This window comes from Colwellia sp. NW0002-52-1 (assembly GCF_057550865.1).
Map to the genome: position 1 here is coordinate 1 of NZ_BAAJLU010000015.1, position 104,370 is coordinate 104,370.

Below are 104,370 nucleotides of genomic sequence, written 5' to 3' on the forward strand. Positions count from 1 at the left end.
GGCAGCAATATTAAAGTTACCTACACTGTCTTGCGCCACATTAATTCCCACATTCAAGGTCACTAAACCCTCAGCCGATGGCGTGATCAAAGCGGTATACGTGCTACTGTTCACCGAAGCAAAAGCGCTCGCTGTCGCATTAATGAGCGAGATATCGCCCACTTCAAAACCAGTGACCGCTTCACTAAAAGCAAACGTGGCGGTAAATGCCGTGTTTGAATTTTCCGGGACATTTTGAATCGTTACCGTTGGCAAAGTTGCAATATAATTACTACTAACCTGAGCTGCAGCCGTATTTTGGTTGCCTGCAATGTCTTGAGCAACATTGGCATTAACATCTATAGTTACAGTCCCTCCAATACTCGGCGAAATTAAGGCCGAATAGGTGCTGCTATTAATCACTGAAAAATTGCTTGCAGCACCATTGCTAATAGCGATATCTGACACTGTAAAATCAATTACCGCTTCACTAAAAGAAAACGTTGCTGTAAATGGGGCCGAGCTTACAGCCAGAACATTTTGAATGACGACAGAAGGACGGCTAGTATCATATTGACTGTTCACTTGGGTCGCAGCCGTATTTAAGTTACCAGCGCTGTCTTGCGCAACACCTACATCAACATCTAAGGCGACTAAACCATCGGTTAACGGTGTGATCAAAGCGCTATAAGTACTACTATTTACAGTAGTAAAGTTGCTTGCTGTGGCATTTATTAGCGTGATATCACCATTACTAAACCCTGTTACGGCTTCGCTAAAAGCAAAAGTCGCCGTAAAAGCCATATTGGAATTAGCTGGCACACTTTGAATAGCAACTGACGGTGGAACCGTATCATATTGATTAGTCACTTGAGTAGCAGCAGTGTTTAAATTTCCTGAGCCATCTTGTGCAACATTAGCAAACACATCTACCGTTACCACTCCATTGGCTGACGGTGTTATATCAGCCGTATAAGTACTGCCATTAATGGTAAGAAAATTACTCGCAATACCATTATCTACACTAATATCATTAAGTATAAATCCTGTGACATTGCTGCTAAAAACAAACGTTGCGGTAAAAGCACTGTTAGAAGTAACGGGCACACCTTGGATAACCACAGAAGGACGAGTCGCCTCATAGGTACTGGTTGCTTGAGTCGCTGCAGTATTCAAGTTACCTGCAATGTCCTGTGCTAAATTAGCATTCACATCTAAAGTAACAGCACCATCGGATATAGGCGAAATTAATGCCGTATAAGTACTGCTTGTAATGGAAGTAAAATCACTCACACTGCCATTAGAAACGATTATATCGCCAATGGTAAAATTATTTACCGGCTCGCTAAACAAAAAAGTAGCAGTAAAAGCAGCACTGCTATTGCTTGGAACATTTTGAATTTGAATTGAAGGCCGAGTTAAATCAATGGTTAACTCGGCATTACTCTGGTCTACAATACTATCTATGCCATCAGTCACGGTGGCTATCACATTGTAAGTCCCTTCAGACAGAGAATCTCCAGGAGGTACAGTTAACGACCATTGATTATTTGTGACTACAAAATCGATACCTTCTTGATAAGTAATATTGTTTAATTCAATAGTTAATAGCTCAGAGTCCTCTGTCGAGCGATACGCTAAACCACTCAGTAGCGGTGAAGAGTCAGCAGTATTTAAACTATCAATTGTTGGTATACAGCTATCGCCATTTATGGCAAATACTTTTTCAGTAGCATTGCCAATACTAACTCCTAACGCACTCAAAACAGGATCAGCAAGATTCGTTAATATGCTACTGATAACAGGTGATAAAATATCATCTAAGACGAGGCTTTTAACTAAATTTAATAATAAAGTAGGATCAACTAAAATCGGACCAACTGTAAGTGACAGCTCAGTATTACTTATTAAAGAAGTCAGCAGTGTATTGATAATGCTAGCACCTGCTGTAGTCGTTTGGCTTTCAGGAAATGGAGCCATAAAATTAAGACTTTCTAAACTACCATTCGCATTAGCATTTGCGCGTGCTTGCAACGCAATAGTTTCACTACTGCCAATAACACTAATATCAATACTGCCTATCGTTACCGGCGACACTTCTGTTGCATAATCAATATTACTGTTTAATGTTCTATCATTAAAATTAGCGGCACTAATTTGGCCCAAATATAAGCTTGCAACTCCTGGTGTTACATTGAGTCGCAGGGTTTGAGATAAATACGAAAGCTGATCTACCGTACCATTTGCTCTTGCAACATCAGCATAAATTTCAAAGTCTGTAAGCGTTACCGCAACACTTGCCACGCCGAGCGATAAAGGTGCTGCAGCTACATCAACTAGGTCTGCTAATATTCTTAACCGAATAGACGAAGTAGTAAAAGCCGTACCCACTGGGCCACTAACCAATTTAGGCCCTTCAACAGCAATTAAAGCGGCCGATATGTCTCCAAGTGAAACAGACAACGGGCCAACAGTGCCATCGAGTCCGAGGCTAGATAAATTTAAAGAAATGTTTTGAGCACTAATAGCATTTTGATGGTTAAATGCTTGTACTATCAACATGTGAAAGTCTAGCAAATTAACGGTAGTAGATAATACGGCGCTATCTTCTGCGTTTAAATCTATAACATCAGAAAATGAAAAAGTACCAACGGGCGCCTGAACTTTAATCGAATTTAGGGTTGCAATGGCGAGTGTATTACCGCCTTGGACTTGTAATACCGTTATGGCGGCATCAATGGCTTGCACTAAAGTTATGTTTGCAGCAACAGCATCAGATTTATTTGCAACACTAAGGTCAACCGCCAAAGTGTCTAGGTAACTTTCTAACTCTATACCTGCCGCTAATAAAGCGCTATATTCGGTGTCAGCAACAGAGAGTTTTACATTAAGACCCAGTAGCCCACCGGTAATAAAATTAATTAACTCTGCATCTGCGCTATTAATTGTCGCTACACCACTGCTCGCAACAAAGACAGCTTCACATGTTTCTACTGCTTTCACATTGAATGATGTAACAAGCATTTGAAAAATAACAAGCAAACGAAATGCACTAAAAATCTTTTTTAAATAAACATCCATATTTATTGACCACCAGCATTTTGAAAAATCTATAACACATCAAAAATTGTTCAACGTATTAATAAAGACTAGGTCATTAATTTGAAAAGTAAAAAAATAAATGCAAATATTTAAAAATAAATTTTTAGCTTACTCGCTAACGGGTTATGTGGATTTTCGAAAGGATAAACTTTAGAAAGAAGTTATTTAATTTTTAGAGATGACTAACTAAAAAAACGGTTTATTTAAATAACCTAAACTCTGGATAAATGAGTGCTTGATACTCAAGTGAATCAAAAGCGTAGGTGTTAAAGTAAATACTATAGCCAAGTGTACATCACGAATTTACACCATCAAAGCTTCATTTTATGCCATTATCTGCGTTAAAAGGGAGGGTTGAGCAAGTGCTGCTTATCCAGAGTTCAGGTTAAATATTAATACCAAGCGAAACAGTTTATTGATCACTTTAAAATATTCCACAATCAAATTTATATTTTTTTATTCAGTCACATAGGTTAGTTGTTATGGCTAGACATGCCTCTACTCTGCTCTGCTAACTTACACTTTGAAGGTGTTACATAGTAGAGTTAAGTTCAGTTAACTTGGATTATCAGCATTACTTAAACCAAACTTTGCCGCCAATAAATTTATAAGCTGGCAGCCCCCGAATTAAGCTTTCGCGAGCAAACGATTTTTGACATTTAGGGCAAACACATGGCTCTAAAGTATGGTCTTGACTAATTCGTTCTTTAAAACATTTTACTAATGCCCCTTTGCCGCCTTTACGGTATTTAAATAACAAGCAATTGCATGCTACACAAAAAATATCAACGGTTTTTGTCGGACCTTTCTTATTTGGTTTCGCCATAAATTGATGTGCTGCTTCTGTTTTAATTTAGTGATTAACTTGATCAAGATAAAATGCATGATTTTACCTTATTTTACTCACTTAAAGATCATCGAATTTACACTCGTAGTTTAGATTATTTACTAGATGTAAACTTTAAGTACTTTAACGCTGTAAGTAGCGCAATAACAGCTCAGCTATTTTATTACATTAACCTGAACGCTAATACCGTTATTTAAGCTATTTCACACATCCCATAAAACTGGCTATTTATCGGTAACAGCTTGCTCAGAAATAAAATAAGCGCTAGCGTTAAGCTATTAAGTTTAGTTACTCTCTAAGTAACATTTTATTTTATATAGGGAAAGCCATGAAGATCAGTAAAAGAAATTTTTTAAAAGCTAGTAGCGCAAGCGTTGCTACTATGGCATTAGCCAGTCAAACACTCACTTCAGCAAGCTTAGCTGCCCCTTTAGCAGGCAAATCTACTGTAAATAAATCACAGTCGTCGACGCTTAAATCTATCACTACCGATATTAAAGGCATTAGCCCTGCAGAACGACTTAAACGAATTAGTCAGGCGCAAAAGTTAATGCAAGCATTAGATATTTCAGCATTGGTGCTTGAGCCTGGTGCTGCCATGGATTATTTTTCAGGCATACAATGGTGGCGAAGCGAACGCTTAACCGCTGTAATTATTCCACGCGAAGGTAAAGTATCGGTTGTATGTCCTTTTTTCGAAGAGCCTAGCGTTCGTGAAAGTTTAGCTATAGGCGATGACATTCGCGTTTGGCAAGAGCACGAAAGCCCTTTCACATTAATTACAAACATTTTAAAAGACTCAGGACTAAACAAAGGCAAAGTCGCTTTTGAAAACTCGGTTCGATACTTTGTTCTAAGCGGCGTAATGTCAGCACTGCCAAACATGCAACATGTGAGTGCTGAACCAGTAACGCGTGGTTGTCGCATGTATAAAAGTCAGCACGAGCTTGAATTAATGCATAAAGCAAACGAAGTTACTTTACTTGCCTACGCCGATGTTTTTTCAAAACTACAAGCGGGTATGAGCCAAAGCGACGTAAAAGCATTAATGCAAACGGCTCAAACGCAATTGGGCGGCAAAGGTGCTTGGAATATGGCATTGTTTAATCAAGCAAGTGCTTACCCACACGGTACTAAACAAAAACAAACACTTACCGAAGGCTCAATCGTGTTAATGGATTGTGGCTGTAATGTTCACGGCTACCAATCAGATATTAGCCGCACTTTTGTCTTTGGTGAGCCAACTAAGCGTCAACACGATGTTTGGCAAACCGTAAGAGAAGGGCAAAACATAGCTTTTGAACAAGCAAAAATTGGCACTCAGGCAGGTTTAGTTGATGACGCTGTACGTAAATTTTATCAAACAAAAGGCTTTGGTCCTGGCTATAAATTACCGGGTTTATCACACAGAACCGGACACGGTATTGGCATGGAAGGTCATGAAAGTGTTAACTTTGTTCATGGTGAAACGACGCTTTTAAAACCTGGCATGTGCTTCTCAAATGAACCAGGTATATATATTCAAGGTGAGTTTGGCGTGCGGCTTGAAGACTGTATTTATATGACCAACAATGGCCCGCAATGGTTTACTATTCCACCAGAATCGCTTGATGACCCAATAGGAAAGCTTGAAAAAATATAAACACTTTAATTTTTAAAGTACTTATCCACCCATATAATGATTTTAGTATCGATTCAATTATGTGGGTGCTCTATTTTATAGCGATAAAGAAGAGAGCGTATTTTTTTATTTTACTGCACAAGTCTATGAAGTATCATGCTTACTTGAATCGCCAAAAATATACTGCCTTGTTATTCAACTACATTAACTAATTAAATGGTTAACGTTAAAACCATGAAAGAGAGCACCCACATGAAAAGCCAAAGTAACGGATTTACGCTTATCGAGCTTGTAGTCGTTATCGTAATATTGGGCATACTAGCAGCAACTGCAGCACCTAAATTTATAGATCTCAGTACTGATGCACGTATAGCGACACTCGACTCTTTAGAAGGGGCAATGCGCTCAGCGACTAAATTAGTAAATATGAAAGCAAGAGTAGAAAGTAAAACTGACTGTGCTACTGATCCTACTATCGCAATAGGTAGTGATGTGATCACATTGCGTTGTGGGTATCCCTGCCCTCACCCTAATGGTATAGCTAAAGCAGTAGAAACTAGCGCTAATTTTTCTTGGGTTGGTGGTAATTGTAGTGGCCAGTTAGGCGCAATTGACGTGCGAGCACTCGATGCACCAGACCCAGCAAACTGTAAAGTTCGTTATATTTCAGCAAGATCAACCCGCGCACCAACCTTTACACAAACGATTACTGGTTGCTAATAGGCCTTATGTAACGGCTCTTTTATATTTAGCTGTATCAAGTTTACTTTAGCGCCAAACAACTGAAAAACTCAAGATGCATAGCTAGCTGATTCATACAGCAAGCTATGCACATACGAGCTAATAAAAGAGTCGAAAGACCGATGATGTTGTCATATCTGTTTATGTGTAGAAACTAAATCCAACGCAGATCACTACAGGCGGCTTGTGGTTTCTTAATGATTAATATTTATTAGCTTTGCAATAAAGTAAAAACAGTTGCTTTCTCGCTTACCTTAAGGGCAATATAAAAGAAAAATTCACAAGGAGTTAACAGTGAAACAAACTAAAATAACCTTCAGTATTTTTTCTTGCCTACTATTTTTTATCTCGTTTTCACTTTTTGCGAAGGACACTATACCAGAGCCTTTATCACCATGGGTGCCATGGGTAATGAAAGGTAGCGAACAATTATCATGTCCCTTCATTAACAACTCTCAGTATTCAGACAAACAAAATCATATTTGTGCTTGGCCTAGTACGTTAGAGTTAAATGTTAAAGAGCGCTCAGCAAACTTTACACAATCATGGCAGGTATTAACTAAAAGTATTATCACTTTACCGGGAAATGAGAAGAACTGGCCGTTACTTGTAAGCGTTAATAAAAAATATGTCCCCGTTTTTAATCATAAAGATAAACCTGCTATTGAATTAGTGAAGGGTTCATATTTGATAGAAGGTAAATTTGAATGGTTAAAAATCCCAGAAAGCATCTCTATTCCTCCGCAATATGCATTTGTAAAAATGACCATTAATAACCAAACAATTGAATTTCCTAAAATAGAAACTAACGACTTATGGCTACAAAAATTTGAAGTCAACCAAGAAAAACAAGACTCCATTGATATTTCGGTTGCTCGACGCATAACCGATGGTGCTTACATAAAGCTTGATACTTTCATCAGTATCAATGTGTCAGGGAAAATGAGAGAAGTAAAATTAGGGAAGGTTTTACCAAAAGGTTTTGAACTCATTGGAATTGACTCTGAAATTTCATCTTTTCTAGATGGTGATGGAATATTACACGCGAAATTAAAACCAGGAAGCTGGGAAATTAAAGTTCATGCCTATGCGCAAGCCACGTTATTATCTTGGAGTCGGCCTGAAAAATCTCATTATTGGCCAAAGGAAGAAATTTGGGTTTTTGAAGGACATGAAAATTTGCGCTTGGGTAAAATTAATGGCGCAAAAATGGTGGATAGTAGTCAAGCAGATATGCCTAGCACATGGTATGAGTTACCTAGCTATTTAGTTAATACCGATGATTCGCTAAGTTATGCTATTCAACATAGAGGCAAGCCCTTACATTTAGAAAATCAATTAAAATTGAACCGTACCTTATGGCTTTCATTTGATAATTCATCTTTCACTTTTAACGATCATATTGCTGGTGCAATGATAAGTGATTGGCGTTTAAGTATGAAATCACCGTACTTATTAGAGTCAGCAGAAGACCAAGATGGTTCAGTATTAATTACTACAACAGCAGAAGATGAGAGAGGCGTTGAAAATCGTTATCCTCAGGTGAACGTTCAAGCCAGAGGAATTATCAATGCTGAAAAACAATTACCCGTAACAGGCTGGGATAGCGACTTTGAAAGTGTATCTGTGCAACTAAATCTTCCTCCGGGTAATAAATTGTTTGCGGTATTCGGTGCCGACAGAGTATCGAACAGTTGGTGGTCAAGTTGGACAATTTGGGCAAGCTTTATTGTTTTATTGTCTTCTTTAATGGCAAGTCGCTTGATTAATATTACCGCGGGTATTGCCACTGCGCTCATGCTGCTGGTTATTTACCAAGAGACTAGTGCTCCTGTAATAGTGATAATTAATTTACTATTGGCCATAGCTATCAAAAAACATCAGCCGTTTGAACGGATGAGAGCATTAGTTAAAGTCTATTGGGGAGCAAGCATTACAGTTGCTATTGGCGCAATATTATTATTTTCTGCGACACAATTACGTACCGTAATACACCCTCAACTGGAATCACGATCGTCATCTGTCGAAAGTTTTAGTAATCAATCTAGAATGAGCCAAAATATTGTGACAGAGGTCGGCGCTATGCGTAAAGAAATCGCCTCTTATTCCAGTATGCAAGACGAAGAAGTTGAAAGAATACAAGTTACAGGAAGTCGATTAAAAAACGCCAACTCTATCATGGAGCGCTATCAATCTGATGCGGTAATGCAAGCAGGGTCTGGTATTCCTAACTGGCAATGGAAGAGTTATCAAATTCAATGGAATAGCCCTGTTGCTAAAGATCAAGTATTCGATGTTATTGTATTATCGAAAACCAGCTATCGATTAATTAAAATATTGGGCATATTTTTGACCATACTATGGCTATTTTTAATATTAAAAGATGTCATTAAATACGCCTATACAAAAATTCAACCTAAAGCGGTCGCAACTGCATTGGCATTATTTATTTTAATACCTAGTTACGCTCCGAATGCCGAAGCAGCAGACTTTCCAAACAAACACTTGCTAGACGAACTAAAAGTAAGCGTAACTGAAGCGCCTTTGTGTGCTCCTGACTGTGTTGCTATCAATGACTTACGCGTTAGTATCGATGCAAAGTATTTAACCTTAGTGATGTCTGTTCATGCCAATGCAGATACCGCGTTGGCTATACCAAAATCTGAATTTTGGCGACCAGAAAACCTATCGCTTGGTGAAAATGTAAATAAAAAGCCAATAGGGAGTTTATTTAAACAGAAAGGTTGGGTATATATTCCAGTTTCCAAAGGGATATCTAAGATCACTTTATTGGGTCGGGTAGCACCTGTTGATGTATTTCAACTAGAGTTCAGAGACAAACCTAAGCACGTAAAAATATTAACGACAGATGCTTGGGAAGTTATAGGTAGCCAAGGTAACAGCTTAAATGGCAATGCTTTAGAGTTTTTGGCAACGCTGAAAAAGCAAAAAGGTACCGAACAGCTATCTACTCGCAGTAAAACACAGCCATTTGTTAAAGTAACAAGAGAATTGTCTATAGATCAATTATGGACTATCCGTACCAAAGTTGAGCGTATAGCGCCTAGTAGCGGCTCTATTAATATAAAAGTTCCTACTTTATCCGGTGAAAATATTACCAGTGCGGGTATTTTTGTCGAAAATGAACAAGTTGAAGTAACAATTCCAGCGGGTGAAAACTTATTTACATGGGGATCAACTATTGATCGACAAGCAGTATTAAAGTTACATGCAAAGCCTGATCAGCCACTCATTGAACAATGGCGAGTAATTGTTAGTCCGGCATGGCATGCAAATCTTAGCGGATTACCGATTATATTAGAGGAACAAAATAATAATGATTATTTTATTTCTTCATTCTACCCATACCCTGGAGAAAGTTTAGCGTTAACGGTTACTAGACCACATGCAGTTAAAGGTCATGTTTTAGCAATTGATTCTGTTAATTACACCATTGAACAAGGCACACGAACTTCAAAATTAAACTTAACTTTTGATTATCGCAGTACTCGTGGTGGGGAGCATGTCATAGATCTTCCTGTAAATTATCAATTAAAAGAAATCAGAACAGATAACAAGCTGATTAACCTACAATTAGAAGACGGAAAGTTAGCAATTCCTGTTCTGCCTGGTAATCATAATGTGAACATATTGATGCGTGCGAGTGTTTCAGAGCAATTATTATTGTCAGCGCCTGAAATAAACTTAAATGCGCCCGTAAGTAATATCACTAGCATTATTGATTTGAATAGTCAGCGTTGGATATTGTGGGCAAAAGGCCCTCTACTTGGGCCAGCAATACTTTACTGGGGAGAGTTATTAGCTTTTATTTTATTGGCTTTATTAGTATCAAGAGTGAAGTTTTCTCCTTTGAACACAATAAGTTGGATTGTCTTAGGCGTTGGATTAAGTTTAAGTAATTGGGGAGTATTAATGCTAATAGCTCTTTGGTTTGCATCGATAACTGCCAGTGGATATCGCTCAAAAGACATGAGCCAATTATCATACAACACATCGCAATTGTTATTATATGCATTATCCGTTGTGGCAATTTTCTCGCTACTGTCAGTTGTGCCAGTAAGTTTATTGAGCTCACCGAGTATGGGTGTCGAAGGTAACTATTCATATGGTAATCATCTGCAATGGTTTTCAGACAAAACTAATGGCTTGCTACCACAAGTATCTGTTTTAAGTATTTCAACAATATTCTATAAAGGCATCATGTTGGTTTGGGTAATTTGGCTAAGTTTCGCCTTTTTAGGCTGGATAAAATGGGCATGGAAAGCGCTTGGAAAACTAGGCTACTGGCGAAGTGAATCTGACAATAAATCAGAAGACTCCTAGCGTTTTAGATTTAAGTTAATTAGAAACATAACAAAGTGCTACAATTGAGTAGCGCTGAAAGTTAAGAAGCCTGTAACAACGTTGGTTACAGGCTTCTTAACTTTTCTAAAAAATTTTTGTGGGTAAGGCATTATGAAAATTATCATGTCGATATTGATATGCAATGCAAGAAATTTAAACATTATTATAAAAGACTCTAATTAGCTTTTGGCATGCTCAGTAACAATTCTTATACAATTCTCTCGTAGTTTACCTTTGCAACCGACCAAACGGTCGGTTAGAATAGAGTTATTATTCTACTAAAGTGTTTTTAGGTAATCTCATGAGAGACTCAGAGCAAACTCGTCTTAAAATATTAGAAGTTAGTGCTGATGAAATCCATAAAAAAGGTTTTACGGCTACGAGCCTATCTTGTATTTTAGCGCGCTGTGAAATTTCAAAAGGCGCTTTATATCATCATTTTGCTAATAAAATGGAGCTTGGGTACGCGGTATTTGAAGAAGTTTACGCGCCAGCTTTTATTGCGCTTTGGCAACCTACCGTAGAAGCTGAAGATCCGATAGAAGGCTTGTGCGAGTTTTTCAGTGAAATGTCTAATACCATGAGTTGCGACGAACTTGTATGCGGCTGCCCTTTAAACAACCTCTGCCAAGAGATGTCGGGTGTGGATGAAGGTTTTAGAATTAGAATATTAGCAATGCAACAACAACTAAATTTATTAATTTCTACAAATTTAGCCCGCGTTAGCCAACAATTACAACCTGATCTTGATTTTAGCCAAGTTGCCTATTTTATTGTTTCAACATTTCATGGCTCTTCAAGTTTAAGTAAAAGCTCATTAAACAAAGAGTTATTTGATAAAGTGATTAAAGAGCTTTGCCGTTACATACGTCAGCTAAAACGATAGTGGAAAAAAATTTCATTTAAAGATAACAATTCTTAACACTTTATCGACTAGCTTACACCTAAATGCTATTTACAGACCGCGCGGTCGGTATGTATAATGGCGACAATTCTGAATCACTTTACATTAACTGTATTTCCAAGGACCAACATGAAAAAGCTCTTACTACTGATTGTATTGCTCACTAATTTTTTACAAGTCAGTATCGCAGCTGAAGCGACTACACAGGCTTCACCTTATCAAGTAATCGAAGTAACAGGTAACAAGCTGTTTTCTAAAATTGCTGATAAACAAGATGCTTTAAAAAAATTCCCTGATTTAATGCGAGATATTGTTGAAGAAGAATTGATGCCATCGGTAGATTACCAATATGCGTCGTTTAAAATTTTAGGCAAGCACTTAAGAAATACCACTAAAGAGCAACGCGTAAACTTTATTACCGCTATGCGTTCATATTTAGTACGTACTTACGCCAATGCCCTAATGCAATACAGTGATCAAAAAGTATTATTTGAGCCAGAAGGCAAGTTAAAAGATAACGCTAAGTCTGCTTCAGTTGATGTTAAAATTATTGATACTGGTAAGCCAGATATCCATATTACGTTTCAAATGCGCAAAGACTCTCAAACCCAAGAATGGAAAGCCTACGACATGATTGTTGAAGGTATATCTTTAATTAGTAGCAAACAGTCTGAATTAAACCGCAGAATATCAGACTTAGGTTTAGACCAAGTTACCTTAGAGCTTGCTTCAATTACCAGTTAGTAACAAAAAACACATTAAAAAGCCCGTATAACATAATTGTTATACGGGCTTTTTTGTCACTTGCTTTTTAGTTACCAGCTTGGCTGAATTATTCTTCAGCAGAGCTAATGGTTATTTCACTGACTTTATTGGCTTCAATATCAGCTTCAGTAAAGCGTAAAGGTCTAAGCTGCGGCTGTTGTGAATATAGTAGGCTTTGATCTAAGTTATGATCACTGCCATATTCTGATGATTGTGAATAACTTAATAACCCTCTTGCTACTGGGCCTTCTTCAGTAAAGTTAACCACAGTCATCCAACTGCTACCGTAATTAATATGATAACCGCCACCTTCTGCACTTAAAATAGAGTCGCTATTTTGCGCGGGATACACATGACGAGGCACTAAAGATCCATCGTTACCTGGGCGCGTACTAAACACATTAAAACCCCCTTCTATATTATGTGAGCCAGCCCAAGGTATTTTCACGCCAGTTGCAGTGCCATCAGGTAAACTGCGCTCAACAAATTGCACCGTTCCTAAGCTTGCGTCTAACGCTAAACCTGCAGACTCTACATTAAGAATAGCTTGTGCAAACTGTTGCAAAGTTACGCTGTTGTTTACTATGCCATTAGGTGTTGTAGTAACTTGCTCTAGTGAAAAGCTGTTTACCCATTGCGGATTTTTATCGAATTGAAAAGCAAACTCTCTGAATAAATGTGCAGAGCTGCTGTCTTTATTCATTCGACCATCCCACAAGGCTAAGGCCGAACAACCAGCACTAATATCGACACTTTGTGTACCCACCATAACCGCAGTGTTTCCTTGCGCTTGGCAAATAGTTAACAGTTCTGTGAGTATATTTTCAGCTAGGTAATTACGGTTATTGAATAACGCTTGTTCAACCTCTACAGGGTTAAATAAACCATCACTGCCAGCGCTATCGTCTATTAACTTATGTGCCAAACGTGAGCGCAGTGACTGCTGATTATCAACTTTGCCATATAACGGCGATACTCCAGTGATTGGCGAGTTGAGATTAGTTAGCCAAAAGCTGTCATTTGAGTTTTGAACGTAATCAGTGCCTGAGTATTTGGGAGCGTTTTCATAAGGTACTGCTCGGTCAAAATCAAAGGCAGATAAAAACCCAGGTAAAATCGTAAAGCCAGCAACTTGTTTAACACCAATGAGTAATGGATTAGTCGTTAATTCATTAATCGCCGTGTCGGTTAAGTGAGGTACTGTAGAGTCGTCAATGTAAAAAACGTTACCTTCACTGTCAGCCGACATTGTATTGTTGAATATAACGCCGTCGAAGTCTTTAAAAGCTTGTTTAAATTCGTCGATATTGCCAGCTAAATTCATAGCAAGCCAATGGTCAATAATATCCACATTACCTAAGTTTGCATCTTTAATAGCAAAGGCACTGCCACCTGGGCCCCATTCAAAATTTCCGGGTACCACCACCATTGGGCCATGGTGAGTGCTATAAGTCATTTTAGCGAGTTTAATTGTTTGGCCTGGCGCTACCGCTACATCGATAACAATTTCTTTGCCGGTAATTAACCTATTTGTGCCGTCAATAACTTGCGACATTTGCGCAGGATCATCAGGGTTTAAGGTTAATTGATATATGACAAAATGTTCGGCAGTTGAAAAAGTATGTGTCCAAGCTACATTTTCATTAAAGCCAATATTAACCACACCTGGCACACCGGTAAGTGAGCCACCCATAACATTTAAATGCTCAGGAATAATGGTATGAAATTGCCAAAAACGTAAATTACCAGTATGTGGAAAATGCGGATTTGCCAACACCATGCCTTTGCCATTTTCGGTTTTGTCTTTACCTAAACCCCAACCGTTCGAGCCTAAATCGCTTGGATTTTTTTCAGGTAGCTCAATAACAGGCTTTGAATTCACGACATAACTATTAACGCCAGCATTTTGAGGATAAGGAGCAAAACTTTCTCCCGGAGGTGCGGCTAAAAACATGGGTCCTAAAAAGTTAGCTGCGCCAGGTAATAAAGCAATACCTAGAGAGTAAGTTAGCATATCAATATTAGTAATGGGTTGTACCCAAGGCATATTGGCACATGAGGCATCAATATTGCCAACCCCAGTATCCGCTAAGTATTTATTATATCCTTGAGCATAACCCGACAATAACGCTTGGCTATTGGCTGACAGCGCATTAATGTTTGCTTCGGCATGTGCCCTTATTCCCATGGTTAAAAAGCCGAAATCATTAATTAAATGCTCTGAATCTCCTGAGGCTGGTACTAAATCTGGTCCATAATATTTTGCGCGTTGCGAGTTATATTTCAAGATTTGGTCGGCGAGTATGCAAATATTATCTTTAGCAAAGGCATAACCTACACCGTAAGACATACTTTCTAAATTATCGGCCTTAATATGTGGTACGCCGTAATCCGTCCAGCGGATATTGGCAGATAATACCCCGTCATCGTCAAATGAAGGTACAGGTGTTGAAACTGCAGGTGGTGTAATAGGTGTTGGGGTTATAGGCTCTGGTGCACCAATATAAGTGTGTTCTCCGCCCCCACACGCTGATAAAACTGAAATTATACCTAGAATTGAAATAGGCTTTAATGTATTTTTTATTGAATAATTCAAAATAAACTCCTTTTAAATTCTCTTATTTTTATCATACGTAAAACGTTATTTACTCAGTCATACTTGCACAATAAATCACCAAGCTCAAACAATTATTCTTGGTGGATATTCAATAAAATTTTTAATACCTAAACTACATTTTAATAAGCGATATATTTATAGCTCATACATTAACAATGTGTGGTTTATCCTTGATATAGCTGTTCAAAATTTGGAATGTTATTTTCCCAAATTGGCGAGTCTTTACCAATATGCTCTCGTACTGCGTCAAAAAACAACCGTGTTCTTACGGGTAAATCTCTGTGTGGATATACCGCATACATAGCACTGAAATCTGATAAATGTAAACTTGGTAGCAAAGGCACTAGCTGCCCTTCTATAACCTCTTTAGCGAGAATGAATGAAGGCAATACAATAAAGGCAGTACCTGACAAGGCTTTTAATAAAAGTACCTCACCATCATTCGCGCGAAAAACACTCTTAATGGTTTTTTCTTTGTGATTACCATCTTTATCAATATAGTTAATACTGTTAACTCTTAAGGAGTTGCTGGCATAGGTAGCAGCAGGTAGAAGTGCGAGTTCATCAATAGTTTTAGGCGCTCCATAAGTATTAATAAATTCTGGTGACGCCAAAATAGCCAGGCGATTACGGGCAATTTTTCGGGCAATTAAGGTAGAATCTTTGGGTTCACCAACTCTAAAAGCTAAGTCGAAACCCTCAGCGACAATATCAACCACGCGATCATCCAAGCGTAATTCAACTTCTACTTGCGGAAAGCGCTTTTGAAAATCATTAATTACCGGCTGTAAGTAAAGTTTGGCAATAATGCTAGATGACGTTATTTTTAAAACCCCACGCGGCTCTTGATGATAGTTTTCAGCTAGTCGAACGGTTTGCCCGAGCAAGTCTCTTAACTCTCTAGCCTTCTTAACCATTTCTGCGCCAGCGGCCGTTAAAGAAAATGAGCGGGTTGTTCTATTTAACAGCCTTACGCCTAAGTCATCCTCTAACCGACTAATTTGTTTGGAAATTACTGAACGGTCAATATTTTTGGTTTGTGCTGCGTTAGCAAACGAGCCTAATTCAACCACATCAAGCAACATTAACAGCCGACTTGTTGTATCCATTTTATATCCTTCAACAATTTCATTGGTGCCATTTTAGCACTAATGTTATTAAAAAATCACACTGTTTTTGCACGAATACAATCCGTATCATAGCGCTATTATTTTATGTAGTGTCAATTTGACCGAAAGAGAAACAGTATGAGCAAAAAATTATTTATTGCCGCCAGTATTATATCAATCAGCTTAGTACTTACGGCATGTTCTGAAGCACCCGCGCAAAAAACAGCATCGCAACCATTGCAACCTATCGATGTAGCTGAGGTATTAATTGAGCCTGTTCAAAACTGGCATGTTTATACTAGTCGTTTAGAGTCGCCTGAAGAAGTTGCATTAATGCCGCGCGTTTCAGGTGTTATTAACAAAATTGCTTTTAAGGAAGGCGATAGCGTTAAACAAGGCGATTTATTATTTCAACTTGACGACCGCCCTTTTGCTGCGGTTGTTGCTAGCTTAGAAGCGCAAATTTTGAGTGCACATGCCGCTTTAGATCAAGCACAAAGTGAAGCTAAGCGTGCCGTGCGATTAACTGAGCGTAACGCTATATCAACCGAACAAGCGCAAGCGAGAACGTCTACCTTACATCAACGCGAAGCACAATTAGCTGCATTACAAGCACAGCTTACTTCAGCTCAACTTGATTTAGAATTTACGGCAATTCGTTCACCAATTAACGGCATAATTTCACGTGCAAATATTACCCGTGGTAACAACGTGCTTGCTGGACAAAGCGTATTAACGTCTATTGTTTCAAATGATGAAATGTATGCCTATTTTGATATTGATGAACGCACCTGGAATAGCAAATTTGCCGATGTTACTACCGAAAGCAAACAACAAGTTGTTATGCAAAAAGTAGGACAGCAAAACTACAAGCACGAAGGTTACATTAACTTTATTGATAACCGCATTAACCCGTCAACAGGTACTTTGCGCGTGCGAGCTATTTTTGAAGGTCAACATAATGAAGTTAACGACACTTTGCGTGCCGGTTCATTTGCTCGTATTAAACTTGCCGCTAACGCCATTACAAAGCAAGTCATTATTCCTGAACGTGCTATTGGCACAGACTTGAAAAACCGTTTTGTATTAACCGTTGGTGAAAACAACATTTTAGAATACAAACTGGTTGAAGTGGGTGAACGATACGGAAAACTTCGCGCTATTACTTCAGGCTTAAATAAAGGCGATATTATCGCTGTAAATGGCCCAGCACGAGTAGGCCCTGGTATGCCAATTAGCCCAACCACTGTCACTATTGATACAGCAGATATCGCCTTTACCTTGTCAACAAATGACGATGTAAGCCTTGTTGCTAAATACTAAGAGTTGAACATGAATTTTTCCCATTTTTTTATACAACGTCCAATATTTGCGGCAGTATTGTCGCTGATTATTCTGATTGGTGGTGGTATTTCATTATTCCAACTGCCTATCAGCGAATACCCAGAAGTGGTGCCACCTACTGTTGTAGTAACTGCTAGCTACCCTGGCGCAAACCCAACAGTTATTGCACAAACGGTTGCAACACCGCTTGAGCAAGAAATCAACGGTACTGAAAACATGCTTTATATGTTTTCACAAGCTACCAGCGATGGTCGTATGACCCTAACTGTAACCTTTGCTTTAGGTACTGACTTAGATCGTGCGCAAGTACAAGTACAAAACCGTGTCAATAGTGCATTGCCACGTTTACCTGAAGAAGTTCAACGTCTTGGCGTAGTTGCGGAAAAGTCATCACCTGATTTAACCATGGTGGTGCATTTATATTCGCCTGAAAAAACCCACGACACGGCTTATTTGTCTAACTATGCAGATTTAAATATTAAAGATGAAATTGCCCGACTTCCAGGTGTAGGTGATATTCGTTTATTCGGTGGTGGAAAATATGCCATGCGCGTTTGGCTAAACCCAGATGCACTAGCAGCACGAGAGCTAACAGCAACAGATGTAGTAGCAGCATTACGCGCTCAAAACCAACAAGTAGCGGCCGGTAGTTTAGGCGCACAACCAATTTCTAACGATAACCAATTTCAAATATTACTTAATGTTAAAGGTCGTCTAAATAGCATCGAAGAATTTGAACAAGTTATTATCAAGGTAGGTCAGCAAGGTCAATTAACCCGATTATCTGATATTGCGCGTGTTGAGTTAGGTCAAGATTCTTACTCACTTAGAGCTGAACTTGATAACCAACCTGCACTCGCTATGCCTATTTTCCAACGTCCGGGCTCAAACGCTATAGAACTTTCTGATCAAGTGCGTGAAACTATGGCGCGCTTAGCACAAGACTTTCCGACCGGTGTTGAATACGACATTGTTTATGACCCAACGGTTTTTGTACGCGGTTCAATTGACGCTGTAATTACCACTTTATTAGAAGCAATTGCCTTAGTGGTAATCGTGGTAATTGTATTCTTACAAACCTGGCGCGCGTCTATCATTCCATTAATAGCTGTGCCTGTTTCATTAATTGGTACTTTTGCCGTAATGCAATGGTTAGGGGTTTCGATAAATACCTTATCACTGTTTGGCTTAGTGCTCGCGATCGGCATTGTGGTGGATGACGCCATTGTGGTGGTCGAAAATGTTGAACGTAATATCGAAAAAGGCTTATCGCCATTAGAGGCAACCCGTGTTGCCATGACAGAAGTAACAGGCCCTATTATTGCGATTGCACTTGTATTGTGTGCTGTATTTATTCCAACAGCATTTATTACCGGTTTATCAGGACAATTTTATAAGCAATTTGCCTTAACTATTACTATTTCGACAGTTATTTCAGCCTTTAACTCGCTTACGTTATCGCCTGCTTTAGCGGCCTTATTATTAAAGCCGCATGACGCTAAACCTGATGCTTTTACACGACTATTAAATAAGCTTTTTGGTCGTTGGTTATTCGAACCTTTCAACCGTGTATTTAATCGCGGTGCTAAAGGTTATGAAAAATTAGTGCAAAAATTAATACGTATGACTGTTGTGGTAATGGTGGCATATTTCGCATTATTAGGCGGTACACTTAAATTATTTGACGCGGTACCTGGCGGTTTTATTCCACAACAAGATAAACAATACCTTGTGGCAATTGCCCAACTACCCGACGCTGCAAGCCTTGACAGAACAGAAGAAGTGTTAGCACAAATGCAACGCATTGCCTTAGAAGTACCGGGCGTAGCGCACACGGTTGCTTTCCCTGGTTTATCGGTTAACGGATTTACCAATAGCCCGAACAGCGGTATTGTATTTACGCCGCTTGATAGCTTCGACAAACGCACCGACCCAAGCCAGTCAGCCATGGCGATAGCGGCGCAATTAAACCAACGTTTTGCTGCCATTGACGAAGCCTTTGTCGCGGTATTTCCGCCACCGCCAATTCAAGGTTTAGGTACAACTGGTGGTTTTAAACTACAAATTGAAGACCGTGAAAATAAAGGTTTTGAAGCCTTATTCAATAGTCTACAAACCGTAATCGCCAATGCACAGAAAGATCCTGCGTTAATGGGCCTTTACTCAAGCTTCCGTATCCAAGTACCACAAATGGATATAGACATTGATCGTGAGCAAGCGCTTATTCAAGGTATACCGCTAGATGAAGTATTTAACGCGTTGCAAATTTACTTAGGCTCGGTGTATGTAAACGACTTCAACTTGTTTGGCCGTACCTACCAAGTTAATGCCCAAGCAGATGCTGACTTTAGACAAGACCCAGAGCAAATATTGAACCTGAAAGTACGAAATCGTGCCGATAACATGGTGCCATTAGGCTCAGTATTAACCGTAACGCCAACCATTGGTCCAGACCGCGTAATGCATTACAACGGTTACCCAAGTGCAGAGCTGAACGGCAGTCCAGCGCCAGGTTATAGCTCTGACCAAGCACAACTAGCGATTGAAAAAGTACTAGCAGACACGTTACCTGATGGCATTGTATATGAATGGACAGAAGTTACTTATCAGCAAGTACTTGCCGGTAACACTATGGTTTATATATTCCCATTGGTTGTTTTATTGGTATTTATGGTGCTTGCAGCACAGTACGAAAGCTTGCGCTTACCATTGTCGATAATACTGATTGTTCCTATGACTATTTTTTCGGCATTACTGGGGGTTTGGTTGGTTGGCTCAGACAACAATATATTTACCCAAATAGCCTTAATAGTGCTGGTGGCCTTGGCCTCGAAAAACGCTATATTAATGGTCGAGTTTGCTAAAGACAGACACGACAAGGGTTTGTCGCATTTAGAAGCAATACTTGAATCTTGTCGTATGCGTTTACGCCCAATATTGATGACCTCAATTGCCTTTACCGCTGGTGTTATACCATTAGTATTAGCCACAGGTGCTGGTGCAGAAATGCGTCATGCCATGGGTAACGCAGTATTTTCAGGCATGATTGGTGTAACCGTATTTGGTTTATTATTTACGCCTGTGTTTTATATGTTAGTTACTCGCAAAGAAGAAAAAACTCAGGAGCTTTCTCATGACTAATTTAGCCAACAAAATACTTAAAACACGCTTTACCTTAGGTGCTGTTTTGGTTGTTGCCTTTTTATCAGGTTGTGCAAGCAAAATTGATATAGCAAGTGAGAAGAACCAAATAAGCGAATTTATCACTAAAGCAGATATTGCAAGCAAGTTAGATAACCCGCTTATTGGTGCAGATGAAACAAATTGGTGGAAAAAGCTTGATTCAACTCAGCTTAACCAACTTGTTTCAGACGCGCTAGCAAATAACTACGACCTAAAAACAAGCCAATTAACCCTGAAAAGTGCTTTAGCACGATTAGGCGAACAAAAGGCGCAATACTTACCTCAAGGTGGTATTGATATAGGTTCAAAACGTAGTGATGCAGTATCAACTTTTGATCGTCAATCAAGTGCAGGTGTAAATCTTGATTGGCAATTAGATTTATTTGGTCGTATTACGGCCTTGGTTGACGCTGCTCAAGCGTCAACCATGAGCCAAGCTGAACAAGTACGCTTATTGCAAATTGAAGTGGTATCTTCGGTGGTAAAAGGCTTTGTGAGTTACCAAGGTAATGTTGAAAAGCAAAACATTATTACCTTGCAAATTGACGCACTAAAACAAGGTATTGATGTACTCCAAGCAAGAGTTGACGAAGGTGTAGCAAACGATCTTGATTTAAACCGCACCATGGCACAGTTAAGACAACAGCAAACCTTAATACCGGCCATTAAATATGCTAAGTATCGAGACCTATCAACCTTAGCTGTATTAACCGGTCGCTTAGCACAAGATGTAGAACTTAAAGATGAACAAGCTATTTTAACGCACGAGTTTAACGTAGCATTAAGTCAGCCTAATAACGCTATTGCGCTTAGACCCGATATTAGCCGTGCGCTTTATGACTTTAGCCAAGCGAATAGTTTAAGTGTTTCAGCAAGTAAGGCGCTTTTACCCGATATTAGCTTAAGTGCTTTTGCCAATGTTTTAAGTATTAATAGCTTAGGTTTGCGTGATACTCAACAGCAATGGCAAGTAGCGCCACAGTTGCAATGGTCGCTATTGAGTTACCCTGCGCTTATAGCCCAGCGTGATGCACAGCAATTTTTAAGCGAAGCCGCTTATAGCGATTACCAACAAGTGGTATTAAAAGCGCTTAGTGAAAGCGAGCTGTCTCTGCAGTTATTGGTAAATCAAGCGCAACAAAAGCAATTTGCCGATCAACGCTATAACTTTGCCAATAAAGCATTTTTACAGGCAAATGCTATGTATGAAGAAGGTCAAATACCTTACTTAGAGTTGTTAGATGCACGTCAGGATGTTTTAATAGCACAAGAAAATACTGTTGATTTAACTATTTCATCCATGCTTGCTAAAGTAAATGCCTACCAGTCATTTAATGGCCAGTGGAGCTATGCACTAAATAACAATAAAAAGTAGTCGAGTAGTATAAATGCCAAATATTAATATTTTACCTGAATTAACAACCGTTAAAGCTATGCGGGCTATTGTGATAACTGAAGCAAACGAGAAAATTCAGTTAGAGAACATCGAGCTGAGCTTGCCTCAATGCAGCGATAATGAACTGTTAATTAAGGTAGAATATGTTGGCCTTAACCCGCTTGATGCTGAATATGCAAAAACGGGTTTTTGCCATTGGCAATACCCTCATGTCGTTGGTTTAGATGCTGTTGGCATTGTGGTAAGCGCACCAAAAGGTGTTTCCCCCAATGTTGGCGAGCGAGTAATGTGGCATGCCAGTATGGGCGGTCAAGGCGTATTAAGTGAATACGCTAAAGTACCTAACTATGCCGTATCAGTAGTACCCGACACAGTAAAACCAGAACAAGCAGCAACCCTACCGTGTGCAGGCATGACCGCATTAATTTCACTCGAAAAGCTACAAGTTAGCGAAGGTAATACCCTACTTATTGAAGCTGGTGCAGGTGCCGTTGGACAAATAGCCATTCAATTTGCCAAACAACGTGGCGCAGATGTTTTTACTACAGCAGCAAAAGGTAATCATAAATTAGTTAAATCCTTAGGTGCCGACGTTATTTTTGATTATAAAGATAAAAACCTCTGTAAAAAAATTAGACGCGAATTAGGTCCACAAGGTTTCGACGCTGTATTAGACTCTATTGGCGGCGACACCACTATTCGAAATATCGAATTAATGCGTTTTTGTGGCCGTATTGCCTGTTTAAAACCACTACCGACCTTCGAGCACGAATTACTGTTTAGAAAAGCCCCTAACATAAGTATTGTTTCACTTGCCGGCGCGTGGTTAGCCAATAGCTTATGTGCTCAGCAAAACATGAGTTTTATGAGTAATTTATTACTTGAGAACTTAGCAAGCGGTGATTTAACAGTACCAGAGGTTAGTTTAATAACCTTCGACACAGCGCAAATATCTACCGCTTTAACTAAGCAATTAGCTGGCGGTTTTACCGGTAAGCAAGTTGTTAAAATAAGCGCTAGTGAATAAGCTAAAAGCAGCTAACCACTAACTTTAGTTTCGTAGCGTTAACAGCGTAATATTTAGTGGTGCTAAATTAACCTGACAATATTAAATAACAAGGTTTGACTGCACCTAGCACCTAGCACCTAGCACCTAGCACCTAGCACCTAGCATTCAGAGTGTATCTTCATATTCTTAATTTAGTGTAATAACTGGGCATTAAAATGCTGTTGTACTTTATTTCCACCCAAGTCAGGAAATAAGGCAAATTGCCTCATTTCGTCCTAATTAAAATTTGTCCCATCTTCTGTCAACCATAGATAGCAATACCGGCAAAGATTTGTTATTAATATAGAAAATAAATAAGGTGGAAACATTTTCTCTGTAAAAGAGGCAAGTTGCCTCCTATTAAGTTGTTAGGTGATTAGAGTATCTATCACGTTTGGAATATCAAATAAGCATGAATAAAGCAGATGAAGAAATTCTCAATATTTTAAAAGAGGTTTTCATCCCCAATAAAAGCGCATTAATTTGTCCAGATGAACATTTTAGACACTGGATTCTTAGAGTTCTTTTTTTGCTATCAATCTTCGGAATTCTATTAATTATTTTTGTTAAGCTATTTTCTGATAATGATTCTCAGGGTCTTGGTTCATTTGTGTCGTTCCCGATAGCTTTATTCTTTGGGTTGCTATTTATTCATATAAATAATAAATCTGAAAATTTTAGCGTGTTAATTTTCATTTTAAGTTGGGTATCATTAGTTCTTGGACTAATTATTGGTAATGCTTAAAAATCCCCTAAATCGGGTAGCCGGAGGTTTCTCTCCTCCAGCCCCCACACCACCCTGCATGCGGCTCCGCACAGGGCGGTTCATTAACCATGATGGATTTTAATCCAGATATCCCTTAGTGACACTAAGCCTGCCTTAGCTAAATATTCGTTGCTTAATGCTAAGTTTATTCCTTTAGTTTTCGCACTACGCCAAACACCTTTTCTTGTCGCTCCACAGCTCACCGCTAATGCGAGTGGAACACCGCGTTTTAATAGATTATTCACTTTGGTTCTTGGCTTTCGCCATTGTCGCCAATAACACATGCGTATTCTTCGACGGATCCATTGATCTAAATCGACACATAACTGATAACCGTTTGCTATCAGGAAATAGTTTCCCCATCCTCGTAGGTATCGGTTAAGGCTGGCAATTTGCTTACTCATCGCAATCCCCCAATTTCTGTTTGTTAACGCTCGCACACGATATTTAAATCGGTGCAATGAATTGTCATGTATATTGATGCGCCCGTATTTGAAACCAAAACCTAAAAACTTGGTTTCTTTTACTGCGCCTACACGACTTTTCTTCTCGTTAACAACCAGTTTGAGTGTTTGCTGTATAAACAAGCTCATGCTCGCTAAAACGCGTTTACCAGCACGCTTACTTTTCACCAAAATGGTGAAATCGTCCGCATATCGGGCAAAATGATGTCTCCGTTTGACTAACGTTTCATCAAGCTCATCGAGCATGATATTAGAAAGCAACGGTGACAATGGCCCACCTTGTGGTACGCCTTGAGTTGGCTTTACTCGTTTACCGTGTTCAACGATCCTTGCCCGTAAGTACCGTCCAATCAATGTCATTAATACCTTATCTTTTACTTTTAACCCTATTTTATGCATGAGTAAGTCATGATTAACACGATCAAAAAATTTTGATAAATCGATATCAACGGCTATTTTACGACCAGATTTAACGCCCGTTTGCAGGTGTTTTACCGCTTTCGCTGCATTGCAGTTTGGGCGAAAACCAAAACTATAAGGTGAAAAATGCGGGTCGAATATTGGGTTGAGCACTTGGTGGATCGCTTGTTGGATAAATCTATCGAGTACGGTAGGAATACCTAAACCTCGCGAGCCACCATCAGGCTTGGGGGCGTTATATCCCTCTAGACACCCGTTGCGCAACGCGCTACACTCTCGGTTATGATTAAATCATTTAAACATAAAGGACTGAAAAAGTTCTTTGAGTCAGGCAGTAAAGCTGGCATTCAAGCCAAGCATGAACGTCGACTTAGAATGCAACTCGCCGCTATTGATACTGCGACTGTTTTAGACGACATCGACTTACCTGGGTTTAAATTACATGCCTTAAAAGGGAAAATAGATGGAATTTGGTCTATTACTGTAAATGGTAATTGGCGAGTCACATTCGAATTTAAAGATGGCAATGCTTTTATTTTAAATTATGAGGATTATCACTAATGAATATGCATAATCCACCGCATCCGGGTGAATTTATTTCCGATGTTTATATGGAACCATTTGGCTATAGCTGCCGATTTGTTGCAAAACAATTAGATGTTTCTCCTTCAACTTTAAGCCGTATCTTGAAAGCTAAAAGTGCTATTACTCCAGAAATGGCTTTACGACTATCGAAAGCGCTTGGCCGTAGCCCTGAAAGTTGGCTATCGTTGCAAGACAATTATGATCTTTGGCAAGCAAAACATAATGTAAACTTAGCTAGAGTTCATCAAATTGATTTTGCAATGGCGTAAGGAATATAAATCGGGTAGCCGGAGGTTTCTCCCCTCCAGCCCCACACCACCCTGCATGCGGCTCCGCACAGGAATTTAACAGGACACCCACCCGAAATTAATATATAAAATAAATAAGGTGGAAACTTTTTTTGCTGTAAAAGAGGCAAGTTGCCTCCTATTAAATTGTTAGCCACTAAAAAGGATTTTTCATGGATACAGGTTTTCTAATATTTTTAATATCCTGCCTAAGCGGCTTTATATATTTAATCATTGGCTATCTGCTTACCTTCAAAAAAAAAGCGGATGTGCTTAACGGCATCGACTTTTCTAAAATTGCCGACCTACCTGCCTTCTGCAAATACGTAGGCAATAGGTTTTTATTATCTGGTGTAATACAAATCGTAGTTGGGGTGTTAGTTTACTTAGCTTATTTCGACCTTTTACTGTTCGTAGCTATTTATGTTTTCTTTTCGATATTGCCCATTGTTAATGTCGTCAGGGCTATGCGCAAATTTCAAAAAAGTACTTCGTAAGTGAAGCGCTGCTAAATCGGGTAGCCGGAGGTTTCTCTCCTCCAGCCCCACACCACACTGCATGCGGCCCCGCACAGAGCGGTTCATTAACCATGATGGATTTTAATCTAGATATCCCTATTTAAAATGAGTGTCATTTTAAATTCACCCAACATCACACGAAAAACCAGCCTCAAAACGACATAAACCACTTAATCAACACCCTTAATAAACCTTTAACGATGCAAAAATAAAAATCGTCCAAAAACGTAAACGTTTTTGATTGTTAAAAGAAAATAATCCAGTTAGAGTATTTTGATTAAAAATCATATAAAAAACGAGTAATTCTACAGGCTCGTTAGGTGTCAAAGTTGAGTTTGTTTATTTCGATTATTCTTAGTTGGTTGATAGCAACTATTATTCATTCAGTCTCGTTTAGATGGGACGGGATAAACTTCTCTATATCGAGCATTTTAGAATTAATGCCCTTATTTCTTTTAACAGGTGCTTTTATAGCAATATATTTTGCAATCATAGGTGGTGCTGCGTTATTAGTTATGCGTAAGCTAAAATGTTATCGTAGGTATCATTATATTCTAGCAGGGGTTCTGTGTAGCTTGCCAATGCTATTCTCTGGAGAAGTAGAATGGCAGATTGCAGCTATTTTGTCCGGTGTAATCTCTGGGATTTTAATAGCTTTTGTGGGAGTTCGAGCGCATGCCACCTAACAAAAAAATTCAAGCGGACATTGCCAAGAGCGGGCAACGTCGCTTAATTTGGTGTTATCCGTACATGGAGTGTCAATTGAAGAAAGTAGCATTAATTACATACGGTATTTTTTATTTAGCGTTAATTGGGTTTGGGTTATTTGAAATAGCGACCAGTGGCCAATTTTCAGGTTCAAGCGTAATAAGTACCATATTTACGGGGCTATATTTGCTTGGATTTTTCGGCTACGTTTTAAATAAAAGAATTTGGACTGCAATAGTTTGGAGAAGGTTATTTTACCTTTTGTGCTTCGGAACTCTAGTACAGTTATTGGTAGCTCTTTTATTTAATGGAAGCCAAAATCCCATAGAGACAATAGTTGGAGCTATTATTGGCCTTCCTATTATTTACTGCTTATATCAGTACAGTAAGAGCGATCGTTCTATGTGGTTAAACACTGCAGAAAATATCAAAGCGAATGTTATTGATAATCTGTTTGCCAAAGATTCTACTTTATTTGTAGAAAAAACTAACGGGGATAATAAAGCGGCAGTGTCTGTTTCAAAAGAAGCCGGATCATACTCCGTAACGATCACTCGCAGTGTTGACGGAAAAGAAGAATCATTTACCAACGCTTTTAACAATCTTGGACACTTAGCAACTTTTATCGAGCAATATACAATGATTAGAGTCTCAGACTTCGAGGAAAAGTACGCATAACAACACGCCCTGAGGTGGACCGCAAGCATTAAAACTTGTTTTCCACCGCATATTTTAATAGCGGCGAGCCTTTGCTTTTTAAGGCCGCTAAGTACGTTGATTCATCATACGCTGTCTTTGTTTTCCAACACCGAAATAATATTCTTATCCACTTAAAAGCCAGTGACCTTATGATAGTGTTATGTGGCTTTCCTTTACTTTTTTGTTGTTCATAATACGCCTCGGCCCAAAATGAATACCGCACCGTTTGACCTACCCATTCAACAAATGTTTGCCGTAAAAATGTGTTGCATGAGTAGCGCCAATGTATCCATTCTTTTTTACCACTGCGCTCTTTAGCTGACACTATACCCACATATTTTTCTATATCTTCACTCTATTGATAACCTTCTATGTTTAAGCCCATAGCAGATAATAACCTTAGCTTAATTTACGGCCTTCTTCTGTATTCACTCACTTATTTACCTCCTATTTAATCAACCATAAAAAATAACTTGCACACTTAGATTACAAGTGTAATTATAACCACATCGATTACGCTTGTAATATTACGTATTTACTAAAAAGAGAATTAACCATGTCAAACTCAGTGCCAGAAATTAGTGATGCCGAATTCGCCGTGCTAGATGTGTTGTGGCAGCACAACCCTGCTAACGCAAATGACATTATAGCCAAGCTAAATGAAACAAAACCTTGGCATGAAAAAACGGTAAAAACACTACTCAACCGTTTAGTAAAAAAACAAGCTATTAGCTATGAAAAGCAACAGCGCAGCTACCTATACTCTCCACTGATTGAGCGAGACAGTTATTTAGTAAAACAAAGTAAAAGTTTAGTAGATAAGCTTTTTCGAGGACACCTCTCGCCACTTATTACCGGTTTTGCACAACAGAGCCAATTAAAAAAAGACGACATAGCAGCGTTAAAAGCCATTATTGCTGATTGGGAGCAGGAGCAGAAAAATGATTAACCTGCTACTAGATTTACTCTGGCCATTAACCTTGATGCTTACGTTTTTACTACTTTGCAATACTCTAATTTTAAAATATTGCGGTGCAAAAGTTGGATATTTTTTATGGAGCTTAATCCCTGTGGCCTTATTAGCTTATTTGATCCCCATACCATGGCAGCAAGTGGTTGAAGCACCAAGCGGCTCAATTCAACGTTATATGGTTACACCAACTGAACAGTTAATTGATATTCAACCCAATGGTTTATTAATCCTTTGGTTAGTAGGTACGTTATTCGTTCTTAGCTATTGGCTAATTAGCCATATTCGCTTCAAAAGCGGCCTTAAATTAACTGAGCTTAAAGTTGAAGAGTTTGTCGTTAAATTGCCTTCTAAACTTAATGCTTTTCAAAGTAACAGTACTTACAGCCCAATGTTGCTCGGATTAATTTCACCAAAGCTTATTATTCCAGCAAACTTTACAACTCACTTTAGCCGCTCGCAACAAGCGCTAATTTTGGAGCACGAAATTTGTCATTTTGATCGCAATGACATTTATTGGAACACACTAGCGTTACTTTTTGTCGCGCTTTTTTGGTTCCACCCTTTGGTTTGGCTTGCTTATAGAAAGTTTCGTCAAGACCAAGAATTATCCTGTGACCAAGTTGTTCTGGCGCGCAAACAAACCGCAAGCAGGATTGCCTACAGCAAAGCGTTACTAGTGGTGGCAGAATTTGCCCCTAAAGTAGCCTTTGCACAACTTTCATTTAAAGAATATGGAGATAAACAAATGATGTTTGAACGTATTAAACAAATTAAAGCTAATACTCAAGCGACAAAACTTGCCATGATAATGGTTTCTGCGATATCGGTTAGTTTGCTATCGGGAGTAAGTTTTGCAGGTAATCAAAGTCAGGCAACAACTGATGATATTCAGCACGGTGCAGCAAAAAAACAACAAGATCATGTAAAGCCTACTTACCGAGTAGAGCCCAAGTACCCTGAAAAAGCTGTAGTAGAAAATATTGAAGGCTCAGTGGTGCTAAAATTTGATATTGACCAGGCAGGTAGCGTGAAAAATGTTGAAGTTGTCAACGGCTCACCCGCTTATGTTTTTGATAAAGTAGCTAAAACAGCGTTAGAGCAATGGCGATATGAAGCGTCAAATTCTTATCATAAAAATAATTTAGTGCAGTTAGATTTTGCTCTGGATAAGAATTCCGCGCGGCGAGGAAGTTTAATAGAACAAATTAAAGTGACGAAATAACTAAAACATTGCCACCTTAATTAATCGTACAGGTAATAACAGCGCTGTTAATACCTGTACTGTTTGTTAAACACTTTAAAAGTATCGATGTAACCTAGTTCAATCTATTTAAAAAGAAGCGCTTAAATTCTGAGCCAGGCATTGGTTTTGCAATGTGATAACCTTGTCCTACATCACAACCAATTTCTTTCAGTTTTTGATATTGCTCTTGAGTTTCTATTCCTTCGGCAGTGGTTTTTATATTTAAGGTTTTTGCAAGATTAACTACTGCATCTAAAATTAAAATTTTATTACCTACTTCGTTTAAGTCATCAACAAAGCTTTTATCTATTTTTAAGTAATCTAAAGAAAATTGATGCAAATAACTTAATGACGAATAACCGGTGCCAAAATCGTCTAAAGCAACCAAGACATTTATATCTTTTAGTATCTCTAAATGCTTTTGCACCGCATCAACATTTAAGATTAAACTTTCTTCGGTGATCTCAACACATACCTTACTAGTAATATCCGCCGATAAACGGTGCTGCTCTTGTAAATATGTAATTAATTCTTTCGAAGCAAAGCCTGACGTTGAGACATTAACATTCAGTTTAAACCTGGTTGGCAACCATTCTTGCCATTGATTTAAATTACTTATTGCTAGCTTCAACATATAGAGATCAAGCTGAATTATTTGTTTCGACTTCTCTAACGTTGGGATAAAAACATCAGGGAATATAAGCCCCAATTTAGGGTGTTGCCAACGCACTAAAATTTCAGCGCCAACAACTTGCCCTGTTTTAAAGTCAATTAGAGGTTGATAACTTCCAACAAATTCTTGATTTTTAATCGCATTATCAAAGTCGTATTCAAACTTCACATTAGTTGATTTATTTTGCTCTTCTAGCGCTTCAAAAAACACATACTGATTTCGACCCTTTAATTTAGCCTGATACATTGCATGGTCAGCATCAATTAATATTTGATCTGCGCTTATACTTTCATGATTATAATTAGCAATACCTATACTTAAACTACTGGCAATATTTAAACCTTCAATATTAAAAGCCGTTTTCATAGCATTAATAATGTTTTCAGCTATGCGACATATTGTTTCATGATCAATCTTACCGTCGAGTAAAATAGCAAATTCATCGCCACCTAAGCGTGCTAAGGTATCTGTAGTTCTTAAAGCAGCTTTAATATTTTTTGCTATTTTAATTAATAATTTATCTCCAATATGATGACCATAGGTGTCATTAATCTGCTTAAACCTGTCTACATCAATAAACAATATTGCCATATTTTCATGACGATAATTTTTGCAGTGTAAAAATGCATGTTGAATACGGTCTTTAAATAGCGATCTATTAGGTAAGTTAGTTAAGGGATCATGCAAAGCTAAAAACTGTAGCTTTTGCTGTGCTTCCATTCTTTCAATCGCATTATTAATGTGTTTTGCGACAAAGGATAAAAGCTGTTTGTCTTTTTCTTGGAATAAAAAGTCCGTGCTGTAACTCTGTACAACGACAATGCCTTTATTTTCATTTTGACCAAAAGGCACACCTAACCAAGCTTTAGGGATACTACCTAGAATGTAGAGCTCTTTGCTATCGAGCATTTTTTGAATATCTTGCTCATAGAGCAAGAAAGGCTTATCTTTTGAAAGCGTATAACCTGTTATGCTTAAGTTATTGGGATCGATAGCGACCTTTGCAAATATTTTTCCTTGGTCAAATTCATCCACTATATCTTGGTCAAATTCATCGACAGCATAGGGAAATTCAATGGTTTTGCCATTATCTTTAAGTAAAGCAACAAAGAAGTTTTTAGCAAAGGTTAATCGACCAATACATTGATGTAAATGACGATAAAATTCACCCATTGTTTTCGTTGTATAGGTAAGTTCTGCTATTTCAAATAATGCGTCTTGAATTTTATTTGCGTATTCTAAATTTTCAATTATATCTTCTAAACCATCCACTTTAATGATTTGAGAGATCTTCATCGCAGCAATAGAGGCTAATGCTGTTAAAGTTTTTAAATGATAGTCTGTATAAAAATTTTCTTGAGTATGCTCAGTATCAATTACACCAAGTAATTTATCTTTGAATAAAACCGGCACAGCCAACTCTGAAAGCGTTGTGTCTCCATCTTCAATATAGCCACTAAACTCACGGGTATCTTTGACTAATATTGGTTGCTGTGTCGCAGCAACTTTACCAATAACGCCTTGGTTGAATTTAATTAATTTGAGGTCGGAGGTGGTTTCTGTTGGTTGAGTTTTACTGGTTTGGTTATTACCTACAAGAATATTTTTTTTAAAGCCAAACATTCTACTTAACGTTTCTTTACCTGCATCTAAGGTATAAATTACCGCATCATCGAAACCCAGTTTTTCAACAATATTTTGAGCTAAATATTGCCAAACTTCATTGGGAGTGTTTAACAATAAAATATCAGTAGCAAACTGATTAGTTATCGTTAAGCTTTTTATGGTTTGAGATTTAGATAATTCTGACAATTTTATAATGCCTAAAGTTTTTACAACAGAAGTTGACGATAATAACGTTATCGAGACAAAAACATTTTAATTAAGTAGAGCAAATTTTAAGGGGTTTGTCTAGCTAAGCTAATGTTTTCAAAAACTTTATTATTACTGAACTTATATACTGGCTAAGCCTTTGTGTATGAGGCTTTCAAAAGTTAATAACGTGTTGAGTTAAGGCGTTTAATTTTTTTGAACAGCTTTATAAAAGAAATTTATGTACCCGTTAGCTAATAATTTATCATTTAGCTAACGGCTATAATTTGAACTTTCGTGATTATACAAAAATAAATTGGTTGTATTAACATCACATTTTAGTACGTTCTTATTTACAAGCTATTCAATAGTCTGTCACTAAGGTTTAATAATAATGCCTTTTTCAGGCGCTAGAACCCCCTTACAAACATCAGCGTAAACCTCAGCCATTTCTTCAATACTTTCTATGCTGGTAAAAGCTAACCAACTTGTACTGCGTTGGGTACTTTTAGCCATAAAACTCATAGATTTATGTTCGAACTCTTTTGCGCCCCATTGCGCAATACGCTTTTGAATATGCCCTGGTGCAAAAAACATCTCACTTTCAGTATGAGATAATGGAGATATTACCGAAGCTTCATCCCAATGCGTTAAGCCAACTTGTAGGCAAAAAGCTAAATTGCCTGCCATATGCTGCTCTATTGCTTTTAATTGTTCAGCATTGCCCGCCATATCAACAATAACGGTTTTTAATTTAGGGTTAAGCTGGCTTAAGTCTCCATAATTAATTACTTGCTGATAAACACCTAATTTATTAACAAAAGCATGATTACGTGAGCTTGTCATACCAATTAATTGTGGCGCTGATTCACTGTCGTCAATGCCATAGGCAAGGCCAATACTGGTTTTACTCGAGGCACTAATAATAATAACCTGCTCGGCGTTAAACCATTGATTACTCTCTAAGTAATCACATAAACAAAATGAAGTAATATACAGTGGAAACAATAACATGCGTTGCTTATCGTAAGTTTCATTATAACCAGGCTCTGCTAATACTCTGCGATAAACATTATAACCTGGCGGCAGTGCAGCCCGATGTGCACTGCCATCAAAAAAGCGCTGTGATGACACCTGAGTAGCGGTCATTTTTACTAATGATGTTGGCGGAAAATAGCCAAATAACTTTTCGCCCACCGTAATATCATTACTGTGTGATGAAATCACCGTTGCAAAACCCCAAACAGGAATAATCCCCCAACTATTGTCGGCATTATCTGAGGCAGGAAAAAACTGCCAATAGCCAAGCTTTTCACCTAGTACTGCGTAAGTTATGTTATTTGCTGTTAGTGCGAAACTGTCAACGCGGACAATAATCTCATCGTCTAACAAAGGAGTTTCAGCATTTAGCGTATTGTTTTCTACTAACCTTGTTTTTGTGAAGTCTTGTTTATTAACTTGAAACTCATGCATGGTCGGCTTCCTTTTTTGGCATAGGTAAAGTAGCAATTAGGCGCATTAAGTTCTCCATGGCCTTGGGCACATTCGAGCGTAAACGCATTATTATTGCTTGTTTTTCAGTATCATCTTTTGCTACATCAGCCACCAGTTTACTAAAACCATCAAGTCGGCTGCAATACAGCCACTTTTGTAATGACTTATCTTGCGACCAAATATACTGATTTCGCATAAATGCCGCATTCACCGTTAACCAGTCAGTGGCTTTGTTTGGTAGTGGCACTATTTGACTTAAGGCATTTTTTTGCTGGTCGTTCTGGTATGCCGCTTCAATATGAGCAATAAGTGAAGCACTGAAAACTGGTTGAATAATGCGTATAGTTTGCAAGGTGATTTTTTCATCACTGAATACTGGTAGTGACTTAAGCTCTCCTAAAGCACTGGCCGAGCAATCAATAAACAAGGTGTTTTCTGGTGTTATATGAGTGCCCTGTTCAAGGGTAATTAAGGTTTTATCTAACTGGGTAACTCGCCCTTTACGCAACACCTGCTTAATACGTCTTAACTGCGTAAGCTCTTGCTGAGAAATAGTAGCGCCGTGATACATTTCAGGTTTCACAGTTTTATCTATGCGCACTAGCACACCTTTATCTTCGAGCTTAACAAAAAGATCGTCAACTGATTCTGCATTGGCTAACGCTTCCATTTGATCTGCTTGTGCGCCAATAGTATTACTAAAAAAATCAGCTGTTGGTTGAGTGTTTTTGCGATCCATGAGCCAGGCATCGCGCGGCATTATCCAACAAATATCATCGGGGTTCACTTGATTTTCAAGTAACCATAAACAGGCGTCTATACCGGTTTTTCCGCCGCCGACGACCACATATTTTTCTGCTGGTTTTGTTATAGAAGGTAATTGATTTAAGGGGATAAAATTAACATCGTCAGCAATAGAAAAATTCGGTGTATGTGTTGAAGGTACCGAGGTTTTTAAATAGGTAGCATCAACTAAACGTTTATTCACTTTAACGTTAAAGGTTTGGCCACTCGTGATGGAAACAAAGGTATTATCACCAGTATATTTACACATTGGGTAATACTTAACTCGACAAGAGCTGAGAAAGTGATGCTTCATAACATCGTCAAAGTAAGCGCTAACTTCAGCTCCCGTAGCAAGTTCGTTCAAACCGGTATTTAAACCTAAGCTATCTATGCGCCCTTTGCTGAGTTCTTTAGAACCAACACCATAAAATTTAGATGGTTGATGTAAGGTAACAAACGGGTATGCGTTATTCCAATGTCCGCCTGGCTTGGCGTGTAAATCAACCATAATAATATTGGCGTCGGTTTCAGCGAGTAGTGTATCTACAAACGCCATGCCCATTGCCCCACTGCCAATAACTAAGTAATCAGTTTCTAATACTTGAACGTCCATTTTATCCCCTGCTAATTTTTACGTTATGTAATTTCATGCATTTAATTTTTAATTTCTTATACCGCTCAATATAACAGCGTTACAAATAAAATATAACACTGTTATGTTTTGTCAAGATAATAATATTAATTTCGTAAAATTAACGCTATGATGACGCAACATTGTGTGGTTGATTTAAGCATGAAAAATAGTAAAGAAAGAATATTACTCGCTGCATCTAAACTGTTTTTAAACGGTGGAATTTCCGCGCTCAGTGTTAGAGCTATTGCCCGCGAGTCAAATTTGTCAACCATTGGTATTTATAGCCATTTCAATGGCAAGCAAGGTATTTTAGATGCCCTTTATATTGAAGGGTTTACTCGCTTTAAAAACGCTGTTGATGTACCTATTAATAGTGATAATCCCAAAGAAAGCATTTTGACAGCAACGCAAGGTTATATCGAAACAGCCATAAATTATCGCGGCCATTACCTGCTAATTTTTGGTGAGAGTGTTGCCGATTATCTTCCCTCTGACGAGGCAAAAAAATCGAGTGTGGCAGCATTTTTACAAACCACTAAAATTATAGAAACTCTCTTACCAAAAGATGCCACCTTTGAACAAAAGCGCAATACTACCCTGCAAATATGGTCAATTGTGCATGGCTATATTGGCTTAATGCATCATGCTATTGCGGAAGAGGTTGATAGCGCTCATTGGAAAGGCTTAATACTAGACACCGTTAGCTTGCATGTTGATGCGCTAAGAAAGCTTCATCAGTCAGCGTAAGCCTTGATTACTCGCCGCTTGATAAAGCAATAGTCGACAATAAAGCTAGATAAGACCATAAATAAACTTTGCGCGTTGGCATTAACTTAACACTATGTTGATACGTTCTAATATAACCATGATAAGGTGTTTTAAAATCACTGAACAGGCTACAAGTTCAAGGTTCAAATTTTTTCTGATGCTTGTAACTTCAACATTTCGACAATTAACATTGGATTTTTGCAATGTATTTTTCAAAGCAAAACAAGACAAGACTTTACCTAATTAAAAATTAATTCATTAGCTTAAATATAAGGACATTTATGAAATATCTTCTATTCGCCATGAGTATATTTGCATTAAGCGCTTGCGGCGGAGGCGGCGGCAGTGGTGGCGGTAACGGTGATGGCGCTAATGGCAACAATGAACCCCCTGTTGAAAGTGGCGATTTTGCCTTACAAAACATTCGTTTTGATGCAAAAGATTTTTATGACAATGAAGTAGTTACCATTACCGAAGGCACTAGTTTTGAGCTTCAGTGGGTATCACCAACTTCAGCATCCTACAGAATAGATTTATACCTAACGAGTAACGGTGAAGTTCATTCTGACAGGAATAAAATTGTAGCCTTGAGATGTGGTGGTGCTTCTTTCTCACTTTGTCCAAACGCCACTGGCGCAACTCAATGTGAATTTAATAACAACGAATTATCTTGCTCGATTGGGGCTGACGTTTTAGGTAATAAGAGCTATCTAGATGAAAACGTATCAAACTTAAGGTTAATTATTAGGGGTTGCGACTCTTTAGATAATTGTGATGTAAAAACATTTAATTTATTACTACAAAGTAATGAAGGTGGCTAAATATAACTCGTTAAGCCGACAATTTATCAGTAATAGCCAAGCTAACATGCAGATATCACATCGAATGGGCTTTTAAATTGTTTTTTATTACCGATGTAGTTTACGATGACGCTGTAGTGCTTAACTCATGATATATAATAATATTTTCATCGGGAAACAGCACTGTTATGCATTAATTCGAATTAAAAACTCTCAGTAGAAATCCTGTGGAGATGCTAAGAGTGAAAGTTAAGAATGAAAATTAAGAATGAAAGTTAAAAGTGAAGTTATGACTTTAGATAATTGGCAAACTAGCGGCGATTATTTTGCCTTTCATGGTCAGAAAATTTTTTATAAAGTATCAGGCGAAGGTACACCATTATTGCTCATTCACGGGTATCCAACAGCGAGTTTCGATTGGTGTAAAGTTTGGCCACAACTGAGTGATAAATTTCAATGCATAACACTCGACATGCTTGGTTTTGGCTTTAGCGATAAACCTAAGCAAGCCTACATTATTAGTAATCAAGCAGATATTTATTGTGCGCTAATTAAAAAACTAGGCGTTAAGTCTTGCCATATTATTAGTCATGATTACGGCGATACCGTTGCTCAAGAGCTATTAGCTCGCCATAACGAAGAAACATTGCCCTTTAACATCAGATCATTGCACTTACTTAATGGCGGTATATTTCCTGAAACACATCGCCCTGTTCTGATGCAAAAATTACTTTTAAGCCCTTTAGGCGGCTTACTTGTTAGATTAATGACTAAAAAAACATTGGCGAAAAATTTAAAGAAAATATTTGGTCCAAATACCCCACCAAGCACACAAGAAGTAACAGACTTTTGGTCGTTAGTACGTTACAAAAATGGTCATTTGGTGATGCACAAACTTATCTATTATATAGTTGAAAGACGAAAAAACAGAGCACGTTGGGTCGGCGCATTGCAGCATGCGAAAATCCCACTTCGTTTAACTAATGGCTTGTTTGATCCAATATCAGGTGCCCATTTAGTTGCTCGATACCAACAACTCATTCCAAATGCTGATGTTATTACACTTGATAAAATTGGACATTACCCACAAATTGAAGCTCCAGACGCCGTTATTATTTCTCACCTAGATTTTATTGAAGCGCAGAAAATTAAAATTCTTTAAACTAAAGTAAGCATCAACATATTTTTTGCATTAAAAAAGGGTAATAACATTGCTGTTATTACCCTTATCATTTCGGTTTTTCAGTATGGATTATTTACTAATAATCATTCAGCTGATGGCTAAAGACTTAATACATCCCTATATTAACTGCCTTTTTACCCAACTTATAAATATGCAGAGGTCCTTAAAAGTGACTAAGCATAGAAGTAATGTTTTATCTTATCTTCGAGATATAAAATTCGATAAAATAAATTAAAGCGTTTCTTTTAACCAAGCATACAATGCGTTTTGCCATTCATTTGTATAGAAGGTCAAATTATGATCTCCATATTCAAAGCGTTTAAACTTGTGCGGTCGTTTAAGTTCGATCAGCTTATTTACCAGCATTTCTGATTGCTTATAATCTACCCGCCAATCTTCTGTACCATGCATAACTAAGAGTGGCATTTCAGGATTAAGCTCTTCTAACCAGAAAATAGCTGAGCGCTTTTCAAGCTCAACCTCGCGGTTATTATCAAAATTAGGTACTAATCTAGCATACACCTTTTTTTCCATGTCAGGGCGGCGCTTTAGACTCGCAAACATATCAACATTGCCAGCAATGACTGCTGCAGATTTAATACGAGTTGACTTTCTAGCGGCAAGCAAAGTCATCATAGCACCGCGGCTCCAACCAACCATGCCAATACGGTTTGTATCGGCAAAAGGAATAGTGTCTACAATATCGATTAATCGCAGTACATCATTAACATCTTTACCACCAAATTCATCTTTACCTTCACTATACCTTGAACCTCGATAATTGCTAGCAAGTACAATGTAACCCTGCTCAGCTAAAGGTAAAATAAGTTTATAGAGGCTTATTCGACTGTTACCGCCAGAATCATTACCACCTCGATTAAATATCACAACCGGTAATTTTTCACCTGCATAGTCTTTTGGATAGGCAAAAACACCAGCTATTTTTAGCCCATCAGATTGATAAGATATCCAATGACTCGCTACGGTATTTTTAAAGCGGGCAAATGCTTTAGGGTTAACCCGCCTTTGAAAATTATCTAGGCGCTTAATATTTGTTTTTATTCCTTTAATATCATTCAGCCAATCTTCAAAAGTATTAAAAGGAATGGCTTCACTGACCAAAGTTAATTCTGACGTTGAAAAGTCGGGGGAGTAATGTTTTTCTTTAACGCTTGCACAGCCCGCAAGCATTAAAATAAACAAGATAACGAGATATTTTTTTCCTAACATTTAAATTCCTTTTAATTAAAAATAGGATCACAACATAAACAGATCAGGTATTAATTTATATTCTTAAAATATTAACGATTAAAAACAACAATATTTCTAATCAATGGTGTTAATAACAATTAACACCATTGAGCCTATCAAAGCCGCCTTCTACAAAGGACGGATGAAGTTAATCTCAAAACACCTTCTCTTTCGGCACCACTTAAACCATTTATAAATATGCGTTATGTGAGTTAGTGCATTAACTAAAAAAGAGTAATAACGCCATCGTGTTATCTCCACTTGGTGTTATTACCCTTTATATTTTTTAAACTAATTATTCGTTAAACTAATATTTAGTTATTTTAAAGCGCCCGATGCACGAGCAAATTTCAATCTAAAGCCAAATGATATAACTAAAGTCAACAACATAAAATATCCAAAACTACCCCCTGAGCTTGATCCTGTTTTGGTAGGTTCTGCAGCTGATTGCACAGTAAATGAAACGGTAGCTTGTGCAACATTGTTATTCACGTCATTAACTTCGTATGTAAAAGAATCATTGCCAGAATACCCTGCATTTGGAGAGTACTTGTATTGCCCGGAGGCTGATAAAGTTAATACGCCATTTTTAACATCAGTAACTATACGATAACTCAACGTTTGTCCGTCAACATCTGTGGTTGGTAAACTTTGAGAGACATTTCCATTAAACAGTAAAGAAAGTGAAGCATTTTCTGGTGCTGGCACATCATCAACGGCATTAACTGAAATGCTAATAATTTGAGTACTAGTGCTAGCCTCATTGTCGGTTACTTTAGCAGTGAAAGAGGTTTCGCCGTAAAAGTTTAAAGAAGGCTCGAAACTGAACTGTCCATCACTTTCAACACTTACGTTTCCTTGCAGATCTTCATCACTTATTAATTCAAATGTCAGTGTTTGACCTTCAATATCGAATGCCTCCAACTTGCTTGTGAGCACGTTATCTTCATTAACAGAATAATTAGACGTGGTAAAAGCAGGAGTGTCGTTCACAGGCGCAATAGTTATTTTAATTTCGCCATCAACACTAGCACCCTGTTCGTCAGTAAGGCGCACTCTGAACTTATCTACACCTGAAAAATTGTTTTCAGGGTTATAAGTGAATGCTGCTCCGTTGTTTAGCTCAACTACACCATTAGTTGCAGAAGACAATATTTCAACTGTATGTACGCCAGAGTCAACATCATAAAAAAGTATCGGCTGAGTTAATGGTGTGTCTTCGTTTATGAAAAAATTATTTACCTCAAATACAGGCGCATCATTCATTGAGTTAACAGCAATAATAACTTGGGCCTGACTTCTTCCGCCTTGTTCATCTATAACTGCAATTTCAAAACTATCTTGTTGATCATAATCAACATCAGGCTGATAAGTAAAATGACCTGACTCTTGCAAATTTAAGGTGCCTGATTCAGGCGTAGTAACAACCGAAAAAGTTAATAATTCACTATCAATATCTGTTGCCATAACTTGGTCAGACAACAAGTGATCTTCATCAACACTAAAAGACATGTTACTAAATTCTGGATTATCATTAACTGAAGTAACTGTTATTGCTATTTCTTTTTCACTAATACCCTCGTTTTCATCTGTAACTGAAACAACTAGCGAATCTTCACCAAAGAAATTCTCAGCTGGGCTATAAGTTAGTACACCCTGTAAAGAAATAGATGCCACTCCATTGCTAGTTTCCGATATTAAATGAAATTCTACACCATCATTTTCGATATCTTGGAAGGCAATTTCAGAGGTTAACACCATATCTTCATTGGTTGTTAATACACTTGTTAAAATGGTTGGTACGTCATTAATTGAATTTACAGTGACTAATAACTCATGTTCAATAAAGTTACCGTGTATATCTTCAGCTTTTAATAAAATGGTGTCTTCACCATTAAAGTTCTCATTCGGCGTATATATTATCGTTTCGCCATCAACGGTTAGCTCGCCATGAATTGCATCATTAACAATTGAGAGGTCTAAAGGGTCTGCTTCCGGATCAACAAAGGTAATTAAAGGCTCTGAAGTTTCATCTTCGTTCATATTCAGAGAAGCCTCATTGACTATTGGTGCTTTGTTTATTTGAAAAAACTTAATCTTCCCCTGATCTTTGGTTGTTACCAGAAGATAATTGTCAGCTATTTGAAAGTTTGCCTCTCGCCACTCAAAATCGTTGATTTTTGCTTTCGAAATCAAGGTTGGTAAACTAGGCTCTGAGGTTTCAAACAAATGAAAATAAAAACCATCTGAAATAAGTAAATAACCTTCCAAAAGGTCAGCACTTATACCGTTAAAAACTGAAAAGCCTATATCAATTGAACTAATCTCTGTGAACTCATCAGACTCAGATAATGCAACAACCTTTATTCCTTCCGGACTTATCAGATAGATATACTCGTTAGCTATAACCAGCTGATAATAACTAAACCCAAGCTCTATTGTACGACTGTATACAAAATCGTCGTTGTTATAATCTGTAAATAGATGGATTTTATTATTGCTACATGGGTCAGATGCTATAAGCGTATCGGCAAGTAAACCTAATTTTTGTGGACAAGAATTGCCAGGGTTAGAAATGCTAGCTTCTAAAGGAGTCTCATACAAACTATAAAGTGAAGTAGCACTATGGCGCGTCACTGAAGATTCAGTGTCAAAATTTATGTTATATATATGACTATCTTTGAACAATAATGGACCAGCTTTATTATTCACGCTAACTTCACTGTTAAGTTGAATTTCACTGTCACTTACTATTGTTTGATTGCTTATTCTTTGTTCGTTAGAAAAAATTAGATTAGTAGATACTCTTTCTATGTCTTTAACATTTTCGACAATACTATTTTGCAAAGTAATATTGTCAATATCAGTAATATTAATAATGTCTATACGTGAATCACGAGGTAAATATACTAAGTTATTTTCAATAACAGCCTTACCCATATCGCCACTTTGATTATAAGAAAACGCTACGCTGTCTATAGCATTATCAACAAGATCTATTTCGAAAACCCCTGATTTAGTGTTTAGACCAATAAGCTTATCATCACGCCAATATACATCACGCATATACGAGTTTGAAAAGAAGTGATCCGTTAAGCTTTCTGTAGATAAGGTGCTTATTGTATTGCTTTCAGATATTTGAAATGTATAAAGAACGCTGTCTGAAAGCGCTTTTAGCGTATTGTTTTTGCTCGTTAAATGAAAAATTTTATTATACTGAACCGCATCAAAGTCATTTAAAATTGTGACTTGCCCATCAATTAGTTTAATCAAATACAAATATTGATAATTTGAAATTACAAAACGTCCGTCACCTACATAAACACCGTTCGTTGAAATGCCAATTCCTTCTAGTAGTCCTGAGTCGCTTAGCGTTAAATCAGTGAGTTGGTATGACTCTACCTTAGTCGCAAGTGTTCCGTTTTCTTGCACTCGATAGACATAATAAAGCGTTGAATCTTCAATAAATAAGTTTCGATCAGAAACATAAATCTCTTCATTATAGTTACTTGCTGGTGACTGAATAACTTTGCTAAGGCTGAAAACGCCCTCTGCTTCAGCAATGACATATATTTTGTTATCACCATCTACGTAATATAAATCACCTTGATGATTTATCACTTCGGCATTCCAATGCCCTGATACTGTTAATGAATATACTTGTGTAATATTTATAGCGTCAGTAATACTATAAATATTAACTTTATCGTTAGTCACAATAATTAGAAAGTTGTCAAACTTAGAAATTGCACGAATATCAGGTTCAAAGTCAAAATCAATTTGCCCAATCAAAGATGACTCTCCTGCTAATTCAGGATTAATAACATCAACTTGTCCAGAGCGTGTCACTATATAGTAATGATCATTAATCTCGACCATATGCTCATAAGTACCTGAGCCCCATTCTGCCTTTTTAACAAGTTTAGCTTCTTGAGCAATAGCATCAACTGACGACAAAATAGTCGATAACAACAAAATCACATAGAAAAAATACTTCACTTTTCATTCCCTTGATAGAACCAATATAATAATTACCTAGAATTTAACATATAATTTACAATTTAAAAAATTTGTTTAATTAAATGTAAATTCAAAGCGTTAAGAAAAAAGGTTTAATGCTTGAGCTATAAGTGCTGTAGTGATTAAAAGTAATTTGAATACGATCTAAAATTTAATGTTAACTTTTTTGACGCTGCTCTTTGATTATTTCCTCTAACTCAAAAATTGTATTTTCAGGCTCAGAGAAGCTTACAGGTAGAACTAAATCAGGCTCTATCGGGTCATGACATTTCACTGCACCAGCTGAACGCGTAAATATAGCGGTTGGTATGGTAACTTCCAGATTTGAGCCAGCCAATTGAAATGGCTGAATTCTACCTGTAGTACATGATCTAACTCCAGTGAGCTCACCTACAATAACTGCTTGTTCAGCATCTTGAAATGCCGTTAGAAACAAGATTGTTGATGAGTAACTCAATGGCCCCATTAATAAATAAGCTTTACCGGGTATTTTTTGATTTTCTTTCCCTGATACGGGTATAAGCGGTGCATACGGGCCATCAACTATTGCGCCTAATTCACCTTTTACAGGCCCTAGCTTTAAGTTACGCTCAGTAAGGCGAATTTTAAACTTAGATATAAATGGAAATGGCTTTGAGGCGACATAAGGCGAAATACCTCTTTGCCAGTAATGATCCGTTCCACCAGGGTTGGTACGTACATCTATAATAACATCTTGCACTTTTGCTTGCTTAAAGGCCTGCCAAGTCTCTTCCATAAACTTAAAAAATGATTCCTCAAGGTAAGGAGGGTAATAGAATCTATCGATACGCAAATAGCCAATATTGTTATTTAAAACCTTTCGACTTACAAAGTCGTCTATGGTGAAGGTAGATTTATCACTCTCACCAAAGACACCATCAATCAAAACCTTTCGCCGCTTAGAACCACTATCTATTTCAAAGTGATAAGCACCTGAATCTCCAAACATTAGCCAGAACATTTTAGCAAACCTATCTGAAGCCAGAGCTTGACGATGAATTAAAGAATCACCATGCATCCGGCTTACAATTGTATCAATTACATCGCTTGAAGCATTACCGTTTATCTTGGTTATTTCATCACCAAAAGTTATTCCTAGTGACGCGTATTTTTTGGTATTAACGTAAATCTTATTCGATTTGCTGATTCGTATATCAATTGGAAAAAGTTGTCCTTTGTTTACAATATGTTGGTTATAGATTTTATCCAATTCGGGATAATAAATTGCCACATGACCATCAGAAAAAAATGAGTTGAGTTGAGACATATATTTCCATGATTCCAATGGGCTAAGCGGTGTTCTTAGCTCCTCTGACAATTTATCTATGTGTAGCTTTACCGCTTCCAAATCCATCGTAAAACTAGGATCAGGGTGGGTATAATCTAGTAGTTCCTTTAGTTGCGCAAAATCACTTTTTAGTGCCTTGACCGAAATTAATGTCGTTTTCGATTGATTAAGTTGTTGAGGTGATGAACAGGCCAATAATAGAGCTACACCAAATACAATCAATATTCGTTTCATGTAATACCTTAATAATAATGTGTTTTATAGACAGACAATATCAATTTACAATTTCAACCCCATGAAATAAAATGATAAGAACTAACATGCACATGAATAAAATTAATAAGGAATCTTGTGAGTAAGCTACCGCCATTAAAATCTATGCAAGCATTTGAAGCCACAGCAAGGCATTTAAGCTTTAGCCTTGCTGCACAAGAACTATGTGTAAGCCAAAGTGCAATTAGTCACCAAATTAAGTCATTAGAAGTATTTTTAGACAAAAAACTATTTACAAGAAGCAACAATAAAATTTCTTTAACTGGAGATGGTGATATTTTTTTCTCAGTAATAAAAGATTGTTTTAAGCAAATGCAAACGGTAACGGATCACCTCATCCTTGAAAAAAATGTTAAGCTCAAAGTGATAGCACAAACCGCCATCGCGGTAGAATGGTTAGCACCGAAAATACCTGAGTTTAATGAATTAAATCCCGACATTAGCATAGACTTTTCAATGACAGGTGAAGCTGAATTAACAGATCCGTCAGAATACGATGTTTTAATAGGTGCCTGGCCTGCCCCACCAAACTTTATTTCTAAACAGATCAGAGAGGAGTATTGGTATCCTGTTTGCGCTCCAGAAATATATAAGCAATTAGACATAGAAAGGCCTCAATCCTTGTTAGACTTCCCTCTCATAAGCTCCGAGAACGGGCAAGATTGGCTAATTTGGATACAACAACAAAAACTAGAGACACCTAAAAATTTAACAATGCAGCACGTAAGCCATGTGTTGTTAGCTGCTAAAATGGCACAAGGGAAAAGCGGTATAGCTATGAGTTGCGACTTTATTATTCACGACGCTATTAAGCAAGGTCAGCTGATTGCTCTGGACACATTAAGCTTCCATTTACCTTGGGGTGACTTTTTTATTCACTTTAGCGCGGGAAGTCACTACCGCGATAAAATTGAAACCTTTGTTGATTGGTTCGTTGACATATGTAATATGAATAAGTAATTAAAAGGTAATTGCTCAAGCAGAACAATCACCTGTTTATAAACAGAATTCAATTAAGAGTACTAGTGATTTTCAGACACCATATTCACCGTGTACTTAGGAATTTCTACTACTAAGTCTTCATCGCCTACGATAGCTTGGCAACCAAGACGTGAATCTGGTTCTAAGCCCCACGCTTTATCAAGCATGTCGTCTTCTAACTCGTCACTTTCAGCAATAGAGTCAAAGCCTTCACGAATGATCATATGACATGTTGTGCAAGCACACACTTTTTCACAGGCGTGCTCAACACCAATGTCATTTTTCAACGCTACGTTTAATACGCTTTCGCCTTTCTCGGCTTGAACAACTGCACCCTCAGGGCAAAGATCCTCATTCGGTAAAAATATTATTTGTGGCATTTAACTAAACCTCGTCAACTGAATGGCCAGAAAGTGCTGTTTTAATGGATGAATCCATTCTACGTTCAGCAAATATGGCGGTACTATTATTTAATGTTTCTAACGCCGCTTCAATTTCATCGGCGTTACCTGTTTGGCTTATTTGGTGAAGTGCAGCAATAGCGTTATTGATTTCGTCTATTTCTGTACTTTCTAATAATGCGCTATCTGCGGCTAATGCAGCTTGAACTGATTCTATAACACGTAATGCTTCAACCTGTTGCTCTTTCAACATACGCGCTTGAATATCTTGCTCTGCATTGACCATTGAATCTTTTAGCATGTTGGTAATTTCATCTGCCTCTAAACCAAAGCTTGGTTTAACGGTAATACTTGATTCAATGCCGGTTGATTTTTCCATTGCTGAAACTTCTAATAGTCCGTCAGCGTCTACTTTAAAAGTAACACGAATATGTGCAGCACCTGCGGTCATGGCAGGTATACCGCGAAGTTCAAAACGGGCTAAAGAGCGACAGTCGTCAACAAGCTCACGTTCACCTTGCAAAACATGTACTGCCATGGCGGTTTGGCCATCTTTAAAAGTAGTAAATTCTTGTGCTTTAGCGACAGGTATTGTGGTGTTACGTGAAATTACTTTTTCAACTAAACCACCCATGGTTTCTAAGCCAAGTGATAATGGAATAACATCAAGTAAAAGCATGTCGCTGTCTGGCTTATTACCCGCTAAAATATCAGCTTGAATAGCAGCGCCTATAGCAACGACTTTATCAGGGTCAATTGAGGTTAATGGTTGTCGCTTAAAGAAGCTTTCAACTTCACTACGCACTAAAGGCACACGAGTTGATCCGCCAACCATAACAACTTCAATAACTTCTTCAATTTCAAGTTCGGCGTCTTTTACAGCACGACGACAAGCACGTAGTGTTTTCTTAACTAAAGGCGCAATTAATTGCTCAAACTCTGAACGGGTTACTTTACCGGTCCAAGATTTATTATCTGCCAACTTTAAGGTAATATCGACACTTTCATGTTTTGATAATTGCTCTTTTGCCGAGCATGCTTGCTGCGTTAATTGTCTTTCCAAAGAAGGTGATAATGGACGCACTAAACCGGCTTGTTCAACAATATGTTCAACTAATATGCCGTCAAAATCGTCACCACCGAGTGCCGAGTCGCCACCTGTTGCCAATACTTCAAACACGCCTTTATTCAAACGTAATATTGAAATATCAAAAGTACCACCGCCTAAATCATAAACGGCAACAACACCTTCTTGCTTACCTTCGTGTTTAGTATCTAATCCATAAGCAACTGCGGCGGCTGTAGGTTCGTTTAGCAAACGTAATACGTTAACACCGGCTAATTTTGCTGCATCTTTTGTGCTATGACGCTGAGCATCATCAAAGTATGCAGGTACTGTTATTACAACACCTGTTAATTCTCCACCTAAAGAGTCTTCTGCACGTTTTACCAGTGTTTTAAGAATTTCAGCAGAGACCTGCACCGGGTTAACATCGCCGGTGCGCGTTACAATTGACGGGTGATTTTCATCGCCAGTAAATGTATAAGGTAAAGATGCATATTTATTATTAATATCAGCTTTTGAACGGCCAATTAAGCGCTTCGCTGATACGATGGTATTTTCAGGGTCGCTTACCGCAAACGCTTTTGCCTCGTTACCCACAACAACTTCAGTGCTTTGGTAGCTAACCACTGACGGTAAAATATCTAAACCATTAGCGTCAACTATTGTTTCTGCTAGGCCACTTTTTACGCTAGCGATTAATGAATTGGTGGTGCCTAGGTCAATGCCTGCGGCTAGACGATGCTCGTGAGGAACTGTACTTTGCCCAGGTTCAGCGATTTGTAATAATGCCATTGTAAAAGCTCGTTAGGTGATAGTTTTACGGATTTTTTATTAATAGCGACATGCTTTTGTAACTCAACAATATCGTTATCAACGTCTTAATGTTATTAATACCAGGTTACTTAACTTGGTAATTAGTCGTCTAACAACAACTCTTCGAGTTTTTCGAGTTCAACATGCAGTTTTTGATAAAATTTAAGCTTTCTTAAATTATCGCACGCTAAATTATTAGACTCGGCGGTGTTATCTGCCAACTGTGCTTGCAACTGGGTAAATAGTTGCTGATACTCGGTTTCAAACACTTGTGAAACGTTAAACACGGCTGCGTCTATATCATCAGCTTGCTTAACCTCATCTAGCATTTCTCGCAATTCCATTTGATGCATTAAAAAACTAACGTCACCAAATGAAGCTTGCTCGCTAGGCATGCTAACGCCGCGCAATTCTAGTAGGTATTGCGCACGTTGAAGCGGTTTTTTTAATGTTTGATAAGCATCGTTAATTAGCGTTGATTTCTTAACTGCTAACATTTGCTCTTGGCTTGAGCCATGAGCAAAACGATCAGGATGCACTTTTTTTTGTAATGTTTGATAAAGTGTTGAAAGTTTAGCAAGATCAAGATTGAACTGAACGTCTAAACCAAATAATTCAAAATAATTCACAACAACTCCAGTGAAGTTAACTGTTCACTAAACATTAAAACTTTCACCACAGCCACATTCGCCTTTTGCGTTTGGGTTGGTGAATTTAAAGCCTTCGTTCAAACCTTCTTTAACAAAATCAAGTTCGATACCATCAAGATAAACCAAGCTCTTACCATCAATAATGATATTACAGTCATTGATAGAAAACAGCGTGTCGTCTTCATTTAGCTCATCTACAAATTCAAGTACATAAGCTAAACCAGAACAACCGGTTGTTTTAATACCTAATCGTAAACCAAGGCCCTTGCCTCGGTTTTCGATAAACGATTTTACCCTGTCAGATGCGGCAGGTGTCATCGTTACACTCATAGTTACTCTCCAGCTTAAGCTTTGTGCTTACTACGGTAATCTTCGATTGCCGCTTTAATTGCATCTTCCGCTAGGATTGAACAGTGAATTTTTACTGGCGGTAAGGCAAGTTCTTCAGCAATAGCGGTATTTTTAATTTCGCCTGCTTCGTCAATTGATTTACCTTTAACCCATTCTGTTACTAATGAGCTTGAGGCAATTGCTGAACCACAACCGTAAGTTTTAAATTTAGCATCTTCGATAATGCCATCAGCTGAAATTTTAAGTTGTAGTTTCATTACGTCACCACATGCTGGTGCGCCAACCATACCCGTTGCAACTTGTGGATCGTTCTTGTCTAAAGAACCAACGTTGCGTGGATTTTCATAATGATCAATTACTTTTTCGCTATAAGCCATAATATTTCTCCTAGTGCTCTAGTGAGCAGCCCACTCTATTGAGTCTAAATCGATACCGTCTTTGAACATTTCCCAAAGCGGTGACATGTCACGTAAATGGCCAATTGCCTTTTTGATCAGGTCAATGGCGTAATCAATTTCTTCTTCCGTTGTAAAACGGCCAAAGCTAAAACGAATTGAGCTATGAGCCATTTCGTCGTTTAAGCCTAAAGCACGTAATACATATGACGGCTCTAAACTTGCTGATGTACAGGCTGAACCTGAAGATACAGCTAAGTCTTTTAACGCCATAATTAACGATTCGCCTTCAACAAAGTTAAAGCTAACGTTTAAGTTACCTGGGTAACGTTTGTCTGCATCGCCATTAATGAAAACTTGTTCCATATCGTTCAAACCAGCCCATAAACGGTCACGCATTTTAGTTACGTGTGCTTCGTCTTGTGCTAATTCTTCTTTGGCAATTCTAAAGGCTTCACCCATACCAACAATTTGGTGTGTTGCTAGTGTACCACTGCGCATACCACGTTCATGGCCGCCACCGTGCATTTGTGACTCTAAACGTACACGAGGTTTACGGCTAACATAAAGTGCACCAATGCCTTTTGGACCATAAATTTTATGGGCAGAAAATGACATTAAATCTACTTTTAAATGTTGTAAATCAATGTTGATTTTACCGGCACTTTGCGCAGCATCAACATGGAAGATAATTTTGCGTGCACGACACATTTCGCCAATTTCAGCGATATCTTGGATAACACCTATTTCATTATTCACGTGCATAATGCTGACAAGTACTGTGTCATCTCGCATAGCCGCTTCTAATTTTTTTAGGTCAATTAAACCGTTGCTTTCAGGGTCAAGGTAAGTAACCTCAAAACCTTGACGTTCTAATTCACGACAAGTATCTAATACCGCTTTATGTTCAGTTTTACAGGTAATAATGTGCTTACCTTTTTTACTGTAAAATTTAGCAGCACCTTTAATTGCAAGGTTGTTTGATTCAGTAGCGCCTGACGTAATAACAATTTCACGAGGGTCAGCATTGATCAAATCAGCAATTTGATTACGCGCGATATCTACCGCTTCTTCTGCCTGCCAGCCGAATTTGTGTGAGCGTGATGCTGGGTTTCCGTAAAAACCATCAGTTGTCATATATTGCATCATTTTTTCAGCTACACGCTTGTCTACAGGTGTGGTCGCTGAATAATCAAAATAAATAGGAAGCTTCATTGATTAATAATCTCCAATTGAACTAGCAATTAATGCCAGTCATTCATAATATTGCGAGTGGTAATTAAGGTCTCTAACGAGGGTGACTTGCGCGCTTTCGCTGCCGCTTCATCTTGTCGTTGTGACACTATTTTAACATTTCGTTGCGCGACGAGCTCGGCAAGTGAAATGCTTTTTAAAAAATCTTCTATTCTATCGCTTAAGTCGGTCCATAAATAATGCGTTAAGCATTGCTGCCCGTCTTGACAATTACCTGTACCGCCACATTTGGTGGCATTGATACTTTCGTCTACCGCGTTGATAACATCAGCCACGGTAATTTTTGCAGAGCATTGACCTAATCGATATCCGCCGCCTGGGCCACGAACACTATTCACTAGTCCGTATTTTCTAAGGCGTGAAAAAAGTTGTTCTAGGTATGATAATGAAATGCCTTGGCGCTCTGATATATCAGCCAAAGGTACAGGTCCTGCTACGGCATGAATAGCCACATCAAGCATCGCTGTTACGGCATATCGGCCTTTAGACGTCAACTTCATTTAATACCCCTATCAGTTTGCTGCGCAATTTTACATAACCTTATAAAATAGTCAACTAAATACCCGAGTGATTTACTCAGGTATTTTACTCGGGTTTAAAAATTAGTCAATCAAAAGGAAAATAATAGCTTAGTTATCGCGCTATAATTGAGTTTTATCAATCGAATTACTTACCACGCGTTAATTATAACTTTAAGCGTGATAAGTAACGATAGGTAAATAATGAATGTTAAATCATAGGATCAAAATTAGCAGCTGCACCTTCTCTGCGTTTAGCCGCCGCTTTTTCATCTTCGTCGAATTCACCAACTTTTAATTCAGGTAATGCTTCTTGACAAACTTCTCCACCTAATTGATTCACTTCTCGGCATAAAGAAGAAATTTTATTATCCATTAAGTGCATATGATCGAGTAAACGACCAATTGCTTTAGCAACAGGATCTGGATTATCTGTGGCTACAGCATAAGCATCAAAACCATACTTTTGAGCTACTTTTTCACGATTTTCAGCATCATCTTTATTCTTATTTTTATTGGGATTTACAATACGCGCTGGAATACCTACTGCAGTTGCATTATCAGGTACATCTTTTACCACAACAGAGTTAGAGCCAACTTTGCCATGTTTGCCAATAGTTATTGGCCCTAATATTTTTGCACCCGCCCCTATTACAACATTATCCATTAATGTCGGATGACGTTTACCTTCTTTCCAACTTGTACCACCTAAGGTAACACCTTGATATAAAGTAACATCGTCGCCAATTTCTGCCGTACCACCAATAACAACCCCCATGCCGTGATCAATAAAGAAACGACGACCAATAGTTGCACCAGGGTGGATCTCAATGCCTGTTAACCAACGTGAAAAGGTTGAAAATGAACGTGCTAACCATTTCCAGTCACATTTCCATAATTTATGACTCAGACGATGAAACCAAACAGCATGTAAACCAGGATAGTTAGTAAGCACTTCAAATACATTACGCGCTGCTGGATCTCGATCAAATACACTGTTGATGTCTTCTTTCATGCGGTTAAACATTCACGTTCCTTAATTTTCTATTCGATAGCTTGATTCAATAATAAATAGCGACATAATTAGTCAGATAATTAAGCCACTAATAACCGCTACCATTAATCTTTGTTACTGGCGTTAGCTACTTTTGCAGCGCGCTCAACCGAGGCTAAAATGCCACGCATCATTTTTAATTCTTTAACATCAGGTCTAGCACGATTAAACAAACGACGTAACTTGGTCATGACTAAACCAGGGTGGCTTGGAACAATAAAGCCCGTGTCTTTTAGTGCATTTTCAAAATGCTCATAAAAACGTTCAGTTTCATCTACCAAGGGATACTCTTCGTTATCATTCATTGTAAACGCTTGCTGTTCATGAATTAAAAAGCTTGTACGTACTTCATAACTTAATGTTTGTACCGCCATTGCCAAGTTCAATGAACTGTATTCTGGGTTCGCTGGAATTTGCACATGAAAGTGACATAACTGCAGTTCTTCATTCGTTAGGCCACTACTTTCACGACCAAAAACTAAAGCAACCGGATACTCTTGCGCTTCGGTTATTAGTTTTTCACCACAACCGCGAGGCTCTAGCATCGGCCAAGGCAATGTACGAGAGCGAGCGCTTGTACCTACAACTAAACCACAATCATCAATGGCTTCTTCAAGCGTAGAAACAACTCTGGCGTTTTTTAAAACATCAGTTGCTCCAGCAGCTAAAGCTTGCGCTTGCCCATTAGGCATTTCAATTGGATCAACTAACACAAGATCCGTTAAACCCATTGTTTTCATCGCTCGAGCGGCTGAGCCAATGTTACGACAATCTGAGGTATTAACGAGAACTATACGTACTTTGTTTAATAAAGAATCTGACATTATTTATACTTACTTAATTCGCAGACAACATTTCAATTATATTTAAATTATAGTGTTGACTATCTAGATGGCTAAAATTGTCGATAATGTTAACACAGAACCATATACTTGTACTGCGAAAAAATCACCCGTTTTGTATTTCTTCCCTAGTGTTTATCAATATGTCTTAGCACTTTCGCTTATATAGGCAAATAAAGTTAGGTAAAGAAATTCAGCTAAGTTGTATTACATAAGCTATAACTTAAATTCACATTAGGAACTTCTGTTAGTTATTACTGAAGAAGGGTATCGCTAATTGATAATTAGTTTGCTATAATTCGCGCGCTTAATTTTAGGGGGCTCATACAAGTATGACTTTTTAAGATTAACCTCGTTCTTTTACATAGCTGTTTATGACATTTTACAACATTATAGGGTAGTCGATCATGCATCCGATGCTAAATATTGCCGTGCGCTCTGCGCGTGCTGCGGGCAAAGTAATTCTGCGCGCTTTTGAACAAGTAGATAAGATTGAAATTGAATCTAAGGGTACTAACGATATCGTTACTAATGTTGATATAAATGCTGAACTAGCTATTGTTGAAACAATTCAAAAATCTTACCCTAACCACACGATTATTGGTGAAGAGTGTGGCGTAATTGAAGGGAAAGACAATGACTACCAATGGATTATTGATCCATTAGACGGTACGTCAAACTTCGTTAAAGGTATTCCACACTTTGCCGTGTCTATCGCGCTTAAAGTTAAAGGAAAGTTAGATCAATCTGTGATCTACGATCCAATCCGTGGTGAATTATTTACTGCTAGTCGTGGTAAAGGTGCACAATTAAACGGTTTCCGTATTCGCGTAAAACAATCTAAAGAACTGAATGGCGCTATTTTAGCGACAGGTTTCCCTTTTAAGCATAAGCAACATACCAATGCTTACTTAGAAATGTTCAAAACACTATTCGGTAAAACATCAGACATGCGTCGTGCTGGCTCAGCCGCACTTGATTTAGCTTACGTTGCTTCAGGCCGTGTTGACGGTTACTTTGAAATTGGTTTAAAACCTTGGGATACCGCTGCCGGTGAGCTTATGGTTATTGAAGCTGGTGGTTTGGTAACAGATTTTGTTGGTGGCCATAATCACAGTAACTCAGGTAATATCGTTGCGAGTAGCCCACGCTTAGCAAAAGAAATCTTAAAAGATATTCGCCCTCACTTAGGTGAAGCACTAAGCAAATAAAGCTTAATACTTACCGTTAAAAAGCGCCTTTGGGCGCTTTTTTTGTGCCTGAAATATAGTGAAGTTGAGTAATACCTTAAGTAGCAACTGTCTAAAGTAGGGTCAGGTACACATTAATTAACATGTAAAACAACGATAAAAATGACTCACAGGAAGAAAAGAATAAGAACTGAATGAGCTGAATACAGGAAGTATTTGTCAGCTAATTAAAAGTCATTGTTTTAATTCGAGTAATTGGTTAGTAGTGTTTAACAGATAAAAAATATGCTACCACCGAGGGACTTCGTCCTGCACAGAGAAGAGCTAAACCCAGAAAAAATTATGGGGAAGACCTTACCATTCATATTGTTTATTTTTTTGTAACTTCTCGGTGTAGCGCAAAGCGCCTCGGTGGTAGGATGTTTTGAACTATTGTTTTTTACCTTAGAGTGCTCGTTGGTAAAAAATTTATAAAGTAGGGTCAGGTACACATTAATTAACGTGCAAAAGAACGATAAAAATGACCCACAGGGAGAAAATAATAAGAACTGAATGAGTTGAATACAGGAAGTATTTGTCAGCTAATTAAAGATTTTTGGTTTAATTCGAGTAATTGGTTAATGGCGTTTAACACATAAAAGATATGCTACCACCGAGGCACAGAGGGACTTCGTCCTGCACAGAGAAGAGCTAAGCCCAGAAAAAATTATGGGGTAAGATCTTACCATTCATATTGTTTATTTTTTATAACTTCTCGGTGTAGCGCGCAGCGCCTCGGTGCCTCGGTGGTAGGATGTTTTGAACTATTGTTTTTTACCTTAGAGTGCTCGTTGGTAAAAATGGGTCAGATACACAGTAGTTAACATGTAAAACAACGTTAAAAATGGTTCACAGCTAGTAAATATTGTTCATGACTGAATATAAGAACATAAAAAAGCCAGCATAAGCTGGCTCTTGTTCGCGTTTAGAAAGCTAATTGCTTAAAGCACGCCACGTTCCATTTGGTTCAACTCAATTGACTTAAACAAGGCAGTGAAGTTACCTTCGCCAAAACCTTGGTCGTCTACACGCTGGATCATCTCAATAAAAATAGGCCCAAAAATGTTTTTAGTGAATATCTGTAACAAGTATGAATTTTCTTTTTGGCTATCAACTAATACTTGATGATCACGAATGCGTTGTGGGTCTTCTTTTACCCAAGGAATACGATCAAAAACATCGTCATAGTATTCAGGAACAATATTTAGTGTATCAATGATATTTTTATCAAGTTGATCTAAGGAGCCTAATAGATCATCACTGATAAATGCTAAATGCTGAACACCTGGGCCATTATATTCATTTAAGTATTCATCTATTTGGTTGTTGCTTGTGCCCTTTCCTTCATTAATAGGAATACAGAAGGTGCCACACGGAGATTGTAATGCATAAGAAACTAATGCAGATTTCTCACCTTTAATGTCAAAGTAACGTACATCAGTGAAACCAAATATGTTTTTATAAAAATCAGCCCAAAACTCCATAGTGCCTTGGTAGACGTTATTCGTTAAATGATCAACAGCTTTAAAACCTTTGTCTTTAACTAATACTGGCTCAGCAAGATCTTCACAATCGTCTTGATAGATAGAGCCTTTAACACCAAATTTTTCAATAAAGTAAATTAAGCTATCGCCAATACCAAATATTGCCGGGTAAGGTAATTTTTTATCTACACCTTGTGCCGATTTAGCACCACGCGCTACAGCTTGCTCAAAAGCATAGTCTGCATTTTCTACACGCCAGCCCATTGAACATATTGCAGGCCCATGACTTTTGGCAAATTCTTTAGAGAACCCTGCTTGCTCATTGTTTAAGAAGAAATGAATATCATTTTGATTAAAATAATCAATGTCACGACCTTTGAATTTCTTGGTTTTTGAAAAACCAAAACCGTAAAAAGCATCAGCCATAAAGTCAGAGTCTGGCGTTGCATATTCAATAAATTCGATACCGCGTAAATTTAGTGGGTTTGTTACTTCTGTCATAATTGTTTCTCTCGTTGTAGCAATGAGGCGATTATTACTCTGAAATCAGCGAAGAGGAAGTGAATGAAAAAACTGACATTATTTGAAGCGTAAATCTATTGTTACGTCAAAACTACGGGAATAATTCGTTACAAGGATCTAAACTATAGCTGGCGGCTCACGCAGATGTAACGTTATTTTTACAGAAGATTTTAGCCGTGATAAATTGCTTATATAACCATCTAAATCCATTGCAATAGCGATTATAAAAACACAATGAAATTTAGTTAAATGGCTATAGTACCAAATTAATTTATTGGCATTTAATTTTACAGACGAAAAAAAACGCCAACTCTAATAAAAGAATTGGCGTTTAGATTTACATATCAAATGTAATTAGTTAGTACGTTGCTCTTTACGAGAACGTGCTGGACGGTCAGATGAAGGTTGTACATCTGAAACCGTAATCTCTAGTGCTTGACGGCGAACACGTACACGCTTTAATTGTGTAAATGATTTGTCAGGCATACCTTTTGGCAATTGCACAAAGCTATGTTTATCATGCAAGTTAATAGCGCCAATGTAGCTACTGTCTAATGAAATTTCGTTAGCGATTGCACCAACAATATCACCTGGACGTGCACCATGCTCTTTACCCACTTCTAAGCGGTAAGTCTGCCAATCAACATCACTGCGGGCAACTTTAGCTTTACGTGGAGCGCGCTCTGCACGGTTATCATTGCGGCTATCGCGGCCACCACGAGCTTCGTTACGACCACCTCGGCTGTCATTACGACCACCGCGGCTGTCGTTACGATCATTTCTTTCACGAGCATCACGGCGAGGTTTCGGATCTTCTTTCGGCTGTAACGGTTGCTTTAATTGTTTTTGATAAAGTAACGCGGCTGCTAAATCTGTCATTGAAAGTTCTGACTCGCTCGCCATTGTTTCAATAATTTCACGCATTGAAACTAAATCTTTATCAGCTACAACACCTGTTAATTCAGTTAGTGTGCGTTCAATACGTGCTTTACCAATTTCTTGAATATTTGGTAAGTCGTACATTTCAACGGTACCAGATGTTAAACGCTCGTAATGACGTAAAGAGTACATTTCGCGTGGGCGTACAAACGATATAGATGTACCGCTACGACCTGCACGACCTGTACGACCAATACGGTGAACATAAGCTTCGTTATCACCTGGTAAATCGTAGTTAATAACTAATGAAATACGTGGAATATCAAGACCACGAGCAACTACGTCAGTTGCCACTAAGATAGACGACACGCCTGACTTAAGTTGGTCAACAGTACGTTCACGCTGCGCTTGGTTCATATCACCATTTAACGCAACAGATGCATAACCTGCACGCTCTAATTTTTCAGCAACTTCGATAGTATCATTACGCGTTCTAACGAAAATAATCATGGCATCATAATCAAATGTTTCTGCAATACGCTCTAACGCAGTCATTTTATTAATGCCGCTAACTTTCCATGCGTATTGAGTAATATTTGCTTTAGCTTGCTTAACTGCTGCTACTTTAATGTGCTCTGGATTTTTCAAGAAGCGATTAGCTACTTTACGAATCTGTGCAGGCATAGTTGCAGAGAATAAGGCCATTTGAGTTTCTTTTGGCAAATGCTCAAGGATCCACTCAATGTCTTCTAAAAAGCCCATGTTTAACATTTCATCAGCTTCATCAAGCACACAAAATGATAAGTTATCTAGCTTAAGGCTTTTACGACGTAAGTGGTCCATTAAGCGACCAGGTGTACCTACTACAACTTGTGCACCACGCTCTAACTGTTGAAATTGTGGTTGGTAAGATTGACCACCGTATAAAGTGGCAACTTTTAAACCTTTCATGTTTTTTGCAAAAGTTTCAATCGCTTCTGCTACTTGAATAGCTAATTCACGTGTTGGCGCTAAAACCATCAATTGTGGTTTGCGAATAGAAACGTCTATTTTTGCAAGTGCTGGCAAACCAAAAGCAGCGGTTTTACCGGTACCTGTTTGTGCTTCACCAAGAACGTCTTTACCTTGAAGTAAAGGGGGAATTGTTTGCGCTTGAATTGCAGTTGAATTTTCAAAACCTAGTGCTTTTACAGCAGATACTAAGTTTTCAGGCAAACCAAGGGCGTCAAAGCCTACAGAGGCATTGTTAAGATCAGTCATATAATTTTGTCTTCTCATGGTAGAAACTGGCTATACGCCAAAGTTCCTACATACATATACGAGGAAACCACCAGGAAGACTTAAGGCACATTCATTACGTTAACGTTGAAAAGTTAACTGGGCAAGTCTATTGGGCGGATATACCCCACTCATTTTGAAATTTCTGTGATGTTCTAAGCTTCTTTAAGAAACTATTTCGATTCACGATCACAGAGGCGCGCATTATACAGATGCGGTAAAATTATACAAGTAATAATGTATGGTTTAGCTTATTTAATCATAAAAAAAGCTTTAAACGTCTAAAACTGACACTTAAAGCTGTTTAATTGTATAAGTAAATTGATACGCGTTATGTCTAGCTATCTATTTCAAAACTACCTTTTACTTTTTGTACCCGCATGCCACCAGAGCCACTATTTATAATTTTCAAACCTCCTGCTTGTTCTATATCAATATCGCCAGAGCCATCATCAATGGTTACAAAGCCATTAACACTTCTCACGGTTAATTCTCCGGAGCCATCTTTAATCATAACGTCGCCTGATACGCCGTTAACAAAAATACTACCTGAGCCATCGTCAATGTCGAGATTGCCATCAAGATCATTTAAAGAGATTTCACCAGATCCATCATTAATTTTTATATTACCTATGACTTCGCTAATAAAAATACCGCCAGAGCCGTCATCAATTTTAAGATCATTTTTAACGTTTTTTATTGTTAGCTCACCTGAGCCATCTTTTATTGTGACTTTAGCGTCAATATTATTAATATTTATTGCCCCAGAACCATCATCAATTTTCAACATTAAGTGGCTTGGCATAATAATGTTGATATCAATACGTGGTGATTCACCATGCCAAAAACCACTGCTGTTAATTTTTGCCACCAAATAGGCACTTTTACCAGTTTCAGTTAGGTTTAACTCAACATTATCTATATCACCATTTTTGCTATAGATGTCAGCAACAACCCTGATCTCTTTTATCTTTTCATCGCCCTCAATAATTAAAGCACCAGCACCAGCCTCAATATCCAAAGCCTTAAGCTTATGAGCAGCGATTTTTAGTGTTTGTTGACTATGGTATTTAGCATGAGAAGGTTTTGCTATCACGATGCAGCCACTTAAAATAGAGACACTTACTATAAAAAGTAATATTTGAGTTAATTTCATTGGGTAATTTCCTTGTAGATTATTAAATAATTTATTGTTTTCTTGAATACAATCAAAAATCGCGCCAAATAAAAACAATTTAAATATCAACAACCTAAAAGATAATAGATTAAAGTAACTCTATTAATAAATAGATATTGGTTAAAATAACAATAAATTAGTGAATTATTAAGTGTGGTTAATATCTAATAAGCTGATTAACCATATCAGGTAAAATACCTAAAACTAAACCAAGGGTAATTAAGCTATAAATTAAAGTTTGCTCTATAAAGTGACTCTTTATTTTTTTATCTTCTGGGCTTGTTACCACTACATTTGAAAAAACCTTAAATATCATCGGTAAGTAATACGCTAAACCAATACCACTACCTATAATAAGTATGGCGATTAACCACCAAGCATTGGCAATAGTGGCTTGGCTTAAAATATAGAACTTACCAATAAACCCCATTGTTAACGGTATTCCCGCTAAGCTCAATACGCCAAGTATCATTAAGAAGCCATAACTTGGAGCACGCCAAAATAGCCCTTTTAAATCAAGTAATGTAATGTCCTCCTGTTTCCCAGAGCGAATATTGTGTTGCTGAATGAGCGAAATCACCAAAAAAATAGATAAATTGGCAACCGTGTAAGCGGCTAAATAAAACAAACTACTTTGCCAAGTAAACTCTAAGCTTTGCTCTGATGTTACAATAATAACGATCAATAAATACCCCATATGAGCAATGGAAGAATAAGCCAATAAGCGTTTTAAGTTTTGTTGTTTAAGCGCCATAATATTGCCTAATAACATCGAGATTACTGCAAAAGATATTAAGAAGATTTGAAAATTTTCGAGTAATAAATACCGCTGCGCAATAATGCACTTAAGCAAAACAACAAACATAGCAATTTTAGAGATAGTTGCCATTAAAAGAGTAACAGGCGTTGGAGACCCTTGATAAACGTCTGGTGTCCAAAAATGAAACGGTGCAATAGATAATTTAAAGGCAATACCACTAACAAATAGCAACAAACCTAATTGAAAAAACAACCCTAAGCCTTGCTCAAATAATTCGCTTGATAACGTCGCATTAAAGCTCATATCCCCTACAACACTGTAAATAAAAGCAATACCTAACAGCATAAAACTTGAAGCTGTAGCACTTAATATTAAATATTTAAAGCCACTTTCTACACTATATTGATTACCTCGGTGATAACCCACTAAGCCAACTAAGCTAATACTTAACAACTCAAAACCTAAAAACAAACTAGCGAAATGGTCACTGACCACTAGCACTCCCGCACCAAGTACCAACAGTAATAATAATAAGTAGTATTCATCATGCACTTCTAGAGACATTTTTAAAAAACAATGACTCATGCGAAGAACAGATAAAGCGGAAATTAAAATTAAGTTGAATGCAAAGGTAGCGTAACCATCAACCTTTAACAGTTGTGTTACTTGAATTACAGGCTGCGAAAGCAAGCTAATATTGGCTAATAAAGCCATGAATAATATAAAAAATGTAAATAGTGCGATTGTACGCTGTGACCTTTTCCAAGCTACTAACAAAAGCGCTAATGTAATACCAAAAGCAATAATAAGTTGAGGTAATATCGCCGCTGCCATTGTTATGGTAAGTAAGGGTTGTGAACTGCTTGCTATAGACATAATCACATAACTCCGAATGAAAATTTAAGCAAAAGCATAGGGTACAAACCAATGGCAATAAGCAATAATAACAAGGAGCTACAGATAAGAAGCTCTCGCAGCTGTAAATCAGTAATAACGTGTTTGGGCTCACCTTGAAAGCTCGATTGAAATAACACTATGCCATATATAGCTGAGCCAATAAGACCTAAAGCCGCAACAATAGCGAACGCTGGCAACACTTGAAAAACCCCAACTAAACTGAAAAATTCGCCAATAAAGTTGGCTAACCCTGGTAAACCAAAAGCAGCGCCAGCAAAAACCAAGGCAAACCCGCCCATGCGAGGCGCACTATGCCAAAAGCCTCCCATATCGGTTAATTTTCGACTATGAACTCGATGATAAATCATCCCTGCTAAAGCAAACAATGCGGCACTGCTTAAACCATGCGCCACTATGGTAACAATCGCACCTTGATAAGCGATTGTATTAAAGGCAAACAATGCCAACATTACAAACCCCATGTGACTTATGCTGCTGTAGGCAATAAGACGTTTAAAGTCTTGTTGTGCAAAGGCCATTTTTGCCCCATAAAGAATACTGATCACAGCCAAGGTTGCAGCTACTGGCGCAAATTGCACACTCGCTTGCGGGAATAAAACAATGACAAAGCGAATCAAACCATAAGCGCCGGTTTTTAGCAGAACGCCTGCAAGTAATACACTTCCTGCTGTAGGTGCCTGCGTATGTGCATCTGGAAGCCAGCTATGTAGAGGAACTGAAGGTAGCTTAACCGCAAAGGCGATAAAAAAGCCTAACATCAAATACTGACTAATCTCCAATGGAATATCTAACAACAACCAATCAGGGTAATAAAAACTTAATCGACCCGTTTGCAGTAAATGAAAATAGGCAGTGGCAATAATCGCCACTAACATCAGCAGACTGCTAACCTGAGTAAAAATAAAAAACTTTAATGCGGCAAACTGACGTTTTTCATGACCCCATATTGCTATTATTGCAGTCATTGGGAGTAACATAACCTCCCAAAAAAAGAAGAATAAAAACACATCTACGGCAACAAAAACACCAATAATACCGGCGATTGATAACAATAAATTAAAATAGTAAAACCCGACATGGTGCTGGATTTCACGCCATGAAACCAATACGCAAATAAAAGCGAGCAGCAAGGTTAATGAGATTAACAATATACTTAGCTGATCAAGCGCTAAGGCATATTCAATACTAAAGGTTTTGATCCAAGCAACACGGGTCAAAACTTGTAATTGAACAAAGTCTTCATTCGCAACACTGTTATTAAGAACAAATACTGCAAACACTGTCGACAATAAAACTAAACTGATAAGTGATAACCATTTAGCGCTGCCTAACCATAACTTTTCAGCTTGCCAAACAAGTAAGCCAGCAATGATCAAGCCAACCATAATAAAAGTAAGAGTCATAAGAAGCTTACTCCTAATAACAACATTATAGCTAAGCCAAAGGCTGCTAAATACCAGCGTAAACTGCCGTTTTGCATCATAATTAACGCATCGTGCCATAAGCTTATATACCAAGCATTTAGCATAATAACTTGGTCAACTACATCGTGTTTATTTTTTTCCGCCAGCCACTGATAAGGCTTAATAAAAAGTAAAGAATATAAAGTATCAAAGCCCAAGCCATGACGGCAGAAGACAACAAGCCGACTTTCACTCGCTGATAAATTATATTCGCTACCAACGACTCTAGAAGTTCGATATTTTTTAAAATAAAACCAAGAAAATAAAATCCCAATAAACGGAGTTAAAATCGCTAAGGTGTGTAACCAGCTAGGTTCTAATATTTGTGGTATAGATGCCGGTAGTTCGGTAGGAAAGACTAACGTCAGGTCAAGTGGGATCAAGCCACCAAAAAGTGATAGTAAGGCCAAAATAATTAACGCACTGCGTAACAAAATATTTTTTTCACTATGCGTTTTGTCACTAAAGCGTGCTGTTCCCATAAAAGCGAGAAAAAATAACCTACAACTATAAATACTGGTTAATAACGCGCCTAAAATTGCACACCACCATAATAGTGGCCCAGCCGTGTTAGACGACCAAAGCTGAGTAATTATGGCTTCTTTAGAGAAAAAACCTGAACTGCCGGGCAATGCCATTAAACAGATTAAACCAACAACAAATAAACTCCCTTCAAAAGGCAGCTTCTTCAGTAAGCCTCCCATTTTAAATAGATTCTGTTGATGATGGAGTGCATAAATAACTGCACCAGCGGTTAAAAACAATAAAGCCTTAAAAAAAGCATGAGTCATTAAATGAAAAACGCCTGCTGACCATGCCCCCGCCCCTAAGGCCAGCATCATGTAACCGATTTGGCTCATAGTTGAATAGGCTAAAACGCGTTTAATATCAGTTTGAGCTAGTGCTGCAATGCCGGCTAGTAATAAGGTAATAGCGCCTAGCCAAGCAATATAATTCATTACCTCTGGCGACAGTATAAAAATATCGTGCATACGAGCGATTAAATATACGCCAGCGGTTACCATAGTCGCCGCATGAATTAAGGCGCTTACGGGAGTCGGGCCAGCCATGGCATCTGGCAACCATGTTTGTAAGGGGAGTTGTGCTGACTTCCCTACAGCACCACCTAGCAACAATAAAGCGATCCAATAAATGTTATTGGTTTGCTCGACACTAAGGCCAGAAACTGAATGACTACTTTGTTGCACAAGTGTTGTGACAGCGGCAATATTTAATTCACCAAAAGAATTAAACAGTAATAACAAGCCTATCGCCATTGAGGTATCACCTATGCGAGTAACTATAAACGCCTTACGAGCCGCTAAAACATTATTTTTTTCATGATACCAAAAGCCAATTAATAAGAAGCTGCATAAACCTACCCCTTCCCAACCTAGATACAACAAGACTAAATTATCGGCTAATACCAGTATCAACATAGCAACAATAAATAAGTTCATGTAGGCCATAAAGCGTGTGAAATTTTCATCCGATTTCATATAAATAGCAGCGAATAAATGAATGAGAAAACCGACTCCACTCACTACACTAATCATCACAGCGGATAAGCCATCAAGATAAAAGCTCAGATTAATTTGGCTCTTGCCTAGGGCATGATTTAAATCAAACCAATGCCAAAGGTTAACGTTTAGTATTTGGTTTTCACTAGCAGATAACTCAAATAATAATATTGTGCTAGCTAATACAGTAAGCGCCATACTGCTAACACTAATAATAGCGGCAAGCTGCCAAGACAATTTTTTACCAAAAATAATAAGCAGTAAAAAACTCAATAGCGGATAAAAGGGTAAACTCGCTAAAAGCATTGCGTTACCCCTTCATCTGATTTAACAAATCAATATCTAAGGAGCGATATTTATTTTGCATACGAATTAACAACGCCAACCCTACTGCTACTTCTGCCGCGGCAAGCGTAAGAATAAGTACAAACATCACTTGGCCGTCAGCTTGCTGCCAAACGCTACCTGCACCAATAAATGCAACACCTACCGCGTTTAACATTACTTCTAAACTCATCAGCATAAAAAGCGTATTCTTTCTGGCTACTACCCCGACAAAACCAATCAAAAATAGTAAGCTAGACAAAATAAGCACATGGAACAAAGGAATGGTGGTCATAACTCTCCCCCTGTAACATCAGGTTTTGCATAGTGATAACCTGCTAACAATCCAGATAACAGCAAAAACGAGGCAATTTCGACAGCAAGCAGATAAGGCCCATACAACATAATACCTACCGCCTTTGAACTAATAACATTGGCTTGCAGGCTTTGTTGCATTTCAGCATTATTAATAATAACGACAATTTCGCCTAATAACGCGGCTGCTAAAATCATGGCACCAATCATGTTCGCTAAGCTCTTACTTTTAGGTGCATTTTTTGTTTCATCTACCCCTAAGCCAAACATCAACACCGCGAATACAAACAGTACTAATATAGCCCCAGCATAAACAATAACTTCTAAGCCTGCGGCAAAGGGCGCGCCCATTAAATAGAAGCAAACAGCGACGGCCAATAGCGACACCACCAAATAAAGCAAGGCATGAACCGTATTATTGCCAGTGACCACTTTTAAACTTGCAATAACGGCGACTAAACCCGCAAAGTAAAATAAGCCCTCAATTGATGCTACGTTTGCAAACATAGTGCTTCTCCTTGACCAATTTATGGCTAACCCGATGCAGCGAATTACGATAACTCATGGCATTAATCCTTTAATATCAATTGGCGGCCGTTCTTGCTCTGCCTGACCTTTGTTTTTACCTGCAATAGCAATACCTGACTGCTGGTAAAAGCTATAGTCGTGATACTTACCCGGGCCGTTAATTAATAAATGTTCTTTTTCATAAACTAGGTTTTGTCGGTCATATTCGGCTAACTCCACATCGGGTGTTAATTGAATAGCATAGGTAGGGCAAGCTTCTTCGCAAAAACCACACAAAATACACCGTGAAAAGTTAATACGAAAAAAGTCAGCGCGTTTACGACCGTCATCATCAATAACTTGTTGTAACGCAATACAATCAACCGGGCAGGCTACGGCGCACAAGTTACATGCAACACAGCGCTCTTCACCATCAGGGTCGCGAGTAAGTACAATTCGTCCGCGATATCTCGGCGCTAAATAAGGTTTTTCTTCCGGGTATTGCACCGTATCGGCTTTAGTAAAGGTGTGTTTTAGTACTAACCACATAGTTCGAAATTGACTAAACATGCTCACTCCCGCTGATTTTAAGCTTAACAATGATAACTGGTAAAAATTTCAGCATAGTTATAGTACTCCCGTTAAGCGCAGCACTGCGGTAACTAACAAGTTTAGTAACGCTAGCGGCAACATTACTACCCAGCCAAACTTTAACAGTTGATCAAATCTAGGGCGTGGCAGAGAAGTTCTTAAAAGAATAAAAAACATCACAAAAAACATAATTTTGATAATGAACCAAAGCAATGGAGGCAACCAAGAAGCAAGCGGCTCTGGCATTAACCAGCCGCCGAAAAAAAGCACTACTGACATGGCTGAGATCAAGGTTACGCCTAAGTATTCACCTAAAAAGAAAAGCGCAAACTTTAAACCAGAATATTCAGTATGAAAGCCCGCAGTTAACTCAGTTTCTGCTTCAGGTAAGTCGAAGGGTAAACGATGACTTTCAGCAATACCCGCCACTAAAAAAATAAAGAAACCAACAAATTGTGATTGAATTAGCCAGCCATCAGTTTGTGCTAAAACAATTTCACGTAAATTAAAACTACCCGTCAGTAGCACGACTCCCATCAGCGATAGGCCCATGAATACTTCATAACTTACTGTTTGCGCTGCGGCGCGCATTCCCCCTAGTAAAGCATATTTTGAGTTTGACGCCCAACCAGCCAACACCACGCTATAAACAGCAAGGGAAGCCATAGCAAGAAAAAACAATAAGCCAATATTTAAATCTGACACACCAATGCTGGGAGAAAAAGGCACAACGGCAAAGCTCATTAATACGCACATCGCCCCAATTATAGGTGCTAAAACAAAGACTAAACGATCACTAAAAGGTGGGATCCAGTCTTCTTTGCCAAGAATTTTTAATAAATCCGCAAGCGATTGTAAAACCCCAAAAGGCCCTACACGGTTAGGCCCATGACGGTCTTGCCAAATGCCGATCATTCTCCGTTCAACCCAAACTAGCATTGCCGCAATAGGAATAAGCAAGGCGATGATGATGGTTATTTCAAACAATTTCCATAACATATCAGCCATCATTGAGCCCCCCTGAGAATAAGCGTATAGGGATGGTTTGGTCTTGCACTTTCAACTTAGCTAATATCGCTTTTTTACTTTGCTTAGCCTGCATAATGTTGTCGTTAAACTGCAATAAATAATCAATAACTTCTTGCTCACTGGCTAAAGTAATCGACATTGCAACAGGCGATAACAAGGGCTGACATAGAGCAAAATTTCCAAACACTAAATTATCAGGTAAGTTATTTACAATATTGACTTGGCTAATAACGCTTTGACTGATCAATTGCATTTTTGTATTTGTCAGCGAAAAACTAGCATGACACCATTGGCCCTTTTGCACTCCCGCTTGCTCAGCAATATCTGCATTGATATAAATTTTATGACTTTGTGCCTGCATTTGAAATTCAGGGGTTAGTGCAGCTTGCCAGTCACTAAAATAAACATGCTTTTGCTGCACATAAGTCACCAGAGCAGGCATATTAGTGCTTTTTTCTGTGCTGCTTTCTGCACTTTGAGAAAAGCTTGACTGACTTTGTTCAGGTAATTTCCAATGTGGATTGTTAGTTATTGTCTTCGGTATAGAGATAAATACCGCGCTTTTATGATTGATTAACTGGCCATTAATTTCATCTTGAAATTGACTGATCGCTTGATTCGAATTCCATCCTGGTGCCCAAGCAAAAGGCATATCACTGTTTTTTCCTACTGAGCTCCCTTCCATTGAAAAGCTAAAATTGTCATCAGTTTTCTGAGTGGTTTTTGCTTCATGGACACTAATATTCGCCATTTGTGCTGTGCGTCCACTCGCCCTATGGCTCACTCTCGCAGTGGCTTTTTCTGCCGTTTTTTCAGCGTTATCATCAGATTCGATCTGCAATTTTGACCATTGCGGATAAGTATCGATAAAAAATTGATGTAACTGCATTAATGATTGGCATTTGGTGTTTTTAGCCACCGATTGTAACCACTGCTGTGTATTTAGTTCTGTAGCATCACTGGCTATTTTTATACCGACAATATCGGCAATATTATCTAACCAACGCCAGCTTTCTTGAATTGGCAGTACGGGGGGATGGACTTGAACAAATTTCTGCGCTCTGCCTTGGTAGTTAACATAGTGTCCGTCACCTTCACTGACCGCGGCAACCGGTAACACAATATCAGCGATAGTTGATAAACGGTGTTCTGAATGATCCAGCACAATAAGGCTTTGCGCAGATGAGCGTAACTTCGCAATTTGTGCGTTAGACAGCGTTGCCAATTCTTGCTCAAGTAAAATAAGCCCTTGATAGGCTTTGCTTGGCTCATTAAGCTGCGCTAAAACTTGCTCTATTGACAAAGATTGTGCATCTAAAACCGACAATAACCCCACACTATTACTGTTTGGCGGCACAATTATTAACTGCGGCACTGTTATTTCTTTTTGCTGTTTAAGCGCAGACATAACATCTGCAACACTCGCTAATAATTCAGCAGAAACAGCGCTAGTGCCTGAAATAAGTAGTGGATTTTTTGCTTTACGCAATGCTTTATACACCGATGCAATAAAACCCCGCTCCAAACGACTTAACTGACTTTGTTCAGCTAAATTATTCAGTACTTTATGTAATGATTTTTCGTTACTTATGTTTTCATTACTTATATTTTCATTATTTATACTTTCAATGCTGCCATGTTTTAACAGTTGGGCTAAAACAGCTAAACACCTAGATATTTGCGCTACAGGTAAGAGCATGGCTTGTTCGGCAACATCATCGAGTTTAGTGGTAGTTGATTGTAGAGAAAATAAAGGTGATAGTAATTTACCGCCGATGTTGCGCACCGCACTATCTTGCCAAGAGGGAATGCCTATTTTTGCTGCTTTAGTATTTGCGGCATTACGCAGTGCTTGTCTTACTGACAACGCCATTCTTGGCGCTGTTTGACTTATATCTTCTGAAATTATAAAAACAAAATCACTCTGCTCAATTTCAGTTAAGCTAGGTGGCTTATTTGCTGTTAATAGTTGCGCGTGTTGCGCTGCTATCTTCATCTCTTCATCGTTATAGCCAGGGCTAAAATATTCGGCGCCAACGATATTTTTCAAATAAAAATTAGCTTCTAAAGAGGCGCGAGCAGAGCCAATACCAATAAATTGTTTTTGTCTAAAATGTGAAAAAGCTTTTGCTACATCTAATTTCGTCAAGGCAACCGGTGATTGCTGAGCTATACCGCTAGTTTGCCTAATTCGCTGTTCACCATTAACAAAACCGATACCATAACGGCCACGATCACAGAGAAAATAGCCGTTAATATCGGGGTTATAACGATTCATCACGCGTCGAACTGAACCATAACGCTCACCAATACTTAAGTTACAACCTACTGAACAATGACTACAAACGGATGGCGCTGATTGTAAGTCCCATTTGCGGGTATAGTGCGAAGAGAACACTTTATTGGTAAAAACACCTGTAGGACAAACTTCAACTAAATTACCGCTAAATTCACTTTCTAATGCACCATCAGTTTGACGACCAAAATACACTTGGTTTTTTGAACCGTAAACACCAAAATCTTTGCCGCCTGCATAATCATTATAAAACCTTGTACAACGATAACAGGTTATACATCGGTTCATTTCGTGGCCCACTAACTCACCTAAATATTGGTTATTAAAGGTGCGCTTTGTGCCTTGATACTCCCTTACACTATGGCCTGTCATTACGGTCATATCTTGTAAATGGCACTCGCCGCCTTCAGCACATACCGGGCAGTCGTGTGGGTGATTCGTCATCATTGCCGCAATCACTTGTTCGCGAAACTCACTTGCTGCTTTATTTTTAATGCTGATCCGCATACCGTCAGTTACTGGAGTAATGCAAGCCATAACAATACGGCCCCGTTGGTCCGCCTCATCTTGAAATTGCGTTACCGCGCACTGGCGACAAGCCCCTACTGACCCCATGGAGGGATGCCAACAAAAGTAAGGTAAATTTAATTTTTCAGACAGCACACCTGCTAGCAAATTATCGTCAGGGTTGAGTTGATAAGGCACATCATCAATGAAAATCGTCACTTTATTTTCACTCATATTATTGCCCTGCCTTATGTGAATTGGGGGATATAGGTGCATTAGAGACTTGCGTTAAATGATTTTGTGCTACATGTGTTCTTTTTGCGCTCATCGAGGGATTATAGTGACAACAGCCGTGTTCAATATGTTGAAGGAAATCGTCATGAAAATATTTTAAAGCACTTCTTAGCGGCTCAACGGCGCCTGGAGCTAATGCACAATGGGTTTTTCCTATCCACATAAAATCGCACAGCTGAGCTAAGGCGTCTAAGTCGGCAATGTTGCCTTGTCCATTTTCAATTCGGTTAAGTATTTCAACAGCCCATGGAGTACCATCTCGACATGGTGTGCACCACCCACAAGACTCTTGAGCAAAAAATCGCATTAAATTTAACACCATAGCTACCGGACAGTTTTTATCGTCTAACACGATTAAGCCACCAGTGCCTAAGCGGCTGCCAACTTTAGCAATAGAGTCAAAGTCCATCGGGGTATCTAAATGCTCTTCAACGAGAAAGTCAGTCGATGCACCACCAGGCAATAAACCTTTGAAGTTTAATCCGTCTTGCATGCCGCCCGCATAATCGTAAAGCACTTCACGTAAGCTTGGTCCCATGGGTAATTCCCATAAACCTGGTTTTTTTACGCGACCACAAGCACCATAAATTTTACTGCCCGCATCACTATTAGGGGATATAGCCTGAAACCATTCGATACCATTTTTTAATATGTGCGGTAAATTACACAATGTTTCTACATTATTGACTATGGTCGGTTTGCCAAATAGACCACTAACCTGCGGAAATGGTGGCTTTGCTCGTGGTGTTGCACGCTTGCCCTCAAGTGCATTAATTAATGCGGTTTCTTCACCACAAATGTAACGACCAGCACTGCAATGCACATATAAGTCCAAAGTAAATTGCTTGCCTTGAATTTTTTCACCAAGCCAATTGTTTTGATAAGCTTCGTTAATCGCATGTTGTAAACGTTTGGCGGCTAAATGGTATTCTCCACGTAAAAAGATATAAGCTTTATTGGCACCTATGGTATAGGCTGCAATTATCATTGCTTCAACAAGTTGATGCGGCACACCTTCAAGTAATAAGCGGTCTTTAAAGGTGCCGGGCTCCATTTCATCGGCATTGGCCACTAAATACTTATTATCAGGCGCATCTTCATCATCGGCTTCAAACATCGGCACAAAACTCCATTTCATGCCGGTAGGAAAACCTGCCCCGCCGCGCCCTTTTAAACCTGAGTTTTTAACAATGTCTAAAACCTCTTTTGGAGATTGTTGTAGCGCAGCTATAGCTCCCATATAGCCGCCAGCTTGGCAATAATCATCGAACGACAATGGCTGTTGTAAATTCACCCAATGGGTTAAAGGTTTAAGGTGATTGTTGTTAGGGTGCTCAAGCATTATCGCCTCCCGTTACCGAGAGTTTTTGTAAAATATCAATCGCGCTTTCTGGGCTTAAATGTTGATAATGTTTGGTGCCAATCATCATCGCAGGCGCTTTATCACAACTGCCCAAACACGCATTAGAAAGTAAGGTAAATTTTCCGTCGGTCGTTGTTTGTCCATAATCTATATTTAAGTATTGTTTAATAGCAGCAAGTACAGAGTCGAGCCCCGTTAAATGACAAGCAATGCTATCGCATAAATGAATAACGTTTTCCCCAACAGGCTGTCGGTAAATTAAATTATAAAAAGTAGCTACGCCTTCTAATTGAGCAACAGGAATGGCCAGTAAATCACTAATCGCATATAGGCTTTCATCACTGATCCAGCCGCGCTGTTCTTGCACCACTTTAAGCGCTTCAATACCAGCAGCTTCTCGTGTTTCCATAATACTGGCCTCATGCTCAATGGTCGCAATTTCAAGTGCGGTTAAATAATGTTGATAATCAATTGTCGTTATGTCGATTGTTTCCATCACTATCTCTTTATTTGCTTATGCGGTTGCTTTCTCAGTACCATTTATCTTTACTTTCTACTATTCGCTCGCTTTCATTAATCTTTATTAACTTTTATCGATCAACATCTGCCATGACATAATCAACACTGCCTAAGGTCGCAATAAGATCAGCTACCATTTGCCCTTTGCTGATTAATGGCAACATTTGTAAATGAGGAAAACTCGGCGTGCGAATTCGCGTGCGATAACTCATGGTGCTGCCATCGCTGATCAAGTGATAAGCCATAATGCCTTTGGTTGCCTCCACACTTACCGACACTTCACCTGCTGGAATAACAGGTCCCCATGAAACATTCAGGAAATGTGGTATTAAAGTGTCAATATCTCGCATAGTGCGATCTTTTAATGGTGGTGTTGTTTGTGGATGCTCAGATTTATAAGGACCTTCAGGCATGTTGTTTAAACATTGTTCTATAATACGTATGCTTTGACGCATTTCTTCGACACGCACTCGACATCGGTCATAACAGTCACCGTTTTGGCCCAGTGGCACTTCAAAATCAAATTGATCATAGCCGCCGTAAGGTCTTTGTTTGCGTAAATCCCACGAAAATCCTGTCGCTCTTAAGCCCGGCCCTGTTACTCCCCAAGCAATTGCTTCTTGAGTTGAATAAGCGCCAATGCCAATCGTACGTTGTTTTAAAATGGAGTTTTGCATAACCATTTTTTCATATTCATCTAGACGCTTGGGCAAGTAGTTAACATAATCTCGCACTAGGCTCTCCCAACCTTTTGGTAAATCTTGTGCAACACCACCAATACGAAACCAACTTGGATGCATACGAGCGCCAGTAAACGCTTCAATAATGCCAAAAAGTTTTTCTCGGTCGATAAACATATAAAATATCGGCGAAAGTGCACCAAGATCTTGTGCAAAGGTACCGTAAAATAATAAATGACTGAGAATACGAAACATTTCAGCGGTCATAATACGAATAACTTTCGCGCGATCAGGCACGGTTATGCCAGCTAGTTTTTCAACCGCCATTACATAGGGAAAATTGTTCATTACGCCGCCCAGGTAATCAATGCGGTCGGTATAAGGAATATAACTATGCCAAGATTGTCGTTCGCCCATTTTTTCAGCGCCACGATGGTGATAACCAATATCGGGCACACAATCGACAATTTCTTCGCCTTCCATTTGCAACACGATTCTAAAAGCACCATGCACACTTGGGTGATTAGGTCCCAAGTTCAAGAACATAAAATCACTGTCTTTGCTTTGTCGCTTCATACCCCAAGCTTCTGGGTTAAATTGCAACGCAGCTTGCTCTTTATCTTGTTGGTAAGGAGGTAATGTAAAAGGATCCATTTCAGTCGCACGCGCAGGATGGTTTTTTAGTAATGGGTGACCTTGCCAAGTGAGTGGCATTAAAATGCGCGTTAAATATGGATGGTTTTCAAAAATAATACCAAACATATCCCATACTTCTCGTTCATACCAATTAGCATTTGGCCAAAATCGGCAAACACTTTCTAAGGTTTTTTCATGAGAATTTAAGGCAACTTTTAGGCGAATATCTTGGTTACGTTGATAAGATCGTAAATGATAGCTCACAGTAAAAGCTTGTGAAAATGAAGCGCAATGTTCGCGCTCACTTTCATCGATGGCGGTAATATCAAAACACATGTCAAATGGCTGTACTAAGTCATGCTTTAACACTTGCATCAGTTTACTTAATTGGTGTTTATCTACCCAAAATGTAGGTATATCATCAACAATGTTTTCGATAGCCGTAACAGGCTGTAGTTTTAGCTCGGGAGAAAGTAGAATAATTTCATCAAGCAAAGGAATAGCTTGCAACATTTGCCAGTCATTACTCGCTTTAATATTTACTTGAGTTGCCATTAACTTCCCTTAAATCGCTATTTTATTATTGTATTTTTTTGTCTTCTTACTTCATTTAATATTTTGATTACGTGTATAGCTATTACTTGGTTTTAACATTAAAAATTAAATATGATCTGGGGGATCTAAGTTTGTCACTTTAATCCGCTCATGGTGTTTAATATCTCTCAAAGACGGTTTGCCTATTTCACTAGCATTTTGCTCACCAACCCTCCAGCTTAAGGGCCTTGGTTGGTGTTCTATTTTAGTTTGCAACAACAATAAAGCCTCCAATAATGCTTCAGGGCGCGGCGGACAGCCGGGAACATAAACATCAACAGGAATAAATTTATCGACGCCTTGCACCACACTATAAATATCGTACATACCACCAGAATTGGCACATGAGCCCATAGAAATTATCCAACGAGGTTCTAATAACTGTTCGTATAAATGCTGAATAACTGGCGCCATTTTTCGAAAACAGGTACCTGAAATAACCATTAAATCAGCTTGTCTTGGTGTGGCGCGTATAACTTCAGCGCCAAAGCGGGCGATATCGTGTCTAGAAGTAAAACTCGTTGCCATTTCCACATAGCAGCAACTTAAACCAAAGTTAAACGGCCAAATTGAATTTTTACGGCCCCAATTCACCATGTCATCGAGTCGGGCAAAAAGTACATTACGCTTAAGATCTGCCTCAGAAACGTTCTTCATTACTGACATTTCTTCATCTAGCTTTGCTTTCGTTAGCGACCATTCCATTATGGCTGTCCTTCTTTTTTCTCAAAGATAGTTTCATCAAAAAGTCGTTGTTTATCCGACTGCGTTTGAACACCTTGTATGCGTTTAAGTTGGCTAGCTCTAAAGGGTTGATGTCGGCGAGTTAATTCTAAGGCGCCAATACGAATCAAATAGATTAATGCCGCTAATAGTACAGTAATAAAAATACTCGCCTCGATAAAACCAGGCCAGCCGATTTCATCAAAAGCAATAACCCACGCAAAAAGATAGATGGTTTCTAAATCAAAAATGACAAAAAATATCGCATATAAAAAGAAATGATTAGTAAAGCGGGTTTTGTTGTTTGAAACGGAAATAATACCAGACTCATAAGGCGTATTTTTCGCTCTTTGCTTGCTTTTTGGACCAAGAAAATGCGATAGCAGCATCATAACAATGAGCATGCCAGCCAAGATAATAAAGTAAGCCGCAATCGGCCAAACTTGTGTTATTTGATCAGATATTTCCACAAAGCTTCTCCACATATTTCAGTGTTACTTAATTCAGAAGCTGTTAACAACTAAGTAGAAAGACATTAAATGTCAGTGAGGTAGGTTATTTCCTTACCTTATAAGGAGTTAGTTATCGCCCTTGATAAACTTGACTCGCTGCATTTACTTATTATTGTTGTTATGGGTATTAGCAATTTTAGCTAACTTTCTCTCATTATTTAGGGTAATGAGCTAGCACCTTTAATTAAGTATCAATAGGCTCAATTTACATAATTAACTTTTGCATAAATACTTTGCAAAAGATCAGTACGAAAAATGTTGCCGATAAATTCATTATAGAAAAGAATTTGATTTATGCTTATTTTTTAATCAATTATTGATATTTAAAATATTAAGGATTATATGAAAAGCAATAAACACGGCGCTTGCCGTGTTTATTTAACGTGAAAAGTTTTAAGCTGTTATGCGTTATTAATGATTATTCTTCAGCACCATTGAGTAAGTCAGAAAAAGCAGATAATTTATCAAGCACCATTCCGTGTATCGATTTTCTTGGGTATCGGCCTGTACGAGTAATTTCTCCTGCAGGGTGTGACATTAAAATTTCTATCGCTTGATCAATGTTTTCCACTGCATATATCGCAAACTGCTCATTTGCTACTGCCTGAATAACTTCAGGGGCTAACATTAAATTAATGGTGTTAGTTTTAGGGATAATAACCCCTTGTTTTCCGGTTAAACCTTTATCTTTACAGAGGCGATAAAAGCCTTCAATTTTTTCATTTACACCACCAATTGACTGCACTTCGCCATGCTGATTCATTGAACCTGTTATGGCAATACCTTGATTTATTGGCAGTTTAGCGATAGCAGAAATCAAGGCACATAACTCGGCCATCGAAGCGCTATCGCCGTCGATATGGCCATAAGACTGCTCAATAGCAATATTGGCGGAAATAGTTACTGGAAATTCTTGGCCATATTTATGCCCTAAATAACCGGTTAAAATTAAAACGCCTTTAGAGTGGATGGATTTACCTAAGTCCACTTCACGTTCAATGTCAGTTACGCCTTCGCTGCCGGCATAAACGGTTGAAGTTATACGCGCAGGCGTGCCAAAAACACTATCGCCAATCTCTAGCACGGTTAAGCCATTTATTCGCCCTATTCTTTCACCTTCGGTATCAATAAGTAATTGGCGCTCTTTTATTTCCTCTAACCAAGTTTCGCTCATGCGGCCTGTTCTGCGTTGTTTGGCGGCTAATGCCATCGTGACATGTTTACCACACAAACCATTTTTAGCATCAGACAACTTCCACAAATAATAAGCTTCGTCTAATAAGTCGTTAACTTGCACAATATTGGCGGAAATTTTATGCTGATGTTCTGCACGTCTTAGCGCGTATTTTACTAATTCTAAAACCGCTTCATCGCTTACTTCGGGGTAATTATTACGGTGGGCTCGTTGGCGAATTAAATTAGCATAATCATTTAAGTTAGCCTGACTTTTATCTAAATGGCGGTCAAAGTCAGCCAATACTCTAAACAACTCAGTAAATTCTTGATCATAATCTTGTAGCATGTAATAAATTTCTGGGTCTCCCAATAAAATGACTTTTACTTTTAATGGGATTTTCTCAGGTTGTAAGCTAAACGCTCCTGGTTGCGCATATTCTAAATGTGGATTTTCAATGGTAATTTGCTGTGTTTTTAGCGCTAGCTTTAAGCGTGCCCAAACCAAAGGTTGTGTTAATAATTTATCAGCCTCGAGTAATAAGTAGCCGCCATTGGCTTTATGCAAAGCACCCGGTCTTATAAGACGATAGCTTGTATAACTAGCACCTTGAAAACTGCCAAAATCAACATGACCAAATAGGTTTTGAAAGGTTGGGTTTTGCTCATAAATAACCGGTGCGCCCTCGCCTACATTTCGGGTAACTAGTAAATTAGGTAAAAAGCGCTCAACCATCAACTTACGCATGTCTTTGTCATTGGGCACTTCATTGCTTTCATCCACCAATAACTCTAAAACAGCGTCAACAACATGTGTTTTTACTTTGGCTAAATATTTTTGCACACCAATATTACTGGCAAACTCTAACTCCAATTCGGCTAGAAAAGGCTGAATACTTTGTGCTGCTGTTTCATGCTTAAGTTTACGTAATTTATCAGATGAAATACGTTTCCATTGCGGCAACTCAATAAGCTTTTCAGACAAAATATCTTCAAGTTTAGCTAATAAAACATAAAAATCGGCGCGTTTAGGCTCATTTAATTCTGCAAATTCTTTATCATTTAGTGGCTTACCTGCCACTAAAGGTGAAAAGCCAATTTCACCATTTTCTTCAAAAAGTACCACGTCATTTTTTAATGCTGTTTCTTCAACTTCCGTAATAGCTTGATCATATTTTTGGTTGAACTCGCGATCGATCGCCGCTTTTTGTCTTTGGTAACCTGGGTTATCAAATATTTCAGGGAATAAATCCATTAACTCATCAATAAATGTATTCATTCGAGTAAGTAATTGCTTACCATCACCGGGACTTACATATAGATTATGGGGTGAATTAGGATCATCAAAATTGTTGATATAACACCATTCATCAGGTGTTGGTTCTTTGCTGGCGGTTGCTGCTAACATTTGTTTAATAAGCGTTTGACGACCCGTACCATGTTCACCCATAGCATAAACATTAAAACCGGGAGCATCCATTGACAAGCCGAACGTTAAGGCTTCTTTAGCCCTTTCGTGACCAATAAATACCTGTTCTATTTCAGCCGTAGGTGTTGCATTCGCAAATTGCTTAACCGTTAGATCTGCAGTTAATTGGTGAGGTTTAAGGCGCGTGTTGGTTGACACATTTGTCATAGAAAATCTCTTGAGGTGCAAGTTTAATAGCCTGTAAAGTTATACTCAGCGAAATGTTTTTTAATCCGATAAGTAAAGCTACAGCTTCATTAAATATAGTGTACAGCGACATGCCTATTAACAGCAAAAACATTATTAATAACTTGCTGAAAAAGTTGCTTTTATGGGGTTAAACTTATGCGATTAAAATCTTTACCGCCGCAAGCAAGGCAATCGGCAACCATATTGGCGTGGCTGTAAGTAACACAATGTTGGCATGCTTGACATTGCAATTGGCCAAAGCCAACAAAATCACCAGTATGGTAGCCATCTTGATGCTGGAAATCATCCATTAATTCAGACCACTCGACTTGTGATTTATCGGTTATCTTTGCCAAGTTATTCCAAAGACTTTCATTCAGTATATCTAAATAAACTGAATGCTTAATGTCTGCTTGGTATTGCTGGTAAAAGTCACTTAAATCATATTTTAGATTACTTATGAACTGCTTAACTTGCTGCTCAGGGATTTGTTCAGCTGCAATTAGTATCAATTTAGCTTGCTCAATTAACTCAACGATTGAGCGCACTTCTTTATCGCTTGTTTCTGAAAGCCAAGCCTGGATGTTCTGATAAACATCTTGCACACGAGATTGTTCTTTTTTCATAACGCCTCCGTCATTTAGTGCTTATTTTTAGTATAATTATTAACGTGATAAAAGCCACTATTAACCACACTAACATTAACTTAACAGACATTATTTTGGCTTTTTCGCGACTCTGTTAGCTTTAAAATGAAAAATCTGCAGCATTAACCTGCTTTAACTTGTCGCAATGGCTAGAGATAAGGTATCCTATCGGGATTATTTTTATCGCTAAAACCTATCCTTAAAATAACAAATTTTATCAACATAAATTTGCCAATAAAGCCGGTTGAAGCACTTACTTTACGCGTGTTTGAGAAATCTTAATGGAATCCATTTACAATCCCCAATCAATTGAAGCCGACGTTCAGAAGTTTTGGACTGATAACAACACTTTTAAAGCTGAAGAGATCCCAGGAAAAGAAAAGTTTTATTGCTTGGCAATGTTTCCATATCCAAGTGGCCGACTCCACATGGGCCACGTGCGTAACTACAGCTTAGGTGATGTAATTTCTCGCTACCAACGTATGCAAGGCAAAAATGTAATGCAACCTATGGGTTGGGACGCTTTTGGTTTACCTGCTGAAAATGCTGCGATAAAAAACAACTCTGCGCCAGCAAAATGGACTTATGAAAACATTGATTACATGCGTAACCAATTAAAGTCTCTGGGTTTTGGTTACGACTGGAACCGCGAATTAGCAACCTGTAAAAAAGATTACTACCGTTGGGAACAATGGTTTTTCACTCAGCTTTATGAAAAAGGCTTAGTGTACAAAAAGAATGCCACAGTAAACTGGGATCCGGTAGATCAAACCGTATTAGCAAATGAACAAGTTATTGATGGCCGTGGTTGGCGTTCAGGCGCGCTAGTTGAGCGTAAAGAGATTCCACAGTGGTTTATTAAAATTACTGACTACGCAGAAGAGTTGATTAATGATTTAGACCAATTAACCGATTGGCCTGAACAAGTTAAAACTATGCAACGTAACTGGATTGGACGCTCTGAAGGCGTTGAAATGACTTTCCAAGTTGCCGACTCAACAGAAAGCTTCGACATATACACTACCCGCCCAGATACCTTAATGGGTGTTACGTATGTTGCACTAGCAGCTCAACATCCATTAGCGTTAGCAGCGGCTGAAAACAATACTGAGCTTGCAGAGTTCATAGAGAGTTGTAAAACCAATAAATCTACTGAAGCCGACATGGCAACAATGGAGAAAAAAGGTGTTGATACCGGCCTAAAAGCTATTCATCCAATTAGTGGTGATATTGTTCCCGTTTGGGCAGCAAACTTTGTATTAATGGATTATGGCTCAGGTGCGGTTATGTCAGTACCAGGTCATGACCAACGTGACTGGGAGTTCGCCACTAAATATGGTTTGCCAATTAAACAAGTTATCGCTGGTTCAGAAAGCGATGACGTAACTAAAGCTGCAATTTTAGAAAAAAATATTCTCGTTAATTCAGGTGAGTTTGACGGTTTGAATTTTGAGGAAGGCTTTAAAGCTATTTCTGATAAATTAATCAGCGAAAATAAAGGTAAAGTTACCGTTAATTATCGTTTGCGCGATTGGGGGGTATCTCGACAACGCTATTGGGGTACACCTATTCCGATGATGCATCTGGCTAATGGTGAGTCTGTGCCTGTACCTGCAGACCAATTACCTGTAGAGCTACCTGAAGATGTAATCATGAACGGTGTAACATCGCCGATTAAAGATAATCCAGAATGGGCAAAAACTACCTATAACGGCGAAGAAGCATTTCGTGAAACCGACACTTTTGATACCTTCATGGAATCATCATGGTATTACGCACGTTACTGTTCACCAAACGACGATACACAAATGTTAGACCCAGCTAAAGCCAATTACTGGCTACCTGTTGATCAATACATTGGTGGTATTGAACATGCTATTTTACATTTACTTTATGCGCGTTTTTTCCATAAATTACTTCGCGATGCTGGTCTAGTTACGTCTGACGAACCGTTTAAAAAGTTACTGTGTCAAGGCATGGTTTTAGCTGATACATACTATCGTGAAGCCGATAATGGTGGACAAGACTGGATTGCCCCATCTGATGTTGATGTAGAGCGAGATGAAAAAGGCCAAGTAACGGCTGCTGTAAGCAAAGTAGATGGCAAACCGGTTATTTCTGCTGGCATGAGCAAAATGTCTAAATCTAAAAATAACGGTATTGACCCTCAAGAAGTTATCAACCTTTATGGTGCTGATACCGTAAGATTATTCATTATGTTTACTTCTCCACCAGAGCAAACATTAGAATGGTCTGACTCAGGTGTGGAAGGCGCACATCGCTTCTTAAAGCGTGTTTGGAAATTAACTTACGACTTTACACAAGCGGCAGAAGTTTCTGCAACGGCACCCAATATCGCTGGTTTAACGTTAACGTCTGCACAAAAATTATTACGCCGCGAGTTACACAAAACCATTACTAAAGTTACTGATGATATTGGTCGCCGTAATACCTTCAACACCGCTATTGCTGCGATTATGGAATTAATGAATCACTTAGGTAAAGCCAGTATTGCCAGTGAAGAAGACCGCGTAGTAATGCATGAAGCCATTCGCGCAGTAGTGTTAATGTTAACGCCCATTGTGCCTCATCTTAGCCATCATTTATGGTCGATGATTGGCGATGGTAACCCAGTTGAAAATACCGCATGGCCCATCGTTGACGACAGTGCTTTAGTTGAAGATGAAAAGCTAATAATCGTACAAGTTAACGGTAAACTGCGTGCTAAAATTACCGTTTCAGCTGATGCAAGCAAAGAAGCTGTTGAAGAAATAGGTTTTAACGATGAAAATGTTAGCAAATTTATTGAAGGTAAAACTGTCCGTAAAGTTATTTATGTTCCGGGCAAGCTACTCAACATTGTTGCTAACTAAATTACACGCTTGCTAATGTGTTAATCATTAAGTAAATAAATTAATGATTAACAATGTTACCAACAATTATCAGTACATAATGCTGTTTTGAGTTATGTACTGATAACGTTTTTTCCATTAAAAAGTGAACACTTTATGAAGCAAATGATCATGAACCGTATAAGTAAACTACTCTCATTAAGCTTAATTTTAGCGCTAATTACGGGTTGTGGTTTTCAATTGCGTGGAAATTATTTATTAGCTCCTGAATTACAAACTATAGCCTTTAGTTCGGTTGACCAATACGGTGAACTTACCCGTTTAGTTAAGCAGCATTTAACGATAAACAATGTAAATTTAGTGCAAAAAAGCGATGACGCTATTCCACAAATGCGCATGTTGCAAGACAACTTAGACAGAAGAACGCTTTCGGTTTTTCCAAATGGCCAAGTTGCTGAATACGAACTTATCTATACCGTTCGTTATCAAATCTTAATCCCAGGACAAGATATTCAAAACTTTCGCTTTGAGCTGAACCGAGACTATCAAGATGATCCTGATATTGCCCTCGCCAAAAGTCGTGAGTTATCGTTAATGCTTAGAGAAATGCGTACAGAAGCGGCTAATAAAATCTTACGTGATATGGCTAGTATCCAGCTGTAGGTAAATGACATGCGCATTTATCACAATCAACTCGACAACACACTAAACCAAGGTTTCAAACCGATATGGTTGGTGTTTGGTGATGAGTTATGGCAAAAAAACGATGCATTAGAAAAAATTAAACAGCACGCGAAAAAGCAAGGTTTCAGCGAAATAATACGCTTTAGTATTGACGATAAATTTGATTGGGACGAACTTTTTCAAGAGTACCAGTCAATGAGCTTGTTTTCGCCATTACGTATTATTGAAATTGAATTCACATCAGGGAAAATTGGTGATAATGGTGCAAAAGGTATTGCACAGTTACTCGCTATGTTACATCAAGACATTCAATTAATATTTTATGGTCCAAAACTTGATGCTGCAACACAAAAACGTAAATGGTTTAAATCTCTAGAGGCTGCCGGCTGCTTTGTACCTTTATACGACGTAGAAGGTAAGCAATTAAAACAATGGCTTAATAATCAAGCACGGCAATTACAGCTTACGCTAGCACCTGATGTTATTGATTTAATGGCCGAGCTATTTGAAGGTAACCTCCCGGCATTAGCGCAAGAATTACAAAAACTATCAATATTGTTCGCTCATCAAACCGTAACTTTTGAAGACGCTGAAACGCTTTTCATTAAACAAGCGAGATTTAGCCCCTTTCAACTGATTGACACCATGCTTATTGGCGATCTAAAAAAATGTTTTAAAATTTTAGATCAAATGCAGCACGACGGTAGCGCCTTTGGCCAATTAGTTTGGGTTGTACATAAAGAAATAAGCCAACTTTATGCAATGTTAGAACAAATAAAGCAAGGCAGCAGTATCAACGATATTTTTAAACAATATCGCATATGGGAAAAGAAAAAACCTTTATATCAACATGCTTTAAAGCACATTACTTTAAGCAATGCTGAACAAGCGCTAGCGAGGCTAGCACAGGTCGATTTACTGAGTAAAACCAGTAGCGATTTTAACGAATTTATTTTGCTCAGTGATGTTTTTATTAGCTTATTTCATAGTGAGTTAAGTCAGGGTTACAGTTTAGATTATGAATATAGCTAAACAATCGGCGCCAAAGCTTATCGCGTTACTCGGCGGAACTTTTGATCCTATTCATTTTGGTCATATTTTACCTGCACAAGAAACCGCAAAATGGCTAAACGCTGAACAGTTATTTTTAATTCCCGCTCATATTCCCCCTCATAAGCTTGGCACCCATGCCAACGTAAAACATCGTGCAAACATGGTATTGCTGGCCTGTAATACCGACCCAGTTTTCCACCTAGATAATCGTGAACTTAATCGACAAAGCCGCTCTTATACTCTTGATACTTTAAAAGAAATAAAAGCTGAGCAACCCGAGGCAGATTTATACTTTATTATGGGGATGGACTCTCTGCTCACATTTACAACCTGGCATGGCTGGCAAGACATTTTAACCCTATGTAATTTGGTGGTTAATATTCGCCCTGGTTATAATCATCAATCACTAGAAACGTTACTTGCACCGGAATTGAAAGATCGTCTAATTTACAATCTGGTAGAAATACAGCCTCAAAAAACAGGACTGATCTTGATACATGAGAGCCAAGCTGTAAATGTTTCATCAACCGAAATTAGAGCAAAAATTAAATCGGGCATGGACTATCGCCAAGACTTACCCAAACAGGTTTATGATTATATAAAACAACATAAGCTTTATAACTAACCTGAACTCTGGATAAGCAGCACTTGCTCAACCCTCCCTTTTAACCCATTATCTGCGTTAAAACGTCGATAAATAGCGCGCTATTCATAAGCGTTTTGCCTTGCAAATGGCATAAAATGAAGCATTGATGGTATCTATTCGTGATGTTCACCTTGCTATAGCATTTACTTTGCCACCTAAGTTTTTGATTCACTTGAGTATCAAGTACTCATTATCCAGAGTTCAGGTTAACTAAAATATTAACTAAGTGTTTAGCCTTCCTCTTAAATGGCCAAGCTTTCTAGATATTGGCACTATTTAAGACTACTTTTAGTTCCTTCATAGCGAAATAAATCCATTGTTGTGTAAAAAACATGCTTACAACAACATTAGATGGTTAACTGACAAACAAATTAATGTTATTATCGCCGATTATTGCTAATTATAGAGATCCCACTTTGCAAAGTTCAGAACTAATTACTTTTGTTACCGAAAAAATAGAAGATATGAAAGGCCGAGATATCGTCACTTTAGATGTATCTAAAAAGTCAGGTTTCACAGACTACATGTTAGTTTGCTCAGGTAACTCAAAACGTCACGTTATTTCCATTGCTCAATCACTTGTTATTGAATCTCGCGCTGCCGGTGTTGAAGCGTTAGGTGTTGAAGGAAATGATATTGGTGAATGGTCTTTAGTTGATTTAGGTGATGTAATTGTTCACGTGATGACTGATGAAATTCGCGATCGTTATCAACTAGAACAACTTTGGGAATAATCTAAACAACAATGCGCATTACCTTATATGCTGTTGGTAATAAAATGCCGGCATGGGTTAGCCAAGGCTTCAACGAATATTGTCGCCGATTCCCACGTGATATGAGCTTCCATTTAGTCGAAATACCGCCCGGTAAACGTGGAAAAAATGCCGATATTGCTCGTATTCTTGAAAAAGAAGGTGAGCAAACTCTAGCAGCCATTCCAAAAGGTAATCGCATTGTAACGTTAGAAGTTGAAGGTAAACCTTGGACAACGCCTCAGCTTGCTAAACAACTTGATCGTTGGCATGTTGATAGCAGAGATGTTGCTTTGCTTGTCGGTGGCCCTGAAGGTTTAGCGCCAGCATGTATTGAAGCGTCTGAGCAAAAGTGGTCACTATCGCCACTGACATTACCACACCCTATGGTTAGAGTTATCGTAGCAGAAAGCCTTTATCGTGCTTGGTCAATTAATAACAACCACCCTTATCATAGAGAATAAATAATGGCTCGAAAAAAACGCGTAGCCATTAGAAACCATAGCGCTGAAGCCAATTTATTTGCACGCCGAACTTTTATTACCTTTATGGGCGTAATTGTATTATCTTTGCTGCTATTCAGTAATATTTATGATCTTGGCGTTAATTCTTATCAAAAATATCAAACTCGCTCTAACTCCAACCGCATTAAACTATTGCCTGTAGCACCCAACAGAGGCTTAATTTACGATAGAAATGGCGTATTACTCGCTGATAACACACCCGTTTACAGCTTAGAAGTGATCCCTGAGCAAGTAACAGATATTAAGCGTAGTTTAGCCGAGGTAGGTCTGCTTTTAGATATCAGCCAAGAAAAGCAAGACGAATTACTTAAAGCAGTAAAAAGCAAACGTCGCTTTAAGCCAATAGAACTTTACTCTCGATTAAGCGAACAGCAAGTGTCGTTATTTTCGGTTAATCAGCATAAATTCCCTGGTTTTTTTATTGATGCTCGTTTAAAGCGCTATTATCCGTTTGCAGATTTAACCACTCATTCCCTCGGTTATGTAGCTCGTATCAATGGTCGAGACTCGCTTGAGCTTGAAAAAAAAGGCTTAGCAGAAAACTACGCTGCTACTCGGAACATAGGTAAGCTAGGTTTAGAAAAATATTACCAAGACATTTTGCACGGAACTATTGGGCATCAAGAAGTTGAAATAAATAACTTAGGCCGTGTTATTCGAACATTAAATTTTACCCCGCCAATTCCAGGAAAAGACTTAACACTCACTTTAGACATTGAACTACAAATGATCGCAAAACGAGCGTTGTCTGGCAAGCGTGGCGCTATTGTCGCGATTGATCCTAGAGATGGTGGCGTACTGGCTATGTATTCAAATCCTAGTTTCGATGGCAACCTGTTTGTACATGGTATTAGTAGTAAAAAATATAAAAAACTCTTAGCGCCAGAAAGCAACAAGCCGCTACTAAATCGTGCCGTACAAGGTTATCCCCCCGCTTCTACCATTAAGCCATTACTTGCGCTTACCGGTTTAGACGATGGTATAATTACACCAGAAACAGAAATTTATGACCCTGGCTTTTATCAACTTCCCGGTATTGAAACGAAGCGCCGTGATTGGAAGAAATGGGGGCATGGCAAGGTCAACTTAACTAAATCGCTAGAACAATCTTGTAATGTTTATTACTACGATTTGGCTTATAAGCTTGGTATTACCAAAATTAGTAAAATGATGAGAAAGTTTGGTTTTGGTGATTACACTGGTATTGATCTTCATGAAGAAAGCCGTGCCATTATGCCAAGCATTGAATGGAAAAGAGAGCGTTACAATAAAGCTTGGTATACCGGAGAAACGTTGTCGGTAGGTATAGGACAAAGTTACTGGTCTGTTACTCCATTACAGTTATCACAAGCGATATCTATTTTAGTTAATAAAGGACAAATTAAAGTCCCGCATTTATTAAAATCGACCAGTGAAATTGTTATTGACGAAGAAGGGGTTGTAGCAGAAGCTCCTTTAGTTACCCAATATGTGGTTGATGAAAAAGCCCCCATTATTCTTAAAAATAATAAAAGCTGGGACGTAGTACTAGATGGCTTACACAACACAGTGCAAAAAGTTGGCGCAACCGGCTATAGCGCATTTAAAGGTAGTAAATATGACGCGGCCGGTAAAACCGGTTCAGCTCAAACGGCTAATATTGCACAAGATGAAGAATACGACGCCACTAAAGTAAAAGAAAGTAAGCGTGATAATGCTATGTTCATCGCCTTTGCCCCTTACGAAAACCCTGAGATTGTTGTTGCTGTAGCAATAGAAAATGTCGCTAAAGGCGGAGGGGGAACCAATGCGGCTCCTGTGGCTAGACAAATAATGGACCAATACTTTGGTGATCGAGAAATTGTCAGTAAAAAACCTCAAAAGCATAGTTTACACAACGATACTTATCATCAGCACATTGAAAATATAGCAGGTAATCCTTAGTGCGTAGTACCGGACACGATCAGCAAAGACCACGAACCTTCTGGCAACGATTACACATTGACTTACCCTTATTAAGCGGTATTTTAGCGTTAATGGCACTCGGATTATTTGTCGTTTATAGCGCGGGCGGACAAGAGTCGGCCGTATTAATAAGACACGCAAAACGAGTTGGTTTGGCGCTTCTTGCTATGTTTATAGTTGCGCAAATCCCCCCATTATCTTATAGAAAATGGGCGGTACCTGTGTTCGTTATTGGTTTAATGCTTTTAACCGCAGTATTACTGTTTGGTCATGTAGGCAAAGGCGCTCAACGTTGGCTAGACCTTGGTGTAACTAAGTTTCAACCTTCTGAAATAATGAAACTAGTAGTACCAATAATGATCGCATGGTATGTCAGCCAACATGACTTACCCATTAAAATGTCGAAAATAATAATCGCCTTTATTTTGGTACTTTTACCGACCTTACTTATCGCTAGACAACCTGATTTAGGCACATCTCTACTTATTGCTAGTTCTGGAATTTTTGTTATTTTCCTCGCTGGCGCTAGCTGGAAACTTATTGGTGCTTGCGTTGGCTTAGCTTCAGCATTCGCCCCTATTTTGTGGATGTTTTTGATGAAGCCTTATCAAAAACAACGTGTATTAACCTTTTTAAACCCAGAGCAAGATCCACTCGGCTCTGGTTATCACATCATTCAATCTAAGATAGCGATTGGCTCAGGTGGTATCGACGGTAAAGGTTGGTTACAAGGTACTCAATCTCAGCTAGAGTTTTTACCCGAGCGTCATACCGATTTTATCTTTGCCGTATTTAGCGAAGAGTTTGGCTTGATTGGTGTGGGCTTATTACTAACGGTATATTTAGCAATAGTTATGCGCGGCTTATGGATTGCGGTCAATGCTCAGCATGCATTTACTAAACTGCTAGCTGGCAGCTTAACCTTAACTTTCTTTGTTTATGTTTTTGTAAATATAGGCATGGTTTCAGGTTTATTGCCTGTGGTGGGCGTGCCTTTACCTTTGGTGAGTTATGGTGGTACTTCTATGGTGACATTAATGGCAGGATTTGGCATTCTAATGGCTGTTAGTACGCATAGACGCTTTAATAGTTAACGCAAAATTCTCGTAACACAACGAACATATTACAAAGAGTACCCGTTATTTATGGCAAAATTAAATACTTCACAGCTTATTTGCTTTTACATAACGTTAATCATAATGTCAGCTTGTAGCACCCATACCAGCCGATATCAGCAAAAGCATGACAGCACACCAACACGTGTGCCAAACGCTAATGAACTTCTAAATGCTACCCCTAGAGCAGAAGCACACAGTCGCGGCGGTAATAAACATTACCAAGTATTTGGCCAGCATTATAAAGTTTTAAAAACGGCTGAAAACTTTAGTCAAACAGGTACAGCATCTTGGTACGGTAAAAAATTTCACGGCCATTTAACCTCTAACGGTGAAATTTACGACATGTACGCGATGAGCGCCGCACATAAAAATTTGCCCTTACCTACCTATTTAAAAGTGGTCAATAATAGCAATGGAAAATTCGTTATTGTGCGGGTAAATGATCGCGGGCCATTTCATCAAGACCGAATCATCGACTTATCATACAGCGCGGCTTATAAACTCGATATGCTAAAAACAGGCACAGCGAATGTTACTATTACCGCAATTAATGATTTTACTGCTGAGACCTTAGCTCAGCTACAACATAATTTGCCGCACTTCACATCTAACACCACAGAAGCAGTACCTTTAGCACAAGCCGAAGTTGCAAAAGTTGCTAATAGCTCATCTGTAAAAGTACTTAAGAAAGAGCCTCCCTCAACAAACCTAGCGTTGAAAAAGCAATTTATTCAAGTATTTGCAAGTAAAAGTAAGCTGCAAGCAAGTAAAATTTCGAAAGCATTAATGCAAAACCATAACAGTAATACACAAATAGAAGAAATAAATGGAATTTTTCGTGTTCTAGTTGGTCCGATATTAACTGAGGAAGAATTATCGCGTTTATTAGTCGTTATAAAAGATAGTGGCTATCCAAAAGCTTTTATTCGACGTTAAGGTTATTTTAAACATTGCTCTTTCTCCAGAAAAAGAGAAGACTACGAGCGAAGCTTTATAGATAACAAACCAAATTCATCAATGGTAACAAATTGATGTACGAGCTCATTAGAATTCAAAATGAAAAATGTTATACTCCGTTAAATATATACAACCTCCATTAATCGATAGTGCTGTAGGACAATTATGCCCCAAATCAAGTTTATTCAAGCGACTAAGAAGCCGATAAAGTTATTAACCTTTTTAGGTTCGGTATTATTAAGTGTTTGCTCTTTCTCTCACGCTCAAACTATTATCCCGTCAGCGCCTGAGGTTAATGCAAAAGGTCATATTTTAATTGACTATGCTACAGGTAAAGTTATTGCACAAAGTAATGCTGATATTTTACTAGCGCCAGCAAGTTTAACCAAAATGATGACAAGCTACATAATTGGTAAAGAGCTGGCTAGCGGTAATATCAGTAATGAAGACCCGGTAAGAATTAGTGAAAAAGCCTGGGCAAAGAACTTCCCCGAGTCATCAAAAATGTTTATCGAAGTAGGCACAGAAGTACCAGTTAGTTTGCTTAATCAAGGTATTATCGTTGCATCCGGTAACGACGCATGTGTAGCTATGGCAGAGCATATTGCGGGTAGCGAAGGCGCTTTTGCTCAGTTAATGAATGCTCACGCTGAGCAATTAGGCATGCACAGTAGCTTCTTTGAAAACAGTCATGGCTTAGATAGCAAAGAGCACAAAACAACGGCTAGAGATATGGCGACTTTGGCTATTGCCTTAATCCGTGATGTGCCTGAAGAGTACAAACTTTACAGCCAAAAATCGTTTACTTATAACAACATCAAGCAATATAACCGCAACAGCTTGTTGTGGGATAAAAGCATGAATGTTGATGGCTTAAAAACCGGTCACACTTCACAAGCAGGTTATAGTTTAGTAACTTCAGCCACCAAAGGTGACATGCGTTTAGTAAGCGTAGTGATGGGCACAGAAAGTGAACGCGCTCGTAAAGTGGAAAGTAAAAAATTACTTAACTATGGCTTTCGTTTTTTTGAAACTTATACACCTTATAAAGCCGGTGAAAAATTTGTTAGTAACCGCGTTTGGATGGGCGATCGTAAAGAAGTAGATTTAGGCATTATGGTTGATACCCCAATTACCATTCCTCGTGGTCAACGCAAAAATCTACAAGCAAATTTTGAATTAGACAAACAATTAACTGCTCCGCTACAAAAAGGCGCAGTAGTTGGTAAGTTGTTTTTACAGCTTGACGGTGAAGATATTGCTCAATACCCTTTAGTAACATTGCAAGAGGTGAATGAAGGCAGCATGTTCAACAAATTAATGGACTACGTTAAGCAGCAATTTGCTGACTAGTGTAGTTATCATTACCGACTATAAACTTTATTAACAAAACTCAGCTTCGGCTGAGTTTTTTATTTATAATATCTAATGCTGCGCTATGCATTGAATAATTAAATAGCCAATGAACATTGAAATAAAGTAATACCTCCCCCATTTATAGCCAATAAAGTCTCGGCAATTGGTCACATTCTTAACAAATAATGTTAAAATGTCGCCAATTTGCTGATGCAAACACATTAATAATTTCAAGTGACTTGGAATATTTCATTTTATTGAATTTCCCAACCACTTAAAACAACCTTTAAAGCGTTGTTTTACCGTATAAAGAGAAAATAAATGAATACTAAGTTTGATGAATTACTAGACTTCCCTACCGTGTTAAACTTTAAAGTTATGGGTATAGCATGTGATGAATTACCCGATCTGGTGGTTGGTGAGTTACAAAAGCATACCCCTGGTGATTATGCGCCTAAAATAAAGCCAAGTTCTAAAGGCAACTACCACTCAATTTCAGTTGCGGTGACAGTTACCAGTAAAGATCACATAGAAAAAATATATAAAACGTTAAACGCAATTGAGCAAGTGCGCTACGTACTTTAAGCCTTACTTTTTATCCGGTGTATTCCATTTACTATTTGGCTATAATATGCGAAATAAAATCGATAGAGATGTATTTTGAAAGACACATTGATTATTCGGCAACTGAATAACCTCGACTATGTCGATGTTTGGCATGCCATGCAAAATTTCACCGATGATCGAGATGAACACACCCCTGACGAACTTTGGCTAGTAGAGCATCCGCCAGTATTTACTCAAGGCCAGGCAGGTAAAGATGAACATCTATTAATGCCTGGTGATATTCCTGTGGTAAAAGTCGACCGAGGTGGACAAGTTACTTATCACGGTCCTGGACAGCAAGTGATCTACTTTATGATCAACTTACGCCGCCGAAAAATGGGGGTAAGGCAATTAGTTACCCTTATTGAAAATGGTATTGTTGCTTCAATGGCCGATTTTGATATTAACGCTAATGCAAAGCCCGATGCTCCAGGTGTTTATGTTAACGATAAAAAAATTGCATCTTTAGGCCTAAGAGTACGCAGAGGCTGCTCTTTTCATGGCTTAGCTTTAAACGTAAATATGGATTTATCGCCATTTTTGCGCATTAACCCTTGTGGTTATCAAGGTTTAGAAATGATACAAACTATCGATTTACAGGGCCCTGCCACTGTAAAACAAGCGGGTGAATCACTGGTTAAACATCTTAGTGAATTATTAAACACTCAGCATTTATCTTATCAAACGGGATTGGAAACAGTACATGACCACTAAATCATCACGCATTACCCCAGGCACTAAATTACGCGATGCCGAGAAAATGGCTCATATACCAATTAAAGTGGTTACTTCAGAGCGTGAAACTATGCTAAGAAAACCAGATTGGTTACGTATTAAACTGCCAAAAAGTTCAGAGCGTATAGATAGTATAAAAGCAGCACTGCGTAAACATGATTTACACTCGGTTTGCGAAGAAGCTTCTTGCCCAAATTTAACAGAGTGTTTTAACCACGGTACCGCAACCTTCATGATTCTTGGCGACATATGTACTCGTCGTTGCCCATTTTGTGATGTAGGTCATGGTCGCCCATTAGCCGCCGATAAAGAAGAGCCACGTAAATTAGCGTTAACGCTAAAAGATATGAAACTAAAATACGTGGTTATTACTTCAGTTGATCGCGATGATTTACGTGACGGTGGCGCACAGCAGTTTGTTGATTGTATCACCGAAATTGCCGAGCATTCTCCACACACTAAAGTAGAAATATTAGTACCAGATTTTCGTGGTCGTATGGACCGTGCTCTAGAAATTTTAAATACTCACCCACCAGGCGTATTTAACCATAACTTAGAAACGGCTCCACGTTTATATACTAAAGCTCGTCCTGGCGCGAACTACCAATGGTCTTTAGATTTATTGAAAAAGTTTGGTGAAGCTAACCCAACTGTTCCGACTAAATCTGGCTTAATGGTTGGCTTAGGTGAAACTAACGAAGAAATTTTACAAGTGATGCGCGATTTGCGTGCACATGGTGTAACTATGTTAACTATTGGCCAATACTTACAGCCAAGTAAACATCATTTACCCGTTGAACGTTACGTACATCCTGATGACTTTGACATGTTCAAACGTGAAGCTGACAAAATGGGCTTTGATCACGCAGCCTGTGGTCCATTAGTACGTTCAAGCTATCATGCTGATAAACAAGCCGCTGGTGAAGAAGTAAAATAGTCGTTAATCGATTTATACCTCTAAAAGTTCAGTAATAAAAAAGCTAGAAGATTAAACTTCTAGCTTTTTTTGTTTTAAAAGGGCTGAATTCTATTTTACTTGCCTTCAATATCCGGCGTTTGACACACTACATCCATATTCTGCGCTCTATGTCTTAAGTAGTGATCCATTAACGTTAACGCTAACATAGCTTCAGCAATAGGTACCGCACGAATGCCCACACATGGATCATGACGGCCTTTAGTCACGATATCTGCAGAAGCCCCCTCAAGATCAACGGTTTTACCACTAACACCGATACTAGAAGTTGGTTTTAAAGCGATAGATGCCACAATAGGCTGTCCTGAAGATATGCCACCTAAAACACCACCTGCGTGATTAGAGGCAAAACCGTCAGGAGTTAATTCATCTCTATGCTGCGAGCCTTTTTGATTAACAACACCAAAGCCATCTCCAACTTCAACAGCTTTAACGGCATTAATCCCCATTAAAGCATGAGCAATTTCAGCATCTAATCGGTCAAAAATAGGCTCGCCTAAACCAACCGGAACATTGTTCGCAACAACCATTAACTTTGCGCCTATAGAATCTTTTTCACGCATAATGCCACGTAATAATTCATCTAATTGCTCAAGTTTGTTCGCATCTGGAAAGAAAAATGGATTTTCTTCTACAACATTCCAATCAATATTCTCTGCACAAACTTCGCCAATTTGAGTAACACAAGCTTGAATAGTAATACCAAACTTTTGCTTTAAATATTTTTTTGCCACGGCGCCAGCAGCAACACGCATAGCGGTTTCACGTGCTGAAGAACGACCGCCACCACGATAATCACGAATACCATACTTCTGCCAGTAGGTATAATCGGCATGTCCAGGGCGAAAAGTTTTTGCGATATCACCATAATCTTGCGAGCGTTGATCGGTGTTTTCGATTAATAAACCAATTGGAGTACCGGTGGTTTTTCCTTCAAAAACACCTGACATTATTTTAACTTCATCAGCTTCACGACGAGCAGTAGTAAATCGAGACTTGCCAGGTCGACGACGATCAAGATCGTGTTGTAAATCTGCCTCGCAAAGTTCTAAACCTGGAGGACAACCATCAATGATAGCACCTAAGCCTAAACCATGGCTTTCACCGAATGAAGTGACCGTAAATAACTTCCCGAAAGTATTACCTGACATAATAAATATTACCCATTAAAAGTGATGATATACCAATAATAAAAATAGTCTTGGTATCAAAGTACTCTAAAAAATTTAGCTCTTAGTGTGTACTCATTGTTTATTGTTTAAAATCTTGCTGATGACTTATCAATTGCGCTTTAGTTAATTTAAATACACCATGACCGCCTCTCTCAAACGTTAACCACTGAAATGGCACTGTTGGAAAAGCCGCTGTTAAGTGAATTTGTGAATTACCCACTTCGCAAATAAGCACACCATTATCGTTAAGATGATCTGCCGCTTGCGCTAATATTTGTCGAACGATATCCAGGCCGTCAAAACCACTACCTAAACCCATTACGGGTTCATGCAAGTACTCTTGTGGCAATGAATCAACATCTTCTTGATCCACATAAGGCGGGTTTGTCACTATTAAATCATAGCTTTGCCCTTGTACCCCAGAAAAAACGTCAGACTGAATTGGAATAACTTGTGCAGATAAACCATGGCCATCAATATTAATTTGTGCCACGTTTAGCGCATCGATAGAAAGATCTACGGCGTCAACTTCCGCCTCAGGAAAAGCAACAGCACAAGCAATGGCAATACAGCCACTGCCCGTACATAAGTCTAAAATACGCTCTGGAGAATCTTCTATTAACCCCGTAAAACTTTGCTCAATTAGTTCACCTATTGGTGAACGAGGTACTAATACACGTTCATCAACATAAAAAGGTAAACCACAAAACATCGCTTGGTTAGTTAAATATGCTGCGGGGAGGCCTTCAACAATGCGGCGTTCAAATAATTGTAAAATAGCAACTCGCTCTGTTGATACTAAACGGCACTGCATTAATTCATTAGAAAGCTCTTGAGGTAGTGCAAGCTGATGCATAACTAATGTAAGTGCTTCATGCCATGCGTTGTTTGTACCATGACCAAAGTATAAATCAGCTTGATTAAACTGACTCGCGCCAAAGCGCACATAATCATTAACGGTATGCAATTGTTCGCTTACCTCTGTAAAGTTTATTATTTCCACGCATTCCTCAGGTTGTTCATCATATTGCATATATTTTATTATACTTTCACTTGTTATTGTTCGTCGATGTTTTTAGACTTCGCACATGAAATTTAAAGACGCGCTAAATGCGGATGAAAAAAAGTTATTTAAAGATGCCGTAGGTAAGGTTAAACCTATGGTGCAGGACAGAGTACACCCGGAAAAAAGAACCATCAAGTCCAAATCAACCTTATCTAAACAAAAAGATAGCAAGGCCCTCGCCGAGTTTCATTTCTCAGATGAGTTTGAACCTGATTTAAACACTCAAGGGCCATTGAAATATGTACGAGAAGACGTTGATAGTTTTGAAGCTAAAAACTTACGACGCGGACAGTACACACCTGATTTAATTCTAGATTTACATGGTTTAGACCAACAACAGTCAAAACGTGAAATTGCGGCTTTACTTGCCGCTTGTGATAAAGAGCATGCCCAGTGTGTATGTATTGTACATGGCTTAGGCGCGCGGATTTTAAAAAATAAAGTTCCGCATTGGTTAGTACAACACCCAAGTGTAATGGCTTTTCATCAAGCGCCATTAGAATGGGGTGGAAATGGCGCCATATTGGTTTTAGTTGAATTAAAAGATAAATTTATACGCGACTGATTTACCTTAGTAGCTTCCCTTAGTAGCTTCCCTTGGTAACTTAAACTGCCAGGCCGATTAAAAACTCATCACATTAAAATGCTGCTTCAATGTCATTAGGAGAAACTAAAGCCAGTAATTCACCAGACATTTTATCTAAATTATACGCTATGTGTGCTACTGAAGCCGTTTGAAACATAGGCATGGTGTGTTCTACAGTTAATTCTGCAACTAAATAACTGACTAAAGGCATATGCGAGACCAGTAAAATACTTTTATATTGCCCTTGGCTACAAACAGTATCTAAATAACCATGCACATCTTTAGCATTATCTTCAGGGGTAATAATCGCTAAGGTTTCTCTTTTAACAACATAATTTAACGCATTTATTACCGCGTCAGCTGTTTGCTGTGCTCGGGTATATGGACTAACAAAAATGCAGTCAAAGGCAGGGCTATTTTTTAATAACCATTGCCCCATAACATGAGCTTCTTCAATACCACTTTGGGTTAACGGTCTTTGCGTATCATTTGCAGCAAGCATTTCAGCTTGCCCATGACGCATAACGAAAATTTGCATAAATACCTTAAACACAACATATGCTCACCAGAACAAAGCGAACATTTTTCAGTTTGTGAGACTAAAACACCTTTTTCTCATTACACTAACCACACAGTGTTAAAAATCATTAGGTATATATCTTCAGAATTGGCGCTATAGTAAATGAATTGCTTATGTTTTTATAACATCAGTTAAGAATAAAATGGACTCACCTTATTCCTTAAGGTAATTTAGAAGATTCCAAAAAGAATATTATAAATTATAGCAAAGACCTGCTGTAGTTAACCTGTGCGGGAGCGAAAGTGAAAATAAGCCCGAATGACACTAAACAATATAAGTCAATTACGTTAAATAACGGCTTAAGAGTTTTATTAGTTCATAATAACGACTCTCATAAGTCTGCAGCAGCTTTAGCAGTAAATGTTGGTCATTTCGATGATCCTAAGCATCGACAAGGTCTTGCTCACTTTCTTGAACACATGCTCTTTCTTGGTACAAAGAACTTTCCTGATGGTAGTGAATACCAAAAATTTATTAATGAACATGGTGGTAGTAACAATGCTTGGACAGCAACTGAGCATACTTGTTTCTTCTTTGATATAGGCCATCAACACTTTGATTCTGCATTAACACGTTTTGGTGAGTTTTTTACGTGCCCTTTATTATCTAAAGAATTCGTTAACAAAGAACGTAAGAATATAGATGCCGAGTTTAAGCTTAAGCTAAAAGACGACATTCGGCGCCTTTACGATGTTCACAAAGAAACCATCAATCAAGAACACCCTTTTGCAAAGTTCTCTGTTGGTAGCAGTGAAACCTTAGCAGATAAAACTGGATACAATTTACAAGCAGAGCTAAGTGCATTTTTTAACAAAAACTATCAAGCACATTTTATGACGTTGGTACTAGAAGGCCCTCAGTCGCTGGATGACTTAGAAGCATTAGCTAATGCTAATTTTTCGGAAATAAAATCTAATGGCCTTGAAAAAGTTAAAATCACTGAGCCCCTTTATTACCCTGAGCATCAACAAAAGTGGATATCTGTAACACCGGTTAGAAACGATCAACAATTAATTATTAGTTTTGCAATGCCAAGTATCGATGAATATTACCGACAAAAACCTGAATCTATTCTCGCTTATTTAATTGGCCATGAAGGCCCTGGCAGCATATTGTCATTGTTAAAAAGTAAACAATGGGCTTTAGGCTTAACCGCTGGCTCTGGTATAAATGGCTCTAACTTTAAAGACTTTAATATTAGCATTTCACTTTCTGAGATGGGGGCTATAAATATAAATGAGATAATAAGTATTGTATTCGCCTACATAAACTTATTGAAAAAAGCCCCACTTAATGAACAATATTATAAAGAAAAGAAAGCATTAGCTGAGTTATCTTTTTGTTATCAAGAAAAGTTGTCGCCACTTGACTCTGTTAGCCAACTCGTCATTAACATGCAACATTACCCAGAAATCGATTACATCTTTGGCGACTATGTTATGGAAGGTCAAAACCAAATAACCCTAACAACCTTGTTAGACTATTTAGTTGCTAGCAATATGCGCATTGTTTCTATTGATAAAAACAGCCCTGACATGCCTCATAGCAACACAAGTAAATGGTATCAAGTGCCCTATTCTGTTAAAAATATTGCTCATAAAAAAATCGAGCAATGGCAACAAAGTGAAACTTTAAACGCATTAACTTTACCTAAAAAAAACCCCTATATTGTTGCTCGGCCCCAACTAGTTGCTAATGAAGATTTAAGTAACACACCACAAAAACCACCTGAAAAAATTTATCAACAAAATGGCCTAAATGCTTGGTTTAAGCATGATACAAGTTTTAATACTCCTAAAGGTTACATCTATTTATCGATAGACTCACCTGCAGTAATAGAAAGCCCGAGTTCAATCGCTATGACTCGTCTTTTTATTGACTTATACAGCGATGCAGTTATAGAAGAGCATTACGACGCAGAGTTAGCGGGTATTCACTATCACTTATATTCCCATCAAAGTGGACTAACGCTACAATTGTCGGGTATTAGTACGAAACAAGAACAACTATTGCCAAAGTTACTCGCAAGTTTAAAGCAAGGGAAGTTTTGTCCAAATAAGTTTGAATTATTTAAACAACAGTTACTTAGTCATTGGAAAAATGCAGAAAACAGTAAGTCTATATCGCAACTTTTCGCTAAACTCAGTGCCTCAATGCAACCTACAAGCCCAAGTAGTAAAACATTAATTAATGCACTAGAAAAAATAGAATTTGATCAATTTAAAAGTTTTATTCCTAAAATTTTTGAAAGTAATGCTGTTGATCTTCTCATTCATGGTAATTGGTCTAGGCAATCTGCGGATACAATAATTACCGATATCAAAAAAGTGTTCGTCAATAAATTGTCAGACAACAATCAAGTCAAAATTTCTTGTAATGATATTCATGGAAAAGGCACTTTAACATTGCCAATGGCATTACCCGCGCATGACCATGCTGCGGTACTTTATTATCCGATGCTAAATAAAGATTTACGCACAGTAGCGTTAACCATGTTAACTAACCAACTACTCTCACCTATATTTTTCCAAGAAATGCGCACAGAAAAGCAATACGGCTATTTGGTGGGTGTAGGTTTTATTCCTATTAATCGCTATCCTGGAATAGCATTTTATATTCAATCACCTCATACCGATTCGGTTACATTAACAATTGCAATGAATGAGTTTATTGCTCGCTCTAGTGACTTTATTGATCAATTACCTGCTGAGCATTGGCAACATTTACAACACGGGCTTGCCAGCCAGTTACAGGAAAAGGACGCTAATTTAAGAATAAAAAGTCAAAGATACTGGGCTGCTATTTGTAATAAAGAGCCGTCATTCGATCAAAAGAGCAAACTCATTTCAATTATTGAAAATTTATCAATAGAAGATGTTGCTGAGTTTATTAGGACCATATTCAATCAAGCCGAAAAAACAGACTGTTTATCATTACTTAGTTATGAAAATAGTCAGCAATTAGAGGAAATGACAAAAAACTATGCCATTAAAAATGACGAAGAAACTTTATTAAAAAAATGTCAAAGAAAATACTAATCTAGCCGATACAAAGTTTAGGTGTGCTAATGGCGCTTAAATATCGTTAATAATTGTCACTATCGCAGCAATGATTGACTTCCCCCTCTACATCATTTTTAATGGGGCGTGGCATCCAAAAATAATAAAAATATATGGCATACCAACTAAGTTAAATGAGTTAGGTATGGGTTTCACTACCAAAAGGTTGTATTTGTGCTTTTGCTTCTTTTAAGAAATAAATTAATTCCCCGATGTTTTGCAGTGGTCACTTTCTTGACTCTGACTATTTTGCTACTGCCTCATAACAAGGTCCTAGCTTCACAGTACAATATTAATCAAAACCCCTTGAAATTTGAACGAATTTCAATAGCCGAAGGGCTATCCCAAAGTTATGTTTACGACATAATACAAGACCATAATGGCTTTATATGGATTGCTACCCAGGATGGTTTAAACCGTTATGACGGCAAAAACTTCGTATACTACCGCCACGATAGTACCAATAGCTCATCAATTGCTGATAATTTTATTCGTAAACTATTTATAGATAAACAAAACGTGCTTTGGGTCGGCACAAATAAAGGCTTAAGTCGTTACAACGAATCCTTAGATAATTTTGATAATTTTTACCATCAAATTAGTGACAGCAATTCATTAAAAGACAATGAGATATGGGATATCTATCAAGATAAAAGTAACGATATATGGGTATCAACAAAAGAAGGTCTTCATAAATTCGATTCAGAAAATAATAACTTTTCCAGAATACGAATTAGAGGATTTGATTCCGCTTTAAAAGAAATTAAAACTATATTTCAGGATAATCGAGGTAACTACTGGCTTGGTACTTATGACAAAGGCATCTACCTAGCTAACAACACACTATCTTTCTTAGTGCCACTTTCAGGTGAAAACAAGTGGAACCTCTCACTCGATGCCATGAGTTTATATGATCTCATGGTCATTGATAATCAATATTGGTTAGCGACTGACAATGGGGTTTTTGTTGTTTCCAAAGATTATAAGATTATCAAGCATTACTCTGCAAATTCAGAAAATTTGGATGAAAGGTTATTATCTAATAACGTTAGAACTATCACCTTATTAGATAACTCTATGGTCTGGCTAGGCACGCTAAATGGTCTGAATATAATAAATTTGCTATCTGGGAGTTTAGATTCATTACAAACTGTTCAGAATAAAAATGCTCTATCTAACAATTATATACTTAAGTTATTTAAAGATAGTGCTAATAATATTTGGATAGGAACTGACGGAAACGGTATCAATACTTTTAACAGTTTACAGTTAAAAATCAAACATGGATTGTTTAGTTATAATAACACCCCAAGTGCTGTTTATGCATTTGCAGAATCTAAAGATGACAAAGTATGGTTCTCCACAGACGATGGAAAGCTTAGCTACTTGAGCTCAGACGATAAAATAGTCCAATTAACCCTAACGAATCAATCTCCTATTTCTCATTTAATGATAGATGATAAAAATAACCTCTGGTTGCAAACAGAAGCAGAAAGCCCAAACAGCCCAGGTAGTCTTTATTATTTTGACACTAAGGCTTTAACTTTAACTGAAAATAAATACTGGGATACCAATACATCTCATACCGAATACAGTGAATTATTTTTAATAGAAAATAAAGTTTGGTTTATTAATGACGAAATGCAACTAGCATCGTTTGACATTCATACCAATGATTTTGCAACTTATGATCAAGAGAATGGCTACACATTTACTTCTTTTAACTTCGACAAAGATCACACAATATGGCTTTCCACGAGCAAGGGTGAAGTACTTAACTTTAATGTTACTAAGTTTAAGTTCTCGAAGCGCTTATATTTACTTCCGAATAAGAGTAAGTTTGAAGACATATCAACTATTGCGATGTCAAATGAATGGATTTGGTTGGGTTCACAACGCGATGGTATCGCAATTATTAACAAAATAGACAGTGCCACTTATTTTTTTAACGAAAAGAATGGCCTTAGCAATAATTTCATAGCTGATATCGTGATTGACTCTTCTGGTATGGGGTGGCTGTCAACAAATATAGGAATAAATTCTGTTGATCCATACAAGAAAATAGTGAATTTTTACAATAAAGATATGCTCTTAAGCGACAACGAATATATTAGTGACAGCTCATTGCTATCTTCTGGTGATACGATTTACTTTGGAGGAATAAATGGATTTCATAGTTTTATCCCTCAAGAGATCTATCAAATAAACCAACAGACAAATGTTCCAACAATTTCAAATATATTTATAGCTAATAAAGAAGTCGCGGTAGCAAAAAATTCACAATCGACATTAAAGGATCAAGAGTTTTACTTGAAAGAAGCTCCAAATTTTTTAACTAATCTAACACTACGACATACCCAATCCCAATTCAGTATTGAATTTATCACTCCTAATGCCAAATTACCTAACCAGTTAAATTACCGTTATCGGTTAGTTGGATTGGAGGAAAAGTGGATAGATTCTGGTAAAAACAACCAAAGGGCAACTTTTACTAACTTAAGTTCTGGCGATTATGTTTTTCAAGTTCAGGCGTATGATATACAAAATAAACAAGTAAGTGCCATTAAAAGCTTAAATATCACTATAATGCCCCCATGGTGGTTGTCCACAGTTGCTATCTTGGTGTATAGCCTCATTGCTCTTTTAATTTTCGCTTACATTTTACAGCAAATGCGTCACAAACGCCTATATCACCTACAAATCAAACTCAGTGAAGAGCGCCTTAAATTATCACTTTGGGGGAGTGGTGACGAAATGTGGGATTGGAATATAAAAAGCGGTAAAATCTTCCGTTCAAATATCTGGGGTATATTAGAGTTTCCACAAGATGGTAAACGCAATGTTGGCGCTGATCAAACTAACATCCATCAGAATGATATCCCACGAGTTAGAGAAGCCTTAAATCAACACTTTGAAGACAGTAGCCAACATTTTGAATCAACATATCGTGTTAAAGATAAAGATAATAAATGGATATGGGTGCTAGATCGCGGAAAGATTGTTGAGCGAGATGAAAAAAACAACCCTAGCCGGATGACAGGAACACTAAAAGATATTAGCCAAATAAAACGTGCTGATGAACGTTTAAAGCTTTTTGCAAAATGTGTTGAAAATATCTCTGACGCTATTGTTATTTATGACCGTCAATTTACTGTTGTCGATGTTAATAAGGCATTTCAAAGCATTACCGGTAAAAGTAAATTACAAATGCGCGGTACGCTGCTTAAATTTGAACGATATTCTGACAGCTTTAATCAAAACGTAAAGAAGCACCTAATCACTAAAGGCAGTTGGCACGGTGAGATCGAAAATACTCGTGATAATGGCGATCTTTACTTAACCGATTTAAACATTGATATAATTCGTGATGAAAGTGGAAATGTTTCTCACTTTGTTGGCGTTTTCTCTGATATAACCAAACGTAAACAAACGGAATCCGAATTAAGAAAGCTTGCTAACACAGATACTCTCACTGGTCTTCCCAATCGAGCTTATTTTCAGGCTAACCAGCAAAAGTTAGTAAACAGTAAAGTCCCACATGCATTATTGGTATTCGACCTTGATAACTTTAAAAAAGTTAATGACTCATTAGGCCATGAAGTTGGTGATGTACTACTCTGTAAAGTTGCAGAGCGCATTAAAGGCTTAGGTAGAAACCTTGATACCGTTTATCGTTTAGGTGGTGATGAGTTTAGTTTAATTATTGAAAATACAAATGATATTCACACGATTACTACGCTTGGTAAAGAAATATTAAAATCTATTGCTTTACCATTAAGGCTTAAAAATCAAGAAATTGTACTTTATAGTAGTATTGGAATTGTTCTCTATCCCGAAGATGGAAAAAGCCCACAAGAACTGCTAAAAAATGCTGATACTGCGATGTATCATGCTAAAAATATTGGTGGAAATAAATATCAATTTTTTAGTGATTCTATGAATAAAACGGCGGTAAAACGCTTACAAATTGAAAGTTTAATTCGCCATGGGTTAAAAGAAGATTTATTTTCAGTTTTTTATCAACCTAAAATTGAGATTACCACTGGAAAAATTGCGGGAATGGAAGCGTTAGTGCGCTTTGAAACACCTAAAAAAGGCATCATTAGCCCTGTAGTATTTATCCCCGTATCTGAAGAAACAGGGCAAATAATTGATATTGGCGAGGTTGTTTTAAGAAAAGCCTGTATTGCCACTAAGAAGTGGGTTGATGCGGGACTTTTTGACGGTCGTGTTGCCGTTAACCTTTCCGCAGTGCAATTTACCCAGCCAAACTTAGTTGCAATGATTGCAGACGCGCTTAAAGAAAGCCGCTTACCTGCTAAATATTTAGAGCTAGAAATAACTGAGGGTACTGTGATGGACTCTCCCCAAAAAGCGATTGATACTATGCTGCAAATTCGCGCTATGGGTATTCATTTATCGTTAGATGATTTTGGTACCGGTTATTCGTCATTGGCATACCTAAAGAAATTTCCATTAAATACCCTAAAAATAGATAAAGCGTTTGTTGACGATATTGAAACCTCTGAGCAAGGACGAAATATGGTGGCAACAATTGTGACTATCGCCCACAACTTAGGTATGCAAGTAGTCGCAGAAGGTGTTGAAACTAATCAACAACTGAGCTTTTTATCTGGCTTACGCTGTGAACAATTACAAGGGTATCTTTATAGTAAACCGCTACCTGAAGGTGACTTTCAAAAATATTTACTTTCATTCCAAATTACGAATAAATCAACTTCATTTAGCAGAAATTCACTCTAATATTTTAGTGCCAGTTTTCTGGCACTCTACATTTTGTTAAAAAACAACGCTACAAGCCCTGTAAAACAACACCTAAAATGTTGGCACGGTAATCGCTTTATTGTTATCGAATTTAACTTAATAATAATAAGGTACAACATGCTTAGTTCACTAATTCTTACTTTTGCAATGTCAGCAACTCCAACACTAGATATAAACAATGAAGCTTTTATCACCGAAGAAATCGGTCGTCGTAGAAACGATGTTCGTATAGATATGAGTAATGCAGATGTTTCTGAAGCGGGTCGCCGTCGCAACGATGTTCGTATTGATATGAGTAATGCGGATGTTT

79 protein-coding genes and 1 pseudogene are annotated in these 104,370 nt (G+C 38.2%); 38 read left to right on the forward strand and 42 right to left on the reverse strand.

Features of this window, described 5'->3' with window-relative positions:
• Both AC27H3_RS13835 and AC27H3_RS13840 read right to left on the reverse strand, forming a co-directional pair.
• On the reverse strand, positions 1–3,060 hold a 3,060-nt coding region (locus tag AC27H3_RS13835), incomplete at its 3' end, for an Ig-like domain-containing protein (protein ID WP_487107067.1).
• A 595-nt stretch (positions 3,061–3,655) separates the two neighbouring features.
• On the reverse strand, positions 3,656–3,907 hold the full coding sequence (locus AC27H3_RS13840) for a hypothetical protein (RefSeq protein ID WP_487107068.1): 252 nt from the start codon (positions 3,905–3,907) through the stop codon (positions 3,656–3,658).
• A gap of 349 nt (positions 3,908–4,256) precedes the next feature.
• Between AC27H3_RS13840 and AC27H3_RS13845 the strand changes: the two genes are divergently transcribed.
• The 5 genes from AC27H3_RS13845 to AC27H3_RS13865 all read left to right on the forward strand — a co-directional run bounded on the left by AC27H3_RS13845 (position 4,257) and on the right by AC27H3_RS13865 (position 12,303).
• Entirely contained in the window at positions 4,257–5,570 is a 1,314-nt protein-coding gene (locus AC27H3_RS13845) for a M24 family metallopeptidase (protein ID WP_487107070.1), read from the forward strand.
• A 231-nt stretch (positions 5,571–5,801) separates the two neighbouring features.
• Positions 5,802–6,269 carry a type II secretion system protein gene (locus AC27H3_RS13850; RefSeq protein ID WP_487107072.1) on the forward strand — a complete coding sequence of 156 codons (468 nt, stop codon included), beginning with the start codon at positions 5,802–5,804 and terminating at the stop codon, positions 6,267–6,269.
• Between the two features lie 315 nt (positions 6,270–6,584).
• Positions 6,585–10,634 carry a hypothetical protein gene (locus AC27H3_RS13855; RefSeq protein WP_487107074.1) on the forward strand — a complete coding sequence of 1,350 codons (4,050 nt, stop codon included), beginning with the start codon at positions 6,585–6,587 and terminating at the stop codon, positions 10,632–10,634.
• Positions 10,635–10,956: 322 nt separating this feature from the next.
• The gene (locus AC27H3_RS13860; protein ID WP_487107075.1) at positions 10,957–11,541 is read left to right on the forward strand and encodes a TetR/AcrR family transcriptional regulator; all 585 of its coding nucleotides are present in this window, start codon (positions 10,957–10,959) and stop codon (positions 11,539–11,541) included.
• Between the two features lie 147 nt (positions 11,542–11,688).
• Positions 11,689–12,303, forward strand: coding sequence for an MlaC/ttg2D family ABC transporter substrate-binding protein (locus tag AC27H3_RS13865; RefSeq protein ID WP_487107077.1), 615 nt, complete (start codon positions 11,689–11,691; stop codon positions 12,301–12,303).
• 88 nt (positions 12,304–12,391) lie between these two features.
• Here AC27H3_RS13865 and AC27H3_RS13870 read toward each other — a convergent pair whose 3' ends face one another.
• Together AC27H3_RS13870 and AC27H3_RS13875 are read right to left on the reverse strand one after the other, a co-directional pair.
• On the reverse strand, positions 12,392–14,923 hold the full coding sequence (locus AC27H3_RS13870) for an acylase (protein WP_487107185.1): 2,532 nt from the start codon (positions 14,921–14,923) through the stop codon (positions 12,392–12,394).
• Positions 14,924–15,105: 182 nt separating this feature from the next.
• A complete protein-coding gene (locus AC27H3_RS13875; RefSeq protein ID WP_487107079.1) occupies positions 15,106–16,050 on the reverse strand; it encodes a LysR family transcriptional regulator in 945 nt (314 codons plus the stop codon).
• 138 nt (positions 16,051–16,188) lie between these two features.
• Here AC27H3_RS13875 and AC27H3_RS13880 point away from each other — a divergent pair, with 138 nt between their 5' ends.
• The 5 genes from AC27H3_RS13880 to AC27H3_RS13900 all read left to right on the forward strand — a co-directional run bounded on the left by AC27H3_RS13880 (position 16,189) and on the right by AC27H3_RS13900 (position 23,766).
• Positions 16,189–17,373 (forward strand): efflux RND transporter periplasmic adaptor subunit, encoded by a 1,185-nt coding sequence (locus AC27H3_RS13880; protein ID WP_487107080.1) that lies wholly within the window; start codon positions 16,189–16,191, stop codon positions 17,371–17,373.
• 9 nt (positions 17,374–17,382) lie between these two features.
• Complete coding sequence (locus AC27H3_RS13885; RefSeq protein WP_487107082.1) at positions 17,383–20,535, forward strand: efflux RND transporter permease subunit; 3,153 nt, start codon at positions 17,383–17,385, stop codon at positions 20,533–20,535.
• The gene (locus AC27H3_RS13890; protein ID WP_487107083.1) at positions 20,528–21,952 is read left to right on the forward strand and encodes a TolC family protein; all 1,425 of its coding nucleotides are present in this window, start codon (positions 20,528–20,530) and stop codon (positions 21,950–21,952) included. The genes AC27H3_RS13885 and AC27H3_RS13890 overlap by 8 nt, the downstream gene beginning before the upstream one ends.
• Before the next feature lie 13 nt (positions 21,953–21,965).
• A complete protein-coding gene (locus AC27H3_RS13895; RefSeq protein WP_487107085.1) occupies positions 21,966–23,000 on the forward strand; it encodes a zinc-binding dehydrogenase in 1,035 nt (344 codons plus the stop codon).
• A 433-nt stretch (positions 23,001–23,433) separates the two neighbouring features.
• Positions 23,434–23,766 (forward strand): hypothetical protein, encoded by a 333-nt coding sequence (locus AC27H3_RS13900; protein ID WP_487107087.1) that lies wholly within the window; start codon positions 23,434–23,436, stop codon positions 23,764–23,766.
• 83 nt (positions 23,767–23,849) lie between these two features.
• On the opposite strand, the gene ltrA is transcribed toward AC27H3_RS13900, so the two are convergent.
• Positions 23,850–24,935 (reverse strand): group II intron reverse transcriptase/maturase, encoded by a 1,086-nt coding sequence (ltrA, locus tag AC27H3_RS13905; protein WP_487107089.1) that lies wholly within the window; start codon positions 24,933–24,935, stop codon positions 23,850–23,852.
• A gap of 18 nt (positions 24,936–24,953) precedes the next feature.
• On the opposite strand from ltrA, the gene AC27H3_RS13910 reads away from it, so the two are divergent.
• The 4 genes from AC27H3_RS13910 to AC27H3_RS13925 all read left to right on the forward strand — a co-directional run bounded on the left by AC27H3_RS13910 (position 24,954) and on the right by AC27H3_RS13925 (position 27,447).
• Complete coding sequence (locus tag AC27H3_RS13910; RefSeq protein ID WP_487107091.1) at positions 24,954–25,232, forward strand: type II toxin-antitoxin system RelE/ParE family toxin; 279 nt, start codon at positions 24,954–24,956, stop codon at positions 25,230–25,232.
• A complete protein-coding gene (locus AC27H3_RS13915; protein WP_487107093.1) occupies positions 25,232–25,525 on the forward strand; it encodes a HigA family addiction module antitoxin in 294 nt (97 codons plus the stop codon). The genes AC27H3_RS13910 and AC27H3_RS13915 overlap by 1 nt, the downstream gene beginning before the upstream one ends.
• Positions 25,526–25,716: 191 nt before the next feature.
• Complete coding sequence (locus tag AC27H3_RS13920) at positions 25,717–26,040, forward strand: hypothetical protein (protein WP_487107095.1); 324 nt, start codon at positions 25,717–25,719, stop codon at positions 26,038–26,040.
• Positions 26,041–26,736: 696 nt separating this feature from the next.
• Positions 26,737–27,447: a hypothetical protein gene (locus AC27H3_RS13925; protein ID WP_487107097.1), complete on the forward strand. Its 711-nt coding sequence runs from the start codon at positions 26,737–26,739 to the stop codon at positions 27,445–27,447.
• A gap of 28 nt (positions 27,448–27,475) precedes the next feature.
• Here the strand turns inward: AC27H3_RS13925 and AC27H3_RS13930 are convergent.
• Positions 27,476–27,868 (reverse strand): annotated as a pseudogene (locus tag AC27H3_RS13930) (transposase); the annotation flags it as partial.
• Positions 27,869–28,024: 156 nt separating this feature from the next.
• Here AC27H3_RS13930 and AC27H3_RS13935 point away from each other — a divergent pair.
• Both AC27H3_RS13935 and AC27H3_RS13940 read left to right on the forward strand, forming a co-directional pair.
• A complete protein-coding gene (locus AC27H3_RS13935) occupies positions 28,025–28,417 on the forward strand; it encodes a BlaI/MecI/CopY family transcriptional regulator (protein ID WP_487107098.1) in 393 nt (130 codons plus the stop codon).
• Entirely contained in the window at positions 28,410–29,663 is a 1,254-nt protein-coding gene (locus tag AC27H3_RS13940) for a M56 family metallopeptidase (RefSeq protein ID WP_487107099.1), read from the forward strand. Before AC27H3_RS13935 ends, AC27H3_RS13940 begins: the two co-directional genes overlap by 8 nt.
• Before the next feature lie 94 nt (positions 29,664–29,757).
• Here the strand turns inward: AC27H3_RS13940 and AC27H3_RS13945 are convergent, their stop codons facing one another.
• The 3 genes from AC27H3_RS13945 to AC27H3_RS13955 form a co-directional block, all read right to left on the reverse strand.
• Positions 29,758–32,169: a bifunctional diguanylate cyclase/phosphodiesterase gene (locus AC27H3_RS13945; protein ID WP_487107101.1), complete on the reverse strand. Its 2,412-nt coding sequence runs from the start codon at positions 32,167–32,169 to the stop codon at positions 29,758–29,760.
• Positions 32,170–32,547: 378 nt separating this feature from the next.
• Positions 32,548–33,642, reverse strand: a complete 1,095-nt coding sequence (locus AC27H3_RS13950; RefSeq protein WP_487107103.1) for a DUF2855 family protein — start codon at positions 33,640–33,642, stop codon at positions 32,548–32,550.
• Positions 33,635–35,062, reverse strand: a complete 1,428-nt coding sequence (locus tag AC27H3_RS13955) for an NAD(P)/FAD-dependent oxidoreductase (protein WP_487107104.1) — start codon at positions 35,060–35,062, stop codon at positions 33,635–33,637. Before AC27H3_RS13955 ends, AC27H3_RS13950 begins: the two co-directional genes overlap by 8 nt.
• A 180-nt stretch (positions 35,063–35,242) precedes the next feature.
• Between AC27H3_RS13955 and AC27H3_RS13960 the strand changes: the two genes are divergently transcribed.
• The 3 genes from AC27H3_RS13960 to AC27H3_RS13970 all read left to right on the forward strand — a co-directional run bounded on the left by AC27H3_RS13960 (position 35,243) and on the right by AC27H3_RS13970 (position 37,813).
• Positions 35,243–35,830, forward strand: coding sequence for a TetR/AcrR family transcriptional regulator (locus tag AC27H3_RS13960; RefSeq protein WP_487107106.1), 588 nt, complete (start codon positions 35,243–35,245; stop codon positions 35,828–35,830).
• Between the two features lie 302 nt (positions 35,831–36,132).
• A complete protein-coding gene (locus tag AC27H3_RS13965) occupies positions 36,133–36,672 on the forward strand; it encodes a hypothetical protein (protein ID WP_487107107.1) in 540 nt (179 codons plus the stop codon).
• 247 nt (positions 36,673–36,919) lie between these two features.
• The gene (locus tag AC27H3_RS13970) at positions 36,920–37,813 is read left to right on the forward strand and encodes an alpha/beta fold hydrolase (protein WP_487107109.1); all 894 of its coding nucleotides are present in this window, start codon (positions 36,920–36,922) and stop codon (positions 37,811–37,813) included.
• A gap of 252 nt (positions 37,814–38,065) precedes the next feature.
• Here AC27H3_RS13970 and AC27H3_RS13975 read toward each other — a convergent pair whose 3' ends face one another.
• From AC27H3_RS13975 to AC27H3_RS13985, 3 genes are all read right to left on the reverse strand, one after another.
• Positions 38,066–39,064, reverse strand: coding sequence for an alpha/beta hydrolase family protein (locus AC27H3_RS13975; protein WP_487107111.1), 999 nt, complete (start codon positions 39,062–39,064; stop codon positions 38,066–38,068).
• A 339-nt stretch (positions 39,065–39,403) separates the two neighbouring features.
• Positions 39,404–43,084, reverse strand: a complete 3,681-nt coding sequence (locus AC27H3_RS13980; protein ID WP_487107113.1) for a tandem-95 repeat protein — start codon at positions 43,082–43,084, stop codon at positions 39,404–39,406.
• A gap of 178 nt (positions 43,085–43,262) precedes the next feature.
• On the reverse strand, positions 43,263–44,648 hold the full coding sequence (locus AC27H3_RS13985; RefSeq protein WP_487107115.1) for a S41 family peptidase: 1,386 nt from the start codon (positions 44,646–44,648) through the stop codon (positions 43,263–43,265).
• A gap of 117 nt (positions 44,649–44,765) precedes the next feature.
• Between AC27H3_RS13985 and AC27H3_RS13990 the strand changes: the two genes are divergently transcribed.
• On the forward strand, positions 44,766–45,647 hold the full coding sequence (locus AC27H3_RS13990) for a LysR family transcriptional regulator (protein ID WP_487107117.1): 882 nt from the start codon (positions 44,766–44,768) through the stop codon (positions 45,645–45,647).
• 62 nt (positions 45,648–45,709) lie between these two features.
• Here AC27H3_RS13990 and fdx read toward each other — a convergent pair whose 3' ends face one another.
• The 9 genes from fdx to trmJ all read right to left on the reverse strand — a co-directional run bounded on the left by fdx (position 45,710) and on the right by trmJ (position 52,994).
• Positions 45,710–46,048 carry an ISC system 2Fe-2S type ferredoxin gene (gene fdx, locus AC27H3_RS13995; RefSeq protein WP_085301824.1) on the reverse strand — a complete coding sequence of 113 codons (339 nt, stop codon included), beginning with the start codon at positions 46,046–46,048 and terminating at the stop codon, positions 45,710–45,712.
• 4 nt (positions 46,049–46,052) lie between these two features.
• Entirely contained in the window at positions 46,053–47,927 is a 1,875-nt protein-coding gene (gene hscA, locus AC27H3_RS14000) for a Fe-S protein assembly chaperone HscA (RefSeq protein ID WP_487107119.1), read from the reverse strand.
• 122 nt (positions 47,928–48,049) lie between these two features.
• Positions 48,050–48,577 (reverse strand): co-chaperone HscB, encoded by a 528-nt coding sequence (gene hscB / locus AC27H3_RS14005; protein ID WP_487107121.1) that lies wholly within the window; start codon positions 48,575–48,577, stop codon positions 48,050–48,052.
• Positions 48,578–48,604: 27 nt separating this feature from the next.
• On the reverse strand, positions 48,605–48,928 hold the full coding sequence (gene iscA / locus AC27H3_RS14010; protein ID WP_085301818.1) for an iron-sulfur cluster assembly protein IscA: 324 nt from the start codon (positions 48,926–48,928) through the stop codon (positions 48,605–48,607).
• A 14-nt stretch (positions 48,929–48,942) separates the two neighbouring features.
• Positions 48,943–49,326 carry a Fe-S cluster assembly scaffold IscU gene (iscU, locus tag AC27H3_RS14015; RefSeq protein ID WP_487107123.1) on the reverse strand — a complete coding sequence of 128 codons (384 nt, stop codon included), beginning with the start codon at positions 49,324–49,326 and terminating at the stop codon, positions 48,943–48,945.
• Between the two features lie 18 nt (positions 49,327–49,344).
• Positions 49,345–50,559, reverse strand: a complete 1,215-nt coding sequence (locus AC27H3_RS14020) for an IscS subfamily cysteine desulfurase (RefSeq protein ID WP_487107125.1) — start codon at positions 50,557–50,559, stop codon at positions 49,345–49,347.
• Positions 50,560–50,588: 29 nt separating this feature from the next.
• Entirely contained in the window at positions 50,589–51,098 is a 510-nt protein-coding gene (gene iscR, locus AC27H3_RS14025; RefSeq protein WP_487107126.1) for a Fe-S cluster assembly transcriptional regulator IscR, read from the reverse strand.
• A gap of 229 nt (positions 51,099–51,327) precedes the next feature.
• The gene (gene cysE, locus AC27H3_RS14030; RefSeq protein WP_487107128.1) at positions 51,328–52,143 is read right to left on the reverse strand and encodes a serine O-acetyltransferase; all 816 of its coding nucleotides are present in this window, start codon (positions 52,141–52,143) and stop codon (positions 51,328–51,330) included.
• A gap of 92 nt (positions 52,144–52,235) precedes the next feature.
• On the reverse strand, positions 52,236–52,994 hold the full coding sequence (trmJ, locus tag AC27H3_RS14035; RefSeq protein ID WP_487107129.1) for a tRNA (cytosine(32)/uridine(32)-2'-O)-methyltransferase TrmJ: 759 nt from the start codon (positions 52,992–52,994) through the stop codon (positions 52,236–52,238).
• A 425-nt stretch (positions 52,995–53,419) separates the two neighbouring features.
• Between trmJ and suhB the strand changes: the two genes are divergently transcribed.
• A complete protein-coding gene (gene suhB / locus AC27H3_RS14040; protein ID WP_487107131.1) occupies positions 53,420–54,223 on the forward strand; it encodes an inositol-1-monophosphatase in 804 nt (267 codons plus the stop codon).
• Positions 54,224–55,182: 959 nt separating this feature from the next.
• Here the strand turns inward: suhB and hppD are convergent.
• The 18 genes from hppD to AC27H3_RS14130 all read right to left on the reverse strand — a co-directional run bounded on the left by hppD (position 55,183) and on the right by AC27H3_RS14130 (position 78,588).
• Positions 55,183–56,226 (reverse strand): 4-hydroxyphenylpyruvate dioxygenase, encoded by a 1,044-nt coding sequence (gene hppD / locus AC27H3_RS14045; RefSeq protein ID WP_487107133.1) that lies wholly within the window; start codon positions 56,224–56,226, stop codon positions 55,183–55,185.
• A 375-nt stretch (positions 56,227–56,601) separates the two neighbouring features.
• Positions 56,602–58,386 (reverse strand): DEAD/DEAH box helicase, encoded by a 1,785-nt coding sequence (locus tag AC27H3_RS14050; RefSeq protein WP_487107135.1) that lies wholly within the window; start codon positions 58,384–58,386, stop codon positions 56,602–56,604.
• Positions 58,387–58,741: 355 nt separating this feature from the next.
• A complete protein-coding gene (locus AC27H3_RS14055) occupies positions 58,742–59,560 on the reverse strand; it encodes a DUF4097 family beta strand repeat-containing protein (RefSeq protein WP_487107137.1) in 819 nt (272 codons plus the stop codon).
• Between the two features lie 178 nt (positions 59,561–59,738).
• Positions 59,739–61,217, reverse strand: coding sequence for an NADH-quinone oxidoreductase subunit N (locus AC27H3_RS14060; protein WP_487107138.1), 1,479 nt, complete (start codon positions 61,215–61,217; stop codon positions 59,739–59,741).
• Between the two features lie 2 nt (positions 61,218–61,219).
• A complete protein-coding gene (locus AC27H3_RS14065; protein ID WP_487107140.1) occupies positions 61,220–62,662 on the reverse strand; it encodes a complex I subunit 4 family protein in 1,443 nt (480 codons plus the stop codon).
• Positions 62,659–64,548 carry an NADH-quinone oxidoreductase subunit L gene (gene nuoL / locus AC27H3_RS14070; protein ID WP_487107142.1) on the reverse strand — a complete coding sequence of 630 codons (1,890 nt, stop codon included), beginning with the start codon at positions 64,546–64,548 and terminating at the stop codon, positions 62,659–62,661. The genes AC27H3_RS14065 and nuoL overlap by 4 nt, the downstream gene beginning before the upstream one ends.
• Positions 64,549–64,552: 4 nt before the next feature.
• On the reverse strand, positions 64,553–64,861 hold the full coding sequence (nuoK, locus tag AC27H3_RS14075; protein WP_085301791.1) for an NADH-quinone oxidoreductase subunit NuoK: 309 nt from the start codon (positions 64,859–64,861) through the stop codon (positions 64,553–64,555).
• Complete coding sequence (nuoJ, locus tag AC27H3_RS14080; protein WP_487107144.1) at positions 64,858–65,388, reverse strand: NADH-quinone oxidoreductase subunit J; 531 nt, start codon at positions 65,386–65,388, stop codon at positions 64,858–64,860. Before nuoJ ends, nuoK begins: the two co-directional genes overlap by 4 nt.
• Before the next feature lie 54 nt (positions 65,389–65,442).
• Entirely contained in the window at positions 65,443–65,988 is a 546-nt protein-coding gene (gene nuoI / locus AC27H3_RS14085; RefSeq protein WP_487107146.1) for an NADH-quinone oxidoreductase subunit NuoI, read from the reverse strand.
• A gap of 27 nt (positions 65,989–66,015) precedes the next feature.
• Complete coding sequence (gene nuoH / locus AC27H3_RS14090) at positions 66,016–66,990, reverse strand: NADH-quinone oxidoreductase subunit NuoH (protein WP_487107148.1); 975 nt, start codon at positions 66,988–66,990, stop codon at positions 66,016–66,018.
• Complete coding sequence (gene nuoG / locus AC27H3_RS14095; protein ID WP_487107150.1) at positions 66,980–70,045, reverse strand: NADH-quinone oxidoreductase subunit NuoG; 3,066 nt, start codon at positions 70,043–70,045, stop codon at positions 66,980–66,982. The genes nuoH and nuoG overlap by 11 nt, the downstream gene beginning before the upstream one ends.
• 1 nt (position 70,046) lies before the next feature.
• On the reverse strand, positions 70,047–71,447 hold the full coding sequence (gene nuoF / locus AC27H3_RS14100) for an NADH-quinone oxidoreductase subunit NuoF (RefSeq protein WP_487107152.1): 1,401 nt from the start codon (positions 71,445–71,447) through the stop codon (positions 70,047–70,049).
• A complete protein-coding gene (gene nuoE / locus AC27H3_RS14105) occupies positions 71,440–71,964 on the reverse strand; it encodes an NADH-quinone oxidoreductase subunit NuoE (RefSeq protein WP_085301783.1) in 525 nt (174 codons plus the stop codon). The genes nuoF and nuoE overlap by 8 nt, the downstream gene beginning before the upstream one ends.
• A 94-nt stretch (positions 71,965–72,058) precedes the next feature.
• Entirely contained in the window at positions 72,059–73,858 is a 1,800-nt protein-coding gene (nuoC, locus tag AC27H3_RS14110; RefSeq protein WP_487107154.1) for an NADH-quinone oxidoreductase subunit C/D, read from the reverse strand.
• Positions 73,859–73,963: 105 nt separating this feature from the next.
• A complete protein-coding gene (locus tag AC27H3_RS14115; protein ID WP_487107187.1) occupies positions 73,964–74,554 on the reverse strand; it encodes a NuoB/complex I 20 kDa subunit family protein in 591 nt (196 codons plus the stop codon).
• A 47-nt stretch (positions 74,555–74,601) separates the two neighbouring features.
• The gene (ndhC, locus tag AC27H3_RS14120) at positions 74,602–75,090 is read right to left on the reverse strand and encodes an NADH-quinone oxidoreductase subunit A (RefSeq protein WP_487107156.1); all 489 of its coding nucleotides are present in this window, start codon (positions 75,088–75,090) and stop codon (positions 74,602–74,604) included.
• Between the two features lie 460 nt (positions 75,091–75,550).
• Positions 75,551–77,941 (reverse strand): AAA family ATPase, encoded by a 2,391-nt coding sequence (locus AC27H3_RS14125; protein ID WP_487107157.1) that lies wholly within the window; start codon positions 77,939–77,941, stop codon positions 75,551–75,553.
• A 161-nt stretch (positions 77,942–78,102) separates the two neighbouring features.
• Positions 78,103–78,588: a zinc ribbon-containing protein gene (locus tag AC27H3_RS14130; RefSeq protein ID WP_487107158.1), complete on the reverse strand. Its 486-nt coding sequence runs from the start codon at positions 78,586–78,588 to the stop codon at positions 78,103–78,105.
• Positions 78,589–78,890: 302 nt separating this feature from the next.
• Between AC27H3_RS14130 and leuS the strand changes: the two genes are divergently transcribed.
• The 13 genes from leuS (at position 78,891) to lipA (ending at position 92,773) form a co-directional block, all read left to right on the forward strand.
• Positions 78,891–81,482, forward strand: coding sequence for a leucine--tRNA ligase (gene leuS / locus AC27H3_RS14135; protein ID WP_487107159.1), 2,592 nt, complete (start codon positions 78,891–78,893; stop codon positions 81,480–81,482).
• A gap of 150 nt (positions 81,483–81,632) precedes the next feature.
• On the forward strand, positions 81,633–82,124 hold the full coding sequence (locus tag AC27H3_RS14140; RefSeq protein ID WP_085302359.1) for an LPS assembly lipoprotein LptE: 492 nt from the start codon (positions 81,633–81,635) through the stop codon (positions 82,122–82,124).
• A 9-nt stretch (positions 82,125–82,133) separates the two neighbouring features.
• Positions 82,134–83,177, forward strand: a complete 1,044-nt coding sequence (gene holA / locus AC27H3_RS14145; RefSeq protein WP_487107161.1) for a DNA polymerase III subunit delta — start codon at positions 82,134–82,136, stop codon at positions 83,175–83,177.
• Positions 83,164–83,823, forward strand: coding sequence for a nicotinate-nucleotide adenylyltransferase (gene nadD / locus AC27H3_RS14150; RefSeq protein WP_487107163.1), 660 nt, complete (start codon positions 83,164–83,166; stop codon positions 83,821–83,823). Before holA ends, nadD begins: the two co-directional genes overlap by 14 nt.
• A 437-nt stretch (positions 83,824–84,260) precedes the next feature.
• The gene (gene rsfS, locus AC27H3_RS14155; RefSeq protein WP_487107164.1) at positions 84,261–84,578 is read left to right on the forward strand and encodes a ribosome silencing factor; all 318 of its coding nucleotides are present in this window, start codon (positions 84,261–84,263) and stop codon (positions 84,576–84,578) included.
• 11 nt (positions 84,579–84,589) lie between these two features.
• Positions 84,590–85,060: a 23S rRNA (pseudouridine(1915)-N(3))-methyltransferase RlmH gene (gene rlmH / locus AC27H3_RS14160; RefSeq protein WP_085301767.1), complete on the forward strand. Its 471-nt coding sequence runs from the start codon at positions 84,590–84,592 to the stop codon at positions 85,058–85,060.
• Positions 85,061–85,063: 3 nt separating this feature from the next.
• Positions 85,064–87,043, forward strand: a complete 1,980-nt coding sequence (gene mrdA, locus AC27H3_RS14165; protein ID WP_487107166.1) for a penicillin-binding protein 2 — start codon at positions 85,064–85,066, stop codon at positions 87,041–87,043.
• Positions 87,043–88,158 carry a rod shape-determining protein RodA gene (gene rodA / locus AC27H3_RS14170; RefSeq protein ID WP_487107168.1) on the forward strand — a complete coding sequence of 372 codons (1,116 nt, stop codon included), beginning with the start codon at positions 87,043–87,045 and terminating at the stop codon, positions 88,156–88,158. The genes mrdA and rodA overlap by 1 nt, the downstream gene beginning before the upstream one ends.
• Positions 88,159–88,263: 105 nt before the next feature.
• On the forward strand, positions 88,264–89,118 hold the full coding sequence (locus AC27H3_RS14175; RefSeq protein WP_487107169.1) for a septal ring lytic transglycosylase RlpA family protein: 855 nt from the start codon (positions 88,264–88,266) through the stop codon (positions 89,116–89,118).
• 186 nt (positions 89,119–89,304) lie between these two features.
• Positions 89,305–90,492: a serine hydrolase gene (locus AC27H3_RS14180; RefSeq protein ID WP_487107171.1), complete on the forward strand. Its 1,188-nt coding sequence runs from the start codon at positions 89,305–89,307 to the stop codon at positions 90,490–90,492.
• A 324-nt stretch (positions 90,493–90,816) separates the two neighbouring features.
• Positions 90,817–91,080: a DUF493 family protein YbeD gene (gene ybeD / locus AC27H3_RS14185; RefSeq protein WP_085301758.1), complete on the forward strand. Its 264-nt coding sequence runs from the start codon at positions 90,817–90,819 to the stop codon at positions 91,078–91,080.
• Positions 91,081–91,152: 72 nt separating this feature from the next.
• A complete protein-coding gene (lipB, locus tag AC27H3_RS14190; protein ID WP_085301756.1) occupies positions 91,153–91,815 on the forward strand; it encodes a lipoyl(octanoyl) transferase LipB in 663 nt (220 codons plus the stop codon).
• Entirely contained in the window at positions 91,805–92,773 is a 969-nt protein-coding gene (gene lipA, locus AC27H3_RS14195; protein WP_085301754.1) for a lipoyl synthase, read from the forward strand. The genes lipB and lipA overlap by 11 nt, the downstream gene beginning before the upstream one ends.
• Positions 92,774–92,868: 95 nt before the next feature.
• Here lipA and aroC read toward each other — a convergent pair whose 3' ends face one another.
• Positions 92,869–93,963: a chorismate synthase gene (gene aroC / locus AC27H3_RS14200; RefSeq protein WP_487107173.1), complete on the reverse strand. Its 1,095-nt coding sequence runs from the start codon at positions 93,961–93,963 to the stop codon at positions 92,869–92,871.
• 100 nt (positions 93,964–94,063) lie between these two features.
• On the reverse strand, positions 94,064–94,987 hold the full coding sequence (gene prmB, locus AC27H3_RS14205) for a 50S ribosomal protein L3 N(5)-glutamine methyltransferase (protein ID WP_487107175.1): 924 nt from the start codon (positions 94,985–94,987) through the stop codon (positions 94,064–94,066).
• Between the two features lie 85 nt (positions 94,988–95,072).
• On the opposite strand from prmB, the gene smrB reads away from it, so the two are divergent.
• Positions 95,073–95,615 (forward strand): endonuclease SmrB, encoded by a 543-nt coding sequence (gene smrB, locus AC27H3_RS14210; RefSeq protein WP_487107176.1) that lies wholly within the window; start codon positions 95,073–95,075, stop codon positions 95,613–95,615.
• 73 nt (positions 95,616–95,688) lie between these two features.
• Here smrB and sixA read toward each other — a convergent pair whose 3' ends face one another.
• Positions 95,689–96,174 carry a phosphohistidine phosphatase SixA gene (sixA, locus tag AC27H3_RS14215; RefSeq protein ID WP_487107178.1) on the reverse strand — a complete coding sequence of 162 codons (486 nt, stop codon included), beginning with the start codon at positions 96,172–96,174 and terminating at the stop codon, positions 95,689–95,691.
• Between the two features lie 284 nt (positions 96,175–96,458).
• Between sixA and AC27H3_RS14220 the strand changes: the two genes are divergently transcribed.
• The 3 genes from AC27H3_RS14220 to AC27H3_RS14230 all read left to right on the forward strand — a co-directional run.
• A complete protein-coding gene (locus tag AC27H3_RS14220; protein WP_487107179.1) occupies positions 96,459–99,254 on the forward strand; it encodes an insulinase family protein in 2,796 nt (931 codons plus the stop codon).
• A gap of 327 nt (positions 99,255–99,581) precedes the next feature.
• On the forward strand, positions 99,582–104,039 hold the full coding sequence (locus tag AC27H3_RS14225) for an EAL domain-containing protein (protein WP_487107181.1): 4,458 nt from the start codon (positions 99,582–99,584) through the stop codon (positions 104,037–104,039).
• Between the two features lie 138 nt (positions 104,040–104,177).
• The coding region (locus AC27H3_RS14230; protein ID WP_487107183.1) for a hypothetical protein at positions 104,178–104,370 on the forward strand (193 nt) is incomplete at its 3' end.

Coding starts and splice junctions, on each gene's coding strand:
- AC27H3_RS13985 (WP_487107115.1), bottom strand. CDS start 44,648: ATGAAACGAATATTGATTGTATTTGGTGTAGCTCTATTATTGGCCTGT.
- AC27H3_RS13960 (WP_487107106.1), top strand. CDS start 35,243: ATGAAAAATAGTAAAGAAAGAATATTACTCGCTGCATCTAAACTGTTT.
- nuoH (WP_487107148.1), bottom strand. CDS start 66,990: ATGATGGCTGATATGTTATGGAAATTGTTTGAAATAACCATCATCATC.
- nuoF (WP_487107152.1), bottom strand. CDS start 71,447: ATGCTTGAGCACCCTAACAACAATCACCTTAAACCTTTAACCCATTGG.
- AC27H3_RS13950 (WP_487107103.1), bottom strand. CDS start 33,642: ATGCATGAGTTTCAAGTTAATAAACAAGACTTCACAAAAACAAGGTTA.
- AC27H3_RS13880 (WP_487107080.1), top strand. CDS start 16,189: ATGAGCAAAAAATTATTTATTGCCGCCAGTATTATATCAATCAGCTTA.
- AC27H3_RS13975 (WP_487107111.1), bottom strand. CDS start 39,064: ATGTTAGGAAAAAAATATCTCGTTATCTTGTTTATTTTAATGCTTGCG.
- AC27H3_RS13850 (WP_487107072.1), top strand. CDS start 5,802: ATGAAAAGCCAAAGTAACGGATTTACGCTTATCGAGCTTGTAGTCGTT.
- nuoG (WP_487107150.1), bottom strand. CDS start 70,045: ATGAGTGAAAATAAAGTGACGATTTTCATTGATGATGTGCCTTATCAA.
- nuoE (WP_085301783.1), bottom strand. CDS start 71,964: ATGGAAACAATCGACATAACGACAATTGATTATCAACATTATTTAACC.
- AC27H3_RS13925 (WP_487107097.1), top strand. CDS start 26,737: ATGCCACCTAACAAAAAAATTCAAGCGGACATTGCCAAGAGCGGGCAA.
- AC27H3_RS14140 (WP_085302359.1), top strand. CDS start 81,633: ATGAACCGTATAAGTAAACTACTCTCATTAAGCTTAATTTTAGCGCTA.
- holA (WP_487107161.1), top strand. CDS start 82,134: ATGCGCATTTATCACAATCAACTCGACAACACACTAAACCAAGGTTTC.
- AC27H3_RS13915 (WP_487107093.1), top strand. CDS start 25,232: ATGAATATGCATAATCCACCGCATCCGGGTGAATTTATTTCCGATGTT.
- fdx (WP_085301824.1), bottom strand. CDS start 46,048: ATGCCACAAATAATATTTTTACCGAATGAGGATCTTTGCCCTGAGGGT.
- nuoL (WP_487107142.1), bottom strand. CDS start 64,548: ATGCTTTTAGCGAGTTTACCCTTTTATCCGCTATTGAGTTTTTTACTG.
- AC27H3_RS13910 (WP_487107091.1), top strand. CDS start 24,954: ATGATTAAATCATTTAAACATAAAGGACTGAAAAAGTTCTTTGAGTCA.
- AC27H3_RS14175 (WP_487107169.1), top strand. CDS start 88,264: ATGTCAGCTTGTAGCACCCATACCAGCCGATATCAGCAAAAGCATGAC.
- AC27H3_RS13865 (WP_487107077.1), top strand. CDS start 11,689: ATGAAAAAGCTCTTACTACTGATTGTATTGCTCACTAATTTTTTACAA.
- iscR (WP_487107126.1), bottom strand. CDS start 51,098: ATGAAGTTGACGTCTAAAGGCCGATATGCCGTAACAGCGATGCTTGAT.
- leuS (WP_487107159.1), top strand. CDS start 78,891: ATGGAATCCATTTACAATCCCCAATCAATTGAAGCCGACGTTCAGAAG.
- mrdA (WP_487107166.1), top strand. CDS start 85,064: ATGGCTCGAAAAAAACGCGTAGCCATTAGAAACCATAGCGCTGAAGCC.
- aroC (WP_487107173.1), bottom strand. CDS start 93,963: ATGTCAGGTAATACTTTCGGGAAGTTATTTACGGTCACTTCATTCGGT.
- AC27H3_RS13935 (WP_487107098.1), top strand. CDS start 28,025: ATGTCAAACTCAGTGCCAGAAATTAGTGATGCCGAATTCGCCGTGCTA.
- AC27H3_RS14065 (WP_487107140.1), bottom strand. CDS start 62,662: ATGACTCTTACTTTTATTATGGTTGGCTTGATCATTGCTGGCTTACTT.
- AC27H3_RS13895 (WP_487107085.1), top strand. CDS start 21,966: ATGCCAAATATTAATATTTTACCTGAATTAACAACCGTTAAAGCTATG.
- cysE (WP_487107128.1), bottom strand. CDS start 52,143: ATGTTTAACCGCATGAAAGAAGACATCAACAGTGTATTTGATCGAGAT.
- ybeD (WP_085301758.1), top strand. CDS start 90,817: ATGAATACTAAGTTTGATGAATTACTAGACTTCCCTACCGTGTTAAAC.
- sixA (WP_487107178.1), bottom strand. CDS start 96,174: ATGCAAATTTTCGTTATGCGTCATGGGCAAGCTGAAATGCTTGCTGCA.
- AC27H3_RS13955 (WP_487107104.1), bottom strand. CDS start 35,062: ATGGACGTTCAAGTATTAGAAACTGATTACTTAGTTATTGGCAGTGGG.
- iscA (WP_085301818.1), bottom strand. CDS start 48,928: ATGAGTGTAACGATGACACCTGCCGCATCTGACAGGGTAAAATCGTTT.
- AC27H3_RS14060 (WP_487107138.1), bottom strand. CDS start 61,217: ATGTCTATAGCAAGCAGTTCACAACCCTTACTTACCATAACAATGGCA.
- hppD (WP_487107133.1), bottom strand. CDS start 56,226: ATGACAGAAGTAACAAACCCACTAAATTTACGCGGTATCGAATTTATT.
- AC27H3_RS13970 (WP_487107109.1), top strand. CDS start 36,920: ATGAAAGTTAAAAGTGAAGTTATGACTTTAGATAATTGGCAAACTAGC.
- hscA (WP_487107119.1), bottom strand. CDS start 47,927: ATGGCATTATTACAAATCGCTGAACCTGGGCAAAGTACAGTTCCTCAC.
- AC27H3_RS14050 (WP_487107135.1), bottom strand. CDS start 58,386: ATGACTGATCTTAACAATGCCTCTGTAGGCTTTGACGCCCTTGGTTTG.
- nuoC (WP_487107154.1), bottom strand. CDS start 73,858: ATGGCAACTCAAGTAAATATTAAAGCGAGTAATGACTGGCAAATGTTG.
- AC27H3_RS13940 (WP_487107099.1), top strand. CDS start 28,410: ATGATTAACCTGCTACTAGATTTACTCTGGCCATTAACCTTGATGCTT.
- AC27H3_RS13965 (WP_487107107.1), top strand. CDS start 36,133: ATGAAATATCTTCTATTCGCCATGAGTATATTTGCATTAAGCGCTTGC.
- nadD (WP_487107163.1), top strand. CDS start 83,164: ATGAATATAGCTAAACAATCGGCGCCAAAGCTTATCGCGTTACTCGGC.
- AC27H3_RS14130 (WP_487107158.1), bottom strand. CDS start 78,588: ATGAAAAAAGAACAATCTCGTGTGCAAGATGTTTATCAGAACATCCAG.
- smrB (WP_487107176.1), top strand. CDS start 95,073: ATGAAATTTAAAGACGCGCTAAATGCGGATGAAAAAAAGTTATTTAAA.
- trmJ (WP_487107129.1), bottom strand. CDS start 52,994: ATGTCAGATTCTTTATTAAACAAAGTACGTATAGTTCTCGTTAATACC.
- AC27H3_RS13890 (WP_487107083.1), top strand. CDS start 20,528: ATGACTAATTTAGCCAACAAAATACTTAAAACACGCTTTACCTTAGGT.
- iscU (WP_487107123.1), bottom strand. CDS start 49,326: ATGGCTTATAGCGAAAAAGTAATTGATCATTATGAAAATCCACGCAAC.
- suhB (WP_487107131.1), top strand. CDS start 53,420: ATGCATCCGATGCTAAATATTGCCGTGCGCTCTGCGCGTGCTGCGGGC.
- AC27H3_RS14115 (WP_487107187.1), bottom strand. CDS start 74,554: ATGAAGAACGTTTCTGAGGCAGATCTTAAGCGTAATGTACTTTTTGCC.
- AC27H3_RS13885 (WP_487107082.1), top strand. CDS start 17,383: ATGAATTTTTCCCATTTTTTTATACAACGTCCAATATTTGCGGCAGTA.
- AC27H3_RS13860 (WP_487107075.1), top strand. CDS start 10,957: ATGAGAGACTCAGAGCAAACTCGTCTTAAAATATTAGAAGTTAGTGCT.
- AC27H3_RS14180 (WP_487107171.1), top strand. CDS start 89,305: ATGCCCCAAATCAAGTTTATTCAAGCGACTAAGAAGCCGATAAAGTTA.
- AC27H3_RS13840 (WP_487107068.1), bottom strand. CDS start 3,907: ATGGCGAAACCAAATAAGAAAGGTCCGACAAAAACCGTTGATATTTTT.
- AC27H3_RS13920 (WP_487107095.1), top strand. CDS start 25,717: ATGGATACAGGTTTTCTAATATTTTTAATATCCTGCCTAAGCGGCTTT.
- nuoK (WP_085301791.1), bottom strand. CDS start 64,861: ATGACCACCATTCCTTTGTTCCATGTGCTTATTTTGTCTAGCTTACTA.
- lipA (WP_085301754.1), top strand. CDS start 91,805: ATGACCACTAAATCATCACGCATTACCCCAGGCACTAAATTACGCGAT.
- AC27H3_RS14020 (WP_487107125.1), bottom strand. CDS start 50,559: ATGAAGCTTCCTATTTATTTTGATTATTCAGCGACCACACCTGTAGAC.
- AC27H3_RS13875 (WP_487107079.1), bottom strand. CDS start 16,050: ATGGATACAACAAGTCGGCTGTTAATGTTGCTTGATGTGGTTGAATTA.
- AC27H3_RS14055 (WP_487107137.1), bottom strand. CDS start 59,560: ATGAAATTAACTCAAATATTACTTTTTATAGTAAGTGTCTCTATTTTA.
- rlmH (WP_085301767.1), top strand. CDS start 84,590: ATGCGCATTACCTTATATGCTGTTGGTAATAAAATGCCGGCATGGGTT.
- AC27H3_RS13900 (WP_487107087.1), top strand. CDS start 23,434: ATGAATAAAGCAGATGAAGAAATTCTCAATATTTTAAAAGAGGTTTTC.
- AC27H3_RS14125 (WP_487107157.1), bottom strand. CDS start 77,941: ATGACAAATGTGTCAACCAACACGCGCCTTAAACCTCACCAATTAACT.
- AC27H3_RS13845 (WP_487107070.1), top strand. CDS start 4,257: ATGAAGATCAGTAAAAGAAATTTTTTAAAAGCTAGTAGCGCAAGCGTT.
- nuoJ (WP_487107144.1), bottom strand. CDS start 65,388: ATGTTTGCAAACGTAGCATCAATTGAGGGCTTATTTTACTTTGCGGGT.